Below are 115,343 nucleotides of genomic sequence, written 5' to 3' on the forward strand. Positions count from 1 at the left end.
GTCTGCGGGCGGCGGTGCGGAAGGTGCCGTGGGGCTGGGTGCGGGTGCCCTCGGAGCGGGGGAAGAACTCGTACCAGGAGCCGTACAGGGCCCGCTCCCGCTCGACCAGCAGCGGCAGCGGTTCGGAGGTGGTGACCAGATCCCGCAGCGGATGCCGGGCCAGGACCTCGTCCACCTCCGGCGTCAACGCCGCCGCCCACCGCGCCGACGCCGGGCGTTCCTCGTCCCGCAGGGCGTCCACGGCGGCCAGGAGCACGTCCCGCGGGCCGCCCTCGGGCGCACCGGCGGCCGCGCGCTCGTACAGGCGCGCGCCCTCCTCCAGGACGATGTCCGTGTCCATGCCGGCGGGGATCTTGATCTCGGCGTGGTGGCGCCAGGTGCTGATCGGATCGCCCCAGCCCTCCACGGTGAACGTCCACAGGCCGGGTTCGCCGGCGGTGACCTCCGCGCCCCACCGGTCCGTCCCGGGGGCCAGCTCCCGCATCGGCGTCCACGGCCCGGGCCTGCCCTCGGGATCCTTCAGGACGACGTTGGCGGCGACCGCGTCGTGCCCCTCCCGGAACACGGTCGCCGAGATCTCGAAGCTCTCGCCGGTCACGGCCTTGGCCGGCCGGCGCCCCCGCAGGACGACCGGGCGGACGTCGAGGACGGGTATGCGCCCGACGGCGGTGGCCGTACTCGCGGGGGGTGGTTGCGGGGCCGGTGGACCGGCGTCGGCCGGGCGTACGGGGTGTGCTTCGCCGCCGGGCGCGCGCGCCCCGGTGCGGCGGGTCGGGGGTGGTGACGAATGGTGCTTGGCGGGCATGACCGCTCCTGTCCGCGTCAACGTGGGTGGGCGGATGTCTATGGGGAGGTGGGTCCTGCGTGGTGCTCCTGAGAGGGTTACCCGGAGGAGCCTTCCCACCCTATTCGGGTGGGCAATCCGGCACTTTGTTAACTACTCACGCGTATGTCGACACACAAGACCGGCCTCGTCCGTGACGGACGAGGCCGGCCCCTGTGCACGGCGGCGGCTTCGCCCTACCCGCCCGGCACCCGCAGCAGTTTGTCCGGCGAGCCCGGGCCCCCGCCGGAGATCTTCTTGGTCGCCGCCGATGTGGTCAGAGCCCTCCCGACCTGGGACGGAGTCGCCTTCGGATGATCCGCCAGATACAGCGCGGCCGCGCCCGCGGCGTGCGGGGACGCCATCGAGGTGCCCGAGTACGTGGCCTGGGCGGTGTCGCTCGCGGCGGACGCGGAGGTGATGGCGACGCCCGGGGCGAACAGATCGAGGGCCGGGCCGTGGTTGGAGAAGGCCGGTTTTGTATCCCCGCGGTCGGTCGCGCCGACCGTGATCGCCTGCTTGACGCTCCCGGGTGAGTAGAGGCCGGCGGGCCGGCCGTCGTTGCCCGCGGCGACCGTGTACGTGACGCCGGAGGCGATGGAGGTGCGGACGGCGGCGTCCAGCTGGGCGTTGCGGAACCCGCCCAGGCTGAGGTTGGCGACCGCGGGCTTGTGCGCGTGCCGGGTCACCCAGTCGACCCCGGCGATCACCCGGGCCGTGGTGCCCCCGCCCGCGGCGTCGAGGACGCGCACGGAGACGATCCGGGCCCTCTTGGCGACGCCGTGGGTCCTCCCCGCGACCGTGCCGGCGACATGCGTGCCGTGGCCGTTGGCGTCCGCCGCGATCGCGTCGTTCCCGACGAAGTCCCAGCCGTGGCTCGCCCGGCCGCCGAAGTCCCGGTGGGTCGTCCGGACGCCGGTGTCGATGACGTACACCGTCACCCCGGCGCCCGCCGACTCGGGTGAGGTGTATCCGCGGTCCAGCGGCAGGCCCGGCTGGTCGAGGCGGTCCAGTCCCCAGGACGGCGGGTTGCGCTGGGTGCGCTCCAGGCGTACCCGGGTGTCCTGGACGACCGAGGCGACCCGGGGGTCGGCGGCGAGCCGCCGGGCCCGTCTCGCGTCCGCGCTGACCGCGTAGCCGTTCAGGACCGTGCCGTAGGTGTGGCTGATGCCCACCCCGTACCGCTCGGCCAGGCTCTTTCCGGCCGCCGACGGCGCCAGGGTGCCCTTCTTCAATGTGACCAGATAACTGCCGTCCACGGCGCCGGGTTCTCCGGCGCCGAGTATCCGCCCCTCCGGTACGGCGTGCGCGGGCAGGGTGATGGCCGAAAACACCGCGGCGCAGATCGCCGCCGTCAGGCCCCCCGTCCAGCGCAGACGCCGTTCGCGCGTCCGTGCCATGGTCCGAGTTCCCCTCCTCGACTCGGCGTACGGCTGCCGCGCCGCGCCGCGGGCGGCGGGCGCGGGCCGGGTACGCCACGGGAAGCCTCTCGTGACGGGTGAAACACCACAAGGACGCCTGTGGGGGCGGAATCGGCCATATCCGGAGATGGGCCGATTCCGGCCGATCGGGGGTCCGGCGGCGGAGCCTCGGCGGCGGCGGCGCCGACGCCGGTACTGTCGTAGGAGACGTCGATGAAGCCCTGAGTCAAAGCCCTGCGTCAACCAGCGAACGCGCCGAGGTGGAACCCGTGAAGGCGATCCGTCGATTCACCGTCCGACCCGTTCTCCCCGAACCCCTCCGGCCGCTCAGCGACCTGGCCCGCAACCTGCGCTGGTCGTGGCACGCGGAGACCCGTGAGCTGTTCCAGTCCGTCGACCCCGAGCGGTGGGCCGCCTCCGGTGGCGACCCGGTCCGGCTGCTGGGCAGCGTGCCGCCCACGCGCCTGGCCGAGCTGGCGGAGGACCGCCGCTTCCTGCGCCGCCTCGCCGCGGTCGAGGGCGATCTGCACGACTACATGACCGGCGACCGCTGGTACCAGGCCCAGCCCGACGAACTCCCCGCCGCCATCGCCTACTTCTCACCCGAGTTCGGCGTCACGGCCGCCCTGCCGCAGTACTCCGGCGGCCTCGGCATCCTGGCCGGCGACCACCTGAAGTCCGCCAGCGACCTCGGCGTGCCGCTGATCGGCGTCGGGCTGCTCTACCGGCACGGCTACTTCCGCCAGACCCTCTCCCGGGACGGCTGGCAGCAGGAGCACTACCCCGTCCTCGACCCCAACGAGCTGCCCCTGGTCCTCCTGGAGGAGCCCGACGGCACCCCCGCCCAGGTCGCCCTCGCCCTGCCCGGGGGGAAGCAGTTGCACGCCCGGATCTGGCAGGCGCAGGTCGGCCGGGTCCCGCTGCTGATGCTGGACTCCGACGTCGAGGAGAACGACTTCGGCGAGCGCGGCGTGACCGACCGGCTCTACGGCGGCGGCAGCGAGCACCGGCTGCTCCAGGAGATGCTGCTCGGCATAGGAGGGGTCCGGGCGGTGCGCACGTACTGCCGGCTGACCGGGCACCCCGGGCCGGAGGTGTTCCACACCAACGAGGGGCACGCCGGGTTCCTCGGCCTGGAGCGGATCGCCGAGCTCTGCGCCGACGGTCTGGACTTCGACTCGGCGCTGGAGGCGGTGCGCGCCGGGACCGTCTTCACCACCCACACCCCCGTCCCGGCCGGCATCGACCGCTTCGACCGCGAGCTGGTCGCCCGCCACTTCGGGCCCGACGCCGAGCTGCCGCGCATCGACGTCGAGCGCATCCTCCGGCTGGGTATCGAGACCTACCCCGGCGGGGAGCCCAACCTGTTCAACATGGCCGTGATGGGTCTGCGCCTCGCCCAGCGCGCCAACGGTGTGTCCCTGCTGCACGGCAACGTCAGCCGCGAGATGTTCTCCGGGCTGTGGCCCGGCTTCGACGCCGACGAGGTGCCGATCACCTCCGTGACGAACGGTGTGCACGCGCCGACCTGGGTCGCCCCGGAGGTGTTCCGGCTCGGCGCCCGGCAGATCGGCGTGCAGCGCGCCGAGGACGCGCTGACCGTCGGCGGCTCGGACCGCTGGGACGCGGTGGCCGACATCCCCGACCAGGAGATCTGGGAGCTGCGGCGGGGTCTGCGCGAGCAGCTCGTGACGGAGGTCCGGGAGCGGCTGCGGGCCTCCTGGCGGCAGCGCGGGGCCGCCACGGCCGAGCTGGGCTGGATCGACGGCGTCCTCGACCCGGACGTCCTCACCATCGGCTTCGCCCGGCGCGTCCCGTCGTACAAGCGCCTGACGCTGATGCTGCGCGACCGCGACCGGCTGATGGACCTGCTGCTGCACCCCGAGCGGCCGGTGCAGATCGTCGTGGCGGGCAAGGCGCACCCCGCGGACGACGGCGGGAAGCGGCTGGTGCAGGAGCTGGTGCGGTTCGCGGACGACCCACGGGTGCGGCACCGGATCGTGTTCCTGCCGGACTACGGCATGGCGATGGCGCAGAAGCTGTACCCGGGCTGCGACATCTGGCTGAACAATCCACTCAGGCCGCTGGAGGCCTGCGGCACGTCCGGAATGAAGGCCGCGCTCAACGGTTGTCTCAATCTGTCCGTCCTCGACGGCTGGTGGGACGAGTGGTTCCAGCCCGACTTCGGGTGGTCGATCCCGACGGCGGACGGGGTGGCGACCGATCCGGACCACCGCGACGACATAGAGGCCGCGGCGCTGTACGACCTGCTGGAGCAGCGGGTGACGCCCCGCTTCTACGAGCGCGGCCGGAGCGGGCTGCCCGACCGCTGGCTCGAGATGGTGCGCCAGACCCTGAGCCTGCTCGGGCCGAAGGTGCTGGCCGGGCGGATGGTGCGCGAGTACGTCGAGCGGCTCTACTCGCCGGCGGCGCTCGCCCACCGGTCGATGGATCCGGACACGGCCCGTGGTCTCGCCCAGTGGAAGGGCCGGGTGCGGGCGGAGTGGCCGGGCGTCACGGTCGACCACGTGGAGACGTCGGCGTCCGAGGCGCTGGCCGAGCTCGGTACGACGCTGGGGTTGCGGGTGCGGGTCGGGCTCGGGGGGCTCGGGCCGGACGACGTGGATGTGCAGGTCGTGTCGGGGCGGGTGGACGAGGAGGACCGCATCGGTGATGCCACGATCGTTCCGCTGAAGCCGGTCGGGTCGCCCGAGCGGGACGGGCGGTGGGTGTACGAAGGGGCCTTGTCCCTGGATCGCACCGGGCCTTTTGGGTACACGGTGCGGATCCTCCCCGCGCATCGGCTGTTGGCTTCGAGTGCGGAGTTGGGGCTTGTGGCCGGGCCGTCCGAGGAGCTTGTGGAGGCGGCTGGGTTGTTGATGCGTTGAGTGTTGTCTGCGGGTGCGCGGGGGGCTTGTCGCGCCCACGCGGCGGAGCCGCACATCGATACAGCCCCGCGCCCCTCAGGGTGATTGTTCACCCTGCGTTGCGATGTTCCGCAGGACGTTGCCGCACCTGCGGGCGTATGCGTGTTGCAAGCCTCGGGTCGCCGGGCCTCCGGCCCTTGCGTACCACTTGGTCGCGCGGCTGAAGGCGTTCACCGTGAGCCAGACCGTGCCGTCGCCCGTGCGGTCGACCACGAAGGACTCCTCGCCGGTCTCCGGGTGGCCGGGCAGGGTGCCGTAGGCCCAGCCCGCCCGGCGGGGTTCCTCGACCGTCCAGACCACCCGGCAGGGGGCCTTGATCATGCCGGCCAGGGTGACGGTGACGTCGACGCCGGGGGCGGCCCGGTCCGCGCTCGTGTCGACGCCGACGCCCATCGTCCGGTGCATCTCCCAGGTGAGCACCGCCTCCGAGGCCCGGCGGAAGACCTCCTCGCCCTCGCCGAGGCGGGTGCGCACGTTCATGGGGTGGAAGCCCGGCGGGCAGAAGCCCTGCTCACGGGTGGCGCCGACGTCGGCGTAGGTGAAGTCCTTCGGATCCGGATGAGACACAGTGACCAAGAGTAGGGCGGTACCCGGACCTGTCGTGGATCCGGGTACCGCCCTCGGTCGAGCTTCGGTCAGCCGACGTTGACGGCCGACCAGGCGGCAGCGACCGCCTTGTACTCGGCGCTGCTCGCGCCGTACAGGGCCGAGGCCGCGTTCAGGGTCGCCGTGCGGGCCTGGGCGTACTTGGTCGTCGACGTCATGTACGTCGTCAGCGCCTTGTACCAGATCTGGAGCGCCTTGGTGCGGCCGATGCCGGTGACCGTGGAGCCGTTGGACGTGGGCGAGTTGTAGGTCACGCCGTTGATGGTCTTCGAGCCGCTGCCCTCGGACAGCAGGTAGAAGAAGTGGTTGGCGGGGCCGGAGGAGTAGTGGACGTCCACGCTGCCGAGGCTGGAGGACCAGGAGTCCTTGGACGCGCCGTCCTTGCTGGGCTTGTCCATGTAGCGCAGCGGGGAGCCGTCGCCGTTGATGTCGATCTCCTCGCCGATGAGGTAGTCACCGACGTCCGAGGAGTTGTTGGCGAAGAACTCAGCGCCCGCGCCGAAGATGTCGCTCGTGGCCTCGTTCAGACCACCGGACTCGCCGCTGTAGTTCAGGCCCGCCGTGACCGACGTCAGCCCGTGGCTCATCTCGTGCGCGGCCACGTCGAGCGAGGTCAGCGGGTTGGTGTTGCCCGACCCGTCGCCGTAGGTCATGCAGAAGCAGCTGTCCGACCAGAAGGCGTTGACGTAGCTGTTGCCGTAGTGGACGCGCGAGTAGGCGCCCTTGCCGTCGTTGCGGATGCCGTTGCGGCCGAAGGCGCTCTTGTAGAAGTCCCAGGTGATCTGGGCGCCGTAGTGGGCGTCGGCGGCGGCGGTCTCCGTGTTGGAGGGGTTGCCGTTGCCCCAGACGTCGTCCGAGCCGGAGTACAGGGTGCCGGTGCCGGAGGTGCCGCGGTTGAGGTTGTACGTCTTGTGGCCGCCGCGCGTGCCGTCCGTCAGGTTGTACGTCGACCCGGACTTGGTGGTGCTGAGGGTGACGGTGCCGCTGTAGGTGGTGTTGCCGGTGCCGGTCTCGATGGCCTGGTGCTCGTAGAGCTTCTTGCCGGTGGCGGCGTCGGTGATGACGTGCAGTTCGTTCGGGGTGCCGTCCTCCTGGAGGCCGCCGACGACCGTCTCGTAGGCGAGGGTCGGCTTGCCGTCGGCCGCCCAGATCACCTTGCGGGGCGCGGAGTTCGCCTCGGTCTTCTCCGAGCCGTCCGCCTTGGCCAGGGTCACGGCCTGCTTCTCCGCCTTGGCGGCGGTGACCGTGGGCTTGAGCGAGGCGATCTTGAGAGCGGCCTTCGTCGCTCTGGTGACGCCCTTGGTCTCACCGGACTTCGACTCGTGCACGACGAGGTCGCCGCCGAGGACCGGAAGGCCGGCGTAGGTCCGCTCGTAGCGGGTGTGGACGGTGCCGTCGGCGTCCTTCACGACGTCCTTGACGACCAGCTTCTCCTGGGCGCCGAGGCCTATCTCGTCGGCGGTCTTCGTGGCGTTTGCCTGCTGCTCCTTGATGAGCGTGGTGCGGGCGGGCGCGGAGAGCAGGACGGGTGCGGCGGCGAGAGCCGGCTTGCCGGAGGCGGAGTCGGCGGCGGCGCTGGTGCCGGAGGTCAGCCCGGTGGTGAGGAGCGCGCCGGCGGCGACGGCGGTGGCGATGGCCAGCGTGGTGCGCTTGTGACGCGCGTAGAGAGGGGAGGTCACACGAGCTCCTAAGTGTGGGGGAACTGCTGGAGTGCTGTGCGGCGGGTGGAGGAAGAGTGGCACCCCGGACGCGTACATGTCAGGAGGGCCTGTGATGTTGGCCGGAAATCGACGGCGTGGTGTGTGCGCCTCGGGAAAGGCGCGGGCGCCGTCCCGGGGGAGTCGAACCCGCCGGGACGGCGCCCTGATCCGGTGCCGCCGACCGTGCGCCGCGGCCTACGGGAAGGTCAGCTTCCAGCTGTTGATGTAGCCGGTGTCGACGGCCGCGTTGTCCTGAACCCGCAGCTGCCAGACACCGTTGGCGGCCTCGGAGGACGCGTCCACCGTGTACGTGGTGTCGATGTTGTCCGCGCTGCCGCCGGTGCCGTACCCCTTCAGCGTGTACGCCGTGCCGTCGGGCGCGACCAACTGCACCTGGAGGTCGCCGATGTAGGTGTGGACGATGTTCACGGCCACCTGGAGGTTGGACGGCGCGTTGCCGGTCCGCCCGGAGACGGTGATCGGCGAGGTGACCGCCGCGCCCCGGTCCGGGATCGCCACGTCGGCGGTGTTCTCGAAGGACGTTCCGCCGCCGCCTCCGCCGCCGGAGCGGGTGCCGACGTTGATGCCCGCCCACGCGTCCTGCACCGCCTTGTACTCGGCGCTGTCGGTGCCGTAGAGCTCACCGGTGGCCGCCAGGGTGCCGGTGCGGGCGGCCGCGTAGTTGGTGGTCGAGGTGAACTTGGTGGTCAGTGCGCGGAACCAGATCTTCTCCGCCTTGTCCCGGCCGATGCCGGTGACCGGAAGGCCGTCCGAGGTGGCCGAGTTGTACGTGACACCGTTGATGGTCTTGGTGCCGCTGCCCTCGCTGAGCAGGTAGAAGAAGTGGTTCGCGGGGCCCGACGAGTAGTGCACGTCGATCGAGCCGATACCGGAGTACCAGCTGTCCTTGGAGGCGCCGTCCTTGCTGGGCTTGTCCATGTAGCGCAGCGGGGAGCCGTCGCCGTTGATGTCGATCTCCTCGCCGATGAGGTAGTCACCGACGTCGCCCGAGTTGTTGGCGTAGAACTCGACGGTCGAGCCGAAGATGTCGGAGGTCGCCTCGTTCAGGCCGCCGGACTCGCCGCTGTAGTTCAGGCCCGCGGTGTTGGAGGTGACGCCGTGGGTCATCTCGTGGCCGGCCACGTCGATGGCCGTGAGCGGGTGGGTGTTGCCCGAGCCGTCGCCGTAGGTCATGCAGAAGCAGCTGTCGGACCAGAAGGCGTTGACGTAGTTGTTGCCGTAGTGGACGCGGGAGTAGGCGCCGACGCCGTCACCCCGGATGCCCGAACGCCCGTGCACGTTCTTGTAGTAGTCCCACGTCAGCGCGGCACCGTAGTGCGCGTCCGCGCCGGCGGTCTCCGCGTTGGACGCGCTGCCGTTGCCCCACACGTCGTCGGAGCCGGAGAACAGCGTTCCCGTGCCGGAGGTGCCGCGGTTGAGGTTGTAGGTCTTGTGGCCGCCGCGCGCGGCGTCGGTGAGGTTGTACGTCGACCCCGACTGCGTGGTGCCCAGCGTGACCGTGCCGCTGTACATCGTGTTGCCGGTGCCGGTCTCGATGCCCTGGTACTCGAAGAGCTTCTCGCCGGTGGCGGCGTCGGTGACGACGTGCAGTTCGTTCGGGGTGCCGTCCGCCTGGAGGCCGCCGACGACCGTCTCGTAGGCGAGGGTCGGCTTGCCGCTCGCGGCCCAGATCACCTTGCGCGGCGCCTTGTCGACGTCGGGGCTCTTGGCCTTGCCGGCCTTCGCCGCGGACAGCGCCTGGCGCTCCGCCTTGGCGGTGGACACGGCCGCCGTCGTCGTGGCCGGCTTGATGGCGGCGCGGGTGGCCTTCACGACGGACGCGGTGGCGTCCGCCTTCGTGCTCTTCACGACGAGGTCGCCGCCGAGGACCGGCAGGCCGTTGTAGGTGCGCTCGTAGCGCGTGTGCAGGGTGCCGTCGCTGTCCTTCAGGACGTCGCGGACGACCAGCTTCTCCTTGGCGCCGAGGCCGAGGTCCTTCGCGGTCTCGGCCTTGCCGGCGTCGGCTTCCCGGATCAGCTGGGCCCGCTGGGCGGGGGTGAGCCGGACCGACTCCGAGCCGGGCTTCGCCTTGCTCGCGGCCGCCGGTGCCGTCGTGGGGGCCGCGGTGGCGGTGCCGGTCTGCACGGCGGCGGCGATCAGCGCGGCGACGCCGGCGAGGGCCACGGCCGCGGTGCGGCGAGGGGTGTGGGGAGTGCGTCTGTGGGAGGTGCCTCTTCGCGAGGAACTGCTTCTCAACACTGACTCCTTCTGCGGGACCGGGGGTCGCCCGGCCTGGGGAGGTGGAGGTGTTGCCGTGGGGTTGCCGTGGAGCAGTCGTGGGAAGCGTGGCAGGGGAGCGCGCTTTCTGTCAGGAGCGCGTCAACAGTATGGCCGGAAACGGTTCGTTGACCGGAAGTTCATGTTCGCTATGCGAACGCTTCTCTTGCCCGTTGCCCGTTGCCCGCTGCCCGCGCCGGGACGCCCTGATGGCGCCTCCGCGCTACGCCAGACTGTCCCGCCAGGCCCGGTGCAGATCCGCGAACCTGCCCGTACCCGCGATGAGTTCGGCCGGTTCCCCGTCCTCGACGATCCGGCCGTGTTCCATCACCAGGACGCGGTCCGCGATCTCGACGGTCGACAGCCGGTGCGCGATGACCACGGCGGTACGGCCCCTCAGGACCGTCGCCATCGCCCGCTGCACCGCCCGCTCGCCCGGGATGTCCAGCGAGCTGGTCGCCTCGTCGAGGATCAGCACCGCCGGGTCGGCCAGCAACGCCCGTGCGAACGCGACCAGTTGCCGCTGACCGGCCGAGATACGGCCACCCCGCTTGCGCACGTCGGTGTCGTAGCCGTCGGGCAGGGCGCTGATGAAGTCGTGCGCGCCGATCTCCTTCGCCGCCCGCTCGATCTCCTCCCGGCGGGCGTCCGGACGGCCGATCGCGATGTTCTCGGCGACCGTGCCGGAGAACAGGAACGCCTCCTGCGTCACCATGACCACCCCGCGCCGCAGCTCGGGCACGGCGAGGTCGCGCAGGTCGACCCCGTCCAGCAGCACCCGGCCGTCGGAGGGGTCGTAGAACCGGGCCAGCAGCTTGGCCAGTGTCGACTTGCCGGCGCCGGTGGAGCCGACGACCGCGACCGTCTGCCCGGCCGGGACCGTCAGATCGAAGCGGGGCAGCACCTCGCCGCCGGTGCGGTAGCCGAAGCGGACGCCGTCGAAGACGACCTCGCGCCCCGGGTGTTCGCTCGCGAGCGGCGGGAGCTGCCGCGGAGTCTCCGGTTGGGGCACCGACGGGGTCTGCGCGAGCAGTCCGGCGATCTTCTCCAGCGAGGCGGCCGCCGACTGGTACGAGTTGAGGAACATCCCCAGCCGGTCGATGGGGTCGTACAGCCGCCGCAGGTACAGCACGGCCGCCGCCAGCACACCGAGGGCCAGCGTGCCGTCCGCGACCCGGTAGGCGCCCCACAGCACGATCGCCGCGACCGCGGTGTTGGCGACCAGCCGCGAGCCGGTGACGTAGCGGGCCATCTCCAGCAGCGCGTCGCCGTTGGTCCGCTCGTGCCGGTGGTTGAGCGCGCCGAAGTCCGTGTCGTTGACGGCCTCGCGGCGGAAGGCGCGCACCGGCCGGATGCCGTTCATGGTCTCGACGAACTTGACGATGACGGCCGCGATGGCGGTGGACCGCGCCCGGTACACCCGCCCGGCCCGCCGCTGGTACAGCCGCACCAGGGCGTACAGCGGCACGAAGGACGCCACCGCCACGCCGCCGAGGCCCAGATCCAGCCAGAGCAGCATCGCCGAGATGTAGACGAACGACAGGATGACCGTCACGAGCTCCTGGAGCCCCTCGTCCAGCAGCTCGCGCAGCGACTCCACGTCCGTCGTGGAGCGGGAGATGAGCCGGCCCGAGGTGTAGCGCTCGTGGAAGTCGACGCTCAGCGCCTGCGCGTGACGGAAGATCCGGCCGCGCAGGTCGAGCAGCACGTCCTGGCTGACCCGGGCCGCGGCGGCGACGAACGCGAACTGGAGACCACCGGCGGCCAGCGCGCACGCGAGGTAGCCGGCCCCGACCGCGATCAGCGGCCCGTGGTCCTCGGCCCGGAACGCCGGCACGGCACGGTCGATCGCGTACGCCACGAGCAGCGGGCCCGCCTGTACGACCGCCTGCTGGAGCAGCAGCAGGAGCGCCGTGACCGTGACCCGGGCCTTCATGGGCGCGAGCAGGGAGCGCAGGAGGGCGGCGGTGGCGCCCGGGGGTGTCGGCAGGACGTCCTGGTCGAACGGGTCGCCGGCGGCGGGGGTCCGGGCGCCGGGCCGGTCGTCGCCGGGTTTCTCGTCGGCCGGTGTGGTGGTGGCCGCCGTCATCGTGCGCCCTCCTCTTCGCCTGACAGTTCGCCTGACTGCTCCCCGGACATCAGGTGCGCGTACTCGGCGTTCGAACGCAGCAGTTCCTGGTGGGTGCCGACCGCGGTGATCCGGCCGCCGGACAGCAGGGCGACCCGGTCGGCGAGCAGCACGGTGGACGGGCGGTGCGCCACGATCAGGGCCGTCGTGTCCGCGAGGACCTGGCGCAGGGCGGCCTCCACGGCGGCCTCCGTGTGCACGTCCAGGGCCGACAGGGGGTCGTCCAGGACGAGGAACTCCGGCTGTCCGACGACGGCTCTGGCGAGCGCGAGCCGCTGCCGCTGCCCGCCGGAGAGGCTGAGGCCCTGCTCGCCGACCTGGGTGTCCGTCCCCTGCGGCAGCGCGTACACGAAGTCGGCCTGTGCGACGGACAGGGCGCGCTCCAGCTCCCTCTCGCCGGCTGTGCCGTCCGTCCCCATGAGAACGTTGTCGCCGACCCCGGCCGAGAAGAGCGTGGGCTCCTCGAAGGCGACGGCGACCTTGGCGCGCAGCGCCTGTCTGGAGCAGGCGGTGATGTCGACGCCGTCCAGGGTGATGCGGCCCGAGGTCAGTTCGTAGAGGCGGGGGATGAGCGCGGTGAGCGTGGTCTTGCCGCTGCCCGTCGCTCCCACCAGGGCCATGGATTCGCCGGGGCGGACGTGGAGGCTGACGTCTTCCAGGACGGGCGCCGAGCCGGGCGGGGCGTCGGGGTAGCGGAACCGGACCTTGTCGAAGCGCAGGCCCTTGTCCTCGGAGTCCGGTGCGGCAGCGGCTGCCCCCGGTTCCTCGACGTCCTCGTCCATCACCTCGAAGTACCGCTCCGTCGCCGTCGCCGCCTCCTGGCTCATCGCCAGCAGGAAGCCGATCGACTCCACCGGCCACCGCAACGCCAGCGCCGTCGACAGGAACGCCACCAGCGTGCCCGCCGACAACGCCCCGTCGGCCACCTGGACGACCCCCACCACCAGCGCCGCCCCGATCGCCACCTCCGGCAGCGTCACGATGACGCCCCAGATCGTCGCCAGCAGCCGCGCCTTGCGCAGCTCCGTGCCGCGCAGTGTCCCCGCCCTCTCCCGGAAGGCCCGCGCCTGGCTGCGATGGCGGCCGAAGCCCTTGATCACGCGGATGCCGAGGACGCTCTCCTCGACGACCGTGGTGAGGTCGCCGACCTGGTCCTGGGCGAGCCGGGCCACCTTCGCGTACCGCTTCTCGAAGATCACGCAGGTCACCATGACGGGCACCGCGGGCCCGAGGACGACCAGACCCAGGGTCCAGTCCTGGAGCAGCATGATGACTACGCCGACGAGTATCGTCACCCCGTTGACCAGCAGGAACGTCAGCGGGAAGGCGAGAAACTGACGCAGCAGCATCAGGTCCGTGGTCGCCCGGGACAGCAACTGCCCGGACGCCCACCGGTCGTGGAACGCCACCGGCAGCCGCTGGAGGTGCCGGTACAGAGCCGCCCGCATCGACGCCTCGACGTGGGACAGCGGCCGTGCCACGAGCCACCGCCGCAGGCCGAACAGCAGGGCCTCCGTGAAGCCGAGGAGCAGCAGGTACAGCGCCCCGAGCCACACCCCGCCCGGGTCGCGGTCCGCGACCGGTCCGTCCACCAGCCACTTCAGCACGAGCGGGATCACCAGACCCACGCACGAGGCGATTATCGCCACGAGGGCGGCGCTGAACAGCCGCGCCCGCACGGGCCGCACGTACGGCCACAGACGCAGCAGCGTACGCACGGCGGAACGGTCCTGGGCGGGTACGGGTGTCGTGGCCATCAGCAGCGAGCCTACGGATCGCCACTGACACTGCCCACCGAGTTTCTGCCGGATCCCGCGGCGGGGATCCTCGGTCATTCCGGGTAGGGCAGCAGACCGGAGGCGATCCTCTCCCAGGAGGACCTGAGCTCCGCCAGCAGCTCCGGCCGGTCCGGTGCGAGGTCGGCCTGCTCCCGCTGGTCCTCGGCCAGGTCGTACAGGTGGTCGGTGCCCTTGGCGTCCCGGTAGTACTTCCAGTCGCCGCGCCTGAGCGCCCGGTTGCCCCGCACCCGCCAGAAGAGGTCACGCTCGGGCGGCTCCTCGCCCCGCAGCAGGTACCCGGCGAGGCTCGTGCCGTCCAGCGGGTACGCCGGGTCGGGCCGGGCGCCGGCCAGCTCCAGCAGGGTCGCGGTCCAGTCGGGGGAGAAGTGGGGCTCGTGACTGACCTGGCGGCCGTCGATCCGGTCGGGCCAGCGCAGGATCGCCGGCACCCGGATGCCGCCCTCCTGGAGGGAGAACTTCCCGCCGCTGAGCGGCCACAGGTACGACCAGCGCTCGCCGCCGTTGTCGCTGGCGAACAGCACCACGGTGTCGTCCTCCTGCCCGGAGCGGCGCAGCGCGGCGAGCACCTCGCCGACGGCCGCGTCCAGGCTCTCCACCATCTGCGTGTACTTGGCGACCGAGCCGCCGTCGTAGTGGTTCAGCGCCTTGCTGACCTCGGCCTGGCTCTTCGCCGCCCTGATCTTCGCCGCGATCCCGGCGGCGGTCTCCTCGTCGCCCTCGGCGAGCCAGGGCCAGTGCGGGGTGGTGAAGTTGAGGTTGAGCAGCCAGGGCCGGTCGTGGTCCCGGCGCACGTACTCCACCGCCCGTTCGGTGAGGACGGTCGTGTAGTACCTCAGGTCCTGGTACTCGGCGTCGCCCTCGTAGAGGTCGTACGCGCCGAGCTGGCCGAGCTTGGAGTAGTACTCCAGCACGCCCCCGAAGTTCCCGAAGAACTCCTCCCAGCCCGACTTGGTCGGACTGAAGTCGGGCAGCCAGCCGCAGTGCCACTTGCCGATGAGCGCGGTGCCGTAGCCGGCCTTCCTCAGCAGCGAGGCGAGGGTGGGGTGGTTCGGGTCGAGGCCCTGGGACCGGTCCGCGATCGGCTCGGCGAGGCCGCCCTTCGTACGGCCCGGGTAGCGGCCGGTGTAGAGGCTGAACCGGGTGGGGGAGCAGGTCGAGGAGCCGGAGTAGGCGTTGGTGAAGCGCACGCCCTGGCGGGCCAGCCGGTCCAGGTTCGGTGTCCTGATGTGCGGGGCGCCGTACGAGGACAGGTCGGCCCAGCCGAGGTCGTCGCCCAGGATGACGAGGAAGTTGGGGCGACGGCCGGATCCGGCACCGGGACGGGCCGTGAAGGGACGCTCGACGGGGGCGGCACCGGCGGCACCGGCGGCACCGGCGGCACCGGCGGCACCGGCGGTACCGGCCGCACCGGCGGCACCGGCGGTACCGGCCGCACCGGCGACGGCGCCCATGGCACCGCCTCCGACGAGAGCCCCTAGGGCACGACGGGATATTTCGGGCATGCGGAGGTCCTGGGGATTCAGAGAGGAAGAGGGGGAGGGGCCGCGGCTAGGTACGGACGCTGCCAGCGGTTCGACAGCGGGGTCAAGAAGATCCCCACCGAGTTCACGCACCCGCAACGGACCGCAACAATGCGTCCCGGGCGGGCTGCGACGCCGCCCGCTGGGCGGGCCGCGAGACCGTCCGTCGAACGGGCTGCAACACCGTCCGTCGAACGGATCGTGACAACGTCCGCCAAGCGCGCTGCGACACCGCCCGTCCAACGGACCGCGACAATGCCCGTCCAACGGACCGCGACATCGCCCACCGAACGGCCGCGACACCGCCCGTCGGCGAAACGATGCTTCAGCCGGTCACGCGCAGCAGCAGCACCGCCCGGGCCGGTACCGTGATCTCCGTCCCCGCCGGGTGCACCACGCCCGGCGCCTCCCCCTGCTCCTCCAGGCTCGTGTCCACGACCACCTCGTACCGCTCCGCCCACGGCGGCCCCGGCAGCGCGAAGCTCACCGCCGTCTCGCCCGCGTGCAGGACGGCCAGGAAGCTGTCGTCGAGGATCTGCCGCCCGCGCTCGTCCCGGCCCGGGATGTCCCGGCCGGACAGGTACATGGCGAGCGAGGCGGCGGGCGCGTACCAGTCCCGCTCCGTCATCTCGGTGCCCCGGGAGGTGAACCAGGCCAGGTCGCGCAGCCCGTCCGCGGTCTGCGCCCGGCCCGAGAAGAAGGCCCGGCGCCTGAGCACCGGGTGCCGGTGGCGGAGCCGGATCAGCCGGGAGGTCAGCTCGAACAGCGCCCTCCAGCCGGGGTCCTCCAGCAGGCTCCAGTCCACCCAGCCGATCTCGTTGTCCTGACAGTAGGCGTTGTTGTTCCCGCGCTGGGTGCGGCCCAGTTCGTCGCCCGCGACCAGCATGGGCACGCCCGTGGACAGCAGCAGGGTGGTGAGCAGGTTCCTGAGCTGCCGCCGCCTGAGCGCCCGTACGCCCTCGTCGTCCGTCTCGCCCTCGGCACCGCAGTTCCAGGCCCGATTGTCGTCCGAGCCGTCCCGGTTGCCCTCGCCGTTGGCCTCGTTGTGCTTGCGCTCGTAGCTCACCAGGTCGCGCAGGGTGAACCCGTCGTGCGCGGTGACGAAGTTGACGGACGCGTACGGCCTGCGCCCGCCCCAGGCGTACAGGTCGCTGGAGCCCGACAGGCGGTAGCCCATCTCCCGTACGTCCGGCAGGGCGTGCCGCCAGAAGTCCCGCACGGCGCCCCGGTACCGGTCGTTCCACTCCGTCCACAGGGGCGGGAACGCCCCCACCTGGTACCCGCCCGACCCCACGTCCCACGGCTCGGCGATGAGCTTCACCCGGCGCAGCACCGGGTCCTGGGCGATGACCGCCAGGAACGGGGAGAGCATGTCGACGTCGTGCATGGAACGGGCCAGCGCCGCCGCCAGGTCGAAGCGGAAGCCGTCCACGCCCATCTCGGTCACCCAGTACCGCAGGGAGTCGGTGATCAGCCGCAGGACGTGCGGCTGGACCACGTGCAGGGTGTTGCCGCAGCCGGTGTAGTCGGCGTAGCGGCGCGGGTCGTCCTGGAGGCGGTAGTAGCCGCGGTTGTCGATGCCCTTCAGGGAGAGCGTCGGGCCCAGTTCGCCCGCCTCCGCCGTGTGGTTGTAGACCACGTCGAGGATGACCTCGATCCCGGCCGCGTGCAGGGCGCGCACCATGCGCTTGAACTCGCCGACCTGCTGGCCGGTCGTGCCGGAGGCCGCGTAGCCGGCGTGCGGGGCGAAGTAGCCGACGGAGTTGTAGCCCCAGTAGTTGCGCAGGCCTCTGCGCAGCAGATGGTCCTCGTGGGCGAACTGGTGCACCGGCAGCAGCTCCACCGCCGTCACCCCCAGCCTGACCAGGTGCTCGATCGCGGCCGGGTGCGCGAGACCGGCATAGGTGCCGCGCAGTTCCTCGGGGATCTCCGGGTGCAGCTTCGTGAAGCCCTTGACGTGCAGCTCGTAGATCACGGAGTCCGCCCACGGCGTCTTCGGGCGGCGGTCGTCGGCCCAGTCGTCGTCATCGTGGACGACGACGCCTTTGGGGACGTACGGCGCCGAGTCCCGCTCGTCGCGGACGGTGTCGGCGACGTGCTGCTGCGGCCAGTCGCGGACGTGCCCGTACACCTCGGGAGGCAGCGAGAAGTCCCCGTCCACCGCGCGCGCGTAGGGATCGAGGAGCAGTTTCGCCGGGTTCCAGCGGGCGCCCGTCCACGGGTCCCACCGGCCGTGCACCCGGTAGCCGTACCGCCGGCCGGGCAGCACGCCCGGCACGAAACCGTGCCAGATCTCGTGGGTCAGCTCGCCGAGCCGGACCCGCGACTCCTTGCCCGCCTCGTCGAAGAGGCACAGCTCGACGCCCTCGGCCCCGCCCGCCCACAGGGCGAAGTTGGTCCCCGCCACCCCGTCCGGGCCGACCCGGAACCGGGCGCCCAGCGGCGTCGGCGCGCCCGGCCAGGCAGACACCGTGGGCGGCGGCGCGGCCCGCCGTACGCCGTTCGCGGCGGCCTGGCGCCCGTTCCCGGTGGCCCGACGAGCGGCCACCGCCTCCTGCTCGGCTGCGCTGGACACCTGTCAGCCTCCCGCGGCTCGTGGGACGACGGGGGACAGAGAGGTGCGGCCCTGTGCGCGGCCGGGTCGCGGCTCCCCTGCGCGTCGTCCTCCCCACTGTTCTGCCCAGAGCATGGGTCGCACTCACGTTTCCCCGGGGGCGGGCATGGTCGTTTCCCGGGGACGCGACCGGTCGTTGGGCACCTCGTGAGGCACGTACAAGGGCGCGCGCGGCGCGCGAGGGCCGCGCTGGCCGCCGTAGTGACATGGGCAGGGCTGATGGCCGGGGGCACGGGCTGTACCTCGGACGACATGGGCGCGATCACCGGCGCCTTCGGCGCGCCCCCGGCGCCCGAGGACGTCATCCGGATCTCGCCCGACGACGGCAGCAGGGGTGTGCGCCCCGGCAGGAAGCTGCGGGTGCGCGTGCCCGAGGGACGCCTGGAGTCGGTGAAGGTCGTCAGGTCGCAGGACGCGCAGGAGACCCCGGTGCGCGGGCGCCTGTCCGCCGACCGGCTCACCTGGGAACCGGAGGAGAAGCGGCTGGCGCTGGCGGCCAAGTACTCGGTCGACGTGGTGGCCGTGGGCGGTGACGGACGCCGCTCGGCCCGGCACACCACCTTCACGACGTACGTCCCCGAGGAACGCTTCATCGGCTACGTCACCCCGGAGAACCGCGCCACGGTCGGCACCGGAATGATCGTCTCACTGGAGTTCAACCGCGCGATCGCCCACCGCGCCGCCGTGGAACGCGCGGTACGGGTCACCGCCAGTCCCCCCGTCGAGATCCGCCCGCACTGGTTCGGCGGGACCCGCCTGGACTTCCGCCCCGAGGAGTACTGGAAACCCGGCACCCGGGTCACCGTGGACCTGCGCCTGCGGGACGTCGAAGGGGCCCGGGGGGTCTACGGCCTGCAGCACAAGACGTTCTCCTTCACCGTCGGCCGCAGCCAGGTCTCCGTGGTCGACGCCGCCCGGCACACCATGGAGGTGCGCCGGGACGGCGAGGCGCTCGCCACCGTGCCGATCACGGCCGGCGCACCCGAGACCACCACGTACAACGGCAAGATGGTGGTGACCGAGATGCTCGAGGTCACCCGGATGAACGGCGCCACGGTCGGCTTCAAGAAGCGTGACGGCAAGGGCGAGTACGACATCCCGGACGTCCCGCACGCCATGCGCCTGACCGAATCCGGCACCTTCCTGCACGGCAACTACTGGGCGCACCACTCCGTCTTCGGACACAGCAACGTCAGTCACGGCTGCGTCGGACTGCGCGACGTGAAGGGCGGCGGCGCCGCCACCCCGGCCGGCTGGTTCTTCGACCGCAGTCTCGTCGGGGACGTCGTCGAGGTCGTCAACAGCAATGACAAAGAGGTCGATCCGGACAATGGGCTCGGAGGCTGGAATATGGGCTGGAACGCATGGAAGGCGGGCAGTGCGGTGAAGTAACCCGACACGGGGGCGGGTTGACCCGGTGTTCCGTTGGGACCGAACAGTGACAATCGCGGGCCGCCGGTGCCGTACACCCTGTGGTTACTATTCGCCGGTGCGCGGGGGACGCGCAGGGGCGCGGGGCCTGACCAGGCCCGGGGAGGGGAGATTCGACTTGAACGGGCGACCGATATCGGGGGCGTCGGTTGGCGGGCGGAACGGAGTGCTCGCGCTGATAGCCGGCGGGCTGCTGCTCGCCGTCACGGCGTGCGGTGGCGGGGGGACGGGTTCCGGTGCCGGCGGGGGCGAGGGCAAGGGCTCGGACGCCGCGCGGAGCAAGCAGTCCGAGGCCGTCGTCAGCATCACGCCGAAGGACGGCGCCAAGTCCGTCGACACCAGCGGCGCGCTGAAGGTCACCGCCGCCGAGGGGAAGCTGACCGAGGTCGAGGTCAAGGACGGCAAGGGCAGGAAGATAGCCGGGAAGATATCCGGCGACGGCGCCACCTGGACGCCGTCCACCCATCTGGCCGCGGCCACCGAGTACAAGGTCCACGCGGTCGCCAAGGACTCCGAGGGCCGCACGGCCGCGGAGGACACCGGCTTCACCACGCTGACCCCGGAGAACACCTTCACCGGCACCTTCACCCCCGAGGACGGCTCGAAGGTCGGCGTCGGGATGCCGTTCTCCATCCGCTTCGACCGGGGCATCACCAACCCCGAGGACGTCGAGAAGGCCATCCGCATCAAGACGGAGCCGGCCGTCGACGTCCAGGGCCACTGGTTCGGCAACGACCGCCTCGACTTCCGCCCCGAGAAGTACTGGAAGCCCGGCACCAAGGTGACCGTCGACCTGAACCTCGACGGCGTCGAGGGACGCTCCGGCGTCTACGGCGAGCAGGACAAGACGGTGAAGTTCACCATCGGCCGCAACCAGGTCTCCGTCGTCGACGCCAAGAAGCTCACGATGAAGGTCATGCGCGACGGCAAGACCATCAAGACCATCCCGGTCACCACCGGCCAGCCCGGCATGGAGACCTGGAACGGCCAGATGGTCATCAGCGAGATGCTCACGGTCACCCGGATGAACGGCGAGACGGTCGGCTACGGCGGCGAGTACGACATCAAGGACGTCCCGCACGCCGTGCGCCTGACCACCTCCGGCACCTTCCTGCACGGCAACTACTGGGCGGGCGGCGCCTTCGGCAACTACAACGCCAGCCACGGCTGCATCGGCCTGCGCGACGTGCGCGGCGGCTGGGACAAGAAGGTGCCGGCCGCGTGGTTCTTCAACCACTCGATGGTCGGCGACGTGGTGGTCGTCAAGAACTCCGAGGACCGGATCGTCGACCCGGACAACGGGCTCAACGGCTGGAACATGGCGTGGGAGAAGTGGAAGAAGTGACCCCGGCCTGACGGCGAGGGCCCCGGTGTGACGGACCGCACCGGGGCCCTCGCCGTTAGCCCCCGTTAACCTGCTCCCTATGACCGTCTCTCTCGAAGTCGCTGAAGGTGTCGGCACGCTGCGCCTGGACCGTCCGCCCATGAACGCGCTGGACATCGCCACGCAGGACCGGCTGAAGGAACTCGCCGAGGAGGCCGCGCGCCGGGAGGACGTGCGGGCCGTGGTGGTCTACGGCGGGGAGAAGGTGTTCGCGGCCGGCGCGGACATCAAGGAGATGCAGGCGATGGACCACACCGCGATGGTCCTGCGCGCCCGCGCGCTGCAGGACTCGTTCACGGCGGTGGCCCGGATCCCCAAGCCGGTCGTCGCGGCCGTGACGGGCTACGCGCTCGGCGGCGGCTGCGAGCTCGCGCTCTGCGCGGACTACCGGATCGCCGGCGAGAACGCCAAGCTCGGTCAGCCGGAGATCCTGCTCGGCCTGATCCCCGGCGCGGGCGGCACCCAGCGCCTGGCCCGGCTCGTCGGCCCCTCCAAGGCCAAGGACCTCATCTTCACCGGCCGGATGGTGAAGGCGGACGAGGCGCGGGAGATCGGCCTGGTGGACCGGGTCGTGCCCGCGGAGGAGGTGTACACGCAGGCGCACGCCTGGGCCGCGAAGCTCGCGCAGGGCCCGGCACTCGCGCTGCGCGCCGCCAAGGAGGCGATCGACGCGGGCCTGGAGACGGACATCGAGACGGGCCTGACGATCGAACGGAACTGGTTCGCAGGTCTGTTCGCCACCGAGGACCGCGAGCGCGGGATGCGCAGCTTCGTGGAGGAAGGGCCGGGCAAGGCGAAATTCCTCTGAACCCGCCTCCGGGGTCTTGCAATTGACACCGTGTCTGGTCCGGGTCCCTCGATGGGACGGTTTATGACAGCCTTAAGGCAGCCTTAAGCGTGTCCGGCCGGGACGGCTCGGCCCATGCTCCGGTACGAGCCGTCGCCGCAGGTCGGGCCCCCTGTGGGCGGCTCCGAAGTGCCGTCGGCATATGTCATCGGATCGCCGGGTGACGACCCGTTTCCGGTGGTGTATTCCCCGGGAACGGCCCCCAAAGGCATCCCGGACGGCCATGATGGGGGGCATGGCGGGGCTGGAGGGTATGGGACAGCCGCGGGGACACGCACATGCGGCCGCGGCGCGCTGGTCGCCGACCGTCGAGGACGAACACGCGCTGAAGGCGCTGGAGTTGTACGGCAATCCGGCGGAGGCAGAGGTTCCACTGCCGTCCCGCCCCGAGTCCGCCGCCACCGCCAGACGGCTGACCCAGGTCGTGATCCTCCGTCACTGGGGCCTCACCCCCAAGACCACGGAGGACGCGGTCCTGCTCGTCTCCGAACTCGTCGGCAACGCCGTACGCCACACCGGTGCCCGTGTCTTCGGACTGCGCCTGCACCGGCGCCGCGGCTGGATCCGCGTCGAGGTCCGCGACCCCTCCCGGGGGCTGCCGTGCCTGATGCCGGTCCAGGAGATGGACATCAGCGGCCGCGGCCTGTTCCTCGTCGACAAGCTGGCGGACCGCTGGGGGGTCGATCTGCTGCCCCGCGGCAAGACCACCTGGTTCGAGATGCGGGTCGCCGACCGCTGAGGAACGCCTCCGGACCCGGCGCCCGAACGGCGGTACGGCCGGTGGCAGGTCACTCGGCCGCCGGACAGGGGAATCACCGGTTTCCAGGTGGAGCGCACCTTAAATGGTCGAATGCGCCGCCACCTCGTCACAAGCACCCTCGCCGCGGGTGCCGCCCTCGCCGTACTCGCCGCCTGTGGTGCCGAGGGCGGGCACCGGACCTCCCAGGCACACGGCACCAAGGCCGCCGTGCCCGCACCGCCCGAGAAGAAGCCCGTCCGGGGACTGCCGGGCATGCCGCCGGTCCTCGACCCCGAGGACGTGTACGCGGCCGACCGCCCGAACAAGCTGTCGCCCGTGGTCAAGGACTTCCCCTCCCGGGTCTACGTCCCCAACACCGAGTCCGACACCGTCTCGGTCATCGACCCGAAGACGTACGAGATCGTCGAGACGATCAGCGTGGGCCGGCAGCCCCAGCACGTCGTCCCGTCCTGGGACCTGAAGACGCTGTGGGTCAACAACAACCGCGGTCACACCCTCACCCCGATCGACCCGAAGACCGGAAAGGCGGGGAAGGAGGTGGAGGTCCACGACCCGTACAACCTCTACTTCACGCCCAACGGCAGGTACGCCGTCGTCATGGCCTCCCTCGACCGCGAACTGGTCTTCCGCGACCCGCACACCATGGAGATCAAGAAGACCGTCCCGGTCTCCTGCTACGGCGTCAACCACGCCGACTTCTCCCTCGACGGGCGCTACTTCATCGTCTCCTGCGAGTTCAGCGGCGAACTGCTCAAGGTCGACACCGAGAAGATGGAGGTCGTCGGGCAGCAGCGGCTGCCGTTCGACGGTGCCATGCCGCAGGACGTCAAGGTCTCGCCCGACGGCAAGAAGTTCTACGTCGCCGACATGATGGCCCACGGCATGTGGGTCCTGGACGGCGACCGGTTCACCGAGCCCACGCTGCTGCCCACCGGCAAGGGCTGCCACGGCCTGTACGTCAGCCGCGACTCCCGCGAGATGTACGTGTCCAACCGCGGCGAGGGCACGATCTCCGTCTTCGACTTCACGCGGGGCGAGCTGACCAAGAAGTGGCAGCTGCCCGACGGCGGCAGCCCCGACATGGGCGGCGTCTCCGCCGACGGCAAGGTGCTGTGGCTGTCCGGCCGCTACGACGCCGAGGTGTACGCCATCGACACCCGCACCGGCAGGCAGCTCGCCCGCATCCCGGTCGGCAGCGGACCGCACGGCCTCGCGGTCTACCCACAGCCCGGCCGCTACTCGCTCGGCCACACCGGCATCTTCCGGTGAGTGTCGTACAGCCGCACCTCCGAGGCCACGGGCCGGTGGCCGGCCGCCTTCGCAGTGGGTCCGTCGACCGACGCGTTCCTTGAGTCTCCACCCACTGGAAGGCCCAGACTTCCAGACATGATCGACGACGGCACCGGACTGCTCACCATCGGCGAGCTGGCCCGGATCACCGGACTGACCGTGCGCACCATCCGGTACTGGTCCGACGAGGGCGCGCTGCCGCCGGTGGCCCGGTCCTCGGGCGGATACCGGCTGTACGACGCCGCGTCCGTGGCGCGCCTGGAGCTGATCCGGACGCTGCGCGAGCTCGGACTCGGGCTGGCGGACGTCCGGCGGGTGCTGGCCGGTGAGACGACGGTCGCCCGGGTCGCGGCCGCGCACGTGGTCGCGCTGGACGCGCAGATCCGGTCGCTGAAGGTGACCCGCGCGGTGCTGTCGACGGTCGCCCGACGTGGCTCCGGAGCGGAGGAGATGACGCTCGTGAACAGACTGGCACGGCTGTCGGCGGCCGAGCGGCGGCGCATCGTGGAGGAGTTCGTGGACGAGGTGTTCCACGGACTGGACACGGCGGACCCCGTGATCCGCGAACGCATGCGGAACACCGCCGCCGAGCTGCCCGAAGAGCCCACCCCCGAGCAGGTCGACGCCTGGCTGGAGCTGGCCGAGATGCTCCAGGACCCGGACTTCAGGGCCCAGATGCGCAAGGTCGCCGAGTTCAACGCGGCCGACCGTGGTCATGACACACCCGCCGGGACGTCCCTGTGGTTCTCCCGGCGGCTCGTGCAACTCGGTGCCGAGGCCCGCGAGCGCGGCATCGCCCCCGGCTCGCCGGAGGCGGATCAGGTGCTGCGCGAGCTGCTGGGCGACGCCGACCCCGCCACCGTGCTGGACCGGCTGCGGTCGCACGCCACCGACAGGGTGGCCCGCTACCGCGAGTTGCTGGCGATCGTGAAGGGCGCCGGGCCCGAGGCGGCGTACCGGGAAGAGTTCGCGTGGGTGGTCGCCGCGCTGGAGACCCGCGCGGGCGGTTAATCTGACCTGCGTCAGCAAGACGCGTCGGTACGGCGCAGAACACGAGAGTAGGGGCGGATCGGTGGCGGACATCGAGGAAGCACGCAAGCAGTTCGAGCGGATCGATACGGACGGTGACGGTTACATCACCGCTGCCGAGTTCAAGACCGCCCTGGCCCGGTCGGGCGACTGGAACGTCACCGAGTCGGTCGCCGAGGTCGTCATCAAGGCCCGCGACCTCGACGGCGACAAGAAGCTGAGCTTCGACGAGTTCTGGTCCTACCTGAACAAGTAGTCGCCGCCGCTCCGGCTCCGACGGCTCCTTGAGCGAAGGGGCCCGGCTCGTCCTGGGACGGACCGGGCCCCTCGCCATGCCCGGCGAGACGACCCTGGCGAAGGAGCTGGGCGTGGGCCGCCCGAGCTCCGGACCCTGACCGGCCTGCGCGCCGACGCCCCGACCCCCCTTCCCGCCTGCCCCGAAGGCGGAACAGCCGCCCGCCCCGGAGTCGGAATAGCCCACCCGCCCCGCAGGTTGACCGTGGACACCAGCCCTCCACGAGGCGCTGTTCATCTCTCCAGGGGCGAGGCGACGACATGAAGATCGGCATCATCGGAGCGGGCAACATCGGCGGCAACCTGACCCGGCGGCTCACCGCCCTCGGGCACGACGTGTCCGTCGCCAACTCCCGCGGGCCGCAGACACTTTCGGCCCTGGCCGAGGAGACGGGCGCGACGCCCGTGACGGTCGGGGAGGCGCCGCGGGGCGCCGAGATCGTGGTGATCACCATCCCGCTGAAGGCGGTCCCGGACCTTCCCTCCGGTCTCCTCGACCAGGCGGCGGACGACGTCGCGGTCATCGACACCGGCAACTACTACCCCCGGCAGCGCGACGGCAGGATCGCCGCGATCGAGGACGACGGCCTCACCGAGAGCCGCTGGACCGAACGGCAGATCGGCCACCCGGTCGTCAAGGCGTTCAACGGCACGTACGCCCAGGACATCCTGGACCGCCCGCTCCCGCCCGGCGCCCCCGACCGCATGGCCCTCCCGGTGGCCGGCGACGACGAGGCGGCCAAGCGCAAGGTGCGGGACCTGATCGACGCCCTCGGCTTCGACACCGTCGACGCGGGCGGCTTGGACGACTCCTGGCGCCAGCAGCCCGGCACCCCGGTCTACGGCCTGCGCGGCGGCGTCGGGGCGGTCACCAAGGCCCTGGCGGAGGCGTCCCCGGAGCGCACTGCGGAGTTCAGGGGCTAGCTCAGGCGTCCTCGGCCCACTCCCGCAGCGCCGCCTTGCTCGCGAAGTCGGCCACGTTCTTGTCGAGCGGGTCGTCGGTGTACTGGTGGAAGCGCCATCTCGCCTTGATACGGGGCTTGCCCGCACTGACGTAGTCGGCGATCCACAGTCCGTCGCCCGCATAGGAGGTCTCGTCGACCGTGAGCCAGTAGTGCCGGTTGCAGTAGAGCACCACCTGGTTGTTCGGCCGGAGGTCCTTCAGCTTGCGGATGAACCTGTCCTTCTCCGCGTTGCTCGCGTGCGTCCCGCTGCCGGTCGTCTCCCAGTCGACGGCGAGGATGTCGCCCGCGCGGTCCGGGGCCTTGCCGACGAAGTACTCGGCCTGGGCGGTGAGGTTGCCGGGCCACAGGAAGTGGTAGAAGCCGACGACCAGCCCGGCGTCCCGAGCCCGTTTCGTCTGGGCGGCCAGTTTCGGGTTCACGTAGGACCGCCCCTCGGTCGCCTTGACGAAGACGAAGGAGAGGCCGTCGGTGTCGTAGGAGGAGGACTGGTAGGCGCTCACGTCGATACCGCGCAGCATGGGACTCCCTGTGGTGCGGGTGGGGCTGAAGTTCCCTCGGTCCCGGGGTTGTTGTTATGCCCCGCGACGGCAGCCGTACGCCGGGCGCGAGGGGGCTCGCGACCCGGCGGTGGTGAACGCCGGTCGGTTTGACGGTCGGTTTCAGGAGGGGGAGTCGGCCGGAGCGCGGGCCGCGTCGTCGGCGGTGGCCTCCCGGTCGTCCAGGGAGACGTGCCTGGTCTCCTTGCCGAGCAGGAGCGCGATCAGCGTCAGCACCGCCATCGCCGAGAGGTAGACGCCGACCAGCCACGGCGAGCCGTCCCCGGTCTCCCACAGTGCCACGGCGATGAACGGTGCGACCGCCGCCCCGAGGATCGAGCTGACGTTGTAGGAGATGCCGGAGCCGGTGTAGCGCACGCTGGTCGGGAAGAGCTCGGGCAGGAGGGCGCCCATCGGCCCGAACGTCATGCCCATCAGGGTGAAGCCGAGCACGAGCCACAGCAGCACGCCGAGGGTGCCGAGTTCGATCAGCGGCACCCAGACCAGCCCGAAGACCATGATCGCGACGGTGATCCAGATCAGGGTGACACGCCGCCCGTATCGGTCCGCGAGGGGGCCGGAGACCAGGGTGAACGCGGCGAAGAACAGCACGCCGAAGATCATCATGAGCACGAACGTCGTGTAGTCGTACCCGAGCCCGGGCACGGCGGCGTCCTTCGCGGTGCGCCCGTAACTCAGCGAGAACGTGGTCATCAGGTAGAAGAGCACATAGGTCGCCAGCATGATGAAGGTGCCCAGGACCAGCTGCTTCCCGTGGCTGCGCACCACGGTGGCGAGCGGCAGCCGCCGCACCCCGCCGGACTCGCGGGTCCGGGCGAAGACCGCCGACTCGACGAGCCGGGAGCGCACCCACAGCCCGATCGCGACCATCACGGCGGAGAACAGGAACGGCACCCGCCAGCCCCAGCTGACGAAGGCCTCCGAGGGCTGCGAGGGGTCGGCGCCGGCCGCGGACGGCAGCAGCGCGCCCATGACCAGGAACAGGCCGTTGCCGATGATGAAACCGAGCGGGGCGCCCAGTTGCGGGAAGGTGCCGTACAGGGCGCGCTTGCCGCTGGGGGCGTTCTCGGTCGCGACCAGGGCGGCGCCGCTCCACTCGCCGCCGAGCGCGAAGCCCTGCGCGAGCCGCATCAGCACGAGCAGCGCGGTGGCCACCCAGCCGGCCTGGGCGTAGGTGGGCAGGACGCCGATGAGGAACGTGGCGATGCCCATGGTCAGGAGCGAGACGACGAGCGTCTTCTTGCGGCCGAGCCGGTCACCGAGGTGCCCGAAGACGACGGCGCCGATCGGACGGGCGACCATCGCGGCGCCGAACACCGCGAAGGACGACAGCAGCGCGGTGGTCGGGTCGCTGCTCGGGAAGAACAGCTGGGGGAAGACGAGCACCGCGGCGGTCGCGTAGATGTAGAAGTCGTAGAACTCGATCGTCGTGCCCATGAGGCTGGCGACGAGGACGCGGGACCGTGGGTTGACGGGCGTCGGGGCTGAACCAGGGGCTGGGGCGGGCATCGTCGGTCCTTCACGCGTGAAACATGGTCACTGCAACGATGTCAGCCATCTTGTTTTTCGGTATTGCCATCTCGCATCGCAAGACGACGCCCGGTGACCCGGTGCCCCGGCGCTCAGCACTCGATGATGTTCACCGCCAGCCCGCCCCGGGCCGTCTCCTTGTACTTGACCGACATGTCCGCGCCGGTGTCCTTCATCGTCTTGATGACCTTGTCCAGGGACACCTTGTGGGAGCCGTCGCCGCGCATCGCCATGCGTGCGGCGGTGACGGCCTTCACCGCGGCCATGCCGTTGCGTTCGATGCACGGGATCTGGACCAGGCCGCCGACCGGGTCGCAGGTGAGGCCGAGGTTGTGCTCCATGCCGATCTCCGCGGCGTTCTCGACCTGTTCCGGGGAGCCGCCGAGGACCTCGGCAAGCGCGCCCGCCGCCATCGAGCAGGCGGAGCCCACCTCGCCCTGGCAGCCGACCTCGGCGCCGGAGATGGAGGCGTTCTCCTTGAACAGCATGCCGATCGCGCCCGCGGCGAGCAGGAAGCGGACCACGCCCTCCTCGTCGGCGCCGGGCACGAAGTTGACGTAGTAGTGGAGGACCGCCGGGATGATGCCGGCCGCGCCGTTCGTCGGGGCGGTGACGACCCGGCCGCCGGCCGCGTTCTCCTCGTTCACCGCCATCGCGTAGAGGGTGATCCACTCCATGGCGAGGGCCTTCGGGTCGCCCTCGGAGCGCAGCTTGCGCGCGGTGTTCGCGGCGCGGCGGCGGACCTTCAGGCCGCCGGGCAGGATGCCCTCCTGGGACAGGCCGCGCGCCACGCAGTCCCGCATCACCTGCCAGATCTCCAGCAGGCCCTCGCGGATCTCCTCCTCGGTGCGCCAGGCGCGCTCGTTCTCCAGCATCAGCGCCGAGATGGACAGGCCCGTCTCCTCGGCCATGCGCAGCAGCTCGTCGCCGGTGCGGAAGGGGTACTTCAGCACGGTGTCGTCGAGCTTGATGCGGTCCGCGCCGACCGCGTCCTCGTCGACGACGAAGCCACCGCCGACCGAGTAGTACGTCTTCGTCAGCAGCTCCGCGCCCGAGGCGTCGTACGCCCACAGGGTCATGCCGTTCGCGTGGTACGGCAGGGCCTTGCGGCGGTGCAGGACCATGTCGTCGTCGAAGGAGAACGCGATCTCGTGCTCGCCCAGCAGGTTCAGCCGGCCGTCCGCCTTGATCGTGCCCACCCGCTCGTCGGCCGTCTCCACGTCCACCGTGCGCGGCGAGTCGCCCTCCAGGCCGAGCAGCACCGCCTTCGGCGTGCCGTGGCCGTGGCCCGTGGCACCGAGCGAGCCGTACAGCTCGGCGCGCACCGAGGCCACCGAGTCCAGCAGCTTCTCGTTGCGCAGCCGCCGGGCGAACAGCCCGGCCGCCCGCATGGGGCCGACCGTGTGGGAGCTGGACGGGCCGACGCCGATCGAGAACAGGTCGAAGACCGAGATGGCCACGGGGGTACTCCTGACTACGGGGTGGTGCACAGGGGGTGGGCCGCCGCGCCCGCAGGTGGCGGCACGGCGACCCCGAGCGGTTCTCGTTACTTGTTCAGACCCGGGTACAGCGGGTGCTTGTCGGCCAGGGCCTTCACCCGGGCCTTGAGCGCCTCCGCGTCGTAGGACGGCTTCAGCGCCTCGGCGATGACGTCCGCGACCTCCGCGAAGTCCTCGGCCTCGAAGCCCCGGGTCGCCAGGGCCGGCGTGCCGATCCGCAGACCGGACGTCACCATCGGCGGACGCGGGTCGTTCGGGATCGCGTTGCGGTTGACGGTGATGCCCACCTCGTGGAGGCGGTCCTCGGCCTGCTGACCGTCCAGCTCCGAGTGGCGCAGGTCCACCAGGACCAGGTGGACGTCCGTGCCGCCGGACAGGACGTCCACACCGGCCGCCCGGGCGTCGTCCTTCACCAGACGCTCGGCCAGGATGCGGGCGCCCTCCAGCGTACGGCGCTGGCGCTCCTTGAAGTCCTCCGAGGCCGCGACCTTGAAGGCGACCGCCTTGGCCGCGATCACGTGCTCCAGCGGACCGCCCTGCTGACCGGGGAAGACAGCGGAGTTGATCTTCTTGGCCAGTTCGGCCGTGGAGAGGATCACACCGCCGCGCGGGCCGCCCAGCGTCTTGTGGGTCGTGGTGGTGACCACGTGCGCGTGCGGCACCGGGTTGGGGTGCAGCCCCGCCGCCACGAGACCGGCGAAGTGCGCCATGTCGACCATCAGGTACGCGCCGACCTCGTCCGCGATCCGGCGGAAGGCGGCGAAGTCCAGCTGCCGCGGGTACGCCGACCAGCCCGCGACGATCAGCTTCGGCCTGGACTCCTTGGCGAGCCGCTCCACCTCACCCATGTCGACCCGGCCGTCCTCGCCCACGTGGTAGGCGACGACGTCGTAGAGCTTGCCGGAGAAGTTGATCTTCATGCCGTGGGTCAGGTGCCCGCCGTGCGCGAGGTTCAGGCCCATGATGGTGTCGCCCGGCTTGAGCAGCGCGAACATCGCGGCGGCGTTGGCCTGGGCGCCCGAGTGCGGCTGGACGTTGGCGTGCTCGGCGCCGAACAGCTCCTTGACGCGGTCGATCGCGATCTGCTCGACCACGTCGACGTGCTCGCAGCCGCCGTAGTAGCGGCGGCCCGGGTAGCCCTCGGCGTACTTGTTGGTGAGGACCGAGCCCTGTGCCTCCATGACCGCGGCCGGAGCGAAGTTCTCCGAGGCGATCATCTCGAGCGTGGACTGCTGGCGGTGCAGCTCGGCGTCGACCGCGGCGGCCACGGCCGGGTCGAGCTCGTGCAGGGGTGTGTTCAGGACGGACATACGGCTACGACTCCTCAGCCGGCGGAGAACGCGGTGTACTCGTCGGCGGAGAGCAGGTCGCCCGGCTCGTCCGTGACGCGCACCTTGAACAGCCAGCCGCCCTCGAAGGGGGCCGAGTTCACCAGGGACGGGTCGTTGACGACGTCCTCGTTGACCTCGGTGACCTCGCCGGCGACCGGGGAGTACAGGTCGGAGACCGACTTGGTCGACTCCAGCTCGCCGCAGGTCTCGCCCGCGGACACCGTGTCACCGACCTCGGGGAGCTGGACGAAGACGACGTCGCCGAGGGCGTTCGCGGCGTGCTCCGTGATACCGACCGTCGAGACGCCGTCCTCGGCGGCCGACAGCCACTCGTGCTCCTTGCTGTAGCGCAGCTGCTGGGGGTTGCTCATGGCCTGAATTCTCCTGTACGCGCGGGAGTGCTGATGAAGGGAACCGCTGGTGAGCGGGAGGATGACGGGCCCGGGACCGCGGTGGCGGCCTACGGCCAGTGTCTACTTCTGCCGCTTGTAGAACGGCAGCGCCACGACCTCGTACGGCTCGTGACTGCCCCGGATGTCCACGGCCACACCGGGCGTGCCGGGAGCGGCGTGCCCGGCGTCGACGTAGGCCATCGCGATCGGCTTGCCGAGCGTGGGGGAGGGGGCGCCGGAGGTGACCTCGCCGATCACCTCGCCGCCGGCGACGACCGCGTACCCGGCGCGCGGGACCCGGCGGCCCTCGGCGACCAGGCCGACCAGGACGCGGGGCGGGTTCCGCTCGGCGCGGGAGGCGGCCTCTGCCAGCGCCTCGCGCCCGACGAAGTCGCCCTCCTTCTCGAACTTCACCACCCGGCCGAGCCCGGCGTCGAAGGGGGTGAGGGAGGTGCTGAGCTCGTGCCCGTAGAGCGGCATGCCCGCCTCCAGGCGCAGCGTGTCGCGGCAGGACAGCCCGCACGGGACCAGCCCGGCGCCCTCGCCTGCCTTGGTCAGGGCCTGCCACAGCTCGACCGCGTGCTCCGGCTTCACGAACAGTTCGAAGCCGTCCTCGCCGGTGTACCCGGTACGGGCGATCAGGGCCGGGACACCCGCGACCGTACCGGGCAGCCCGGCGTAGTACTTCAGGCCGTCGAGGTCGGCGTCGGTCAGGGACTTCAGGATCCCCGGCGACTCGGGGCCCTGTACGGCGATCAGGGCGTAGGCGTCCCGGTCGTCGCGCACCTCGGCGTCGAAGCCGGCGGAACGTTCCACCAGCGCGTCCAGGACCACCTGGGCGTTGGAGGCGTTGGCGACCACCATGTACTCGGTCTCGGCCAGCCGGTAGACGATCAGGTCGTCGAGGATGCCGCCGTCGGCCCGGCAGATCATGGTGTAGCGGGCGCGGCCGGGCTTGACGCCGCCGATGTTGCCGACCAGCGCGTGGTCGAGGAGGGCGGCGGCCTGCGGGCCGGTGACGGTGATCTCGCCCATGTGGGAGAGGTCGAAGAGCCCGGCCCTCGTGCGCACGGCGTTGTGCTCGTCACGCTCGGAGCCGTAGCGCAGGGGCATGTCCCAGCCGGCGAAGTCGGTCATCGTCGCGCCGAGCGAGCGATGCAGGGCATCGAGCGCGGTGTGACGGAGTTCTCCTGTACTGCTCACGGTCGGTGTCTCCCAGATGCATGACGGGCGAGGTCGTTCCTCCCCATCTGTCATCGGAACCTGAGAGGTTCGCCATGACCACACGGGGCACGGCTTGCACCTTGGGTGGAGCCGCCCGGTGGGCGACCCGCTTTTCAGATGTGCCTCGCCCGCGCGGTAACGGGGCCTGAGAGATTCAAGGGAGGGACTTGCTCCTTCGGCGCCCCAGCGTCAGCGGTGCTGGGAACTCTCCCGCGCGGATTCAAACGGCCGGTATGCAGTTGGCGGGCACATCATTGCACGCATCCTCGCGGGGTGGCAGGGGGAACACCCTGTAGCAGGGCTGTTGCAGGAAGAGGACTGAAACAAGAGGCATCGGGCATTACCTTCTCTTTACACTCGGCGGGGATGGGACTCCGTACCTGGCCCCAGGGGAGGACGATCACGGTGAACAGGACCACCGCGTACGCCACGACGTCGGGCATCGCGCTGCCCGAGCAGCCGGCCGCTCCGGCCCGGGCGGTCTGCGGCCCGCTGCCCGTGCCGGTCGTCCGCGATCTGCGCGACCGCTCCGGCCGCGGCCCGCAGGCGCTGCTGTTCGGCCCCCGCGACCTGGTCGTGGTCACGGGCCTGCCCGGCAGCGGCAAGTCCACGCTGATGCGGCGTACCGTGCCGGGCCGGCGCGTCGACTCCCAGGACACCCGCGACCGCTGGGAGGACCGCATGCCGCGCTTCCTGCCCTACGCGGTCTACCGGCCGCTCGTCCGCCTCGCCCACTACGCCGGGCTGCGCCGCGCCCTGCGCGCCGGTGAGGGCGTCGTGGTGCACGACTGCGGCACCCAGACCTGGGTCCGCCGCTGGCTGGCCCGCGAGGCCCGACGCCGGGGCGGCACCCTGCATCTCCTGCTCCTCGACGTCACACCGGAGCAGGCCCTGGCCGGTCAGCGCGACCGCGGTCGCGGCGTCTCGCGGTACGCCTTCCTGCGCCACCGCGCCGCGAGCACCCGCCTGCTGCGCTCGGTGGAACGCGGCGACCTCCCCGCGGGCTGCGGCTCGGCCATCCTCGCCGACCGCAACACGGCCAACACCCTGCACCACATCGGCTTCACCCACTGACCCCCACGGCCCGAGGCCCATACAACGCGCCTGCCGCCGTGGCACCGGGAGCCCGCGCAGCGTGGTTCGGCGCTGGTCGCGGCGTCGTGGGCCGCGGGGCGTCCGCGGGTTTGAGGCTTGGCGGCTTGGGTGTCGGGGTGTCGGTGTCCGTGGGTTGTGGTTCGGGGGCGGTCGTCCGGGGTCCGCCCGTGGCGTGGTCTCGGACCGGTCGCGTTCGCTCGTGCACTGTGGTTCGGCGCTGGTCGCGGCGTCGTGGGCCGCAGGGCGCCCGCAGGTTGAGGCTTGGCGGTTCGGGTGTCGGTGTCCGTGGGTTGTGGTTCGGGGGCGGGCGCCCGGGGCCCGTCTGTGGCGTGGCTTCGGACCGGTCGCGTTCGCTCGTGCACTGTGGTTCGGCGCTGGTCGCTGCGTCGTGAGTCGCAGGGCGCCCGCGGAAGCAGGGACGGCGGCTCGGGCGTCGGGCACCCGCGCCGTGCGGTTCGCGGCCGTCCGTGCACACCGGCGTGGCTTCGGACCGGTCGGGCTCGCCCGTGCAGCGGGGTTCGGGGTCGGTCACCCCGGAGTCCGGGCCTGCCCGGGCGGTGTGCTTCACCCGCTGGGCGTCTGCTGACCGCTCGCCGTGCGCGAGCCGCTAGCCTTCTTAGCCACAGCAGTGGTTTCAGGCAGGCGGTAGGCAGATGGACTTCCCGGCGGACTTCTCCGCGGACTTCCCGGCGCAGACGCAGACCCACCCGCACGGTGGATGGCCCGGCAACGAGCTGGAGGAGGTGCTCTCGGCCTCCCTCGGCGCCGGGCCGTCGGCCGCCGGGCGGGTCATCGAGGTGCTCGGCCGGAGTTTCGTCTGGATCCCGCTGCCCAGCGGCGGCGGCCCGAACAGCGGCCCCCTCGACCTGCCCGGCATCGAGATCGACGGCCAGGCGTTCGTGCCGGTGTTCAGCTCGGAGGAGCAGTTCCGCCAGGTCGTCGGCTCCCACATGTCGTACACCATCGCCCCCGCCGTGGAGTTCGCCCGCGGTCTGCCCCCGCACGCGGGGATAGCCGTCAACCCGGGTGGGGTGGTCGGCATCCCGCTCCCTCCGCCCGCCGTCGCCGACCTCTGCCGGGCCGGCCGGACCCCGCTGGACGGGCCCGCGAGCGGCGGCCGGGTCCGCCTCTTCGAACCCGACTGGCAGGACGACCCGGTGGACTTCCTCGCCGCCGCCTCCGCGGAGTTCGAGGCGACCGGCGTCGTCCTCACCGCCCGCCGCTGCCTCGCCGCGATCGAGACCGCCGACCCGGTGATGTTCGTGGGCGTCGAACTCTCCCAGTGGGAAGGCGACCTGCGGGCCCTCCCCCTGGAGGCCCTGACCCGTGCCGTCACCGTCGCCCCGGCCCCCTGGCCCGTCAACCTGGTGCTCCTGGACGTGGCGGAGGACCCCGTGGGTGACTGGATGCGCCACCGGGTCCGGCCCTTCTACCAGCGGTAGGGCGACGCCCCGGAGGGGCGCGGGAACCACACGCCGCTCGCACCCGCAGGGCGGCACCAAGCCCCGGGCTCCCGCGCGGGCTTAAGCTAGGTCACGGTCGAGGCGTTGGTACGAAGGGGCGGTAAAGGGTGAGCGCGAGCGGCACGGCCGCGGCCGGACAGGTCGAGCACATGCTGCGCCAGGTCACGCCCGGGCGCTACGACGCCTACGAGGCGCTCCTGCGCGCGCTGGCCACCCCGCACTCCGGCCAGATCTGGATGCTGCTGTGGCACGGCCAGGCCGGTTCGCCCGACGCCCAGTACGGCAACATGGAGGTCGACGGGCACGGTTACGCGCCCTGCGTCACCTCCGCCCAGGAGCTCTCGGCCAGCGGCTGGAACCGCTCGTACGAGGTGGTCGACGGAGTCGACGTCGCCCGCGCCCTCTACCCCGACCACTACGGCCTCTGGCTCAACCCGCACGCCCCGGGCGGCGGCGTCGGCATCCCCTGGCTCGACCTGCGCCGGATCGCCACGGGCCTGGACCGCCAGCCCGCCGGCCCCCTGCGGCTGTCCGAACCGGCCATCGAGATCCCGCAGTTCTACGCCCTGCTCGCACAGAACGCCCACCGCACCCCGGCCGTCCGCTCGCTGCGCCGCGCCTGGGTGCAGCCCGCGCTCGGGGCGCCGTACCTCGCCATCGGCCTGGATGTGTACGACACCTCGCCGCCGGCCGTGGACTCCGTGCGCGCGATGATGCAGCAGTCCCTCGGCGCCGTACCGGACGGCCTGCCCGTGTCGACCGTCGCGATGTCCGACGAGCACGACCCGGTCGCCATGTGGCTGCGCGCCAAGGCCCGCCCCTTCTACGACCGCGAGGCCCACGCCACCGCCCCGGTCCAGGCCCCGGTCTCGGGCTACGGCTACCCGCCGGCGCAGGGCCGGTACTGACCGGTCCCGGGCGGCTTGGAAGAGCTCTCCCGCACCATCCTCCCAAGGTGACGACCACTCAGCTCTCCGCGCGTAGATAAGGGCGAAATGTGCGGACGTGTCCTAAAATCCCCCAGACGCAGCGCGTCCGACCCCCGTTACCCGCTGTCCGGATAACGGAACCCCGCAGACAGCATCACGTTTACGCATCCTTTCACCGCCAAGTCTGGCAACAGATCGCCAAAGCGTTGAAGACTCCCCGCAAGACACGGGCCGGGTCGGTCTTGTGTACGAGACAAACAAAACCGCTACAGCGGCAGCCAGGGGCTCGGCGATCGCCGGCCCGAGAGGGGTCAATCGCACCGTGACCGCACCCATCGAGACCACCGGGGCGGAAGCCGGAGCACAGCCCGAGGCCGTGCTCTCCGGGGTCAAGAAGAGCCAGATCGAGGGTCGCTCGCTCACCCAGATCGCCTGGATGCGCTTCAAGCGGGACAAGGTGGCGATGGCGGGAGGCGTCGTCGTCATCCTGCTCACGCTGCTGGCGGTGTTCTCCAAGCCCATCCAGTGGATCTTCAACCTCGATCCCAACAAGTTCAACCAGGACCTCATCGACCCCGCGCTGCTCGCCCCCAAGGGCGGCTGGGGCGGTATGAGTTGGGACCACCCCCTCGGTGTGGACCCCCAGTACGGCCGGGACATGCTCGCCCGCATCATCGACGGCTCCTGGGTCTCCTTGCTGGTCGCGGGCGGTGCCACGCTGCTGTCGGTGTGCATCGGCACGGTGCTCGGTGTCGTCGCCGGCTACTACGGCGGCTGGGTCGACAGCATCATCAGCAAGCTGATGGACACCTTCCTCGCCTTCCCGCTGCTCCTGTTCGCCATCTCGATCTCGGCGTCCGTGCAGGACGGATTCTTCGGTCTCGACGGACTGTCCCTGCGCATCTGCGTGCTGATCTTCGTGATCGGCTTCTTCAGCTGGCCGTACATCGGCCGCATCGTCCGCGCGCAGACCATGACCCTGCGCAAGCGGGAGTTCATCGAGGCCGCAACCAGCCTCGGCGCACGCGGCCCGTACGTCCTGTTCCGGGAACTGCTCCCGAACCTCGTCGCGCCGATCCTCGTCTACTCGACGCTGATCATCCCGACGAACATCCTGTTCGAGGCCGCGCTGAGCTTCCTCGGCGTCGGTATCGCTCCGCCCCAGGCCTCCTGGGGCGGCATGCTCAGCAACGCTGTGGATCTCTACACGGCTGATCCGCAGTACATGTTCGTGCCCGGACTGGCGATCTTCATCACCGTCCTGGCCTTCAACCTGCTGGGTGACGGGCTGCGTGACGCCCTCGACCCTCGCAGCAAGTGATCCATCGAATGAGGGGGCTTCCTCAGGTGAAGACGAGAAGGGTGACCGCCGGCGTTGCGTCGGTCCTGGCACTGTCGCTGGGTGCTGCCGCGTGCGGCGGCGGAGGTGACGACAACGACGGGGGAGGCAGCGGCAAGAAGGACGCCGCGCTGAACTCGATCGTCAACGCGTCGAGCAAGAAGGGCGGGACGGTCTCGTACGAGCACTCGGACGTGCCCGACTCGCTCGACCCGGGCAACACGTACTACGGCTGGGTGCAGAACTTCTCCCGCCTCTACGGCAGGACGCTCACCACGTTCAAACCGGCGGCGGGCAAGGACGGCCTCACGGTCGTGCCCGACCTCGCCGAGTCCCTCGGCAAGTCCAGCCCGGACGCCAAGACCTGGACGTACAAGCTGCGTGCGGGTGTGAAGTTCCAGGACGGCAAGCCGGTGACGTCCAAGGACGTGAAGTACGCCATCGAGCGCTCCAACTTCGCGCCCGAGGCCCTGTCCAACGGGCCGACGTACTTCAAGTCGTATCTGGAGGGCGGCGACAAGTACAAGGGTCCCTACAAGGACAAGTCGGCCGACGGCATCAAGTCCATCGAGACGCCGGACGACCGGACCATCGTCTTCAAGCTGAAGCAGCCCTTCGCCGACTTCGACTACCTGGCGACGTTCTCCCAGACCGCGCCGGTGCCGCAGGCGAAGGACGACGGCGCGAAGTACGTGCAGCACATCGTGTCCTCCGGCCCGTACCAGTTCCAGTCCTACGAGGAGGGGCGCGGCGCCACCCTGGTGCGCAACCCGCAGTGGGACCCGAAGACGGACCCGATCCGCAAGGCTCTGCCGGACAAGGTCACGATCAAGTTCAAGGTCAACCAGGTCACCATCGACAACGACCTGCTCTCGGACAAGATCACGGGTGACGCGGCGGGCACCGGTGTGGCTCCGCAGACCCAGCCGAAGGTGCTGGCCGGCAAGAACGCCGGTCAGACGGACAGCTCGTACGCGGGTGCCACGCAGTACATCGCGCTGAACCTGCACGTGGCCCCGTTCGACAACATCCACTGCCGCAAGGCCGTGCAGTGGGGCCTCGACAAGCAGTCCGTGCTCGACGCCATGGGCGGCACGCCGAAGGGTGACGTGGCGACCACGCTGCTGCCGCCGTCGGTCAACGGCTACACCAAGTTCGACACCTACGCGACCGAGGGCAACAAGGGCAACGCGGCGAAGGCCAAGGCGGAGCTGAAGGAGTGCGGCAAGCCGAACGGCTTCAGCACGATCCTGACCGCTCGCTCCGACCGCCCCGCCGAGGTCGCCCAGGCCACCGCCGTCCAGGCGTCGCTGAAGAAGATCGGCATCAACGTCGAGATCAAGCAGTTCCCGGCCGGTAAGTACTTCTCCAACTTCGCCGGTGTCCCGAGCTACGTCCACGACAACAAGCTCGGCATGCTCTCGATGGCGTGGGGCGCCGACTGGCCGACCGGCTACGGCTTCCTCGACCAGATCGTCAACGGTGCCGCCATCAAGCCCTCGGGCGGCAACAACCTGATGGAACTGGACGACCCGAAGATCAACAAGGCCCTGACGGACGCGATCGGCAACACCGACGACGCGGCCCGCACCAAGGCCTGGGGCGAGATCGACAAGATGGTGCTCGACAACGCCTCGGTCGTCCCGGTCGTCTACCGCAAGAACCTGCTGCTCCGGCCGAAGTCCGCGACGAACGTCACGGTCACGCAGGCCTACCTCGGCATGTACGACTACCTGCTGATGGGCTCTTCGAAGTAACCAGCAGGCCGGAACCTCTGAAAGGCAGGTGAAGGCACCGGGTGGCCGCGGCGGAAGGATCCCGCCGCGGCCACCCGGAGCCGGACAGCTGTGGCTGCGTACATCCTCCGACGCGTCATGGGCGCGGTGCTGTTGCTGCTGGTGGTCAGCGCAGTCACCTTCGCCATCTTCTTCCTGGTGCCCCGCCTCGGGGGCCAGACGGCCGACCAGTTGGCCACCCAGTACGTGGGCAAGGACGCGAACCCCGAGTCCGTCGCCGCGATCAAGCAGAACCTGGGACTGGATCAGCCCGTCTACGAGCAGTACTGGCACTTCCTCAAGGGCCTCGTGGTGGGCGCCGACTACAAGTTCGGTCCCGACGCGACGCACTGCAGCGCACCCTGCTTCGGGTACTCCTTCAAGAGCCACATCGAGGTGTGGCCCCAGTTGGAGCAGCGGATCCCGGTCTCCTTCTCGCTGGCCATCGGTGCCGCGGTGATCTGGCTGGTCTCCGGTGTCACGACCGGTGTCATCTCGGCACTGCGCAAGGGCAAGCCGATCGACCGGATCTCCATGTTCATCGCGCTCGCCGGCGTCTCGCTCCCGATCTTCTTCACCGGGCAGATCCTCAACGCGCTCTTCGTCTACGAGATCCCGATCTGGGACAGCATCGACTACGTCCCGTTCACCGAGAACCCCGCCGAATGGGCCTGGCACCTGCTGCTGCCCTGGATCAGTCTCGCCTTCCTCTTCTCCGCGCTCTACGCCCGGCTCACCCGGGCGGGCATGCTGGAGACGATGAGTGAGGACTACATCCGAACGGCCAGGGCCAAGGGTCTGAAGGAGACCACGGTCGTGTCCAAGCACGGCCTGCGCTCCGCGCTCACCCCGATCGTCACGATCTTCGGCATGGACTTCGGCACCCTGGTCGGCACCGCGGTGCTCACCGAGACCGTCTTCTCCCTCCAGGGCATCGGCGCCTACTCGGTCCAGGCCATCAAGGACAACGACCTGCCCATCGTGATGGGCGTGACCCTGGTCGCCGCGTTCTTCATCGTCTTCTGCAATCTGATCGTCGACCTGGTGTACGCCGCCATCGACCCCCGGGTGAGGTACTCGTGAGCAAGCTCGACAAAGCCGCGCTCGGCGAACCGGACTCCGTCGCCCCGTCCACCGCGGACGACGCGTTCCTGTCCGTTCGGGATCTGCGCATCCACTTCGACACGGACGACGGTCTCGTCAAGTCGGTGGACGGCGTCAGCTTCGACGTGCGCAAGGGCAAGACCCTGGGCATCGTGGGCGAGTCCGGCTCCGGCAAGTCGGTCACCTCGCTCGGCGTGATGGGCCTGCACCGCTCGGCGCGCGCCAAGGTCTCCGGCGAGGTGTGGCTGGACGGCCAGGAGCTGATCGCGGCCGACCCCGACGACGTACGGCGGCTGCGCGGCCGGAAGATGGCCATGATCTTCCAGGACCCGCTCTCGGCGATGCACCCCTACTACACGGTCGGGCACCAGATCGTGGAGGCCTACCGGGTCCACCACGACGTCAGCAAGAAGGTCGCCAAGCAGCGGGCGATCGACATGCTGGACCGGGTCGGCATCCCCGAGCCCGCGAAGCGCGTGGACGGCTACCCGCACGAGTTCTCCGGCGGTATGCGCCAGCGCGCCATGATCGCCATGGCGCTGGTGAACAACCCCGAGCTGCTCATCGCCGACGAGCCGACCACCGCCCTGGACGTCACCGTGCAGGCGCAGATCCTCGACCTGATCCGGGACCTGCAGAAGGAGTTCGGCTCCGCGGTCATCATGATCACCCACGACCTGGGCGTGGTCGCCGAGATGGCCGACGACCTGCTGGTCATGTACGGCGGCCGGTGTGTGGAGCGCGGTCCCGCCGACGACGTGTTCTCCGCGCCCCGCCACCCCTACACCTGGGGTCTGCTCGGCTCGATGCCGCGTCTGGACCGGGAGGAGACCGACCGGCTCATCCCGATCAAGGGCGCGCCGCCCTCCCTGATCAACCTCCCGTCCGGCTGCGCCTTCCACCCGCGCTGCCCGTACGCGGACATCCCGAAGGACAACGTCACCCGCACGGTCCGCCCCGAGCTGACCGAGGTCGGCGGTGCGCACTGGGCCGCCTGCCACATGACCCAGGAGCAGCGGGAGCGTATCTGGACCGAAGAGATTGCGCCGAAGCTGTGAGCGACGACAAAGACGACAACAAGCTGGGCACAACAGACACCAGCGGGAGCACCCTCACCAAGGACACCACCGGCGACGGCGACGTCCTGCTGAAGGTGACCGGTCTTCAGAAGCACTTCCCGATCCGCAAGGGCCTGCTCCAGCGGCAGACCGGCGCGGTGCGCGCCGTCGACGGCATTGACTTCGAGGTCCGCAAGGGCGAGACGCTCGGCGTCGTGGGCGAGTCGGGCTGCGGCAAGTCCACCATGGGCCGGCTGATCACTCGGCTGCTCGAACCCACCGGCGGCACGGTGGAGTTCCAGGGCAAGGACATCACGCACCTCGGCACGGGCGACCTGCGTCCGATGCGCCGTGATGTGCAGATGATCTTCCAGGACCCGTACTCCTCGCTGAACCCCCGGCACACGATCGGCACCATCGTCGGCGCGCCCTTCAAGCTCCAGGGCGTCGACCCCGAGGGCGGGGTGAAGAAGGAGGTCCAGCGGCTGCTGTCGGTGGTCGGCCTCAACCCCGAGCACTACAACCGCTATCCGCACGAGTTCTCCGGCGGCCAGCGCCAGCGCATCGGCATCGCCCGTGCGCTCGCGCTCAACCCCAAGCTGGTGGTGGCGGACGAGCCGGTCTCCGCGCTGGACGTGTCGATCCAGGCGCAGGTGGTGAACCTGCTGGACGACCTCCAGGACGAGCTGGGCCTGACGTACGTGATCATCGCGCACGACCTGTCGGTGGTCCGGCACGTCTCGGACCGGATCGCGGTGATGTACCTCGGCAAGATCGTCGAGCTGGCCGAGCGCGACCAGCTGTACAAGTCGCCGATGCACCCGTACTCCAAGGCCCTGCTGTCGGCCGTGCCGATCCCGGACCCCAAGCGCCGGGGTGTGAAGAGCGAGCGCATCCTGCTCAAGGGCGACGTGCCCTCGCCGATCGCCCCGCCGAGCGGCTGCCGCTTCCACACCCGGTGCTGGAAGGCGACTCAGATCTGCAAGACGACCGAGCCGCCGCTGGTGGAGCTGCGGGCCGGGCAGCAGGTCGCCTGCCACCACCCGGAGAACTTCGAGGACCAGCAGCCGCAGGACACGAAGCTGCTCTCCTCGGCCCACGAGGCGGCCGAGGAGAACACCACGTCCGCAGTGGAGAAGTGATCCCGTCCGAGCCCCCGCCCCCGCACACCGGGGGGCGGGGGCTCGGCCATGGGTAAAAATGTTCGGGTGCTCCAGGAACTCTTCACCCCGTCCGTCCAGCACTCGCTCGAGCTGATCGGCATCTTCGTCTTCGCGATCTCCGGCGCGCTGCTGGCGGTCCGCAAGAACTTCGACGTGTTCGGCATGGCCGTGCTCGCCGAGGGCACCGCGCTGGGTGGCGGGCTCTTCCGCGACCTGGTCATCGGGGCCGTCCCGCCCGCCGCCTTCACGGACCTGGGGTACTTCCTCACCCCGCTGCTCGCCACTCTCCTCGTCTTTTTCCTCCACCCCCACGTGGAGCGCATCCAGGTCGCCGTGAACGTCTTCGACGCGGCCGGCCTCGGCCTGTTCTGCGTCGCCGGGACGACCAAGGCGTACGAGTACGGGCTCAACCTGACCGCCTCGGCCTGTCTGGGGATGGTCACCGCGGTGGGCGGGGGCGTGCTGCGGGACGTGCTCGCCAACGAGGTGCCCTCGCTGCTGCGCTGGGACCGCGACCTCTACGCGGTGCCGGCGATCGTCGGCGCCACGATGGTCGTGCTGTGCATCCGCTACGACGCCCTGTCCCCGCTCACCAGCACCCTCGCCGTGATCACCGCTTTCGTACTGCGGCTGCTCGCGATGCGGTACCACTGGCGAGCTCCGCGGGCGTGGCACCGGCGGTCGACGGTGAGCGAGGAGGAGCAGCCCCTCCTGCCGTGAGGGGGCCGCGGCCGGCGACCTCCGTCAGCCGGCGGAACGCCCAGGGCCACGGCCGCCTCCTGGGCGAACAGCGGCATCAGCGTCCGGGCCACGCCGGGACCTCCGGTGGATCTCTCCAGGACCTGCAAAGCTACCGCTTAGTAGTTAGTTCTTGTACTGTTCAGGCATGCCAGAAGCAGCCTCCGCCCCGGCCGTCCGGGCCACGATCGGCGACAGCGAGTTCGACCGCGACACCGCGGTCACCCGCCGTGCGCCCGGCGTCTACGACATCGACCTCTCCGCCGGCTGGACGATCATCAGCGCCGTCAACGGCGGCTACCTGCTGGCGGTCCTGGGCCGCGCGCTCGCGGACGCCCTGCCGCACGCCGACCCCTTCACCGTCTCGGCGCACTACCTGACGGCGTCCCAGCCCGGCCCGGCGGTCGTCCGCACCGACGTGGTCCGCACCGGCCGGACCCTCTCGACCGGCCAGGCCTCGCTCTTCCAGTACGACGACCAGGGCCGCGAGGTCGAGCGCATCCGTGTCCTCGCCTCCTACGGCGACCTGGACGCCCTGCCCGACGACGTCCGTACGACGGCCGTGCCGCCCGCCATTCCGCCGATCGAGCAGTGCTTCGGCCCCGAGGACGGGCCCGCCCCCGTCGACGGCAGCTCGGCCATCGCGGACCGGCTGATGCTCAAGCTCGACCCGTCGACCCTGGGCTGGGCCCTCGGACAGCCCTCCGGCAACGGCGAGATGCGGGCCTGGTTCGGCCTCGCGGACGGCCGGGACGCCGACCCGCTCTCCCTGCTGCTGACGGTGGACGCCCTGCCGCCCACCGCCTTCGAGCTCGGGCTGAAGGGCTGGGTGCCCACCGTCGAGCTGACCGTGCACGTCCGCTGCCGTCCGGCGCCGGGCCCGCTGCGCGTGTCGATCACCACGCGCAACCTCGCCGGCGGCTTCCTGGAGGAGGACGCCGAGGTGTGGGACAGCGCCGGCCGGCTGGTCGCGCAGTCCCGGCAGCTCGCCCGGGTCAGGCTCGGCTGAGCGGCTCGCGCCCCAGCCAGGCGGCCAGCCTGTCGTAGGCGCCGGCTCCCTCGGGGGCCGGCCGGGCCGAGCCGAACGGCGTGCGCTCGTCCCGCTGTTCGTCGGGCAGCATGCGGTGGCCGACGGTGAGCGCGAACTCGGCCAGCTCCGGATCGAGGGCGAGCGGCCGCCCCAGCGCCTCGGACAGGTCCCAGGTGTGGGTCACCGTCTCCATGACGTAGGCCGACAGGGCGGCCCGGCCCGGCATCTCGCCGAACGGCAGACGCACCACCGCGTCGAGTCGGTCGTCGCCCGCCCATGCCTTGACGGCCCGGATCCTGGCCTCGTCGTACGCGACGGCCCAGCCGTCGTCGGACACGTCCTCGGCGAACGGCGGGGCGGCGACCGCGTCGCCTCCCTCGGCCACTACCGCGATGCGGCGGGCCCCGCCGGTGAGATGGCTCAGCAGCGTGCGCACGTCGAACTCGGAGCAGGGCGTGGGGCGGCCGAGCTGCTCGGCGCGTACGGTCCCGATCAGCGCTGCGGCCTGCTCGGCGGCGCGGGCGAACAGCGGGCGGGGGTCGGTGGTCATCACATCTCCTCCTGTGTGGGTGGGCGAGAGGAGCATCGCCGGATAACCTGACAACGTCCGTCAACATTTGCCGCGGCCTCGCGCGCGGCACGATGCTGATGCCGTGAAGTCCGACCGACTGCTGTCGATCCTGCTGCTCCTGCAGACCCGCGGCCGGGTCCCGGCCCGCGAACTCGCCGAGCGGCTCGAGGTGTCCGTCCGCACCGTCTACCGCGACGTCGAATCCCTGTCGGCCGCGGGCGTCCCGGTCTACGCCGAACGCGGACGGCACGGCGGCATCGAACTGCTCGCCGGGTTCCGCACGGACGTCACCGGCCTGACCGCCGACGAGTCCCGCGCGCTGTTCGTCCTGGCCGCGCAGGGCGCGCACACCGCGCTCGGGCTGGACGCGGCGTTCGGCTCGGCCCTGCGCAAGGTGATGGCCGCACTGCCGGCCCCGCACCGCCCGGCAGCCGAGACGGCCTCCCGCCGCATCCTCGTCGACGCCACCCGCTGGCGGGGCGGTCCGCAGCCGGCCGTCGACCTGGAGGTGCTGCGCGACGCGGTCTTCGCCGACCGCAGGCTGCGGCTGCGCTACCGGCACAGCGGAGAGCGCCAGGTGCGGACCTACACCGTCGACCCCTACGGCCTCGTCGCCAAGGCGGGCGTCTGGTACCTGGTCGCCGACCGGCGGGCCGCACCACGGCTCTTCCGGGCGGACCGGGTGCACTCGGCCCGGCTCCTCGACGATCCGGTGCGGCGCCGCCGGGGCGTCGAACTCGCCGACGTCTGGGAGGTCCTGCGCCGGCAGGTCGAGGCGCGTCCCGAGCGGCTCGACGTCACGGTCAGGGTGCGGCGTGACCGGCTCGACATGTTCCTGCGGCTGACGGCCCCCCTGCTGGCGGGGCTTCCCGAGGACGACGGTGAGAGCGAGTGGGTGACCGCGCGGCTGACCTACGGGGCCCTCGGCGAGACCCGCCAGCTGCTCGCCTTCGCCGACCAGGTGGAGGTCCTCTCGCCCTCTCAGGTGCGCGAGGAGCTGGCCCGGACGGCCGCCTCTGTCACGGGGCTGTACCGGCGCCCGGGCCGAGCGCCGGGGTGAAACCGCAGGTCGGGCAGGTGCCTTGAGATGCGCTTTGCCTCGCTGACAGGGCGGTCACAGGGCGGGCCCAAGGAAGGCCTATGCGGCGTTGGTTGAGTGCCCGCCTCAGGACTTCCTCATCTGCCTTGGAGTTGTCTCTCATGAAGCGTGCGCGTCTCGTTCCGGCCGTGACCCTGCTGGTGCTGTCGCCCCTGGCGTTGGTGGCCTGCGGGTCGGGTGACTCCTCGTCGTCCTCGGGCAGTGGCGGCGGGTCCGGGCAACAGCAGCAGGCCTGCCAGGCGCCTTCGGGGATGCCGAGCGGGGCGCCGTCCGGGGCTCCTTCGGGGGCTCCTTCAGGGGCTCCGTCCAAAGCTGCTTCGGGCGGTGCTTCGGGTGGCGCCGCAGGTGGTGCCAAGCCGTCGGGTGCCCCGTCCGGGGCGCCTTCCGGGGCGCCTTCCGGGATGCCCAGCGGGGCGCCGGGCGGCGGGCAGGGCGGTCCCGGGGGCGGGCAAGGCGGCGGCTGCGGTGCGCCGGGCGGTGGCGGGCAGGGGCAGGCGCAGTAGGCGTAGCCGAAAGCCGCGGGGGCGGCGCGCCCGGGGACGGGCGCGCCGCCCCCCGCGTCGTGCGGGCCGGGTCAGTCCAGCCAGTGGTGGCGGCCCAGCCCGATCAGCCGCATCTGGCGGGTCGCCACCCGTGCGACGTTCCGGGCCCGCTCCTCCCGCTCCTCCTCCGGCCCCTCCAGTGCCTCCAGGAAGAGCGACGCGGTGATCAGCATCTGGTCGACGTAGAGGTGCGCGAGCATCAGCAGGTCGTCCTCGGACCAGCCTTCGGACACCGGGTCCTCGGCCAGTTCCTCCTTGACCTCCTGGGCGAACCGGGCCAGTTGGTCGCGTATCGCCTCCCGTACCGGCTGAACTCCGCCATGTCGCTCGCGGGCGATGAATCGGACATGGGCGGGGTACCCGTCGACGTGACGGGCGATCAGCTCGATGGCGCGCGTGATGCGTTCCTGGCTGTCGTCCGTCGTGGACACCGTCGTCCGGATCATGGGGTGCAGGCTGCCCAGCGCCTCCTCTACCAGGGCCACGCCCAGGTCCGCCGTGGAGCGGAAGTGGCGGTAGAAGGCGGTCGGGGCGACACCGACGGCGCGGGTGACCTCGCGCAGCCCGAGGCTGCTCAGGCTCTGCTCCTCCAGCAGCCCCAGGGCCGCGTCCAGGAGTGCCTGCCGGGTCTTCTGCTTCTGGGCCTGCCGGATGCCGAGAGTGTGACTCATACCATGCAGTTAACAACTGTTCTCTGTAATTGGAAAGTCTTGAGAGGCGCTAGACTGGGAAGTCAGTGAACACCTGTAACTACAATCGTTCACCGAGACCCTGGGGGTCGTTAACCGTGCTGTTCATCGTCGCCGCGCTCCTGCTGCTGGGCGTCGTCCTGGGCACCGTCGCCCACGCGCCGCTGACCTTCTCCGTCGCCGCGGGCGTCGTCATCGCCGTCTGGCTCGGCATCTTCGCGCTCCGCGAGCGCCACGGCCGCCGGCGCCACACGCAGGCCCACTGACGGCGGCGCGCAGGCCCACTGACCGTCGCAGCAGGCCCACTGACCGCGCGCCCACGCACGGACCACCGCTCCACCGACCCGATCACCGGGAGTCGATCACCATGCAGCTCACCGCTCCGGCCACACGCCGCACCGGCATCCGAGACACCGACGGCATGGCCGTCGCGTCCTTCATCCTGGGCCTGCTCGGCCTCCTCGTCCTCAACGTCTTCCTCGGCCCCATCGCCATCGTGCTGGCGGGCGTCGCCCTGTGGCGCGGCACCAAGCGCCGCGGCCGTGCCTTCCTGGGCCTCGGTCTGGGCGTCGCCGACCTGCTGGTCCTGGTGGCGTTCATGCAGGCGGACAACTCGGTCTCCTGGAGCTTCTGAGCCACGCCAGGTTCGGCCAGCCTTGATCTGAGGCCGATCGAAGGGGAGCCGTAGAATCGGGCTCACCATGGCTTACCTCGACCACGCCGCGACCACCCCGATGCTCCCGGAGGCGGCAGAGGCGCTCACCGCCCACCTGGGTGCCACCGGCAACGCGTCCTCCCTCCACGCATCCGGCCGGCAGGCCCGCCGCACCGTCGAGGAGGCCCGCGAGACCCTCGCCGAAGCCCTCGGCGCCCGCCCCAGCGAGGTCGTCTTCACCTCGGGCGGCACGGAGGCCGACAACCTCGCCGTCAAGGGCCTCTACTGGTCGCGCCGCGACGCCGACCCGGCCCGCACCCGCGTCCTCGCCAGCCCCGTCGAGCACCACGCCGTCCTCGACGCCGTGCACTGGCTCGGCGAACACGAGGGCGCCACCGTCGAGTACCTCCCGGTCGACGCCCACGGCCGCGTCCACCCGGACACCCTGCGCGAGGCGATCGCCCGCAACCCCGACGATGTGGCCCTCGCCACCGTCATGTGGGCGAACAACGAGATCGGGACGATCCTGCCGATCCGCGAACTCGCCGACACCGCTGCTGAGTTCGGTGTCCCCCTGCACTCCGACGCCGTCCAGGCCTTCGGCCAGATCCCCGTGGACTTCGCCTCCTCCGGCCTCGCCGCGATGACGGTGACCGGCCACAAGATCGGCGGCCCGTACGGCATCGGCGCCCTGGTCCTCGGCCGTGAGCACACCCCCGTCCCCGTCCTGCACGGCGGCGGCCAGGAGCGGCATGTGCGCTCCGGCACCCTCGACGTGCCCGCCATCGCCTCCTTCGCGGTCGCCGGGCGGCTGGCCGCCGAGCAGCGCGAGTGGTTCGCCCGCGAGATCGGCGCCCTGCGCGACGCCCTCGTCTCCGCGGTCCGCTCGGCCGTACCGGACGCGATCCTCGGCGGCGACCCGGACCCGGAGGGCCGCCTCCCGGCCAACGCGCACTTCACGTTCCCCGGCTGCGAGGGCGACTCCCTGCTGCTCCTGCTCGACGCCCAGGGCATCGAGTGCTCCACCGGCTCCGCCTGCACCGCCGGCGTCGCCCAGCCCAGCCATGTCCTCCTCGCCACCGGCACCGACCCCGACCTGGCCCGCGGCACCCTCCGCTTCTCCCTCGGCCACACCTCCACGGAGGCCGACATCGAGGCCCTGGCGAAGGCCATCGGACCGGCGGTGGAACGGGCCAGGGCGGCGGGACTGACCTGACGGGGCCGATTGACCGGTCCACCGACCGATGAACGGGGCCCGGCCGGCCCACCGACCGGATGAACGGGACCCGGCCGGTCCACCGGCCGGATCAGGCCGGAGCCGTACGCGCCTCACGCACCAGCCGCATGTACTTCTTCCAGTCCCAGTGCGGCCCAGGGTCCGTGTGGTCCGTGCCCGGGACCTCCACGTGGCCGATGATGTGCTCGCGGTCGACGGGTATGTCGTACCGCGCGCAGATCCGGGCCGTGAGGCGGGCCGAGGCCTCGTACATCTCGTCCGTGAAGTCCTGCGGACGGTCGACGAAGCCCTCGTGCTCGATGCCGACACTGCGCTCGTTGTAGTCGCGGTTTCCCGCGTGGTACGCCACGTCCAGCTCGCGGATCATCTGCGTGACGTGCCCGTCCTGGCGGACGATGTAGTGCGTGGCCGCCTTGTGCCCCGGATCCTGGAAGGCCTTCACCGCGCTGTCGAAGCTGCCCTGCGTGACATGGACGATCACCGTGTCTATGCCGAAGTCGTCGGGCCGGTCCGCCCGGCGCCAGTTCGCGTCCGACGCCGCCACCCAGCGCGCGCCCGCGTAGTCGACCTCGCCCTCCTTGCGCGGCTTCTCGACGCCCGGGGTCCGCCACCACAGGCGCGCGAGCTCGTCCCGGGCCAGCACGGCCGTGCCCGTCGCCGCCGCCAACCCGCCGATCAGCAACGCGCGGCGCCCGACCTTCCGGTCGCCGTCCGTCGAAGCCTTCCGCTGTCCCATGTGATCGTCAACGCATACTCGCGAGCCCTGGTTCCCGCGTCCCCGTACCCTGGAGGGGCTATGACTGACACCCCGCAGCGCTCCCGTCCCCTCCGTGTCCTGGCCGCCATGTCCGGCGGAGTCGACTCCGCCGTCGCCGCCGCCCGTGCGGCCGAGGCGGGCCACGACGTGACCGGCGTCCACCTCGCCCTCTCCGCCAACCCGCAATCCTTCCGCACGGGCGCGCGGGGCTGCTGCACCATCGAGGACTCGCGCGACGCCCGCCGCGCCGCCGACGTCATCGGCATCCCGTTCTACGTGTGGGACCTCGCCGACCGCTTCCGTGAGGACGTCGTCGAGGACTTCGTCGCCGAGTACGAGGCCGGACGCACGCCCAACCCCTGCCTGCGCTGCAACGAGAAGATCAAGTTCGCCGCGCTGCTGGACAAGGCGCTGGCGCTGGGCTTCGACGCGGTCTGCACGGGCCACTACGCCAAGGTGATCACGCACGAGGACGGCACGCGCGAGCTGCACCGCGCCTCCGACATGGCCAAGGACCAGTCGTACGTCCTCGGCGTGCTGGACGACCGGCAGCTCGCCCACGCGATGTTCCCCCTGGGCGACACCGTCACCACCAAGGACGAGATCCGCGCCGAGGCCGAGCGCCGGGGACTGGCGGTGGCCAAGAAGCCCGACTCGCACGACATCTGCTTCATCGCCGACGGCGACACCCAGGGCTTCCTCGCGGACCGGCTCGGCAAGGCGGAGGGCGACATCGTCGACGAGTCGGGAGCGAAGCTCGGCACCCACGAGGGCGCGTTCGGCTTCACCATCGGCCAGCGCAAGGGCCTGCGCATCGGCACCCCGGCCCCCGACGGCAAGCCGCGCTACGTCCTCGACATCTCCCCGGTGGACAACACGGTGACCGTCGGCCCGGCGTCCGCCCTGGACGTCAGCGCCCTCACCGCCGTCAAGCCCCGCTGGTGCGGCGTCGCCCCGACCGGCCCCGGCACCTACACGGCCCAGCTCCGCGCCCACGGCGGCGAGACCGAGGTCACGGCCGAGCTGATCGACGGCTCCCTGGAGGTCACCTTCAGCGAGCCGGTCCGCGGCGTCGCCCCCGGCCAGGCGATCGTGCTGTACGACGGCACCCGGGTGGTCGGCTCGGCGACGATCGCGTCGACGAAGCGGACCCCGGCGGGCGTAGCCTGACACCCGAAGCCCTCCCCGCGGCGGGGCGCGGCCCTCTCGGTCCCGCGTCTCAGCCCCGCGAGAAGAACTCCAGCAGCACCGGCGCCAGCACGTTCGGCTCCACCATGTGGGTCTGGCCCTGGAGGGCCCGGTACGCCCCCTCGGGGACGGATTCCGCGATCGCCCGGGCCGCCTCGCGGAGCCAGGCCGGGCTCGCGTCGCCCGCGACCGCGAGGACGGGGACGCCGACGGAGGCCAGCCGGGAGCGCGGGACCCGGCCGTCGCGCATCACGGCGTCGTCGTAGGCGAGGCTCGGGGCGATGGCCTCCATGCCGGCCCACATGGGGGACTGGCGGGCGCCCTGGATGACCCCCTCGGCCAGGCCGGTCAGCCGCAGGAACAGCTCCACCGCGTCCCCGCGCCGCCCCTCACCGAGCGCCTCCTTCAGCCGTCCGGTGTACTCCGCGCGCTCCTCGGCCCCTTCCTCGGTCATCGCGAACGGCGTCTCGTACACCGCCACGCGCCGCACCGGCAGTCCGCTCGCCGCCGCCTCCAGCGCCAGCGCCCCGCCCGACGAGATGCCGTACAGGCACGCCTCGCCGCCCACCGCCTCGATCACCGCCGCCAGGTCCTCGACCTCGCGCTCCACGGCGTACGGCGCGGTGTCGCCGCTGGCCCCACGGCCCCGGCGGTCGTACACGACGGCCTGGAAACGCTCCGAGAGCGACACGGCCAGCGGCGCCAGGGTGCCGCCCGTCGACATCGCGCCGCTCACCAGGACGACCGCGGGACCCTGGCCGGTGCTCTCGAAGGCGATGCGGGTGCCGTCGCGAGAAAGGATCTTCTTGTCCATGTCAGTGCAGACTGCCGCACGGCACGGGCTTCATGGGTGAGGCGAGCGGCGCGTCCGCCGATCAGATCACTTCCACCTCGTAGAAGCACAGGTGGTCCTTGATCTCCGCGACGTCCGGCTTGGGCTCCGGATACGCCCAGACGAGGTCCGCGGCGCCCGGCAGCGACCAGTAGGACGCGTCACCCTTGAACGGGCAGTGCGTCCGCGTGCCGGACGGCGTCAGCAGGTCCAGACGCACGTCCTCGGCCGGGAAGTAGTACCGCTCGGGACAGCCCGTCTCGCGCAGGACCAGCGACCGGTCACTCTCCGCCAGCACCTGCCCCTCGTGCACCACGCGCACGTGCCGCCCGCTCTGCTCGATGGTGATGCGATGCCCGGTGGTCACGATCGCCCTCCTTGGGTAGCCGACTCCTCCGGTACAGCGCACGCTGAAGCGGAGTTCTTCCCCTGCCGCAGGAGGCATCGTGCGAGCCACGGAACCGGCCAGGAACCGCAGCGCCCTGACCCACCAGGTCCGATACGCCCTGCGCCACCCGGAGCGCGTGCCCGCGCACGCCCGGCGCGCGGTGCGGGACGCCTGGCTGCGGCTGCGGTACCGCGACCACATCGCCTACTACCGTGCCGTGATGGCCTCCGACGCGGCGCGCAGCACGGAGGCGGCGGTGGGACACAACCCGTCGCGCGAGGCGTGGGCGCGGATCGGGCGCATGCAGTTCGACTACCTGGTGGGGCACGGCCTGAAGCCGCACCACCGGATGCTGGAGATCGGCTGCGGCAACCTGCGCGCCGGGCGGCTGTTCATCGACCACCTCGACACCGGGCACTACTACGGCATCGACATATCGCCGCACATCCTGCTCGCCGCCCAGGACACCCTCGTGGCCGAGAACCTCCAACCCAAACTGCCCTACCTCGCGTTCGCCGACGACCTCACCTTCGCCTTCCTGCCCGACGCGCACTTCGACGTCGTGCACGCCCACAGTGTCTTCTCCCACTCCCCGCCGCACGTCATCGAGGAGTGCTTCGCCCACGTCGGGCGGATCCTCGCACCCGGCGGGTTCTTCGACTTCACCTACGACCGCACCGAGGGCGAGGAGCACCAGGTGCTGCGCGAGGACTTCTACTACCGGACGGCGACGCTGATCGAACTCGCCGCGAAGCACGGCCTGACCGCCCGGTTCATGGACGACTGGGAACGGCTCCCGCACCGGCAGTCGAAAATACGGGTCGCCGCCACCGCCGACCGGACCCGTACGGTGGGCCCATGAACATCTGTGTCTTCCTCTCGGCCGCCGACCTCGACGAGCGCTACACCCGCCCCGCGCGGGAGTTCGCCAAGCTGCTGGGCAAGGGCGGTCACACGCTCGTGTGGGGCGGCTCCGACGTCGGCCTCATGAAGGTCGTCGCCGACGGAGTGCAGGAGGCGGGCGGCCGGCTGGCCGGCGTCTCCGTGCAGTTCCTCGCGGCCAAGGCCCGTCCGGGTGTCGACGAGATGGTGGTGGCCAAGGACCTCGCCGAGCGCAAGAGGCTGCTCCTGGAGAGGGCCGACGCCGTGGTGATCATGGTGGGCGGCACCGGCACGCTCGACGAGGCGACCGAGATCCTGGAGCTGAAGAAGCACGGCCACACGGACAAGCCGGTGGTGCTGCTCAACACCGCCGGGTTCTACGACGGCCTGAAGGAGCAGTTCCGCCGCATGGAGGACGAGGGCTTCCTGCCCCGCCCGCTCACCGACCTGGTGTTCTTCGCGGAGGAGCCGGTGGGGGCCCTGGCGTACCTGGAGGAGAGCCGGGGCATCGAGTGATCCGGCTCTGATGCGAGCATGGCGGGCATGGCTACTCATGTGATCACCGGGGCGGGTTCCGGCATCGGCGCGGCGGTGGCCCGCCATCTGCACGCGCGCGGGGACGAGCTCGTGCTGCACGCGCGCGACGCGGGCCGTGCGAAGGAACTGGCGGCGGAGTTCCCCGGGGCGAAGACCCTGGTCGGCGACCTGGCCGACCCGGACAGGCTCTCCTGGGCGTTCTCCCACCAGTCGCTGCCGGACCGGGTGGACTCGCTGCTGCACATCGCCGGGGTCGTCGACCTCGGCCCGGTCGGCGACCTCACCCCGAAGACCTGGCGCCACCAGCTCAACGTCAACCTCGTCGCCCCCGCCGAGCTGACCCGGCACTTTCTGCCCCAGTTGCGCGCCGCCCGGGGCCACGTGGTCTTCGTCAACTCCGGCGCCGGCCTCAACGCCCACGCCGGCTGGTCGGCGTACGCCGCCTCCAAGCACGGCCTGAAGGCCCTCGCCGACTCCCTGCGCCACGAGGAGCACGCGAACGGCGTCCGCGTCACCTCGGTCTACCCCGGCCGCACGGCGAGCCCCATGCAGGCCAAGGTCCACCAGCAGGAGGGCAAGGAGTACGACGCCTCGAAGTGGATCGACCCGGAGTCGGTGGCCACGACGATCCTGACGGCCCTGGATCTGCCGAGGGACGCGGAGGTCAACGACCTGACGGTACGACCGGGGAACTGACCCCGGCCCCGTCGCTGCGTAGGCTTCTCCGGTGAGTGAAAACAGCCAGTTCAGGTTCGGTGCCGCCACCGGCGTGGGGTCCATGCCGGGCGGCGACGCCCGAGAAGCCGCCAAGACCGTCACCGGCACCTTCGAGGACTTCCCCTTCCTGCCCGAACTGCCCGCCCGGGGCCCCGGAGCGGACATGATCGGGCGGACCGCCGGGATGCTCGTCGAGCTGTACGCGCATGTGGAGCCCAGCGGATGGCGGCTCGGCGACCGGCCGGGGCGGGACACCAAGCGGGCCCGCTCCTGGCTCGGCGAGGACCTCGACGCACTCGAGGAGTTCACGCAGGAGTACGAGGGTCCGCTGAAGGTCCAGGCCGTCGGGCCGTGGACCCTCGCCGCCAACCTGGAGCTGCGGAACGGTGAGGCGGCCCTCTCCGACGCCGGCGCCTGCCGGGACCTCGCCGCCTCCCTCGCCGAAGGGCTGCGTCTGCACCTCGCCGAGGTGCGGCGGCGGATCCCCGGGGCGCACCTCGTCCTCCAGCTCGACGAGCCGTCCCTCACCGCCGTCCTGCGCGGCCAGGTGAAGACCGCCAGCGGCTACCGCACCCACCGCGCCGTCGACCGGCAGATCGTCGAGGCCACGCTCCGCGACCTCGTCGGGGTGCACTCCGACGGTCCGGTCGTCGTCCACTCCTGCGCACCGGACGTGCCCTTCGCCCTGCTGCGCCGGGCGGGCGCGGCGGCCGTCTCCTTCGACTTCTCCCTGCTCACCGAGCGTGACGACGAGACGATCGGGGAGGCGGTGGAGGGCGGCACCCGGCTCTTCGCCGGTGTCGTCCCGGGCACCGAGGGCCCATTGTCAGACCCTGCCGGTAGCGTCATGGGTGTCAGGACGCTGTGGCGCAGGCTGGGACTGTCACCGGGGCTTCTCGCAAAGGCGGTCACGCTCACCCCGGCGTGCGGACTCGCGGGGGCCTCCCCGGGGTACGCGCGCTCGGCCCTCGCGCACTGCGTCCGGGCGGCGAGATCCCTCGCGGACAACCCAGAGTAACGGGAGGACGACACGGTGGCCGGCGACAAGCAAGCGGAGACGACGACGGTGCCCGCCGAGGCACGGGAGAAGCACGCGCGCCTCGCGGAGCAGATCGAGGAGCACCGCTTCCGCTACTACGTGAAGGACGCTCCCGTCGTCAGCGACGCGGAGTTCGACCAACTGCTGCGTTCCCTGGAGGCGCTGGAGGACGAGCACCCGGAGCTGCGCACCCCCGACTCGCCGACCCAGAAGGTCGCGGGCGCGTACGCCACGGAGTTCACGGCGGTCGAGCACCGCGAGCGCATGCTCTCCCTCGACAACACCTTCAACGAGGAGGAGCTCGCCGCCTGGTCGGAGCGGATCGCGAGGGAACTGGGCGAGCAGGACTACCACTTCCTGTGCGAGCTGAAGGTCGACGGCCTCGCCGTGAACCTCACCTACGAGCACGGCCGCCTCACCCGTGCGGCGACCCGCGGCGACGGCCGCACCGGCGAGGACATCACGCCCAACGTCCGCACGATCGCCGAGATCCCGGAGCGCCTCAAGGGCGACCGCGTCCCCGACCTGGTGGAGATCCGCGGCGAGGTCTACTTCCCGATGGAGAAGTTCCAGGAGCTCAACGCCCGGCTGGTCGAGGCCGGCGACAAACCCTTCGCCAACCCGCGCAACGCCGCCGCCGGTTCACTGCGCCAGAAGGACCCGCGCGTCACCGCCACCCGCCCCCTGCACATGGTGGTCCACGGCATCGGCGCCCTGGAGGGCTTCACCGGCCTGACCCGCCTCTCGCAGGCGTACGACCTGCTGAAGACCTGGGGCCTGCCCACCTCCCGGCACAACCGGGTGGTCGACGGCATCGAGGGCGCGGGGGAGTTCATCGCCCACTACGGCGAGAACCGCCACTCCGTGGAGCACGAGATCGACGGAGTCGTCGTCAAGCTCGACGAGATCCCGCTCCAAGGCCGCCTCGGCTCGACCTCGCGCGCCCCGCGCTGGGCGATCGCGTACAAGTACGCGCCGGAGGAGGTCAACACCAAGCTCGTCAACATCCGCGTGGGCGTGGGCCGCACGGGCCGGGTCACGCCGTACGCCCAGGTCGAGCCGGTCACGGTCGCGGGCTCCGAGGTGGAGTTCGCCACGCTGCACAACCAGGACGTGGTCAAGGCCAAGGGCGTCCTCATCGGTGACACGGTCGTCCTGCGCAAGGCCGGTGACGTCATCCCGGAGATCCTCGGCCCGGTCGCCGACCTGCGCGACGGCAGCGAGCGCGAGTTCGTGATGCCGAGCGAGTGTCCCGAGTGCGGCACACCGCTCAGGCCGATGAAGGAGGGCGACGTCGACCTGCGCTGCCCGAACGCCCGCTCCTGCCCGGCCCAGTTGCGCGAGCGCCTGTTCTACCTCGCGGGCCGCAAGGCGCTGGACATCGAGCACTTCGGCTACGTCGCCGCGGCCGCCCTCACCGCGCCGCTGGAGCCGAAGGACCCGCCGCTGGTCGACGAGGGCGACCTGTTCGACCTGACCATCGACCAGCTGCTGCCCATCAAGGCGTACGTCCTCGACGCGGACAGCGGTCTGCCCAAGCGCGACCCGAAGACCGGCGAGGAGAAGGTCGCCACGATCTTCGCGAACCAGGAGGGCAATCCCCGCAAGAACGCGCTCGCCATGCTGGAGAACATCGCGGCGGCGAAGGAGCGCCCGCTCGCCCGGATCATCACCAGCCTGTCGATCCGTCATGTCGGCCCGGTCGCGGCCGAGGCACTGGCCCGCGAGTTCCGCTCGATCGAGCGCATCGACCAGGCCACCGAGGAGGAGCTGGCGGTCACCGAAGGCGTCGGCCCGACCATCGCCGCCTCCCTCAAGCAGTGGTTCGCCGAGGAATGGCACCGCGAAATCATCCGTAAGTGGAAGGCCGCGGGCGTCCGCATGGAGGCGGAGAGCACCGGCGAGGACGAAGGCCCGCGCCCGCTCGAAGGTCTCACCGTGGTCGTCACCGGCACCCTCGAACACTTCACACGGGACGGCGCCAAGGAGGCGCTGCAGAGCCGCGGCGCGAAGGTGACCGGTTCGGTTTCGAAGAAGACCTCGTTCGTCGTCGTGGGTGACAACCCCGGATCGAAATACGACAAGGCGATGCAGCTGAAGGTACCCGTCCTGAACGAGGGCGGTTTCGGGGTCCTGCTGGAGCAGGGACCGGACGCGGCGGCCGAAGTCGCGCTTTCGGCCGAGGAGTAGCGGTTGAAGGCCACCCGTTCGGCGCATACCAGATGCATACGGGTGGCCGGGGCGCATTCGGGCAACCGTCCGCGACCGCTGCCCGTGGAAGCCTTCTGCGGCCTACTGTTGAGATGTGCGCCTGCCGTGCCCAGCTGCGGTCGGGGCATCTTCGTGCTCGCGCGGGGCACGGGGAAGGGTTTTCCAGCGCGGGCCGCCCAAGGGTTGTCGGGCACCGGGCCGCGTGGCGTGGGCACCGCCGGCTGTGAGAGGGACGGGAATGGAACCGACCGAGAGCGCCGTGCCGGGCTCACGGCTGCGCCTGCGCCGCATGGCGGTCGTATGGCGTGCAGTCCGTGGGGCCGGACGGCCGGCGGGGCGTCCGGGCGTGGAGGTGCGCGCCGTCGGACAGTACACCGCGGACCCGCGCGGTGCCGGGGGGCGCGCCGCGGCGGACGGCCGCGGCACCACACAGCCGGTCACCGAACACGCCACCGGGCTGACGGGCACGGGCCCGGACGCGGACTCCGAACGGCACCAGTCCTGGCCAGCGTTGCCCGCGGCAATCGTCGCGGCGGCCGGATTCGTCCTGGGCGCCGGCTTCTACCGCGCCTTCACCGGCGGCCACGCGCTCTTCCCGTCCGGCACGGCCGGCTGGGCGCTGGCCGTGCTGACCGGCATCATCGTCGGTCACCTGGTCATGCTGGGCCGCTCCCGCTGGTGGGGCGGCACCGGCTCGGGCGCCGCTCTCACCCTCGCCGTGCTGCTGATCTACGGCTGGCTGCCGGCCGGCATGGTCAGCCTCACGGTCGTCGTGCTGGTCGGCGTCGCCCGCCGCAACCGCTGGCGCCAGGGCATCCTCCACGGGGCGGTCGACCTCCTCGGCATCGGCGCGGGCGCCCTGGTGCTCGGCGCCTTCGGATCCGTACCGTCCGTCGAGGCCCCCTCCCACCCGGACGGCTGGACGCTCTACACCGCACCCGAAGTGGCCCTGGTCGCCCTCGCCTACCTGGCCGTCAGCCGCGTCCTGCTCTGGTACCTGCACGCCCCGCGCCCCGGCCTGCCCACCGTCGCCCGCACCGCCCTGGTCAGACAGGGCCTGGTCGCGGTCGCGCTGCTGGGCATCGCGCCGCTGGTGTGCGTGGTGGCCGTGGCCAAGCCGATCCTGCTGCCGCTGTTCTCCATTCCGCTCATCGCGCTGGACTCCACGCTCTGGATCGCCCGGGCCCGGGCCGAGGAGCAGTTGCGCGACCCGCTGACGGGACTGCCCAACCGCCAGTGGCTGCTGGAGCGCATCTGGACGGCGCTGGACGACGCCGAGCGCATCGACGCCCGCGCCGCCCTGATGCTGATCGACCTCGACCGTTTCCGGTCGGTCAACGACACCCTCGGTCATCTGGCCGGTGACCGGCTGCTGTTGCAGATCGCCGACCGGCTGCGGGTGGCGCTGCCGCGCGGGGCGGAGGCCGCCCGGCTCGGCGGGGACGAGTTCGCCGTCTTACTCCCCGTCGCCGACTCCACGACGTCCGCGACCCAGGTCGCCCGCACCCTGGTCACCGCGCTCAGCTCCCCGCTCGACCTCGACGGCCTCACCCTCGTCCTGGAGGCCAGCGCCGGGGTCGCCGTCTTCCCCGACCACGCCCTGGACGCCGAGGGGCTGCTGCGCCGGGCGGACGTCGCGATGTACCAGGCGAAGCGCGACCGTACGGGCGTAGAGGTCTACGAGTCCAAGCGCGACTCCAACACCCCGGACCGGCTCGGGCTGCTGGGAGACCTCCGCAGGGCGCTGGACGCCCACGAGGTGGAACTGCACTACCAGCCGAAGGTCCGCTTCGACGGACAGGTCGCCGGCCTGGAAGCCCTGGTCCGCTGGGTGCACCCCGAGCGGGGCAAGGTGCCGCCGGACGAGTTCATAGCGATCGCCGAGTCCTCGGGCCTGATGCCCCACCTCACCGAGTACGTCCTGGAGACCGCGCTCGGCCAGGTCGCACGCTGGCGGGCCCAGGGCCTGTTCGTCCCGGTCGCGGTCAACGTCTCCCCGCGCGACGTCCACACCCCCGGCTTCGCCGGCTCGGTCGCCGCCCGGCTGGCCCGGCACGGTGTGCCCGCGGGAGCGCTCCAACTGGAGATAACGGAACACGTCCTCCTGGAGGACCCGCAGCGCGCCGCCGACACCCTCAACGGCCTGACCGCACACGGCGTGAAGATGTCCCTGGACGACTTCGGCACGGGTTACTCGTCGCTGGTGCACCTGCGGCGGCTCCCGGTCAGCGAGCTGAAGATCGACCGCTCGTTCGTCGCCCGGCTCGCGGTCGACACCGAGGACGCCGAGATCGTGCGCTGCACGGTCGACCTCGCGCACTCCCTCGGCCTGCTCGTCGTCGCCGAGGGTGTCGAGGACGACGAGACCTGGGAACGCCTGCGCGACCTCGGCTGCGACGCCGTCCAGGGCTGGCTGGTCGCCGCCGCGATGCCCCCGGACGAGACCACGGCCTGGCTCCGCGCCCGAGGCTCCCGCGGGTGGCAGCGCCCCCGCGCCGCCCTGCCGGCGGCGGCCACCGAGGAGTAGCCCGCCGGGCCACCGAGGAACAGCCCGCCGGGCCACCGCCCCACCCGTTCACGCGGGCGGAGAAACGGGCGTTCCCCCTTCGGCCCCCCGCGTCGGCTGCCTGCCCGGCCCACGCCGTCGGCCCCCCCACGCTCCGGCTCGCGACCTCAGCTCGCTCCCGCCGCGAAGTGTCCGATCAACAGTTCCAGGCGCCTGTCGTGCGCGCCTTCCGGCAGGCGTCCGCTGCGCATCAACGTGACCAGGCCGTGGAGGCTCGCCCAGTACGTCTCCGTCAGCAGGCCCGGATCGTCACCCTCGGCCGCGGCCGGTTCCACCGCCGCGGACAGCTCGTTGAAGGCGTCCCACAGGGCCGCCGGTGCCTCCGGGGTGGCGAACGGCAGCGGCACGGCGTGCGTGAACATCGCGTCGTAGAGAGCCGGCCGCCGCCGCGCGAAGGCCGTGTACGCCTCGCCCACCGCCGCAAGACCGGCCCGTGTGCCGTCGGACGCCTCTCGCGCGGCGCGCAGCTCCGCCGCCAGCTCGGCGCAACCCTCCACCGCGACCGCCGCCATGATCGCGTCCTTGCCCTTGAAGTGGCTGTAGAGGACGGGCTGGCTGTACTCGATCTCCGCCGCCAGGCGGCGCGTCGTCACCGCGTCCCAGCCCTCCGCCTCGGCCAGCTCCCGGGCGGCCGTGACGATCAGCCGCTCGCGTTCCGCTCGTTCGCGCTCTCGGCGCGTCTGGATCGACATGCCAGAAATTCTAGCAGTGCTAGCCAAACTGTCGACGCTCTGCTAGCTTCGCTCTTGCCGCTAGCGTTGCTAGCAACACGACGAAGGAGTCCGACATGACCGTCACCGCCTACACCCTGGCCGTCCTGCTCAACCTGTTCTGCCTGTTCCTCGGCTACCGGTTCCTGTTCCGGCCGGGCCCCGCCGCCGCCGGTTACGGCGTCCCGGCCGACCCCGCGGGCGACGCCGGGGCCTACCTCTCGATCAAGGGGCTGCGGGACGGCACCCTCGGTGTGGTCGGCCTCGCGGTGCTGGCCTTCGCCGGCGCGCACGCCGAGGCATGGTTGATGCTGAGCGTGGCGATCATCCCGTTCGGCGACTGCCTGATAGTCCTGCGCAACGGCGGTAAGAAGGCCGTGGCGTTCGGGGTCCACTTCGCCACCGCGATCATTGTCCTGATCAGCGCCGGACTGCTCTTCACGGTCTGACGGCACCCGCAGACGAGCCAGGGGGAGTCACCAGATGTCGCTGTTCGTACCGAGGTTCGACGAGACCGTCCTGGTCCGTGACGCCGAGGCCGAGGTGGTCGGGGGCGACCCCGTCGCCGTACGGCTGCTGGCCGACAGCAGTGCCAGCGGTGGCGCGCTGTCCACCGTGCGCGTCACCCTCGCCGAGGGCGCCGACGGTGCCCACCCGCACGTGCACCACCACTCCGCCGAGATGTTCTACCTGCTCGACGGCACCGCCGAGGTGCTCTCCGGTGACGACGTGGTCACCGCCGAGCGGGGCGACCTGATCATCGTCCCGCCGGACCGCCCGCACGCCTTCGCCGCCGCCCCGGGCGCCCCGGCGGACCTGCTCATCGTCATCACACCGGGCGTCGAGCGCTTCGAGTACTTCCGCCACCTGCAGCGCATCCGCCTGGGCGAGCTCACCCCGGAGAGCCTCCTGGAGGTCCAGGACCTGTACGACAACCACTTCCTGCGCAGCAAGGCCTGGGACGAGCGCCGCTGACGGACGGGCCCCGGCGGCAAACCGTTTCACGGGCACGGCCCCCGGCCCCATAGGATTGGGCCAAACCACACTCACTCACCACCCCAGAGGATCGCTGCATGCCTGGCATCACGCGCGAGGAGGTCGCCCACCTCGCCCGGCTGGCGCGTCTGGAGCTGAAGCCCGAAGAGCTCGACCACTTCGCAGGCCAGCTGGACGACATCATCGGCGCGGTCGCCCGCGTCAGCGAGGTCGCCGACCAAGACGTACCGCCGACCTCGCACCCGCTCCCGCTGACGAACGTCATGCGCCCGGACGAGGTCCGTCCCTCGCTCACCCCCGAGCAGGCGCTCTCCGGCGCCCCGGCCCAGGAGCAGCAGCGTTTCAAGGTGCCGCAGATCCTGGGGGAGGACTAACAAGCCATGACCGACATCATCAAGCTCACGGCCGCCGAGACCGCCGCCAGGATCGCCTCCGGCGAGCTCACGGCCGTCCAGGTCACCGAGGCCCACCTCGCCCGCATCGAGGCCGTCGACGAGAAGGTGCACGCCTTCCTGCACGTCGACCGTGAGGGCGCCCTCGCCCAGGCCCGCGCCGTCGACGAGAAGCGGGCCAGGGGCGAGAAGCTCGGCCCGCTGGCCGGTGTTCCCCTCGCCCTCAAGGACATCTTCACCACCGAGGGCGTGCCCACGACCGTCGGCTCGAAGATCCTCGAAGGCTGGGTCCCGCCCTACGACGCGACGGTCACCAAGCGCCTCAAGGCCGCCGACGTCGTCATCCTCGGCAAGACCAACATGGACGAGTTCGCCATGGGGTCCTCCACCGAGAACAGCGCCTACGGCCCGACCGGCAACCCCTGGGACCTGACCAAGATCCCCGGCGGTTCCGGTGGCGGTTCGTCCGCCGCGCTCGCCTCCTTCCAGGCCCCGCTCGCCATCGGCACCGACACCGGCGGCTCCATCCGCCAGCCGGCCGCCGTCACCGGCACGGTCGGTGTGAAGCCCACGTACGGCGCGGTCTCCCGCTACGGCATGGTGGCGTTCTCCTCCTCCCTCGACCAGGGCGGCCCCTGCGCCCGCACGGTCCTGGACGCGGCCCTGCTGCACGAGGTCATCGCCGGGCACGACCCGCTCGACTCGACCTCCATCGACGAGCCCGTCCCGGCGGTCGTCGAGGCCGCCCTGGGCGGCAGCGTCGAGGGCATGCGCGTCGGCGTCGTCAAGCAGTTCCGCGGCGAGGGCTACCAGGCCGGTGTCATCCAGCGGTTCGACGAGTCCGTCGCGCTGCTGAAGGAGCTGGGCGCCGAGATCGTCGAGCTGGACTGTCCGTCGTTCGACCTCGCGCTGTCGGCGTACTACCTGATCGCGCCCTCCGAGTGCTCCTCCAACCTCGCCCGCTTCGACGGCCTGCGCTACGGCCTGCGGGTCGGCGACGACGGCACGCACTCCGCCGAGGAGGTCACCTCCCTCACCCGCGAGGCCGGTTTCGGCCCCGAGGTCAAGCGCCGCATCATGCTCGGCACGTACGCCCTGTCGAGCGGCTACTACGACGCCTACTACGGCAGCGCCCAGAAGGTCCGCACGCTCATCAAGCAGGACTTCGACAAGGCGTTCGAGCAGGTCGACGTCATCGTCTCCCCGACGACCCCGACCACCGCCTTCGCGATCGGCGAGCGCGCCGACGACCCGATGGCGATGTACCTCGCCGACCTGTGCACCATCCCGACCAACCTGGCGGGCAACGCGGCCATGTCGCTGCCGTGCGGTCTCGCCCCGGAGGACAACCTCCCGGTCGGACTGCAGATCATCGCCCCGGTCATGAAGGACGACCGTCTGTACAAGGTCGGTGCCGCCGTCGAGGCCGCCTTCGTGGAAAAGTGGGGTCATCCGCTGATCGAGGAGGCTCCGTCGCTGTGAGTGCACTGACCAAGGCCAAGGGCTTCAAGAAGTCCAAGTCCGGCACGTACCTGTCCATGGCCGGGACCGCGTTCGGCGCGCTCGGCGTCGCCAAGCGGCTGAAGAAGGCCCGCGCCGAGAAGGACACGCTGGTCCTGATCGACGCCACCGTGTCCGCCGTCGCGATCGTCACCGGCCTCGCGATTCTCTACCGCGAGCTGAAGCGGCTGGGCGACGATGACGTCCTGCTGGGCTGAGAGGGAAGTTTCACCGTGACCACCACGACCGACCTGGTGTCGTACGAGGAAGCACTCGCGTCGTACGACCCCGTCATGGGCCTCGAGGTCCATGTCGAACTCGGCACCAAGACCAAGATGTTCTGCGGCTGTTCGACCGCCCTCGGCCAGGACGCCAACACGCAGACCTGCCCGGTCTGCCTCGGCCTGCCCGGCGCGCTCCCGGTCGTCAACGCGACCGGCGTCGAGTCCGCGATCAAGATCGGCCTCGCGCTGAACTGCGAGATCGCCGAGTGGTGCCGCTTCGCCCGGAAGAACTACTTCTATCCGGACATGCCGAAGAACTTCCAGACCTCCCAGTACGACGAGCCGATCGCCTTCAACGGCTACCTCGACGTGCAGCTGGAGGACGGCGAGACCTTCCGCGTGGAGATCGAGCGCGCCCACATGGAGGAGGACACCGGCAAGTCGACGCACGTCGGCGGCGCCACCGGCCGTATCCACGGCGCGTCCCACTCCCTGCTGGACTACAACCGCGCCGGCATCCCGCTCATCGAGATCGTCACCAAGCCGATCGAGGGTGCGGGCGAGCGTGCTCCCGAGGTCGCGAAGGCGTACGTCCGTGAGCTCCGCGAGGTCATCAAGGCGCTCGGCGTCTCCGAGGCCCGGATGGAGATGGGCCAGATGCGCTGCGACGTGAATCTGTCGCTGCGCCCGAACGGCACCGAGAAGTTCGGCACCCGTTCCGAGACGAAGAACGTCAACTCGCTCAGGTCCGTGGAGCGCGCGGCCCGCTTCGAGATCCAGCGGCACGCGGCCGTGCTGTCCTCCGGCGGCACGATCATCCAGGAGACCCGGCACTTCCACGAGGACACGGGGTCGACGACCTCTGGCCGTGTGAAGGAGGAGGCCGAGGACTACCGGTACTTCCCGGAGCCCGACCTCGTCCCGGTGGCCCCGTCGCGCGAGTGGGTCGAACAGCTGCGGGCCGGGCTGCCCGAGCTGCCGCTGGTCCGTCGCAGCCGGCTCCGTGAGGAGTGGGGCGTCTCGGCCACCGACATGCAGGCGATCCTCAACGCCGGTGCGCTGGAGCCCATCGTCGCCACCATCGAGGCCGGGGCGGACGCCGCCTCCGCCCGCAAGTGGTGGATGGGCGAGCTGGCCCGCAGCGCCAACGAGTCGGGCAAGGCGCTCGACGAGCTGGCGATCACGCCGCAGCAGGTCGCCCGGGTCACCGAGCTGGTCGCCAAGGGCGACCTGAACGACAAGCTGGCCCGGCAGGTCATCGAGGGCGTCCTCGCGGGCGAGGGCACCCCGGACGAGGTCGTCGACAAGCGCGGTCTGAAGGTCGTCTCCGACGAGGGCGCGCTGACGGCGGCCGTCGACGAGGCGATCGCCGGCAACCCGGGCGTCGCGGACAAGATCCGCGGCGGCAAGGTGGCGGCGGCCGGCGCCCTGGTCGGCGCGGTCATGAAGGCGACCCGGGGCCAGGCCGACGCGGCACGCGTCAAGGAGCTGATCCTTCAGAAGCTGGGCGTCAGCGAGGGCTGACCTCACCTCTGAAAACCCCACAGGGGGGATGCACCGGACCCGGTGCATCCCCCCTGCGCGTGTGCTCTACGGGCGACGCCCGACGACCCGGACGAAGCCCAGCGTGCGGCCCTGGTCGAGATGCAGCATCTCGGCGCACTGGCCGGCCATCCGGATGTGCCACTCGTCCGTGTGCTCGTCGGCGACGATCTCGCACCAGCGCAGCCAGTCGCGCCAGCCGTCCTCGAGCCAGTCGGCCGTCTCGACCTCCACGGCCCCGCTGCGGGTCCAGTGGCGCCGCCACCAGGCGGCCGTGTGGAAGCACCAGAAACCGGGCTCCCAGTACGGCTTGAGGTGCTCCGGCGGCTCGACGCCGTCGATCTCCTCGCGCAGCGCCGGTACGACGACACCGATCCGCCCGCCGGGCTTGAGCAGCCGCGTCAGCTCGGGCAGGTACAGGTCATTGGTGCCGAAGTACTGGTACGCGTCGATGGAGACGATCGCGTCGAAGCTGTTCTCGCCGAACGGCAGGTCGTGCGCCTCGGCGTACACGGGCAGCACCCGGTCGGCCACGCCCGCCTCGGCGATGCGCCGGGCGTTGTCGTCGGGCTTGACCCACAGGTCGGCCGCGGTGACCTGAGCGTCGTACTCCCTGGCGAGGAAGATCGACGTCATGGCGCGTCCGCAGCCCAGGTCGAGCACGCGCGAGCCGGGGCTCAGGGTGTCGAGTCCCAGGGCCGGGGCCAGCCACTCCAGCAGCCACAGCGCGTGCGGGCCCATCTGGTTCTCGACGGTCCAGCGGGCGTCGTAGTCGTTGCTGCGCGGGTAGCCGGGGTGGCTCACACGGTCAGTGAGGGGGTCGTTCGAGGTCCGGGAAGTGATGTCCGACATCGGTGGACGGGCTCCTTGAGTCCTTGAGGAAGAAAAGGGATGCGTCGGAGCTCGGTCGGACCGTCAAACAATGCACCTGCTTCGGCCGGGCGGCGGGGCGCCGCGGGCGTTTCCTCGGACCGCGGGACGCTAACAGGCGGCCTTGCGGCCCCGCACCTGGTTTTCCGCCAGCTGGTTTTCCTTCACGACGCGCTACCGTCTCGGCCATGAGTGGACGCGTTGATTCCGACCCCGGCCCGGAGATACCGGAGGCAGAGGCCGAGGTCACGGAGGAGGCAGAGGTCACGGAAGAGACCGAGGCCGAGGTCATGGAGGAGGAAGGTGCCGAGGCCACGGATGAGACCGAGGCCGAGGTCGCGGAAACGGAAGAGGACGCGCGGCGAGCCCGCTGGACCGCGGCCGGGACCGGCGCCCTGCTGACCCTCGCGGGACTGGCCGCGGCGCTGCTCCGCCTCACCCGCTCAGTGACCGCGCTCGTCCCGGCCGCGTACGCCGGCGGGGCGGCGGTCTGTGCTCTCGCCGCCGTGCTGGGCTCCCGGGGACGCACCCGGCGGGCGCTGTGGCTGCTGATCGCGGGGGTGATGGTGATGGCGCTGGGGGACCAGTTCGACTGATCACGGCCGCTGTGAATAAGCCCACGAAACCGACAAACGATCTCTTACGCCTGTAAGAGTGGCTGCGCATTGCTCATGCGTTCTTTGCTGGCTGTTCAGTTCGTGGACGACTGCTCCCGGCCGAAGATCCGAAAAATTCACCCTGGGAGCACGTTCCGTGGCAGCCCTCGCACGCTGGTGTGTCCAACGCCGTATGGTCACCGTTCTGCTGTGGCTCCTCGCCCTGGCGGGGGTCGCCTCGGGCGCCGCCGTCGCGGGCTCCGCCTACTCGAACGACTACCAGGTCCCGGGCACCGAGTCGGGCCGCGCCACCCAGCTGCTGCACGAGGGCTTCCCGCGGCTCGGCGGCGACAGTGACACCGTCGTCTGGCACACCACGTCCGGCAGCGTCCGCGCCGCCGACGTCGAGCAGACCATGACCCGCACCCTGGACCGCGTCGGGAACCTGCCCGGCGTGGCCTCCGTGACCAGCCCCTACGACGGCCCGGGCACCGGCCGGATCAGCGCGGACGGCCGTACGGCGTACGCCACGGTCACCTTCGACGAGCAGGCCCAGGACATCGGCAAGTCCGAGGCGCAGGCCGTCGTGGACACCGCCAAGAGCGCCGAGACCGACGGGCTCCAGGTGGAACTGGGCGGCAGCGCCGTCGAGCTCACCGGGACCTCCGGCGGGCACGTCGCCGAGATCGTCGGCGTGGTCGTCGCCGCGGTGGTGCTGTTCCTCGCCTTCGGCTCGCTCGCCGCCTCGCTGCTGCCCATCGCCACCGCCCTGGTCGGCGTCGGTACCGCCTACGCCGGGATCGTGCTGCTCGGGCACGCCATGACCGTCGCCGACTTCGCGCCCATGCTCGGCATGCTGATCGGGCTCGGCGTCGGCATCGACTACGCGCTGTTCATCGTGACGAGACACCGGCGCGGCCTGAAACGCGGGCAGTCCGTCACGGAGGCGGCCACGAACGCCGTCGCGACCACGGGACGAGCGGTCGTGTTCGCGGGTGCCACCGTTTGCATAGCCCTGCTGGGCATGCTGATCCTCCGGCTGGGCTTCCTCAACGGCGTCGCCATAGCGGCCAGCCTGACCGTGATCCTCACCGTCGCGGCGTCCGTGACGCTGCTTCCCGCGCTGCTCTCCGTCATCGGCATGCGCGCGCTCAGCCGCCGCGAGCGGCGCCGTCTGGCCGAGCACGGGCCCGAGCCCGAGCTGCCCACCGGCTTCGCCGCCCGCTGGTCGGCGTTCGTGGAGCGTCACCCCAAGGTGCTCGGTGCGGTCGCCCTGGCGGTCATGGCCGTCCTCGCACTGCCCACGCTCTCCCTGCACCTGGGCACCTCCGACCAGGGCAACGACCCCAGGACGTCCACCACCCGCCAGGCCTACGACCTGGTCGCCGACGGCTTCGGACCCGGCGTGAACGGCCCGCTCACCCTCGTCACGAAGGTCGGCGGAGCCGACGACCGGCTCGCCCTGGACAACCTCGACGGCACACTCCGCGCCACCGAGGGCGTCGCCTCGGTGACCCCCGTGACGTTCGACTCGGGCGGAGACACCGCCTACCTCACCGTCGTACCGGAGTCCTCCCCGCAGTCGAAGCAGACCAGCGACCTCGTCGACCGGCTGCGCGACGAGGTGCTGCCGCGCGCCGAGTCGGGCACCTCGCTCGACGTGCAGGTGGGCGGTCTGACGGCCGGCTACGACGACTTCGCCGACGTCATCGTCTCCAAGCTGCCCCTCTTCGTCGGGGTCGTCATCGGCCTGGGCTGTCTGCTGCTCCTGCTGGCCTTCCGGTCGATCGGCATCCCGCTGAAGGCCGCCGCGATGAACGTCGCGGCCGTGGCCTCCGCCTTCGGGGTGGTCGTCGCGATGTTCCAGTGGGGCTGGGGCAGCGAACTGCTCGGCCTCGGCAGCGCGGGGCCCATCGAGCCCTTCCTGCCCGTGATCATGGTGTCGGTGCTCTTCGGCCTCTCCATGGACTACCAGGTCTTCCTGGTCAGCCGGATGTACGAGGAGTGGCTGGAGACCGGCGACAACCGGCGTGCCGTCCGGGTCGGCCTCGCGGAGACCAGCCGGGTGATCAACTCGGCGGCGGTCATCATGATCTCCGTCTTCCTGGCGTTCGTCCTCAGCGGCGACCGTGTGATCGCCATGTTCGGCATCGCCCTGGCCGCGGCCGTCGCCCTGGACGCCTTCGTGCTGCGCACGCTGCTCGTGCCCGCCCTGATGCACCTGCTCGGCGGCGCCAACTGGTGGCTGCCCCGCTGGCTCGACAAGCGCCTGCCGCGCATCAGCATCGAACCGCCCGAGTGCCGTGCCGCCCATGAGAGGCTGGCCGCCGCGACGGACGCCGAGGTGGCGGACGTCCTGGCGGAGGAGGAGCGGCAGCCGGATGTACGCGATATCCCTGGGTGACGGCGCCGAGCTGAGACCCCTTGAGCCCTGGCACGCCGAGGAGTTCTTCGCGCACCTGGAGCGGGGCAGGGACTTCATCGGGCAGTTCATCGACTTCGGGTCGCGGGAGACGGACGTGGTGTCCGCGCGGGCCATGCTCCAGGGTTACGCCGACATGCGCGCGGCCGACACACGCTCCCTGCACGGCCTGTGGCTGAACGGCAAGCTCGTGGGCGGCGTGCTGTTCCTGAACTTCGACGCCGCGGCCGGCAACTGCGAGGTCGGCTGCTGGCTGGAGCCCGCCGGGACCGGGCGTGGCCTCGTCACACGTGCGATGCACGTCCTCATCGACTGGGCGGTGGAACAGCGCGGCATCCACCGCGTCGAGTGGGTCGCCGCCTCGGGCAACCAGCCGAGTCTGAAGGTGGCCCAGCGCCTGGGCATGACCCGCGACGGTGTGCGGCGCGAGGCGCACCCCTATCGTGGCGTACGGCACGATCTCGAAGTCTGGTCCGTGCTGGCGCCCGAGTGGCGCGAGGCACGCGCGCGTGCCGCTCACAACGATCATTAAGAGACTTCTCAGACAGCGACCCTACGGTGCGAGACATGGCAACGAACGCAGTGGACGAGACCGAGGCCACCGAGGCCACGACCGACGAGAAGGCGGTGGACACCACCAAGTCCGACGAGGCGACCGAGACCGAGGTCCCGGCCGCGGCCGAGGCCGCCGAGACCAAGGACGCGAGCCCCTCCGGCGTCGGACAGGGCGCCGCGGCCGTGGTCTCCGCCGCGCTGGGCGTCGTCTCGCTCACCGGCAGCTGGCTCGGAACCATCGCCGCCGCCCGCCAGAACCTCGTCGGTCAGCTGCAGACCGCACAGGGTGCGAGCGTGGCCAAGCAGATCCAGGCGGTCTACGGCGACGCCTGGCAGGCCACCGCCCTGTGGGGCGGCCTGTTCGCGCTGCTCGCGCTGGTCGTCGGCGTCGTGACGCTCGCCCGGCCCGCGTTCGGCACGCCCGGCAGGATCCAGGCCCCCTGGATCAAGTCGGTCGCCTGGGCGGGTGTCGCGCTGGGCGTGATCGGCCTGTTCCTGGCCGTCCTCAAGTACACCGGCATCCTGCTCGGACTGCCGTCCGCTGGCTGAGCCGGCGCGCAAACCCGAGGGGCCTCAGAGGCGCCGTAAGCACCTTACGGAGCATCTGAGGCCCCTCATTCGTGTCTAAGGCCCCATGCGCCCGCCGAAGATGCGGAACTCTCCCGATGTGGCCGCCCCGCCTGGGAGACGAAGGTGGGGGCATCGCAGAAAGCGAAGCCCTTCCACTCGAATCTCACCGAGGACACGCCATGTACGAGTACGAGATGCAGCAGATGCGCACCGCCGACCTCATCCGCCGGGCCGACCACGAGCGCCAGGTCCGCGAGGCCGCCCGCGCCCGCCGCGCCGCCCGCCGCGAAGCCGCCCAAGGATCCGCCGAGCACGAGAGCCATAGCCGCCGCTTCCGCAGGCACCCCTTCGCCAGGGCGGCGTGAACACCACGACGGCACCACCCGGCGCCCCGGCCGTCCCCGAGGGAGCGGCCGCGGGCGCCGGTGTCGTTGCCGACCGGACGGAAACAGCCGCCGGTCGTGCGAAAACCGGTGCCGTGCTGTCGGACCCGCATGCGATGCTCGGGGCCGTGGAGACCAGGTCCGTAAGTCCCGTGTTCGTCGGCCGGGCCGCCGAGTTGGGCACGCTGGACGAGGTGCTCGCCGGTGCCGCCGGCGGCGACCCCCAGGCGTTGCTCATCGGCGGCGAGGCCGGAGTCGGCAAGACCCGCCTCCTGGAGGAGTTCGCCGGTGCCGCCCGCCGCCGGGGCGCGGTCGTCGCGCTCGGCGGCTGCGTCGAGATCGGCGCCGACGGACTGCCGTTCGCGCCGTTCTCCACGGCCCTGCGCGCCCTGCGCCGCGAACTGCCCGCGCAACTCGCCGCCGCGGCGGCCGGGCAGGAGGAGGAACTGGCCCGGCTGCTCCCGGAGATCGGCACCGCGGCCGCGCGTGAGGCGGCCCGGCACGACGAGGACAGCATGGCCCGCCTCTTCGAGCTCACCGCCCGCCTGCTGGAACGCGTCGCCGCCGAGCACACCGTCGTCCTCGCCCTGGAGGACCTGCACTGGGCCGACGCCTCCACCCGGCACCTGCTCTCCTACCTCTTCCGCACCCTGCGCACCGGCCGCCTCGTCGTCCTCGCCACCTACCGCTCCGACGACATCCACCGCCGTCACCCGCTGCGGCCCCTGCTCGCCGAACTCGACCGTCTGCGCACCGTCCGCCGCATCGAACTCGCCCGCTTCAACCGCGAGGAGGTGTGCCTCCAGGTCGCCGGCATCCTCGCCCAGGAACCCGACGCGGACCAGGTCGACGCGATCTTCGAACGCTCCGACGGCAACGCCTTCTTCGTCGAGGAACTCGCCGTCGCCGCCCACGAGGGCTGCCGCACGGGTCTGACCGACTCCCTGCGCGACCTGCTCCTGGTCCGCGTGGAACGGCTGCCGGAGACCGCCCAGCAGGTCGCCCGGATCGTCGCCGAGGGCGGCTCCACCGTCGAGTACCGGTTGCTGTCCGCCGTCGCCCGGCTCGCCGAGGACGACCTCATCGAGGCGCTGCGGACCGCCGTGAACGCCAGCATCCTGGCCCCCGCGCCCGGCGGCGACGGCTACCGCTTCCGGCACTCCCTGGTCAGAGAAGCCGTCAGCGACGACCTGCTCCCGGGCGAACGCTCCCGCCTCAACCGCCGCTACGCCGAAGCCCTGGAGAGCGACCCGACCCTCGTCCCCGCCGACCAGCGCGCGACGCGCCTGGCCAGTTACTGGTACCACGCCCACGACCCGGCGAAGGCCCTGCCCGCCGTCCTCGACGCCTCCGTCGAGGCCCGCCACCGCCACGCCTACTCCGAGCAACTGCGGCTGCTGGAACGGGCGATGGAACTGTGGGACGCCGCCCCCGACACCGTACGCCGCACCCTGCGCCCCGCCGACTTCGCCGAGGCCTACCCGCTGGAGCTGCCCGAACGGCGCGGCGGGACCCTCGACCTGCTGGCCGAGGCGGCCGTGGCCGGACGGCTCTGCGGGGAGCGCGAGCGCGCCCTGAAGATCACCAAGCGGGCGCTGCGCCTGCTGGACGAGGAGGACGGCCCTCCCTCAAGCTCTCAGCTGCGTTCGAGCAGGGGGGACCCGCACCGCGCCGCCTGGTTCTGGATCCAGCGCTCCCGGCTGGTGCAGAGCCTCGCCCGCGGCGACGGCTGGAAGGAGATCGCCACCGCCCAGGACCTGGTCCGCGGCCTGCCGCCGTCCGAGGTGCACGCCGAGGTGCTCGCCACGGTCGCCCACTGGTCGATGCTCCACCGGCCCGGTCCGGAGGCGCTGACGGCGGCCGAACGGGCCGTGGAGTACGCGCGCATGGTGGGCGCCGACGACATCGCGTCCAACGCCCGGCTCACGCTCGGCGGCCTCATGGTCGAGGCCGGGCAGATCGAGGCCGGGCTCACCCACCTCTTCGAGGTCAAGGACGAGGTGGTCGCCCGGGGTCTCGCGGCGATCGCCGGGCGCAGCCATGTGAACCTGCCGTCCACCCTGGAAGGCATCGGCCGCTCCGAGGAGGCCGTCGGCATCCTGCGCGAGGGCCTGGTGCTCACCGGCCGGATGGGACTGCGGGACGCCGAGGGCTGGGTCTGGGGCAATCTCGCCGAGTCGCTCATCTCCCTGGGCCGCTGGGACGAGGCGGCCGAGGCGGCGGTCAACGCTCAGCGGCGCGGGCAGTCGGCCGGTCCGCAGGGGGCCGCGGCGATCCACCGGGCCTTCCTCGCGCTCGCCCGCGGCCAGGTGCCCGAGGCCGCCCGGCACCTCGCCGAGGGCCGCGCCTCCTACGGCCCGCACGACCCCATGCCGCAGCACGACCTCCCGATCGCCTGCCTCACGATCAGGGTCGCCGTCGCCGAGGGCCGCCTCGCCGACGCCCGCGCCGAACTGGCCCGCGCCCTCACGTCCGGCTTCCCGCCCGGCACCCAGCGCTACGCCTGGCCGCTGCTGCTCGAAGCGGCCACGGCCGAGGCCGACGCCCGGACGCTGCCCGCGGCGCGGGACGGCCGCGAGGAAGTGCTCGCGGGCATCTTCGAGGCGGTCAAGCGCCTCACCACGAACGCCCCCGTCTGGCTCGCCCACGAGCAGTGGGTACGCGCCGAACTCCTGCGCGCCGAGGGCCGGAGCACCCCGGACACCTGGTCGCAGGTGGTCACCGCCTTCGAACCCCTGGAGCGGCCCTACGACCTCGCCCGCGTCCGGTACCGGCTGGCCGAGTCCCTGCTCACGGGCGGCGGCGAGTACGACGAGCGCGACCGGGCAACAGAACTGCTGCGCCTCGCCCACGCCGTCGCCCGCCACCTCGGGGCCCGACCGCTCGCCGACGCCGCCGCAGCCCTCGCCCAGCGGGCCCGCCTCCCGCTCACATCCGGCCCGGAACCGGCCGCCGCCCCCGCGGACCGGGCCGGGGCACTGGGGCTCACCAGCCGGGAGCGGGACGTGCTGCGCCTGGTCACCGCCGGCCACACCAACCGCCGGATAGCCGAGGAACTGTTCATCTCCCCGAAGACCGCGAGCGTCCACGTCTCCAACATCCTGGCGAAGCTCGGCGTCTCCGGCCGGGGCGAGGCGGCGGCGCTCGCGCACCGGCTGGGGCTTTTTCCGGCCGATTCCGTCATGCCCGGTTCGGCGGGCTGAGGTTTACGCTGTAAAGGACGTCGGGGGTGTCACGGTTCAGGGAGGATCCGTGTTCAACGTTTTCGAGGAACTCTTCTCACCCGGCCGCAAACACACCCGCGACGAGCAGAAACGCCTGGAACTGACCCGCGAGGACGTCGGCGACGGCGACCCCGGACGCGGCCCGATCGACCTGGCGTCCGGGAAGGTCGTCGTCCGCCCGCCGCAGGAGCCCGGCCGGACCGAGGACTGAGCGGGCCTACGTCACCCGCAGCTCCAGGATCCGGTCGTCCCCGTCCTTCGGAGCGCCCCGGCCGTCCGTGTTGCTGGTCACCAGCCACAGCCGGTCGCCGCCCGCCGCGACCACCGTGCGCAGCCGGCCGTACTCGCCCTCCAGGAAGGCCTGGGGTTCGGCCGAGGCCGCGGTGCCGTTCAGCGGGATGCGCCACAGCCGCTTGCCGCGCAGCCCCGCCATCCAGATCGACCCCTCGGCGTGGGCGATGCCGCTCGGGGAGGCTTCGGCCGTCCTCCACTGGTCGACCGGGTTGTGGAACCGCTTGTCGTCGGATGTGCCCTCGGCCTCCGGCCAGCCGTAGTTGTCCCCGGGCTTGATCGCGTTGAGCTCGTCCCAGGTGTCCTGGCCGAACTCCGAGGCGAACAGCCGCTGCTCGCCGTCCCAGGCGAGGCCCTGCACATTGCGGTGCCCGTACGAGTACACCGGCGACTCGGGGAACGGGTTGCCCGGCGCCGGCTCGCCCTCCGGGGTCAGCCGCAGGATCTTGCCGCCCACCGAGTCCTTGTCCTGGGACAGGCCCGTGTCACCGCTCTCGCCCGTGCCGACGTACAGCATCTTGTCCGGGCCGAACGCGATCCGCCCGCCGTTGTGGATGAAGCCCTTCGGGATGCCCTTGAACACCGTGTCCGGAGCGCCGAGCTGCTCACCGGCGGGCTTCTTCTCGTCGTACAGCATGCGGACGACGCGGTTGTCGGAGGCCGAGGTGAAGTACGCGTAGACCATGCGGTCCGAGGCGAAGTCGGGGGACAGGGCGATCCCGAGCAGACCGCCCTCTCCGGCGGCCGAGACTCCCGGTACCTCGCCCAGCTCGGTCTTCTTCCCGGTCTTCTCGTCGACCCGGAGGACCGTCCCGTCGTCCCGGGAGGAGACGAGCAGACCGCCGCCCGGCACGGGGGCGAGTCCCCAGGGCGAGTCCAGACCCTCGGCGACGGTGCGCACCACCTTCACCGAGCCCTTGGCGGCAGGCGTCTCCCCGGCGGCCTGCCCCGGAGCGGACGACCGGGGTGCCGAACGGCTGGGGGAGGCGGCGGCGTCGCCGCCGGACGTCCCTCCGCCCTCGGAGGAGCAGCCGGCCGTCAGCAGGAGCGCGGCGGCGGCCAACACGGCCGGCACGGCTCGACGTTGCACGATCATGGTCCCTTCGGCGCGGACGGGTTCTCCTTGTCATACCCCTGCCGCGCCTGCCAAGTTCCCGATCACGGAACCCCGGGCCCGCGAACGCGGCACCCTGCACGGGTTTGCCCCGAACACTCCCCGCCGGTCGCCCGTCCGCCGGATCGGATCAGTCCCACGACCCCTGGGCCGGCGGCAGGTACGCGACCTCTCTCAGATCCTCGGCCGTCAGGCGCAGCCGCGTCGCGGCCGTGTTCTCCGTGACCCAGCGCTCCTGCTTCGTGCCCGGGACCGGGACGACGTGGCGGCCCTGCGCGAGTATCCAGGCGAGGGCGACCTGAGCGGGCGTGACGTGGGGGCCGTGCCGGCGGGCCACCCGGCGCAGGCCGGCGACGATCGGCTGGTTCGCGGCCATCATCTCGCCCGTGAAGCGGGGGTGCCGGGCCCGGAGGTCGTCCACCTCGAACCCCGCGCCGGGCCGCAGCCTGCCGGTCAGGAAGGCGTTGCCGAGCGGCATCGCGGCCAGAAAGCCTATGCCCCGCGTCTCGCACCACGGCAGCAGTGTCTCCAGCGCCTCCCGTGACCACACCGACAGCTCCGCCTGCACCGCGCTCACGGGGAAGACCTGCTGCACCCGCTCCAGCTGCCGGATCGTCGCGTCGTGCACCCGGGCCCCGGAGCGCCGGCCGGCCCGCGCGCCCACCGCGCACAGGCCCAGCGCCCGTACCTTCCCGGCCCGGACGAGCTCCGCCATCGCGCCCCACGTCTCCTCCACGGGGACTTCCGGGTCGGCCCGGTGCAGCTGGTAGAGGTCTATGACGTCCGTCTGGAGCCGGCGCAGCGACGCGTCGCAGGCCCGCCTGACGTACCCGGGGCGGCCGTTGGCGACGATGTGCTGGTCACCCACGAGCAGACCGACCTTCGTCGACACGAACGCGTCGGACCGCCGTTCCTTCAACGCCCGCCCCACCAGCAGTTCGTTGGTGAACGGGCCGTACATGTCGGCCGTGTCCAACAGGGACGCACCGAGGTCCAGCGCCCGGTGCACCGCCCTGAGCGACTCGTCGCCACGCCGCAGCGACGCGCTGTACGCCCAGCTCATCGGCATGCACCCCAGTCCGACGGCCCCCACCGCGAGTGCCGCCGCGCCGATCGTCCTGCGCTCCACCTGGTCGTGACCCTCCCTGTTCCGGCCACCCCAACCTAACCTCTGGTGTGGCGCGCTCCTGACATAGCCTCCAGAGCATGACTGCTGACGTGTGGCTGCCCATCCCGCCGGACGAGATCGAGGGACTCCCCGAGGGCCCCGCCTACCGCTTCTGGAACGGCGAGGAGGAGTACCCCGCGGACCCGGCCGACTGCGCCTTCTACGTCGTCCCCTACATGAAGCCCAGCCCGCTGTGCGTACGGCCCATGCCAGCGATGAGTCATGTGCAGGTCGTGCAGACCCTGTCCGCCGGGATCGACCACGTCGAGCCGGGGATCAGGCACCTCCCTGCGGGCGTGCGGCTGTGCAACGCGCGCGGAGTGCACGAGGCCAGCACCGCGGAGCTCACCCTCACCCTGATCCTGGCCTCGCTGCGCGGCGTCCCCGACTTCGTCCGGGCGCAGGACCGGGGGGAGTGGCTGGCCGGATTCCGGCCCGCGCTCGCCGACAAGAACGTCCTCATCGTCGGGTACGGGTCGATCGGCGCGGCCATCGAGGACCGGCTCGTTCCGTTCGAGGTCGCGCGGGTGGCGCGCGTCGCGCGCTCTGAGCGCACCACGGCGCGCGGGCCGGTGCATCCGCTCACCGAACTCCCCGCGCTGCTCCCGGAGGCGGACGTCGTCATCCTGTCCACCCCGCTCAGCGTGACCACCCGTGGCCTGGCGGGGGCCGACTTCCTGGCCCGGATGAAGGACGGCGCGCTCCTGGTCAACGTCGCCCGCGGCCCCGTCGTCGACACAAAGGCCCTGCTCGCCGAGCTGGAGAGTGGCCGTATCACGGCCGCCCTGGACGTCACCGACCCCGAGCCCCTGCCGCGCGAACACCCGCTGTGGCGTGCGCCGGGGGTACTCGTCAGCCCTCATGTCGGCGGTCCCACCTCCGCGTTCCTGCCGCGCGCCGAGCGGCTCCTGGTGGACCAGTTGAACCGTTATGTGAACCGGGAGCCGCTCCGCAACGTGATCCTGACGACGGGTGCATCAACCGACTGATCCGACCTTGGGTACCGTCCGCAATCCTTCGGGCGCGGTGGGTACTCATATATCTGTTGATCGTCACGCAGAGTAGAGAACCTATGTCCCTGAGTGACGAGACTGGTGTATCGTCCCGACAGGGGCAGCGCCGCGGACCGTTCGGCGCCGGGGGACGGACACTTCGGACTGTGAGGGGGGCGACAGGCGATGCACGGCCTATGGACGAGCGATCCGACGGGACGGGGCTGCCGGCGGCGACCCTGGCGGACGGCCGCGGGCAGAAGCGGCCATCACGCCGATCACGCCGGCCACCACATCCGCCGCAGTGACCATGACACGGACCACGGCCATCACCACCGCGGGTCCGGCAGCCGCGGAAGGCGTGCCCAGGCGCACCCGCGCCTGCGGGGCCCGGGAGCGGCACGGACCGGGAGGGCCCGGTGAGCGCGCCCCCGACCACACCCACGCTCGACGGGACGCTGCGGGCCCAGCCTCCGTCACCGGCCGTGCTGCCGCCCCCTCCGCCGGTCCCCGGCCGCCGGCCGGGCCTGGCCCTGCGACTCGTCCTCGCCCTGGTCTGCGCGGGATACGCCATCGGTGCCGCGTTCGGCTGGGGTTCGTACGAAGTGGCCCTGATCATGGGTGACTTCGGGCTGAGCGCCGCCGCGGGCACGGCCGCCGTGTCGTGCTTCCTCTGCGCCCGGAACCGCCGCACCCGCTTTCGACCGGCCTGGCTGCTGTTCGGCCGCTCCTCGGCGATGGCGTCCCTGGGCAACCTGGTCTGGGGGTGGTACGAGGTCGTTCTGGGGCTGCCCGTGCCCAGTCCCAGCTACGCCGACCTGTTCTTCCTGTGCTTCGCGCCGCCCGCGATCGTCGGGCTGCTCGTGTTCGCCAAGCGGCCCGTGACCAAGGCCGGTTGGGTCTGCCTCGGGCTCGACGCCTGGCTGATCGGCGGCTCGCTGCTCACCCTGGCGTGGAGCCTCGCCCTCGCCCAGGCCGCGAAGTCGGAAGGCCCCGGCGTGGCGCACATCGCGCTGTCGCTGGCGTACCCGCTGCTCGACATCGCGCTGGTCAGCATGGTGCTCGCACTGCACTTCCGGCGGTCCGCCGTGAACCGCTCGGCGGTCAACACCGCCATCGGCGCCCTCGCGCTGACCGTGATGTGCGACGCGCTGTTCACCTCGCCGCTGCTGCACCACGACTACCGCTCCGGGCAGCTGCTCGACGCGGGCTGGTTCGCCGGCTCACTGCTCCTGGCGTACGCCCCGTGGGCCGCGTCCCGCATGCCGGACGCCGACCGGCAGCACGGCCCGGACCGGCAGACGGCGGGACACACCCGCGTGGTGCACGAGCACGTGCCCGGGCAGCGCAGCGGCCCGCACCACCCTCCGTCCCTGCCAGGGGGCGAGCACAGCCGGTACCCGGCAGCCCGGCCCATCGCCGGCTCCCTCGCCGCCCTCACGCCGTACCTCGCGGCAGCCGTGTGCACCCTGGGCATCCTCTACAACGTCCTCAACGGCCGCAGCGTCGACCGCGTGGTCCTGCTGACCGGGGGCACGGTGGTGCTCGCGCTCGTCGTGCGCCAGGGCATCATGCTGCTCGACAACATCACCCTCACCCAGGAGCTGGCCCAGAAGGAGAACCACTTCCGCTCCCTCGTGCAGGGCTCCAGCGACGTCATCATGATCGCCGCACCCAGCGGCGTCCTGCGCTACGTCTCCCCGGCCGCCGCCGGTGTGTACGGCCGCCCGGCGGAGGAGCTGGTGGGTACCGAACTGGCCAATCTCATCCATCCGCAGGACCTCGGCTGCGTCGTGCACGAGGTGCGGCGCTTCCTCGCCGCCGACCCCGTCGAGGAACCCACCACCCGCATCGAGTGCCGCTTCCGGTCGGGGGACGAGGGCTGGCTGAACGTCGAGTCGACCGTCAACCGCCATCACGGCGGCCTCATCTTCAACAGCAGAGACGTGACCGAGCGAGTGCGGCTGCAGGCCCAGTTGCAGCACAACGCCGAGCACGACCCGCTCACGGACCTGCCCAACCGCGCCCTGTTCACCAAACGCGTCCAGCACGCGCTCTCGGGCCGCCGCGCCTCCGACCGGGGCGCGGCCCTGCGGAACACGGCCGTGCTCTTCATCGACCTCGACGGCTTCAAGGCCGTCAACGACACCATCGGGCACCAGGCCGGGGACGAACTGCTCGTGCAGGCCGCCCGCCGACTCCACGAGTCGGTCCGGCAGGGCGACACCGCCTCCCGGCTGGGCGGCGACGAGTTCGCGGCCCTGATCGTCGGGGACAACACCCGTGACCGGGAAGCCCGGCAGCGGCACATCCTGGAGCTCGCCGACCGCCTCAGGACGACGCTGTCCCAGCCGTACCTCATCGACGGCAACGACGTCCGGGTCAACGCCTCCATCGGCGTCGCCTTCGCGGAACAGGGCCTCGGCGCCGGCGAACTGCTGCGCAACGCCGACCTGGCCATGTACCGCGCCAAGGCGGGCGGCAAGGGGCGCGTCGAGCTGTACAAGCCCCAGATGCAGCAGGACGTCGTACGCAAGGCGGAGCTGGCCACGCGCCTGCGGGCCGCGCTGCACGACGGCGAGTTCGCCCTGCTGCACCAGCCGGTGGTGCGTCTGTCGGACGGCCGGATCACGTCGGTCTGCGCGCAGGCGCGCTGGCGCTCCTCCCAGGGAGTGCTCTTCACGCCCGCGGAGTTCCTGCGCGTGGCGGAGGACAGCGACAAGACCGCCGAACTGGGCCGCTGGATGATCGAGGAGGCCGTCGAACAGGCCGCCGAGCGGCATGCGACCGGGCTGTCCGTGCCGGTCGTCGTCCGGATGAGCGCCCGCCGGCTGCTGGACCGGTCGATGCCGCTCGGCACCATCGAGGCGCTGCTCACGCGGCACGGGCTGCCGTCCGGGTCGCTGATCATCGAGCTGTCCGACGCCGACCCGAGGGTCTCCCTGGACGAGCTGGAGCGGCGTCTGGGTGCCCTGCGGCGGGTCGGGGTCCGGATCGCGCTCGACGGGTTCGGCAGCGGCTACGGTGCGCTCACGACCCTCAGGCGGCTCCCCGTCGACGTGCTGAAGCTCGACCGCGGCCTGGTCGAGGGCGTCGTCGAGTCCGCCCGGCTGTACAAGATCACCAGTGGGCTGCTGCGCATCGCCAACGACCTCGGGCTGAAGACCGTGGCCGACGGGGTGGACCTGCCCGACCAGGTCGTCGCCCTGCGCGCGATGGGCTGCACCCACGGGCAGGGCATGGCGTTCTCCGGGCCGCTCGACGAGTACCGGCTGCGCCGCGCGCTCACCTCCGGCCACTATCCGGTGCCGAACGGACCGGCCGAGCCGGCGTTCGCGGGCGGGTCCCCGCGGGTGTACAGCTCGGGCGTGTCGGCCGTCATCGGAGGCGGCACGGTCCTTCGCTCACATAATGAGACTCCCGTCCCACCCACTTGACAGTGAGTGTGTGCCGGGGGGAGGGTCTGTGCCATGCGCACCCGAATTCTCGTACTTGGAAAGCGCGTCGGCTGACGCTGAGCCTCGACCGCTCAGCGACTCCACCCGGCGCGCTCCCCTCGCTTGCCTTTTGGCACGAGGGGTTTTTTGTTGCACAGGCGCCTCTCGTGCAGCAGTAGAAAACCGTACAAATCTCGCAAAAACCCTCAGCATCTGAGAAGAGAATGCCGATGACCGAGCAGGCCACCGGGGCCCACCACCCGCAGCCCCGGCCCCGATCCGGAGGACACTCCGCCCCCGAGCAGGTGACGGGCGCGCAGTCCCTCATCCGCTCTCTCGAGGAGGTCGGCGCCGACACGGTATTCGGCATTCCCGGCGGTGCGATCCTCCCGGCCTACGACCCGCTGATGGACTCCACCAGGGTGCGCCACGTCCTGGTCCGGCACGAGCAGGGCGCCGGTCACGCCGCCACCGGCTACGCGCAGGCCACCGGCAAGGTCGGCGTCTGCATGGCCACCTCGGGCCCCGGCGCCACCAACCTGGTCACCCCGATCGCCGACGCGCACATGGACTCCGTGCCGCTGGTCGCGATCACCGGCCAGGTGGCCTCCAAGGCGATCGGCACCGACGCCTTCCAGGAGGCGGACATCGTCGGCATCACCATGCCGATCACCAAGCACAACTTCCTCGTCACCAAGGCCGAGGACATCCCGCGCATCATCGCCCAGGCGTTCCACATCGCCTCCACCGGCCGCCCCGGCCCGGTCCTGGTCGACATCGCCAAGGACGCCCTCCAGGCGAAGACCACCTTCTCCTGGCCGCCCGCGATGGACCTGCCCGGCTACCGCCCGGTGACCAAGCCGCACGCCAAGCAGATCCGCGAGGCCGCCAAGCTGATCACCCAGGCCCGCCGGCCCGTGCTCTACGTCGGCGGCGGCGTGCTCAAGGCCAAGGCCACCGCCGAGCTCAAGGTCCTCGCCGAGCTGACCGGCGCGCCCGTGACCACCACCCTGATGGCCCTCGGCGCGTTCCCCGACGACCACCCGCAGCACCTGGGCATGCCCGGTATGCACGGCTCCGTGGCCGCCGTCACCGGTCTGCAGAAGGCCGACCTGATCGTCGCCCTCGGCGCCCGCTTCGACGACCGCGTCACCGGCAAGCTGGACAGCTTCGCGCCCTTCGCCAAGATCGTCCACGCCGACATCGACCCGGCCGAGATCGGCAAGAACCGCGCCGCCGACGTGCCGATCGTCGGTGACGCCCGCGAGGTCATCGCCGACCTGATCCAGGCCGTGCAGAAGGAGCACAGCGAGGGTCACCAGGGCGACTACAGCGCCTGGTGGAAGGACCTCAGCCGCTGGCGCGAGACCTACCCGCTCGGCTACGACCAGCCCGACGACGGCTCGCTCTCCCCGCAGCAGGTCATCGAGCGCATCGGGCAGCTCGCGCCCGAGGGCACGATCTTCGCCGCGGGCGTCGGCCAGCACCAGATGTGGGCCGCCCACTTCATCGAGTACGACAAGCCGGGCACCTGGCTGAACTCCGGCGGCGCCGGAACCATGGGCTACGCCGTCCCGGCCGCCATGGGCGCCAAGGCCGGAGCACCCGACAAGGCCGTCTGGGCCATCGACGGCGACGGCTGCTTCCAGATGACCAACCAGGAGCTCACCACCTGCGCCCTGAACAACATCCCGATCAAGGTCGCCGTCATCAACAACGGCGCCCTCGGGATGGTCCGCCAGTGGCAGACCCTCTTCTACAACCAGCGGTACAGCAACACCGTGCTGCACTCCGGCCCGGAGGACATCAACCCGGAGGCCCGCGGCACCCGCGTCCCCGACTTCGTGAAGCTGTCGGAGGCCATGGGCTGCTACGCCATCCGCTGCGAGGACCCGGCCGACCTCGACAAGGTCATCGAAGAGGCGAACTCCATCAACGACCGCCCGGTCGTCGTCGACTTCATCGTCCACGAGGACGCGATGGTCTGGCCGATGGTCGCCGCAGGCACCTCCAACGACGAGATCATGGCCGCCCGGGACGTCCGCCCCGACTTCGGCGACAACGAAGACGACTGAGCGAGAGAGACGTAAAAGACCATGTCCAAGCACACGCTCTCCGTCCTGGTGGAGAACACCCCCGGCATCCTCGCCCGGATCGCCGCCCTGTTCTCCCGCCGCGGCTTCAACATCGACTCGCTCGCGGTCGGCGTCACCGAGCACCCCGACATCTCCCGTATCACCATCGTCGTCGGCGTGGAGGACCTGCCGCTGGAGCAGGTCACCAAGCAGCTCAACAAGCTCGTCAACGTGCTGAAGATCGTCGAGCTGGAGCCGTCGCAGGCGGTGCAGCGCGAACTCGTCCTGGTGAAGGTGCGCGCCGACAACGAGACGCGCTCCCAGATCGTCGAGATCGTCCAGCTGTTCCGCGCCAAGACCGTCGACGTCTCCCCGGAGGCCGTCACCATCGAGGCCACCGGATCCGGCGAGAAGCTGTCCGCGATGCTCAAGATGCTGGAGCCGTACGGCATCAAGGAGCTCGTCCAGTCCGGCACGATCGCGATCGGCCGCGGCGCCCGTTCCATCACGGACCGGTCGCTGCGCGCCCTGGACCGGTCGGCCTAAGACCTGAAACGGGCGGTCGGCGCGCCGTCGGCCGCCCGTATTCCGAGACCCACAGACTTCCCTTCCGCCCCCCGTCATACGGTGGGACGCAACACCTGCACTCCCGAGGAGAGAACCCAAAGTGGCCGAGCTGTTCTACGACGCCGACGCCGACCTGTCCATCATCCAGGGCCGCAAGGTCGCGGTCATCGGGTACGGCAGCCAGGGCCACGCCCACGCGCTGTCGCTCCGTGACTCGGGTGTCGACGTCCGCGTCGGTCTGCACGAGGGCTCCAAGTCCAAGGCCAAGGCCGAGGAGCAGGGTCTGCGCGTGGTGAGCCCGTCGGAGGCCGCCGCCGAGGCCGACGTCATCATGATCCTGGTCCCGGACCCGATCCAGGCCCAGGTCTACGAGGAGCACATCGCCCCGAACCTGAACGACGGCGACGCGCTGTTCTTCGGTCACGGCCTGAACATCCGCTACGGCTTCATCAAGCCCCCGGCCGGCGTGGACGTCTGCATGGTCGCCCCGAAGGGCCCGGGCCACCTGGTGCGCCGCCAGTACGAGGAGGGCCGCGGCGTTCCCTGCATCGCCGCCGTCGAGCAGGACGCCTCCGGCAACGCCTTCGCGCTGGCCCTGTCGTACGCCAAGGGCATCGGCGGCACCCGCGCCGGTGTCATCAAGACGACCTTCACCGAGGAGACCGAGACCGACCTGTTCGGTGAGCAGGCCGTCCTCTGCGGTGGCACGGCCGCCCTGGTGAAGGCCGGCTTCGAGACGCTGACCGAGGCCGGCTACCAGCCGGAGATCGCGTACTTCGAGTGCCTGCACGAGCTGAAGCTGATCGTCGACCTCATGTACGAGGGCGGCCTGGAGAAGATGCGCTGGTCGATCTCCGAGACCGCCGAGTGGGGCGACTACGTCACCGGCCCGCGCATCATCACGGACGCCACCAAGGCCGAGATGAAGAAGGTCCTCGCCGAGATCCAGGACGGCACCTTCGCTCAGCAGTGGATGGACGAGTACCACGGCGGCCTGAAGAAGTACAACGAGTACAAGAAGCAGGACTCCGAGCACCTGCTGGAGACCACCGGCAAGGAGCTGCGCAAGCTCATGAGCTGGGTCGACGAAGAGGCGTAAGCCGATGACCGAAGGGCCGGAGCACCCCGCTCCGGCCCTTTCGGTGAACCCGGGGTAACGTCGGGGACACGGCGTTGTCCATCCCGTCCGGCCACGGACGGGTGATCCTTCCGCAGCGGCACAGGACGACGCCCTCGGCGCCACTAGACTGCTGCACTACATACGCGTCAGGCCCACAGCGTCGTGCGTCTTCCACGCGACTAGCCCCCTCCACCGCCTGCGGCCGTCGGGACGGCCGTCCGCAGCATTGGACTTGTGAGGACTCACGTGAGCTCGAAACCCGTCGTACTCATCGCTGAAGAGCTGTCGCCCGCCACCGTCGACGCGCTTGGCCCGGACTTCGAGATCCGGCACTGCAACGGCGCGGACCGGGCCGAGCTGCTCCCGGCCATCGCCGACGTGGACGCGATCCTGGTCCGCTCGGCCACCAAGGTCGACGCCGAGGCGATCGCCGCCGCCAAGAAGCTCAAGGTCGTCGCGCGAGCCGGCGTCGGCCTGGACAACGTCGACGTCTCCGCCGCCACCAAGGCCGGCGTGATGGTCGTCAACGCCCCCACCTCGAACATCGTGACCGCCGCCGAGCTCGCCTGCGGTCTGCTGGTCGCCACCGCCCGCAACATCCCGCAGGCGAACGCCGCGCTGAAGAACGGCGAGTGGAAGCGCAGCAAGTACACGGGCGTCGAGCTGGCCGAGAAGACCCTCGGTGTCGTGGGCCTGGGCCGGATCGGTGCCCTCGTCGCCCAGCGGATGTCCGCCTTCGGCATGAAGGTCGTCGCCTACGACCCCTACGTGCAGCCCGCCCGGGCCGCGCAGATGGGCGTCAAGGTGGTGTCCCTGGACGAGCTGCTCGAGGTCTCCGACTTCATCACCGTCCACCTCCCCAAGACCCCCGAGACCCTCGGTCTGATCGGCGACGAGGCGCTGCGCAAGGTCAAGCCGAGCGTGCGCATCGTCAACGCCGCGCGCGGCGGGATCGTCGACGAGGAGGCGCTGTACTCCGCCCTCAAGGAGGGCCGGGTCGCCGGTGCCGGCCTCGACGTGTACGCGAAGGAGCCCTGCACGGACTCCCCGCTGTTCGAGTTCGACCAGGTCGTCTGCACCCCGCACCTCGGTGCCTCCACGGACGAGGCCCAGGAGAAGGCCGGTATCGCCGTCGCCCGCTCGGTGCGCCTCGCCCTCGCCGGTGAGCTCGTGCCGGACGCGGTGAACGTGCAGGGCGGTGTCATCGCCGAGGACGTCAAGCCGGGCCTGCCGCTCGCCGAGCGCCTCGGCCGGATCTTCACCGCGCTCGCCGGTGAGGTCGCGGTCCGCCTCGACGTCGAGGTGTACGGCGAGATCACCCAGCACGACGTGAAGGTGCTGGAGCTCTCCGCCCTCAAGGGTGTCTTCGAGGACGTCGTCGACGAGACGGTCTCCTACGTCAACGCCCCGCTGTTCGCGCAGGAGCGCGGCGTCGAGGTGCGGCTGACCACCAGCTCGGAGGCGACCGAGCACCGCAACGTCGTGACCGTGCGCGGCACCCTCGCCGACGGCGAGGAGGTGTCGGTCTCCGGCACGCTGGCCGGCCCGAAGCACCTCCAGAAGATCGTCGCCGTCGGTGAGTACGACGTGGACCTCGCGCTCGCCGACCACATGGTGGTCCTGCGGTACGAGGACCGGCCGGGCGTCGTCGGTACGGTGGGCCGCATCCTGGGCGAGGCGGGCATCAACATCGCCGGCATGCAGGTGTCGCGGGCCGTGGCCGGTGGCGAGGCGCTGGCCGTGCTGACCGTCGACGACACGGTGACTCCCGGTGTGCTGGCCGAGGTGGCGGCGGAGATCGGGGCGACCTCGTCCCGTTCCGTGAACCTGGCCTGAGCTGTCCCGGGGCCCCGCCCCGGACCTCGAACGCCGGGCGGGCTGAGTCGATCAGCCCGCCCGGCGTTTCGCTTGCTGTGGGTCTGCTTACACGGCCGCCTTCTCCGGCTCCGGCGTCGCGGACTCCCGTACCTGGATGCGCCGCAAGGTCACCACCGCCGCTGCCGCCGCCCCGGCCAGCAGGACCGCGCCCGTGACCGCCGCCGCGTGCATGCCGCTGGTGAAGGCCTCGCGCGCCGCCGTCGCCAGGGCGTCTCCCGCGCGCCCCGGAAGACGGTCGGCCACGGCGAGAGCGCCGCCCAGTGTCTCGCGGGCCGGAGCCGGCGCCGAGGCCGCGATCTCGTGGCGGTAGACGGCCGTGCCGATGGAGCCGAGGAACGCCATGCTCAGCGCGCCGCCGAACTCCGTGCCGGTCTCCAGCAGGGACGAGGCCGCGCCCGCCTTCTCCACCGGGGCGGCGCTCAGTGCCAGGTCGGCCACCTGGGACATGACGGCGACGATGCCGCAGGCCAGGACGGCGCACGCGGCCAGCAACAGCCAGAGGGAGTCCGTGCCGGCCAGGGCCAGCATCACGTAGCCGCACGCGCTGACCGCGAAGCCGCCGCCGACCACGTACGCGCGCGGCACGCCCCGCCGCACGAGCTGTGCGCCGACCGGGGCCGCGAGTCCGATGGGCACCGACGGCAGCAGGCTCCACAGCGCCGCCTCCAGCGGGCTCTTGTCGAGGACCGACTGGATGTACTGGGTCGTGAAGTACGCCGAGCCCATCATGCCGAAGGCAGCGACGAGGTTCAGGACGACGGACGGGCTGAAGCCGCGCACCCGGAACAGTCCGGGCGAGATCAGCGGGGAGACGGCCGTGCGCTGACGGTGGACGAACAGCGCGGCGAAGAGCAGGCCGACCGTCACCGACATCACGTACCCCACGTTCCAGCCCTGCGACGCGAGTTCCTTCAGGCCGTAGATCACCGGGAGCACCGCCGCCATCGACAGGGGGACGCTCGGCCAGTCGAAGCGGCCGGGGCGCGGGTTGTGCGACTCGGGCAGCAGGACGGGGCCCAGGACCAGGAGCAGCAGCATCGCGGGCAGGTTGACCAGGAAGACCGAGCCCCACCAGAAGTGCTCGACGAGCACCCCGCTCATCACCGAGCCGAGCGCGATGCCGGCCGTCATCACCCCCGACCACACACCGATCGCCTTGGTGCGCTGCGCCGGGTCGGTGAACATCGTGCGGACCAGTGCCATCGTCGACGGCATCAGGGTGGCGCCGCCGATGCCGAGGACGGCCCGGGCGGCGATCAGGGTCTCGGCGCTGCTCGCGTAGGCCGCGACCAGGGAGGCCGTGCCGAAGGCGGCGGCGCCGGCCAGCAGGAGCCTGCGGCGGCCGATGCGGTCGCCCAGCGAGCCCATGGTCATCAGCAGGCCGGCCAGCACGAAGCCGTAGATGTCGAAGATCCACAGCTGCTGCGTGGCGCTCGGCTCCAGGTCGGCACTGATCGCGGGGATCGCGAAGTAGAGGACGGACACGTCCATCGAGACCAGCAGCAGCGGAAGCATCAGCACGCCGAGGGCCGTCCATTCACGGCGGCCGGCGCGGGCGGGAGGGTGCGCTTCTGTCGTCATGGACAGGACTGTACGGGCGTCTTAAACGCTTGTCTAGTACGCTTGTATAAGACGATCGTCTGGATCTCGGGATAGGGTGAAATGCCATGGGACACCGTGAGGATCTGCTGGAGGGCGCCAAGCGCTGCCTGCTGGCGAAGGGGTTCGTGCGCACGACCGCGCGCGACATCGTCAAGGAGTCGGGGACCAACCTGGCGTCGATCGGCTACCACTACGGCTCGAAGGACGCGCTGCTGGCGGAGGCGTACCTCTCGCTGGTCGGTGACCTCTCCGAGGCCTTCGAGGGAGAGGAGCCCGGGGCGAGCACGGCTGAGCCCGGCTCGCTGGAGCGGTTCCAGGAGGTGTGGTCCAACATCATCGGGACCATGCGGGGGCCCGGCTCGATGTGGCGCCTCAGTATGGAGATCGTGGCCATGGGCGACCAGCTGCCCGTGGTGCGCGACCATCTGGCGCAGCAACAGCGGGACGCCGAGCGTGCCCTGGTCGCGCTCTTCACGGGTGTCCGTGAAGAGGACGTCCCGGAGGAGACCCTGGACACGCTCGGCAGGTTCTACACGACGCTGATGACGGGGCTCATCGCACAGTGGAACTTCGACCCCGAGCGGGCGCCCGACGCCGACGCGCTCACCGGAGGGCTGCGCCAGGTGATCGAGGCCGCTACCCGGACGTGACGCGTCCCTCGCGCATCTCGATCGCCCGGTCCGCGAAGTGCCGTACGACCGCCCGGTCGTGGCAGATGAACAGGTAGCCGAGGCCCAGATCGTCCTGGAGGTCGGCGAGCAGGTTCAGCACGCCCGCGCGCACCGACGGGTCGAGTGACGACACCGGTTCGTCCAGGACCAGCAGGCGCGGTTCGCAGGCCAGGGCGCGGGCGATGCCGGCGCGCTGGCACTGGCCGCCGGAGAGCTCGTGCGGGCGGCGGTCGCCGTACGCGGGGTCGAGACCGACCCGGTCGAGGAGTCCGGCGACCCGGGCCGGTCCGTCGCTGGGGTGCCAGCGGCCCTGGATCTTCATCGGTTCGGCGATGGCGTCACGGATGCGGTGGCGGGGGCTCAGTGAGCCGTACGGGTCCTGGAAGACGGGCTGGATGCGCGGCCGGAGCGGACGCAGCTCGCGTTCGGAGAGGGCGGTCAGCTCCCGCCCCTCGAAGCGGACCTCGCCCCGGCACGGCCGGCGCAGCTGGAGCACCGCCAGGGCCGTGGAGGACTTGCCGCAGCCGGACGGGCCGTTCAGGGCGAGGGTCTCACCGGCGGCCAGGGAGAAGGAGACGCCGTCAACGGCGGTGACCGGGCCGTAGCGGACGGACAGGTCGCGGACGTCGAGCAGGGCTTCACTCATGCGGGTCGGCGCTCCTGGAGGAACAAGTCGGCGGCCGGGTGGGGGAGTTCCTCCCAGCGGTGGCAGGCGACCAGGCGTCCGGCCGCCTGCCGGGGCTCCGGCTCGGCCGTGTGGCAGGGGTCTGCCGCGATGGGGCAGCGCGGGGCGAAGGCGCAGCGCGGCGGGAGCGTGCCCGGGGCGGGCGGGGTGCCGCGCAGGGCCGGGAGACGGCGGCCCGGGGTGGCGTTGTGCGGGAGGGACGCCAGCAGACCGGCCGTGTAGGGGGCCCGGGGGCGGTCCAGCACCTCGTCCGTCGGACCGAGTTCGGAGAGGCGTCCGGCGTACATGACCAGTACCCGGTCCGCGTATCCGCGTACGGCGTCCATGTCGTGCGTGACCAGGACGAGCGCGGCGCCGGTCGCCTCCCGCCGCTCGGCGAGCAGCCGCAGCACCAGGTCGCGGTGCTCCTCGTCGAGGGCGGTGGTGGGTTCGTCGGCGACCACGACGTCCGGTTCATTGACAGTGGCCATGGCGATCACCGCGCGCTGCCGCATGCCGCCGGAGTACTCGTGCGGATACGCCCGCGCCCTGCGTGCCGCGTCCGGGATGCCGACCCGGTCCAGGGCCGCGACCGCCCGGGACCGGGCCTCCGCGCGGGAGACCCGGGCCACCGACCGTACGGCGGCGGCGAGTTGGTCGCCCACCGGATGCACGGGGGACAGCGCCGACAGCGCGTCCTGCGGGACGAGTGAGATACGGCGGCCGCGCGCGGCCGAGAGGTCCGGGCTGATCGTCCCGCTCGTGGCCGCGTCACGCGGCAGCATGCCGAGGAGCGCGCGGGCCGTGAGGGACTTGCCCGCTCCCGACTCGCCGACGACCGCCAGCACTTCACACGGGCGGACGTCGAAGGACAGGCCGCGCACGGCCTCGACCCCGTCGAAGGCGATCCGCAGGTCGCGCACCGACAGCAGTGCCTCGGACGAGAGCAATGCCTCGGACGGCAGCCGTGCCTCAGACTCCAACGGGGGCCTCCTTCTCGATCTCGACCCGAGCCGGGGTGACCGGCCGTACTCTCCGGCCCTGGGTGAGTGCCGCGCCCGACACCGCGAGTCCGGCCAGCAGGGTCAGTGCCACCGCCGGGGCGAGGGCCGCCCAGGGGGCGCGTTCCACATACGCCCGGGACTCCTCCAGCAGCAGGCCCCACTCGGGGGCGGGCGGCTGGGCGCCCAGGCCCAGGAAGCCCAGCGAAGCGAGGGCCAGGGCGATGCCCGGCAGACGCAGCAGGGCGTGGCGGGCGACCGGGGCGGCGACGGACGGCAGGACATGCCGGGTGAGGATCCAGAAGGGGCTCGCCCCGATGGCCCGTTGGGCGGTCAGGAACGCCGACGCCCGTACCTCCTGGACCAGCGCCGCCGCGTGCGCGGACAGGGCCGGCCAGGAGAGCAGCGCGACCGCGAGGGCCGCCCCGCCGGTGCCGGGGCCGACGGCCGCCGCGACCAGGATGCCGACGATCACCGGTGGCAGCGCGTTGGCGATGTCGGCCGCGCCCGAGGCGATACCCGGCAGGAAGCCCAGCGCGAGCGCGATCAGCAGGCCCAGCAGGCTGACGGCCGCCGCCGTGCCGACCGTCGAGGCGGCGCCGTGCCCGAGCCGGGCCAGCACGTCACGGCCGAGACCGTCGGTGCCCAGCGGATGCGCCCAGGAGGGCGGGGCGAGCCGGACCGTCGTGTCCACGGCGTACGGGTCGCGCAGCAGTCCCCAGCCGATGGTCAGCAGCAGGACGGCGGCCAGTGCGGCCGGGAAGGCCGGGTGCGCGCGGACCGGGCGGGCCGGGGGCAGCGTCAGCCCGGCGTCGCGCAGGGCCGGCCCCAGCAGCCGCCGTCGTACGACCGCCGCCAGGGCACCCGCGACCAGGCCGAGCAACAGCAGGGCGAGGACGGAGCCCTGGAGCAGCGGCAGGTCCTGCGACCTGGCCGCGCCGAGGGCCGTACGGCCGATGCCGGGCACCGCGAACACCGTCTCCACGGCCACCGCCCCGCCGGTCAGACCGACCGCGACCATCCCGAACTGCGGGACCAGCGGCGGCAGGACGCGCCGCAGCGCCGCCCCGGCGATCCGGGCCCGGCTCACCCCGGCCCCCCGCCACAGCTCCACCCAGCGCTCCTCGAGCACGGCGGGCAGCGCGTCGGCGACCAGCCGCCCGAGCAGCCCGCCCGCCGGGACGCCGAGGGCCAGCGCGGGCAGCACCAGGTACGCGGCGCTCTGCCAGCCGGACGTCGGCAACCACCCCAGCCACACCCCGAACACCAGCAGCACGACGGTGGCCAGCAGGAACTCCGGTACGGCCGCGAGCATCGCGGCGAACGCCCCGGCCGAGCCGCGCCCACGCACCAGCACCGGCGCCACGAGCGCGGCGGCCAGCAGTACGGCGACGCCCAGTGCCGCGCCCATCAGGGCCAGCGACACCTGGAGCCCGGCGAGCACGGACGGCAGGACGTCATGGCCCGACACCCAGGAGGTGCCCAGGTCCCCGTGCAGCAGGTCCCCGGCCCACCGCCCCAGCAGGGACAGGGGACCGGCGTCCAGACCGAGGTCCGCGCGGATCGATGCCAGCGCCTGAGGAGTCGCCTCCCGCTCGGCCGACCGGGCGCGCAGCACGGTGAGCGCCGGGTCGCGGTGGGAGAGCCAGGGCAGCAGCCCGACGACGGCCAGGACGGCGAGGAGGCCCACGCAGCGGGTCACACCGGCCGCGTGCTTCGCGACGGACCTCACTTGACGTACGTGTCCGCCGTGACGAGTTCGCGCTCGCGCGGGTCGTGCGCGGCGCCCACGACTGCGGCGGCGTCGCCCTGGATCACCCGCTCGTGGAGCATCGGGACGGCCGCGTCCCGGGCCAGGACGGCGGCCTCGGCCTCCACGACCGCCTTGCGGCGGGCGTCGCCGACCGGGGTGTCCGCGGCCTTCTTCAGCGCCTCGTCGATGTCCGGGTCGGTCAGGTGCGAGAGATTGAAGGTGCCGTCGGAGGCGAAGTCGCTGTACAGGTAGGCGGCCGGGTCACCCGAGTCGAGGACGGTGGCCCGGGAGAGGACGAACGCGTCGAAGCGGCCGGCGAGCGCGTCGGACTCGATGTTCGCGTACTCGCGCACGTCCAGCTTCACCCTGAACCCGGCCTTCTGGAGCTGCTGTTGCAGCGCGGCGGCGACCTCCGGCATCTCGGAGCGGTCGGTGTACGTACCGACGGTGATGGTCCTGCCGGCCGGGTCACCCGCCTCGGAGTGCTCGACGGAGGTGCGCAGCCCGGCGGCCCAGGGCAGGGCGGGTCCGAGCAGCCCCTCGGCGACGTCGGCGCGGCCCTCGTACACCCCCTTCACGATCGACTCGGCGTCGACGGCCTCGCGGGCGGCGGCGCGCAGGGCGGGGTCCTTGAAGGAGCCCTTCCGCGTGTTGAGGTAGAGGGTGTTGGTGCGCGGCATCGGGACCTCGGTGACGAGGTCCTGGTCGAGGACGGCGGCCTGCGAGACGGGGATCGCCTCGACGATGTCGGCCTCGCCGCTGCGCAGTGCCGCCGCGCGGGCGGTGCCGTCCGGGACGAACTTCACGTCGATGCCGGGGGACTTGGCCTTCCCGCCCCAGTAGCCGTCGTAGCGGTCGAGGGTGGCGGAGGAGGTGCCGTCGACCTTCGTGAGCTCGAACGGGCCGGTGCCGGCACCGACGGGGTCGACGGTCTTCCCCCGGTAGGCCTTCGCCGCCAGGATCGCCAGTTGAGGGGAGCTCAGCCGCTGCGGGACCAGGGGGTCCTCGGCGGCGGTGGTGACGGTCACCCGGTCGCCGTCGGCCCTCGCGGTCAGGTCGACGCCGTCGAGGATGCGCGGCTTGGGGGAGGCGCCGGCGGCTCTGGTGAGGGACTCGACGACGGTCTCGGGGGTGAGCTTCGTGCCGTCGTGGAAGGTGACGCCGTCGCGCAGGGTGAAGGTCCAGCTTCTGCCGGACCGCCTCCACTCGGTGGCCAGGGCGGGGCGCGCGTCGCCCTCCCGGTCCAGCTCGACCAGGGTCTCGGCGGTCGACCAGCGCGACAGCTTGAACGCGTCGTCGGAGAGCGGGGAGAGGCCGGAGCGGGGTGGCTGGAGCATGGCGACGCGTATGCGTTTCCCTCCGGGCCCGGAGGCGCCCGTGGTCTGCTCCGTGCCGGTGAAGCAGCCGGTGAGCAGGGCGGAGACGGCGGTGAGGGCGGTGGCGGGGAGCAGGCGGCGAGCGGGCAGGCGCACGGAACCCTCCGGGTAAAGGGGTGGTCAAGGGGATGCGCCGACCGTAGCATTGATAATCGTTTTCAACAATGCGTTCTGATCACTGTGGATCACACGGTGGATCACACGGTGGATCACATGGCGGATCGCGTTCCGGATCGCGTTCCGAATCGCGTGGTGGGTCACGTCGGAGAGCGGAGGACCGACTCGATGGCGGACGCCGCGTCGTGGGCGGTCCGGGTGGGGCGGTGCCGCGTGACGGTCCAGGACCGGCCGGCCGACACCCAGACGCTGCGGGCACCGATCGCCGCCGCGCCGGCGATGTCGGCGTGCGGGGAGTCGCCGATCACCCAGGCGCCGTCCAGAGAGCCCCCGACGGCCGCCGCGGCGGCGTGGAAGATCTCCGGCGCGGGCTTCTTGTGGCCGACCGCCTCGGAGACCACCCACCCGTGGGTCAGCTCGTCGAGGCCGGTGTTCCGGATCTTCGTCTCCTGCTGGACGGTACGGCCGTTGGTGACGATGGCCAGCCTCCAGCCCTGCGCGGCCGCCACACCGAGTGCCGTACGGGTCGGCCCGGACAGGGCGACACCCTCGGCCACTCCCCGGTCGAGCAGGACACGGACGGCCTTCTCGTCGACGCCGTACCGGCCCCGTAGGGCCCGGGCGACCTCCTGACGGGGCGTGTACCCGCTCGCGTCCAGAGCCGTCACCCAGTCGATGTCCCGCGCGGGCAGTGCGTACTCGGCCAGAAACGCCGCCACCGCGTCGCGGAACGCGGCGTCCCGGTCCACCAGCGTGTTGTCGAGGTCGATCAGCAGCAGAGGCATGTCCGGGCGGTCCTCAGAGTCGGTGTGCCTTCAGAGCCATGTGCAGCAGGAGGCGGTCCTCGCCGTCGTCCAGGTCGAGGCCGGTGAGCTTCTCGATCCGGGAGAGCCGGTAGTACAGGGTCTGACGGTGGATGCCCAGCTCGGCGGCGGCACGGGCGGCCTGGCCGGCGCAGTCGAGGTAGACCTCGGCGGTACGGGCGAGCTCCTGGTGCACGGGGAAGAGGAGGGCGTGCACGGCGGGGTCGCGGGCCACGTCCGGCGGCAGCGCGGTGAGCAGCCGGAACGGGCCGATCGACGACCACTGGGCGACGGGCCCCAGCCGGGATTCCGCGAGGGCCGCCCGGGCCGCCGCCGATGCCTCCCACCACGCGGCGCCCAGGTCGGCGAGGCCGGAGCGCGGGGTGGCGACACCCGCGGACGGTCCGCGCGAGGGGCCGTACGCAGTGGCTCCCGCCGGCCCGCGCGAGGGGCCGTGCGGGGCGGCGCCGCCCGGTCCGCCGGCCGTGCCCCCGGGGTCGCGGGAGGCCGCTGCGCCTGACGCGCCGGAGGAGGCTCCGCCCGGGCCGCCGGTGGCCGGTCCGCTCGGAACGGCACCCGACCGGCTCCCTGGCGTGCCGCCCGATCCGCTCCCCCCGCGCGCCCGCTCCAGCAGTCGCCCCGCCGCCGTCGTCGCCGGGGTCAGGACATCCGTCGAGCGCAGGCGGATCAGCACCGCCACGCACTGGTCCGCCGCTCCCCACGGCAGCGTGCACAGCGCTGTCGCCCCTGGTACGGCTCGGCCCGACGGCGCGTCGTCGGGGTCGGCCGACGGCCAGGGAGCGACACACACCACCGTGTGCGGGCCGTCGGCGCGGGTGCCGAGGGCGGTGCGGAGTTCCGCCACGGCCATGTCCCGCTGCCAGTCGCGCTCCGCGGTGAGCACCGCCCGCAGTTCGCGGCTGAGGTCGGCACCGTGCTGGGCCTCGTCCGCGAGCAGGGCGCCGATGCGGGCCGTGACCCGCATGGCGGCGGACAGCTGCCGCTCGCTCGGGCCGGGATCGTCGTCCAGCAGCCAGACGTAGCCGTGCACCACACCCCGGTGCCGGACGGGGAGGCAGATCCGGCCCCGCAGGACCCCGGCCTCCGGTGTCGGCGGGATACGGACCGGTTCCGTCGCGCGGGTGATGCCGAACCCCTCGAACCACGCCCGGACGGCGGCGGTCGAGCGGCGGGTGAGGATCGAGCGGGTGCGCACCGGGTCCAGGGCCGAGGGATCGAGGTCGCCCTCACTGTCGTAGGCGCCGAAGGCGATCAGCTCGAAGTCCCGGTTCTCCAGGGTCGCGGGCGCCCCGAGCAGCTCCGAGATCTCGTCGACCAGCTCCTCGTAGTCCCCCCGGTGTTCCGACGTCATGCGGGCATTGTCGCGCACCCCCGAGGTGCCTTCATACATCTGTCTGAGATCTGCGGCACGGATGCGTGACAGCTGTCGATGGCCCACGATCGGAGGGATCCTTAGGTTTCACGGTGGTTCTCCGTGCCGTACCCAGGGCGTCATCCGTCCGGTGTCCGGCCATCCGTTGGTTGTGCTCTGGAGGTGCCCCGTGCTGGGTCCCGTGATTCTCGCCGCGTCTCGCAGCGACCGGATGCGACGCCTGATCTCGGCGGCCCCGGTGACCAAGCAGGTCGTCGACCGCTTCATCCCGGGCGATGACGTCGACGACATCGTCCCGGTCATCCGGAGTCTCGCCGAGCGGGGTCTGGAGCTGACGATGGACGTGGTCGGCGAGGACATCACCAATCCGGCGCAGGCCGCCGCCGCCCGGGACGCCTATCTGGAGCTGATCGACCGGCTGAAACCACTGGAGCTCGGCACCCGCGCCGAGATGTCGGTGAAGCTGTCGATGTTCGGGCAGGCCCTGCCCGGCGGTCACGAACTGGCCCTCTCCAACGTCCGGCCGGTCGTCGAGGCGGCTGCCGAGATCGGCACGACGGTCACCCTGGACGCCGAGGACCACACCACCCTCGACTCGATGTTCGCCATCCACGAGGACCTGCGGAAGGATTTCCCGCAGACCGGCTGCGTCATCCAGGCGTACCTCTTCCGCACCGAGGCCGACGCCCGCCGCCTCGCCGCGAACGGCAGCCGGGTCCGCCTGGTCAAGGGCGCGTACAAGGAGCCCGCCTCGGTCGCGTACCTGGACAAACACGAGATCGACCGGGCATACGTCCGCATCCTCCGGACGTTGATGCGGGGGGAGGGGTACCCGATGATCGGGTCCCACGACCCCCGGCTGATCGCCATCGGCCAGGAGCTCGCCCGCCAGGCCGGGCGCAAGCTCGACGAGTACGAGTTCCAGATGCTCTACGGCATCCGCGGCGAGGAGCAGTCCCGCCTCGTCGCCGAGGGCCACCGCATGCGCGTCTACACCGCGTACGGCACCGACTGGTACGGCTACTTCATGCGCCGACTCGCGGAGAAGCCGGCCAACCTGCGCTTCTTCGCCCGCTCGATGCTCACCAAGGGCTGAGACCGAACCACCGCTCAGTAAGGAGTTACGGAAAACATGGACGCTGTGACCCAGGTCCCCACCCCCGTCAACGAGCCGGTGCACGGCTACGCCCCCGGCTCGCCCGAGCGTGCCCGGCTGGAGGCCAGGCTGAAGGAGCTGGCCGACAACCCGGTCGACCTGCCCTGCACCATCGGCGGCGAGAAGCGGATGGGCGGCGGCGAGGCCTTCCAGGTCGTCCAGCCGCACAACCACAAGGCCGTGCTCGGTACGTACCGCAACGCCACCCAGCAGGACGCGCAGGACGCCATCGACGCGGCCCTGGCCGCCGCGCCCGCCTGGCGCGCCATGTCCTTCGACGACCGCGCGGCGATCATCCTGCGCGCCGCCGAGCTGCTGTCCGGCCCGTGGCGCGAGACGCTCGCCGCCTCCACCATGCTCGGCCAGTCCAAGACCGCCCAGCAGGCCGAGATCGACACGCCCTGTGAGCTGATCGACTTCTGGCGCTTCAACGTCTCCTACGCCCGCAAGCTCCTGGCCGAGCAGCCCCCGGCCAACTCCCCGGGCGTGTGGAACCGTCTGGACCACCGTCCGCTGGAGGGCTTCGTCTACGCGATCACGCCCTTCAACTTCACCGCGATCGCGGGCAACCTGCCGACGGCCCCCGCCCTGATGGGCAACGTCGTCGTCTGGAAGCCGTCCCCGACGCAGACCCACGCCGCCGTGCTGCTGATGCAGCTGCTGGAGGAGGCGGGCCTGCCCAAGGGCGTCATCAACCTCGTCACCGGTGACGGCATCGAGGTCTCCAAGGTCGCCCTGGAGCACCGCGACCTCGCCGGCATCCACTTCACCGGCTCGACCAAGACCTTCCAGTACCTGTGGAAGACGGTCGGCAACAACATCGAGAAGTACCGCACCTACCCGCGCCTCGTCGGCGAGACCGGCGGCAAGGACTTCCTCGTCGCCCACCCGTCGGCCGACCCGGCGATCCTGAAGACGGCGTTCACCCGGGGTGCCTTCGAGTTCCAGGGCCAGAAGTGCAGCGCCACCTCCCGGGCGTACATCCCGGCCTCGATCTGGAACTCGGGCTTCAAGGAGGAGCTCGCGGCCGAGGTCGACGGCATCAAGATGGGTGACGTCACCGACCTGTCGAACTTCATCGGCGCCGTCATCGACGAGCGTGCCTTCGCCAAGAACAAGGCCGCCATCGACCGCGCCAAGGAGGACGCCACCTGCACGATCGTCGCGGGCGGCACCTACGACGACTCCGAGGGGTACTTCGTCCGCCCGACCGTGATCGAGTGCACCGACCCGGAGAACGAGGTGTTCCGCACCGAGTACTTCGGCCCGATCATCGCCGTGCACGTCTACGAGGACGACAAGTACGACGAGATGCTGACCCAGATGGAGTCCGTCTCCGACTACGCCCTGACCGGCTCGGTCATCGCGAACGACCGCGCGGCGGCCGCCTACACGGCGGACAAGCTCCGCTACGCGGCCGGCAACTTCTACATCAACGACAAGTCGACCGGCGCCGTCGTCGGCCAGCAGCCCTTCGGCGGCGGCCGCGCCTCCGGCACCAACGACAAGGCCGGCGCCCCGCAGAACCTGATGCGCTGGACCCTGACCCGCGCCATCAAGGAGACCCTGGTCCCGCCGACCGACTACACGTACCCGCACATGGGCTGAGCCCCCGCGTGACCGACGGGCCGGGTCCCCAGGACCCGGCCCGTCGGTGTCTTCCCGGTCTTCCGGCCGGTGCATAAATCGTTCGAGAGGCGCCCGGCCCCTTCACATACTGGGCGGATGACCATCCGCGTACGTACCGCCCACACCGCCGACCTCGCCCCCGCCGAACTGCACGCCGTGCGGGCCCTCCTGGACGCCGCCTTCGAGGGCGACTTCGGTGACGAGGACTGGGACCACGGCCTCGGCGGCATGCACGCCCTCGTGTACGACGCCTCGGGGCTCGCCGCGCACGGGGCGGTCGTGATGCGCCGGGTGCGGCACCGCGGCCGGTGGCTGCGCGCCGGGTACGTCGAGAACGTCGCCGTCCGCGCCGACGCCCGCCGCACCGGCCTCGGCGGGCGGGTCATGGCGGAACTGGAACGCGTCGTCGACCGCGCCTACGACTTCGGTGCCCTCTCCGCCAGCGACGACGGCGCCCGGCTCTACACCTCCCGGGGCTGGCGGCTCTGGCGCGGCCAGGTGCACGCCCTCAGCCCGCGGGACGGCGTCGTCCGCCTGCCGGAGGAAGAGGACAGCACGTACGTACGGCCCGCCCTCGCCGGTCCGCTCGACCCGGCGCACGAGCTGCTCTTCGACTGGCGCGACGGCGACGTGCTCTAGAGATCGCCGCAGGTCAGCGCGGTGTGACCCAGTCCACCGTCTCAGATAGTAGGAAGTCCGAGTAATTGTGGAGACAGACGCTCCCACCTCCCTTACTTTTGTAGGAGCCGAACGTCTCGCTCGACCAAGCGAATGGCGGTCGTGAGCCGGGCCCCGTGCAGGCAACCCCTGCGGCACCGCTCCCCGCCCCTCCGGCGTCTCGTATCTCTCTCTGCGCTCCACGCTGTCGAAGGAGTCGATTTCCCATGGCCGAGACGACCGTCCGCCGCCGAGTCCGCCACGTCTCCCGTACGAGCGAGTCCGACCGCAAGAACGCCGCCGCCGCCCTCCAGCGCGCCCTCGACCGCAGGGACAACGGCGGGTCCAGCGGCCACTGAGCCGTCACACCCCTGGTCCGGGAGCCGCCCGACGGGGCGCGGTGCGGGGTCTCACGCCCCGCGCCGCACCTCGAAATGGTCGATCCGCTCACCGTCCGACGCCAGCGCCGACACCTTCAGCCTCGGCGCGGCGCCGCTCACGGCCTCCACCGAGAGGAACGAGAAGCCGCGGTAGCGCACGCGTGACCACTGCACCGACTCCGCCTTCGTGCCCTGGGACTTGGTCCACCGGAACGTGGCGACCGACTCGCGGTCGGCGATGTTCCCCTCGTAGCTCTCCTTCACGCCGTCGGGAAAGCCGTACAGGTCCTTGCCGCCGCCGCCCGCCGTGACGTACACGATCCCGTCCCGCCGCGGATCCGTCGTCCCGCCGACCGGCACCGGCCTGCCCACCTCGCCGTTCTTGACGGCGTCGGTCCGCTCGTAGACGTGGTTGTGCCCGTTGATCACCAGGTCCACCTCGTGCCGGGCGAACAGCGGCAGCCACTCGGCGCGCACCCCGCCGTCGGAGGCGTGCGTGGACGTCGAGTAGGCGCAGTGGTGGAAGAAGACGACGACGAAGTCGACTGCGGCGTCGGCCCGCAGTGCGCCGAGCTTCTCGTCCAGCCACTTCGTCTGCCGCCCCTGCGTGTAGCCGAAGTTGGCGGGGATCTCGTACGACACGTCGTTCGCGTCCAGGGCGACCACGCCGACGTTGCCGTACGTGAAGGCGTACACCCCCGGTGCCGTGCGCGCGTCGAAGCCGCTGTCCGGCAGGGAGAAGCGGGCGAGTTGCCCGCCGTAGCCGTCCGGCGAGTACCAGGCCTCCATGTCGTGGTTGCCGGTCGTCACCATCCACGGCACCGACCTGGCCACCGGTTCGGTCTGCTTGAGGAACCGGTCCCACTGCCCGGCGTCGAAGACGTCCGACTCCTTGCCCTTGCCGGTCGGGTCGGCGTAGCAGATGTCACCGGCGTGCAGATGGAAGGCGGGGTTCCGGCGCAGCAGCGTGCGGTCGTTGAGGGCCGCCTCCTCGCCGACGCCCTGATCGCCGAACGCGGTGAACACGAACCGCTCCGGAGGGCTCGCCGGTGCCGTGCGGAAGGTCGTGACGGTCGACCGGTGCTTGGGGGACGCCGGGTCGAAGCCCTCGTGGCCGACGCCGTAGTAGTACGTCGTGCCCGGACGCAGGCCGTCCAGCGCCGCGTGCAGGTAGTACTGCTCGACCGCCGGCCGTACGCCCTTCAGCCCCGGGGTGTGCAGATCGCGCAGCTCGGCCTCGACCTTGCGGCCCAGGTCGTCGGGGCGCAGGCCGACCCGGACGTACGGCTTCTTCACCGCGAGCGGCACCTGCCAGGAGATCCGCATCTGGGTCTTCGGGTCGGCGCCGAAGGCGAGGTGGCGGCCGAAGGGCGTGATGAAGGAGCCAGGGGCCTTCGACGTGCTCGGTGACGGGTCCCTGGTCGCCGTGGCGCCGCCCTGGCCGGAACCGGAACCGGAGCCGCAGCCGGTCAGCAGTCCGCTCGCCACCGCGCCGGCCGTCACCAGCGTGCGCCGCCGCGACAGGCGCGTCCGCAGGTACTCGTGCTGTTCCGCCATGCTCATCCGGTCCGCGAGCCGCCGGGGGATGCCGAAGTCGGGAGTCTCCATGGGAGTCAATTTCCCAGCGAGGCCCAACACCGGTCCGACATACGGGTGAACGATGGTCGACGTGTCCGTATCGCGGACGCCGTGTGTCATCACATGGGACGAGGAGTAGGGTGCCCGCATGTCTCGCAGCATCAATCTCGCAGTGATCCCCGGTGACGGCATCGGCCAGGAGGTCGTGGCCGAAGGCCTGAAGGTCCTCTCCGCCGTCCTTCCGCAGGATGTGAAGCTGGAGACCAAGGAGTACGACTTCGGCGCCCGGCGCTACCACGCCACCGGTGAGACCCTCACCGACGCCGACCTCGACGCCCTGAAGCAGCACGACGCCATCCTGCTCGGCGCGATCGGCGACCCGAGCGTGCCGTCCGGCGTCCTGGAGCGCGGCTTCCTGCTCAAGCTCCGTTTCGCCTTCGACCACCACGTCAACCTGCGGCCGAGCAAGCTGCTCCCCGGTGTGGCCACCCCGCTGGCCGGCGAGCCGCAGATCGACTTCGTCGTGGTCCGCGAGGGCACCGAGGGCCCGTACACCGGCAACGGCGGCACGATCCGCAAGGGCACCGAGCACGAGGTCGCCACCGAGGTCTCCGTGAACACGGCCTACGGTGTCGAGCGCGTGGTCCGCGACGCCTTCGCGCGTGCCCAGGCCCGCCCGCGCAAGAAGCTGGCGCTGATCCACAAGAACAACGTGCTGACCTTCGCGGGTCACCTGTGGACGAACATCTTCAACAAGGTGGCCGAGGAGTTCCCCGAGGTCACCACCGAGTACATGCACGTCGACGCGGCCACCATCTACCTGGTCACCCAGCCCGAGCGCTTCGACGTGATCGTCACCGACAACCTCTTCGGCGACATCGTCACCGACCTCGCCGCGGCCGTCTCCGGCGGCATCGGCGTGGCGGCCTCCGGCAACATCAACCCGTCCGGAGAGTTCCCGTCCATGTTCGAGCCCGTGCACGGCTCGGCCCCGGACATCGCCGGCCAGGGCAAGGCCGACCCGAGCGCCACGGTGCTCTCCGTCGCCCTGCTCCTGCGCCACCTCGGCCACGAGGCCGAGGCCGACCGCATCGACGCGGCGGTCGCCGCCGACCTCGCGGAGCGCACCGGCAAGCCCGCCCGCTCCACCTCGGAGATCGGCGACGCGCTCGCCGTACGCGTAGCCGGCTGACCCGCCGCTGCTTATCCCAAGCCGCCGGGTCGCATCCGCACCCGGCGGCTTCCGCATGTTCCCGCCGGGTGCCACCATCGACCACCGGGCCGGATTCACCCCGTTCCTTCCGCCGCCGCCCCCGGGCGATAATCGAACGTGGAGCCGCGGAATGAGGGAATGCTCGGACGTCCTAGCACTGGTCACCATCAGAGCAGTACCGAGCGCGGCCCGTCACTACAACCGGTGAAGGACATCAACCCATGACGACGCCCACGATCGAGCTCAAGCCCTCCGCCAACCCGCTCTCCGCCGCAGAACGCGAGGCGATCCTGGCCAGCCCCGGGTTCGGCCGCCACTTCACCGACCACATGGTGACGATCAAGTGGACGGAGGGCCGCGGCTGGCACGACGGTCAGCTCGTGCCGTACGCGCCGATCTCCCTCGACCCCGCGACCACGGTCCTGCACTACGCGCAGGAGATCTTCGAGGGCCTGAAGGCCTACCGCCGCCCCGACGGCTCGGTCGCCACGTTCCGCCCGGAGAAGAACGCCGAGCGCTTCCAGCGGTCCGCGCGCCGGCTGGCGATGCCCGAGCTGCCGGTCGAGACGTTCATCGAGGCGTGCGACGCGCTGGTGAAGCAGGACAAGGCGTGGGTCCCCGCGCACGGTGGCGAGGAGTCCCTCTACCTGCGTCCGTTCATGATCGCGACCGAGGTCGGTCTGGGTGTGAAGCCGGCCAACGAGTACCTGTTCCTGGTGATCGCCTCCCCGGCCGGCGCGTACTTCCCCGGCGGGGTGAAGCCGGTGTCCATCTGGGTCTCCGAGGACCGTGTCCGGGCCGTGCCCGGCGGTATGGGCGACGCCAAGACCGGCGGCAACTACGCGGCGTCCCTGCTCGCGCAGGCCGAGGCCGCGGCGAAGGGGTGCGACCAGGTCTGCTACCTCGACGCCGTGGAGCACACGTGGGTCGAGGAACTGGGCGGCATGAACCTGTACTTCGTGTACGGGGACAGGATCGTCACGCCGTCGCTCACCGGGTCGATCCTGGAGGGTGTCACGCGGGACTCCCTGCTCGCCGTCGCCCGTGACCTCGGGTACGAGGCCGAGGAGGGCAGGGTGTCGGTCGAGCAGTGGCAGCGGGACTCGGAGAACGGGTCGCTGACCGAGGTGTTCGCCTGCGGTACGGCTGCCGTGATCACGCCGGTCGGTACGGTGAAGCGGGCCGGGACGGAGTGGAAGCAGAGTGGGGGCGAGCCGGGCGAGGTGACGCTGCGGCTTCGGCAGGCGCTGCTGGACATTCAGCGGGGGACGGCTCCTGACACGCACGGTTGGATGCACCAGCTGGGCTGAGTACCCCTGGCCCCGGGGGCTCCGCCCCCCGGACCCCCGGCCTGAACGTGCGCCCGGGTAGTACTCAATTCGGCGGATTGACCGTGCTGCTGGTAGTGATGTTGGCTCTTCAGGAGCCCTCGGCGCGGGGCCGGGGGAGCAGCGTCCACGGGGATCACGGGGGTCGGGGATCACGGGGACCGCGGGGAACACAGGGGGAGTACATGACCAGCACCAGGAGGGCCACGTCCGGCGCGCTCGGAGTGGCCCTGGCCGTCACGCTCGGCGTCACCGCCGCGCTGCCCGCGACCGCGGCACCGGCGCCCGCGCCACGGACCGAGAAGGCGAGCGTCGCCCCGGACGGCTCCGAGGGAAATGCCTCCTCCAGCGGGCCGAGCCTGAGCGCCGACGGCCGGTATCTGGCCTTCGTCTCCAGTGCCGGCAACCTCGTCGCCGGTGACACCGACGGCGCCGCCGACGCCTTCGTGCGCGACCTGAAGACCGGCACGACCCGGCTTGCGAGCAGCGCGGCGGGCGTGGGCCCCGTCGACGACGTCGCCCTGAGCGGCAACGGCCGGTACCTGGCCTTCAGCGCCACCGGCACCGGCGACGGCCTTGGCCACATCTGGGTCAAGGACCTGAAGACCGACGCCCTCCAGCGCGTCAAGGACACCGTCGACACCGGGTACGACACCGCCCGGCAGCCCGCCATCAGCGGCGACGGCCGCTACGTCGCCTTCGTCGCCGAGCGCTCCGAGTTCACCCAGGGCGACGACGTCCGGGGACGCGTCTACCGCGTGGACCGCACCAGCGGCAAGGCCGTCCGCGTCAGCCAGGTGCCCGCCCCGGGCGACCGCAAGACCGCCGCCACCCACCCGTCCATCAGCGCCGACGGCAGCCGCGTCGGCTACCGGTTCTTCGTCCCGCACCCCGCCTCGGGCGACTGGAGCGACGCCTGGGTCCGTGACGTGCCGAGCGGCGAGCTGATCCAGGCCGACCGGGCGCCGGACGGCAGGACGTCCGACGGGCAGAGCGAGTTCCCGCAGATCAGTGCCGACGGCCGGTACGCGGTCTTCAACTCGCTCGACTCGCAGCTCACCCCGGACGACACCAACAAGGGACACAACGTCTTCGTCCGGGATCTGAAGACGGGAGGGCTCCGGCGCATCGACGCCGCCGACCCGGCCGCCTTCACCGCCTTTCCGCAGCTCAGCGCCGACAATCGGCACCTGGCCTTCATCTCGGCCGACCCGGGCGACACCGACTACACCTATCGCGCCTACCTCCGTGATCTGCGCACCGGTCGCACCGTCCTGGTCAGCGCGGACACCGAGGGCGGTCCGAACGACCAGAGCGTGTCCGCCCCGGTGCCCGACCGGCACGGCCGCAAGGTCGCCTTCGCCAGCTCCTCGCCCGACCTCGTGCCCGGCGACACGTACGACACCTCGCACGTCTACGTCCGCCGTCTCTCGTGACTGACCGCATTCTGAGACAACCGTGAGTGAGGTGCGGGGGCTGTGCCACACTGCCCTCGTGCTCTCGTTCGCCATGATTATTGGCAGCAGGCGCGCCGGTCCGCAGTGACCGCCACGTACGACCAGGTACGGGCGGACACCGTCGTCCTCGACCCGCGCGCAGACCTCTCGCACCCGCGAGAGGTTTTTCGCTTTTCTGGCCCACCCGCAGTCAGGAGCGAGAGCGCGAGGGAGTATGTGGGGGCGGTGGAGCCGGTCATTCCGGTACGACCGAGATCCAATCCTCAGGAGCCTGAGACATGACCAAAACCAGCGAGCTCGACGATTCCTTCCACGTCTTCGACACCACCCTGCGCGACGGCGCCCAGCGGGAGGGCATCAACCTCACCGTCGCCGACAAGCTCGCCATCGCCCGGCACCTGGACGACTTCGGCGTGGGCTTCATCGAGGGTGGCTGGCCGGGCGCGAACCCCCGGGACACCGAGTTCTTCGCCCGCGCCCAGCAGGAGATCGACTTCCGGCACGCCCAGCTGGTCGCGTTCGGCTCCACCCGCCGGGCCGGCGCGACCGCAGCGGAGGACCCGCAGGTCAAGGCGCTCCTGGGGTCAGGCGCGCAGGTGATCACGCTGGTCGCCAAGTCGCACGACCGCCATGTCGAGCTCGCCCTGCGCACCACCCTGGACGAGAACCTGGCGATGGTCCGCGACACGGTGTCGTTCCTCAAGGAGCAGGGCCGCCGGGTCTTCGTCGACTGCGAGCACTTCTTCGACGGCTACCGCGCGAACCCCGAGTACGCGAAGTCCGTGGTCCGCACGGCGTCGGAGGCGGGCGCCGACGTGGTGATCCTCTGCGACACCAACGGCGGCATGCTCCCGGCGCAGATCCAGGCGGTCGTCTCCACCGTCCTCGCCGACACCGGCGCCCGGCTCGGCATCCACACCCAGGACGACACCGGCTGCGCGGTGGCCAACACCCTGGCCGCCGTCGACGCGGGCGCGACACACGTGCAGTGCACCGCCAACGGGTACGGCGAGCGCGTCGGCAACGCGAACCTCTTCCCGGTCGTGGCGGCGCTGGAACTGAAGTACGGCAAGAAGGTCCTGCCCGAGGGCCGGCTGCGCGAGATGACGCGCATCTCGCACGCGATCGCCGAGGTGGTCAACCTGACCCCCTCCACACACCAGCCCTACGTCGGCCTCTCCGCCTTCGCCCACAAGGCCGGACTGCACGCCTCGGCCATCAAGGTCGACCCGGACCTGTACCAGCACATCGACCCCGAGCTGGTCGGCAACACCATGCGGATGCTGGTCTCCGACATGGCCGGCCGGGCCTCCATCGAGCTCAAGGGCAAGGAGCTCGGCATCGACCTGGGCGGCGACCGGGAGCTGGTGGGCCGGGTGGTCGAGCGGGTCAAGGAGCGCGAGCTCAAGGGCTACACGTACGAGGCGGCCGACGCCTCCTTCGAACTCCTCCTGCGCACCGAGGTCCAGGGCAGGCCGCTGCGGTACTTCGAGGTCGAGTCCTGGCGGGCCATCGTCGAGGACCGGCCCGACGGCTCCCACGCCAACGAGGCCACGGTCAAGCTCTGGGCCAAGGGCGAGCGCATCGTCGCCACGGCCGAGGGCAACGGCCCGGTCAACGCCCTCGACCGGGCCCTGCGCGTCGGCCTGGAGAAGATCTACCCGCAGCTCGCCAAGCTGGAGCTGGTGGACTACAAGGTCCGCATCCTGGAGGGCAAGCACGGCACCAACTCGACGACCCGCGTCCTGATCTCCACGTCGGACGGCTCGGGCGAGTGGTCCACGGTGGGCGTCGCCGAGAACGTCATCGCCGCGAGCTGGCAGGCCTTGGAGGACGCGTACACCTACGGGCTGCTGCGGGCCGGGGTGGATCCGGCCGAGTAGCCGGCCACCTGCCCGGGGCGCGTCTCACATCGCCGTGTCCCGGGAACGCGGTGCCGGGACCTCGCCGCCCCGGTCCCGTCCGGGCGCCCGGTCGAGGCGGAAGAGGCCCGCGGTGTGGGGACGCTGGCCGGTGGCGTGGGTGGTGGAGCGGGTCAGCTCCTCCACGCCGTCGGCCAGGTAGCCGACCCATGCCGTGCCCTCGTCCTCGATGATCCGCTGGGCGTCCGTGCGCAGCCGCTCGATCACCCCGAGCAGGGCGGCCTGCTCCTTGTCGCTGGGGGAGTCGGTGGTCCGCAGGAACGCCTGCGCCCACTCGGACTGCGCCCTCTTGAGGATCTGCTGGAGGGCCTGTTGCGTACGGATGTACCGCGTCCAGGACGCCGAGAAACCGAAGATCCGGTCGAACAGGACGCACCCCGCCCCGCCGGCCAGGAACACGAAACCCCACTCGGGCTGCACGGTCGTGGGGGCCGCCGCGTGCACCAGCGGGGTGAGCGTGCCGACGATGCCCAGCAGCGCGGCCAGCGCCCGCAGCGAACGCGACCACAGCGACGGCCCCCGGCGGCGCGCCAGATACCAGCCGATCGCCCCCGTCACCTCCGCCTCGGCGTGCCGGAACAGTTCCCACAACAGGTCGGCCCGTGTACGCGACCGGTCCAGCTCGGCGAGTGCGGACACCGTCATGTCCGCGGCCCTGCGTCTTCCGAACATGCCTCTGTCTCCGCCCCTTCTGCTGCGACCGCCGACCCGGACCGGCCGGCCCGCGCACGGCAGTAAGCCAGAAGGCATCGTAGGGGCAGCCGCCCCCCGGAATCCCCGCCCCGGCCGATCTCCCTTTCCGTACGGATTCGGGTAGCTTCGAAGATATGAAGGCCGCGCTGACGCGTACCCTCGTACGCCTGCTGATCGTGCCGGTCGCCGCCGTACTGGCGGTGCTGATGGCCGGTGCGCCCGGCGCGCACGCGGCCACCGACCTCTCGACGGTCGCCCAGCAACTGCGCCAGAGTCCCGTGTACGTCGACCCGGCCGCCTCCGACCAGCTGGCCGCGTCGGACGCCGAGGCACTCGCCGCCAAGATCAAGGACGCGGACAAGCCCGTCTTCGTGGCGGTCCTCCCGGCCGGTTACCCCACGCAGGACCTCTTCCGGAACCTCCGCACCGAGACCGGCATCACCGGTCTGTACGGCATCCGCCTCGGCGACGCCTTCGACGCCCGTGCCGACAGCGCGGTGATGAGCCGCCAGTCGGTGTCCAACCTGGTCGGCGCCGTCCAGGGCGCGGGGGACGCCAAGGCCCAGCTGAACGACTTCGTCGACGACGCCCTGCGCAGCAACGTGGGCGGTACGGCGCCGAGCAGCTGGAGCGACGGCTCGGGCCACGACGTGCCGGTCGGCGGCCTGATCACGTTCGGCGTGCTGGTCGCGGCCGGTGGCGCGGGCGCCTACGCGGTGGTCCGGCGCAACCGCCGCCGCCACGAGGAGGAACAGCGGGCAGCGCTGGAGAAGCTGCGGGTGGTGGTCGACGAGGACATCACCGCCTTCGGCGAGGAACTCGACCGGCTCGACTTCCGTCCCGGGGAGCCCGGCGCCGACGACGCGATGCGCGCCGACTACGAGCGTGCCCTCGACGCCTACGAACAGGCGAAGTCCCTGATGGACGCCGCGACGCGACCGGAGGACGTCAAGGCCGTCACCGAGGCCGTGGAGGACGGCCGGTTCTCCCTCGTGACGCTCGCCGCCCGCCGAGCGGGCGGCCCGCTGCCGGAGCGCCGCCCGCCCTGCTTCTTCGACCCGCGCCACGGCCCCTCGGTCGCCGACGCCTCCTGGACGCCCCCGGCCGGTACCGAGCGCGAGGTGCCCGTCTGCGCGGCCGACCGGACCCGTCTCGCCGAGGGCCGCGACCCGGTGATCCGCGAGGTCGACACCGACCACGGCCGCCGCCCGTACTGGGAGGCCGGCCCGGCGTACGGCCCCTGGGCCGGCGGCTACTTCGGCGGCGGCCTCCTGCCCGGCCTCCTCGTCGGCACCCTGCTCGGCAGCATGATGGCCGGCCCCGCCTACGCGGCCGACTACGGCTCCGGCTACGGCGACTTCGGCGGCTACGACGGCGGCGACATCTCCGGCGGCGACTTCGACGTCGGCGACTTCGGGGGCGGTTTCGGAGGGGGCTTCGGCGGAGGCGACTTCGGCGGGGGAGGGGACTTCGGGGGCGGGTTCTGACACCCGCCCAGCGCGGCTGAACCCTGCGCCGCCGCCGCGACGAAACGAGCCGGGCCGGGTTCAGCGCTTCGGAGCCAACCTCTCGCCCCGAGCCGGGCCGGGCTCAGCGCTACGGCGCCACCCCCTCGCCCACGAGCCGCGCCCGCCGCCCCCACACCGCCATCGCCGCGACGAACGCCAAGGCGACCAGCCCGGCACTGACCCACACCGGCGACCGGTACCCGAACCCCGCGCCGATCGCCGCGCCACCGGCCCAAGGGCCCAGCGCCGCGCCCACGTTGAACGCCGCCGTGGCGAAACCCCCGGCCAGCGTGGGCGCGCCCGGCGCCGCGTACAGCGCCTGGGAGATCAGCGTCGAGCCGACGCCGAAGGACAGCGCTCCCTGGACGAAGACGAGCCCGAGCGCCAGGACCGGGTGCCCCGCCCCGAGCGCCAGGAGGCACCAGCCCACACAGGCCGCGGCGCCCCCACCGGCCAGGACCGCCACCGGACGCCGGTCGGCGAATCGCCCCGCGGCATTCACGCCCACGAACGACCCGGCCCCGAACAGCGCGAGCACCCCGGGAACCCAGCCGCTGCCCAGGCCCGTCACCTCGGTGACCAGCGGCGCGAGATAGGTGAAGGTGCAGAACGTCGCACCGTTCACGAGGGCGCCCAGCAGCAGGGTGACGACCAACCGGGGGCTGCGCAGCGACCGCAGCTCACGGCGCAGCGCGGGCGGCGCACCCTCGGCCGCCGCGCCGCCCGGCACCGACCTCGCCACCGCCACCAGCGCCGGCAGCGACACCAGTGCCACGGCCCAGAACGCCGCGCGCCAGCCCCACAGCCCGCCCAGCACGGCCCCGGCGGGCACCCCGGCCACACACGCCAGGGTCACCCCGCCCAGCAGCATGGAGGTGGCCCGCCCCTTCGCGTCCGCCGGGACCATGCCCACGGCGGTCACGAGCGCGACGGCGAGGAACCCGGCGTTCGCGAACGCCCCCACGACCCGCGTGGCGAGCAATACCTCGAAGCTGTCGGTGAGGGCACCGACGACATGGACGGCGAGAAACACGACGAGGAACGCCAGCAGCGCGCCGCGCCGCGGCCAGCGCCGCGCGAGCCCCGCCACGAGCGGCGCCCCCACGACCATCCCCACCGCGAAGGCGGAGGTCAGCGCCCCCGCCGCGGGAACGGACACCTCCAGATCCCGCGCGATGTCCGGCACCAGACCGGACAGCATGAACTCGGACGTTCCCTGCGCGAAGACGGCAAGGCCCAGCAGAAGAAGAGCGAACGGCATGAAGAAACCCCGCACCGAAGGTCGACGACGGACATGACTCGTCGGACGGCGATCCGGCAGCGGGGTGAGCGGGCCTCAGCGGCCCGGCGTCAACGTCACGAACAGCCACCGGAGAGCCGGTGGTTCGGGTCTGTCGGACTCGGGGCTGGACACGGAACGCAGGCTACGGGGTCGCGGCCGTCCCGATCCACCGGTTTTCCCTCCCGACCGGACCGGGTGCCCGACCGGGTGCCGGACCGGCCGCCGGGCCGGTGCACGATGACGACCGCCGCCAGACAGAGGGCCAGCCCCAGAGCGGTCCGCACGCCGAACGGTTCACCGAACGCGAGCGCGCCCCACACGGCGGTGACCGGCGCCATCAGGAACATCAGCGTGTTGACCTCGGTCACCCCGGAACGCTCCAGGATGAGCCAGTACAGCCCGTACCCGCCGAACGTGGACAGTCCCACGAGCCAGGCGACCGCCACCCAGAACCCGGAATCGGCGGGCGGCGCGGCGGCCCCGCCGGCCAGGGCCAGCAGGGAGAAGAGGACGGCGCTGGTGGCGCAGTGGACGGTCAGCGACACCGAGGGAGCCACCCGCGAGCGGGACCGGCTCTCCAGGAACGTCGCCGCGACCAGGGCCAGCATGCCGAGCAGCGGCACGGCGTACGCCCACCGGGCGACGTCGCCGCCGGCGGCCGCGTCGGCCAGCGTGACCACGGCGACGCCGCTCAGCCCGAGGCACAGGCCGATCCACTGCCTGCCCGAGACGTACTGACCCAGCAGCGGTCCCGCGAGAGCTCCGGCGACGAGCGGCTGCACCCCGTCGATCAAGGCCGTCGTGCCGCTGGAGACACCGAGCTGGATGGCGTAGTAGACGCTGAGCAGATAGCCGCTCTGCGACAGCACGCCGATCACGGCCTGCCGGGTCACGTCCCGGGCGGTGAGCCCCTGCCAGGCCGGGCGCCTGACGAGGGCGACGGCGAGAAGCACGACGGCCAGCGGCAGGAACCGCCACATGAGGACCGTGATCGCGGACGCGCCGCCCACGCCGAGCTTGGCCCCGATGAACCCGGAACTCCAGCACAGGACGAAGGCTACGGAAAGGAGGATCTTCACGACACCACAACCAGACCAATCGGTAGACAGATCGGTATACCCTTCTCCGCGCACTATACAGATCGGTATACTCGGGTGCCATGGGTACCCCCGCCGAGCCCCCACGCCGGATCACCATGACGCCCGCCGCCCGCCGCGCCCTGGCGGCCGCCGACCGGCTGTTCTACGAGCGCGGCATCCACGCCGTCGGCGTCGACCTCATCGCCGCCGAGGCCGGGGTGACGAAGAAGACCCTCTACGACCGGTTCGGCTCCAAGGAGCAGATCGTCGTGGAGTACCTCGCGGACCGCGACGAGCGCTGGCGGGCCTTCCTCGGCGAGCGCCTCGACGCGGCGGACCCGGACCCGCGGGAGCGCGTCCTGACGGTCTTCGACGCCTCACGCGCATGGGCGGCGGAGAGCAGCCCCAAGGGTTGCGGCATGGTCAACGCGCACGCGGAGATCAGCGACCCCGCCCATCCGGCCCACCCGATCATCACCGGGCAGAAGCGGTGGATGCTCGACCTGTTCACCGGTCTCGCCGCGGAGATCGCGCCAGAGGGGGCGGAGACGCTGGCCAGGACGCTGATGCTCGTGCACGAGGGGGCACTCGTCGCGCACGGTCTGGGCGTCTTCCCGGACGCCCTCGTCCACGCGCGCGAACAGGCGGCCGCCCTGCTCACGTAGAGGACAGGGCACGTAGAGGGCAGAGCACGTACGAGGTGCTGGGGCGGACGGACCGGTACCTCGTGATGCTCGGCGTGCTCCGTGCCCGGACCGCCCCGCGTCGGGCGGCCCGGGTGAGCGCGGCGGTCGAGAAGCTGGAGTCCGGACGGTGACGCAGGCGAAACGGGCCCGGCACCGCACGGTGCCGGGCCCGGAAAGCCGTGGGGCGGGTCAGAGCGTGGACGCCGCCGAGGCGATGGCGGAGGCGAACGTCGAGACCTCCGTGTAGACGCCGGGGGCCTCGGGCCGGGCGCAGCCCTCACCCCAGCTGACGATGCCGACCTGGATCCAGTCGCCGGCGTTGTCCTTGCGGAACATCGGGCCGCCGGAGTCGCCCTGGCAGGTGTCGACACCGCCCGCGTCGAACCCGGCGCAGATCTCCTCGTTCGCGACGAGGCCGCTGTAGAGGCCGCCGTAGGCCTTGCAGGCGGCGTCACCGACGAAGGGCACGGTGGCCTTCAGGAGGTAGCGCTGCTGGGAACCGCCCTCGCGGTTCGCGCCCCACCCGGCGATGGTGAAGTCACCGGTGTTGTACTGCGCCGTGGTGGCGATCTTCAGAGTCGGCAGGTTGATGGGCTGGGCGAGCTTGATGAGCGCCCAGTCCTTGCCGGTGCCGTTGTAGCCGGGCGCGCGGAGCACCTTGGTGGAGCGAACCTGGACCCGGCCGCTGGTGGACTGGAGGTCGACGACCCCGGCGGTGGCGGTGATGCTCGTGTTGTTGCCCGAACTGCCCACGCAGTGCGCGGCCGTGAGCACGATCTGCTGGGTGTAGAGCGCGCCGCCGCAGCCCATGGAGAGCCGGACCATGAACGGGAACTCGCCCTGCGCGGCGCGTGTCCCGCCGACGACGGGCGACGGGGCGGCCTGCGCGGCGGAGACGGGCTGGAGGCTGGCGATCGCGAGCGCGGCGGCGCCGAGGACCGCGCATCTCTTGAGGGCCGTGAGAAGTCTCTTCAACGTGATGCCTTCCGTGGGGGGTTGACTCGGGGAGATGTGCAACCGAAGCATCCGTTTGACAAGCGCATGTCATCAGCGGGGCAAAAAAGAACGGCCCTGTGCTGGCATGGACCGGTCAAAATTCTGCTGCTGGATTATGAGAACGCCGACAGACTTCCCACAAGGGGCCCGATTCGGCCATGCCGCACGGGCATGGCCCGCGCGGCACCGCTGCCGGTCTCAGGCGTTCCTGATCGCCGAGATGTCGAAGTTGAGCTTGATCTTGTCGGAGACCAGGAAGCCGCCGGTCTCCAGCGCCGCGTTCCAGGTGAGGCCCCACTCGGAGCGCAGGATCTCCGCCTTGCCCTCGAAGCCGACGCGCTCGTTGCCGAAGGGGTCCTTCGCGGCGCCGTTGAACTCGACGTCGATGGTGAGGGGGTGGGTGGTGCCGAGGATCGTCAGCTCGCCGGTGACGCGGTAGTCGCCGCCGCCGAGGTCCTCCGCCTTCGTCGAGCGGAAGGTCATGGTCGGAAACTCGTCCGTCTTGAAGAAGTCCGCGCTCTTCAGATGGCCGTCGCGGTCGGCGTTGCCCGTCTCGATGCTGTCCATCACCACGTCGATGGAGGCCGTGGAGCGCGAGGGGTCGGCGCCGTCGAGGTGGAGCGTGCCCGTGAAGTCCTGGAAGGAGCCCTTGACGTTGGTGACCATGGCGTGCCGGGCCACGAAGCCGATCGTCGAGTGCGCGGGGTCGATCGTGTAGTCGCCGGTGAGGGCGGTCAGGTCCGTGGCGGCGGTGGCGGTCTCGGTGTCGTTGCGGCTGAAGATGCCCATGGGGTGTGCGCCTCCTACGATTGATGTTGAACGTTGAACTACATCAACACGGCCCACCGTAGACCTATTCCGTTCAATGCTCAACATCATGATGGGTGTGTCTTCGTGCCGATCGGGGGCGGCCCATACCGCCGCCTGGCGGCACCGGGCGGCACGCAGGGGTGGTCCCGCCGCACTCCTGTGCACAACGGACCGGCCTCGGTTCGCCAAGGGAGCGGGCTCCGCCGGAGCGGGTGGGCCGGGCCCAGCCGGATCGATGTCCGGTGGCGGTGTCCTGAAAGACAGGGTTCCGTTTTTAGGGACCGTATGGAGACAGATGAGCCCACGGCGGACGCACAGCGCAGGGGAGACCGACTCGTGACACTCACCGGTTCCGGTTCGGCCCACGACCCACCGGCGGGCGCCGCCTCGCACCGCTCCACGGTGCCCGGCCTCGCCAGAACGCGCGAGCACGGGCCACAGCGGCGTCTGGACCGGCGCGTGGCCCTCGTCACCGGTGCCTCCTCGGGCATCGGGGCGGCCACGGCACGGCGCTTCGCCATGGACGGCTGGCAGTTGCTCCTCAGCGGGCGCGACCGGAACTGCCTGGAGCAGACGGCGTCCGGCACCTCGGCCGTAGTGCTGCCCGCCGACCTCGCCGCCCCGGGTGGCCCGCGCCTGCTGGCCCAGTCCGCGCTGCGCGCGACCGGCCGGATCGACGTCCTGGTCGCCGGGGCGGGCATCGGCTGGGCGGGCCCCTTCGCGGCCATGCCGCACACCGACATCGACCGCGTACTGGCCCTGGACCTCAACGCCACGCTCCACCTCGTGCGCGAGGTGCTGCCCTCCATGATCGCGGCCGGCCGGGGCCGGGTGGTGCTGTTCGGCTCGCCGGCGGGCTGCGTGGGCATCCGGGAGGAAGCGGTGTACTCCGCCGCCAAGGCCGGTCTGACCGCCTTCGCCGAGGCGCTGCGCCAGGAACTGCGCGGCACGGGCGTGGGTGTCACGCTGGTCGTGTCCGGCCCCGCCGACACGGCCTTCTACACCCGCCGC

At 71.5% G+C, this 115,343-nt stretch carries 98 protein-coding genes and 2 riboswitches (1 of these 100 running past the window's edge); of the genes, 61 read left to right on the forward strand and 37 right to left on the reverse strand.

Translation table 11 applies throughout. From position 1 onward, the window contains the following. Both ABEA82_RS30825 and ABEA82_RS30830 read right to left on the reverse strand, forming a co-directional pair. On the reverse strand, positions 1-805 hold an 805-nt coding region (locus ABEA82_RS30825; protein WP_345665008.1), incomplete at its 3' end, for a maltotransferase domain-containing protein. A gap of 215 nt (positions 806-1,020) precedes the next feature. After that, on the reverse strand, positions 1,021-2,223 hold the full coding sequence (locus ABEA82_RS30830; RefSeq protein WP_345665009.1) for a S8 family peptidase: 1,203 nt from the start codon (positions 2,221-2,223) through the stop codon (positions 1,021-1,023). Positions 2,224-2,513: 290 nt separating this feature from the next. Here ABEA82_RS30830 and ABEA82_RS30835 point away from each other — a divergent pair, with 290 nt between their 5' ends. Further along, positions 2,514-5,132 carry a glycosyltransferase family 1 protein gene (locus ABEA82_RS30835; RefSeq protein WP_345665010.1) on the forward strand — a complete coding sequence of 873 codons (2,619 nt, stop codon included), beginning with the start codon at positions 2,514-2,516 and terminating at the stop codon, positions 5,130-5,132. Between the two features lie 75 nt (positions 5,133-5,207). Here the strand turns inward: ABEA82_RS30835 and ABEA82_RS30840 are convergent, their stop codons facing one another. The 7 genes from ABEA82_RS30840 to glgX all read right to left on the reverse strand — a co-directional run bounded on the left by ABEA82_RS30840 (position 5,208) and on the right by glgX (position 17,776). After that, a complete protein-coding gene (locus ABEA82_RS30840) occupies positions 5,208-5,747 on the reverse strand; it encodes a DUF1990 domain-containing protein (RefSeq protein ID WP_345665011.1) in 540 nt (179 codons plus the stop codon). Positions 5,748-5,806: 59 nt separating this feature from the next. Next, positions 5,807-7,456, reverse strand: coding sequence for a M4 family metallopeptidase (locus ABEA82_RS30845; protein WP_345665012.1), 1,650 nt, complete (start codon positions 7,454-7,456; stop codon positions 5,807-5,809). A gap of 216 nt (positions 7,457-7,672) precedes the next feature. Next, the gene (locus ABEA82_RS30850; protein WP_345665013.1) at positions 7,673-9,733 is read right to left on the reverse strand and encodes a M4 family metallopeptidase; all 2,061 of its coding nucleotides are present in this window, start codon (positions 9,731-9,733) and stop codon (positions 7,673-7,675) included. 244 nt (positions 9,734-9,977) lie between these two features. Next, positions 9,978-11,843, reverse strand: coding sequence for an ABC transporter ATP-binding protein (locus tag ABEA82_RS30855; RefSeq protein WP_345665014.1), 1,866 nt, complete (start codon positions 11,841-11,843; stop codon positions 9,978-9,980). Continuing rightward, positions 11,840-13,639: an ABC transporter ATP-binding protein gene (locus tag ABEA82_RS30860; RefSeq protein WP_345665015.1), complete on the reverse strand. Its 1,800-nt coding sequence runs from the start codon at positions 13,637-13,639 to the stop codon at positions 11,840-11,842. Before ABEA82_RS30860 ends, ABEA82_RS30855 begins: the two co-directional genes overlap by 4 nt. A gap of 74 nt (positions 13,640-13,713) precedes the next feature. After that, positions 13,714-15,183, reverse strand: a complete 1,470-nt coding sequence (locus tag ABEA82_RS30865; protein ID WP_345665016.1) for a sulfatase family protein — start codon at positions 15,181-15,183, stop codon at positions 13,714-13,716. 343 nt (positions 15,184-15,526) lie between these two features. After that, complete coding sequence (gene glgX, locus ABEA82_RS30870) at positions 15,527-17,776, reverse strand: glycogen debranching protein GlgX (protein ID WP_345665017.1); 2,250 nt, start codon at positions 17,774-17,776, stop codon at positions 15,527-15,529. A 186-nt stretch (positions 17,777-17,962) separates the two neighbouring features. On the opposite strand from glgX, the gene ABEA82_RS30875 reads away from it, so the two are divergent. The 8 genes from ABEA82_RS30875 (at position 17,963) to ABEA82_RS30910 (ending at position 25,774) form a co-directional block, all read left to right on the forward strand. Next, positions 17,963-19,207, forward strand: coding sequence for a L,D-transpeptidase (locus ABEA82_RS30875; protein ID WP_345665018.1), 1,245 nt, complete (start codon positions 17,963-17,965; stop codon positions 19,205-19,207). A gap of 157 nt (positions 19,208-19,364) precedes the next feature. Next, entirely contained in the window at positions 19,365-20,591 is a 1,227-nt protein-coding gene (locus ABEA82_RS30880) for a L,D-transpeptidase (protein ID WP_345665019.1), read from the forward strand. 79 nt (positions 20,592-20,670) lie between these two features. Further along, a complete protein-coding gene (locus ABEA82_RS30885; protein ID WP_345665020.1) occupies positions 20,671-21,438 on the forward strand; it encodes an enoyl-CoA hydratase/isomerase family protein in 768 nt (255 codons plus the stop codon). A 274-nt stretch (positions 21,439-21,712) separates the two neighbouring features. Continuing rightward, positions 21,713-22,216 carry an ATP-binding protein gene (locus ABEA82_RS30890; protein ID WP_345665021.1) on the forward strand — a complete coding sequence of 168 codons (504 nt, stop codon included), beginning with the start codon at positions 21,713-21,715 and terminating at the stop codon, positions 22,214-22,216. A 111-nt stretch (positions 22,217-22,327) separates the two neighbouring features. Continuing rightward, positions 22,328-23,506 carry a YncE family protein gene (locus ABEA82_RS30895; protein ID WP_345665022.1) on the forward strand — a complete coding sequence of 393 codons (1,179 nt, stop codon included), beginning with the start codon at positions 22,328-22,330 and terminating at the stop codon, positions 23,504-23,506. A gap of 117 nt (positions 23,507-23,623) precedes the next feature. Further along, complete coding sequence (locus ABEA82_RS30900) at positions 23,624-24,538, forward strand: MerR family transcriptional regulator (protein ID WP_345665023.1); 915 nt, start codon at positions 23,624-23,626, stop codon at positions 24,536-24,538. A gap of 61 nt (positions 24,539-24,599) precedes the next feature. Beyond that, entirely contained in the window at positions 24,600-24,812 is a 213-nt protein-coding gene (locus tag ABEA82_RS30905; protein ID WP_030232047.1) for an EF-hand domain-containing protein, read from the forward strand. A gap of 299 nt (positions 24,813-25,111) precedes the next feature. After that, complete coding sequence (locus ABEA82_RS30910; protein WP_345665024.1) at positions 25,112-25,774, forward strand: NADPH-dependent F420 reductase; 663 nt, start codon at positions 25,112-25,114, stop codon at positions 25,772-25,774. A gap of 1 nt (position 25,775) precedes the next feature. On the opposite strand, the gene ABEA82_RS30915 is transcribed toward ABEA82_RS30910, so the two are convergent. The 6 genes from ABEA82_RS30915 to gcvT form a co-directional block, all read right to left on the reverse strand. Further along, on the reverse strand, positions 25,776-26,333 hold the full coding sequence (locus ABEA82_RS30915; RefSeq protein WP_345665025.1) for a glycoside hydrolase family 25 protein: 558 nt from the start codon (positions 26,331-26,333) through the stop codon (positions 25,776-25,778). Between the two features lie 141 nt (positions 26,334-26,474). Next, positions 26,475-27,881: an MFS transporter gene (locus ABEA82_RS30920; protein WP_345665026.1), complete on the reverse strand. Its 1,407-nt coding sequence runs from the start codon at positions 27,879-27,881 to the stop codon at positions 26,475-26,477. Positions 27,882-27,994: 113 nt separating this feature from the next. Continuing rightward, positions 27,995-29,362, reverse strand: a complete 1,368-nt coding sequence (locus tag ABEA82_RS30925) for an L-serine ammonia-lyase (RefSeq protein ID WP_345665027.1) — start codon at positions 29,360-29,362, stop codon at positions 27,995-27,997. 86 nt (positions 29,363-29,448) lie between these two features. Further along, entirely contained in the window at positions 29,449-30,711 is a 1,263-nt protein-coding gene (glyA, locus tag ABEA82_RS30930) for a serine hydroxymethyltransferase (protein WP_345665028.1), read from the reverse strand. Positions 30,712-30,725: 14 nt separating this feature from the next. Further along, positions 30,726-31,103 carry a glycine cleavage system protein GcvH gene (gcvH, locus tag ABEA82_RS30935; RefSeq protein ID WP_003993100.1) on the reverse strand — a complete coding sequence of 126 codons (378 nt, stop codon included), beginning with the start codon at positions 31,101-31,103 and terminating at the stop codon, positions 30,726-30,728. Between the two features lie 102 nt (positions 31,104-31,205). Further along, entirely contained in the window at positions 31,206-32,327 is a 1,122-nt protein-coding gene (gene gcvT, locus ABEA82_RS30940; RefSeq protein ID WP_345665029.1) for a glycine cleavage system aminomethyltransferase GcvT, read from the reverse strand. A 37-nt stretch (positions 32,328-32,364) separates the two neighbouring features. After that, positions 32,365-32,471: riboswitch (glycine riboswitch) on the reverse strand. Then, positions 32,472-32,571: riboswitch (glycine riboswitch) on the reverse strand. Between the two features lie 182 nt (positions 32,572-32,753). On the opposite strand from gcvT, the gene ABEA82_RS30945 reads away from it, so the two are divergent. The 10 genes from ABEA82_RS30945 (at position 32,754) to ABEA82_RS30990 (ending at position 44,021) form a co-directional block, all read left to right on the forward strand. Then, complete coding sequence (locus ABEA82_RS30945) at positions 32,754-33,422, forward strand: AAA family ATPase (RefSeq protein ID WP_345665030.1); 669 nt, start codon at positions 32,754-32,756, stop codon at positions 33,420-33,422. 674 nt (positions 33,423-34,096) lie between these two features. Then, a complete protein-coding gene (locus ABEA82_RS30950) occupies positions 34,097-34,885 on the forward strand; it encodes an enhanced serine sensitivity protein SseB (RefSeq protein WP_345665031.1) in 789 nt (262 codons plus the stop codon). Positions 34,886-35,013: 128 nt separating this feature from the next. Beyond that, the gene (locus tag ABEA82_RS30955; protein ID WP_345665032.1) at positions 35,014-35,814 is read left to right on the forward strand and encodes an enhanced serine sensitivity protein SseB C-terminal domain-containing protein; all 801 of its coding nucleotides are present in this window, start codon (positions 35,014-35,016) and stop codon (positions 35,812-35,814) included. A gap of 343 nt (positions 35,815-36,157) precedes the next feature. Continuing rightward, positions 36,158-37,156, forward strand: coding sequence for an ABC transporter permease (locus tag ABEA82_RS30960; protein WP_003993105.1), 999 nt, complete (start codon positions 36,158-36,160; stop codon positions 37,154-37,156). Between the two features lie 8 nt (positions 37,157-37,164). Then, entirely contained in the window at positions 37,165-38,931 is a 1,767-nt protein-coding gene (locus ABEA82_RS30965; protein WP_345665033.1) for an ABC transporter substrate-binding protein, read from the forward strand. A gap of 90 nt (positions 38,932-39,021) precedes the next feature. Continuing rightward, positions 39,022-40,032, forward strand: a complete 1,011-nt coding sequence (locus tag ABEA82_RS30970) for an ABC transporter permease (protein WP_345665034.1) — start codon at positions 39,022-39,024, stop codon at positions 40,030-40,032. Further along, positions 40,029-41,111 carry an ABC transporter ATP-binding protein gene (locus ABEA82_RS30975; protein WP_345665035.1) on the forward strand — a complete coding sequence of 361 codons (1,083 nt, stop codon included), beginning with the start codon at positions 40,029-40,031 and terminating at the stop codon, positions 41,109-41,111. Before ABEA82_RS30970 ends, ABEA82_RS30975 begins: the two co-directional genes overlap by 4 nt. After that, complete coding sequence (locus ABEA82_RS30980) at positions 41,108-42,253, forward strand: ABC transporter ATP-binding protein (protein WP_345665036.1); 1,146 nt, start codon at positions 41,108-41,110, stop codon at positions 42,251-42,253. The genes ABEA82_RS30975 and ABEA82_RS30980 overlap by 4 nt, the downstream gene beginning before the upstream one ends. Positions 42,254-42,301: 48 nt before the next feature. Next, the gene (locus ABEA82_RS30985; RefSeq protein WP_425315003.1) at positions 42,302-42,994 is read left to right on the forward strand and encodes a trimeric intracellular cation channel family protein; all 693 of its coding nucleotides are present in this window, start codon (positions 42,302-42,304) and stop codon (positions 42,992-42,994) included. Positions 42,995-43,160: 166 nt separating this feature from the next. Beyond that, positions 43,161-44,021, forward strand: coding sequence for a thioesterase family protein (locus tag ABEA82_RS30990; protein WP_345665037.1), 861 nt, complete (start codon positions 43,161-43,163; stop codon positions 44,019-44,021). Here the strand turns inward: ABEA82_RS30990 and ABEA82_RS30995 are convergent. Further along, positions 44,008-44,592, reverse strand: a complete 585-nt coding sequence (locus ABEA82_RS30995; RefSeq protein WP_345665038.1) for a TIGR03086 family metal-binding protein — start codon at positions 44,590-44,592, stop codon at positions 44,008-44,010. The genes ABEA82_RS30990 and ABEA82_RS30995 overlap by 14 nt on opposite strands. 103 nt (positions 44,593-44,695) lie before the next feature. Between ABEA82_RS30995 and ABEA82_RS31000 the strand changes: the two genes are divergently transcribed. Beyond that, positions 44,696-45,673: a helix-turn-helix transcriptional regulator gene (locus ABEA82_RS31000; protein WP_345665039.1), complete on the forward strand. Its 978-nt coding sequence runs from the start codon at positions 44,696-44,698 to the stop codon at positions 45,671-45,673. Between the two features lie 613 nt (positions 45,674-46,286). Here ABEA82_RS31000 and ABEA82_RS31005 read toward each other — a convergent pair. Continuing rightward, complete coding sequence (locus tag ABEA82_RS31005) at positions 46,287-46,925, reverse strand: TetR family transcriptional regulator (protein WP_345665040.1); 639 nt, start codon at positions 46,923-46,925, stop codon at positions 46,287-46,289. A 116-nt stretch (positions 46,926-47,041) separates the two neighbouring features. Between ABEA82_RS31005 and ABEA82_RS31010 the strand changes: the two genes are divergently transcribed. The 3 genes from ABEA82_RS31010 (at position 47,042) to ABEA82_RS31020 (ending at position 48,814) form a co-directional block, all read left to right on the forward strand. Further along, positions 47,042-47,209 (forward strand): hypothetical protein, encoded by a 168-nt coding sequence (locus tag ABEA82_RS31010; RefSeq protein ID WP_039933717.1) that lies wholly within the window; start codon positions 47,042-47,044, stop codon positions 47,207-47,209. A 101-nt stretch (positions 47,210-47,310) separates the two neighbouring features. After that, a complete protein-coding gene (locus ABEA82_RS31015) occupies positions 47,311-47,577 on the forward strand; it encodes a DUF4190 domain-containing protein (protein WP_345665041.1) in 267 nt (88 codons plus the stop codon). 67 nt (positions 47,578-47,644) lie between these two features. Beyond that, positions 47,645-48,814, forward strand: coding sequence for a cysteine desulfurase family protein (locus tag ABEA82_RS31020; protein WP_345665042.1), 1,170 nt, complete (start codon positions 47,645-47,647; stop codon positions 48,812-48,814). 91 nt (positions 48,815-48,905) lie between these two features. On the opposite strand, the gene ABEA82_RS31025 is transcribed toward ABEA82_RS31020, so the two are convergent. Continuing rightward, positions 48,906-49,571: an N-acetylmuramoyl-L-alanine amidase gene (locus tag ABEA82_RS31025; RefSeq protein WP_345665043.1), complete on the reverse strand. Its 666-nt coding sequence runs from the start codon at positions 49,569-49,571 to the stop codon at positions 48,906-48,908. A gap of 60 nt (positions 49,572-49,631) precedes the next feature. On the opposite strand from ABEA82_RS31025, the gene mnmA reads away from it, so the two are divergent. After that, positions 49,632-50,762, forward strand: coding sequence for a tRNA 2-thiouridine(34) synthase MnmA (gene mnmA / locus ABEA82_RS31030; protein ID WP_345665044.1), 1,131 nt, complete (start codon positions 49,632-49,634; stop codon positions 50,760-50,762). A gap of 49 nt (positions 50,763-50,811) precedes the next feature. Here mnmA and ABEA82_RS31035 read toward each other — a convergent pair whose 3' ends face one another. Next, positions 50,812-51,594 (reverse strand): alpha/beta fold hydrolase, encoded by a 783-nt coding sequence (locus tag ABEA82_RS31035; protein ID WP_345665045.1) that lies wholly within the window; start codon positions 51,592-51,594, stop codon positions 50,812-50,814. Between the two features lie 61 nt (positions 51,595-51,655). Then, positions 51,656-51,979, reverse strand: coding sequence for a DUF427 domain-containing protein (locus ABEA82_RS31040; protein WP_345665046.1), 324 nt, complete (start codon positions 51,977-51,979; stop codon positions 51,656-51,658). 79 nt (positions 51,980-52,058) lie between these two features. Between ABEA82_RS31040 and ABEA82_RS31045 the strand changes: the two genes are divergently transcribed. From ABEA82_RS31045 to ABEA82_RS31070, 6 genes are all read left to right on the forward strand, one after another. Further along, entirely contained in the window at positions 52,059-52,862 is an 804-nt protein-coding gene (locus ABEA82_RS31045; protein WP_345665047.1) for a class I SAM-dependent methyltransferase, read from the forward strand. After that, positions 52,859-53,398 carry an LOG family protein gene (locus ABEA82_RS31050; RefSeq protein WP_345665048.1) on the forward strand — a complete coding sequence of 180 codons (540 nt, stop codon included), beginning with the start codon at positions 52,859-52,861 and terminating at the stop codon, positions 53,396-53,398. Before ABEA82_RS31045 ends, ABEA82_RS31050 begins: the two co-directional genes overlap by 4 nt. Positions 53,399-53,416: 18 nt before the next feature. Beyond that, entirely contained in the window at positions 53,417-54,115 is a 699-nt protein-coding gene (locus ABEA82_RS31055) for an SDR family oxidoreductase (RefSeq protein ID WP_345665049.1), read from the forward strand. Positions 54,116-54,146: 31 nt separating this feature from the next. Then, positions 54,147-55,154, forward strand: a complete 1,008-nt coding sequence (locus ABEA82_RS31060; protein WP_345665050.1) for a methionine synthase — start codon at positions 54,147-54,149, stop codon at positions 55,152-55,154. 15 nt (positions 55,155-55,169) lie between these two features. Beyond that, positions 55,170-57,365 carry an NAD-dependent DNA ligase LigA gene (gene ligA / locus ABEA82_RS31065; RefSeq protein WP_345665051.1) on the forward strand — a complete coding sequence of 732 codons (2,196 nt, stop codon included), beginning with the start codon at positions 55,170-55,172 and terminating at the stop codon, positions 57,363-57,365. A 259-nt stretch (positions 57,366-57,624) separates the two neighbouring features. Continuing rightward, positions 57,625-59,913 (forward strand): putative bifunctional diguanylate cyclase/phosphodiesterase, encoded by a 2,289-nt coding sequence (locus ABEA82_RS31070; RefSeq protein WP_345665052.1) that lies wholly within the window; start codon positions 57,625-57,627, stop codon positions 59,911-59,913. A 146-nt stretch (positions 59,914-60,059) separates the two neighbouring features. On the opposite strand, the gene ABEA82_RS31075 is transcribed toward ABEA82_RS31070, so the two are convergent. After that, positions 60,060-60,644, reverse strand: coding sequence for a TetR/AcrR family transcriptional regulator (locus tag ABEA82_RS31075; RefSeq protein ID WP_345665053.1), 585 nt, complete (start codon positions 60,642-60,644; stop codon positions 60,060-60,062). Positions 60,645-60,739: 95 nt separating this feature from the next. On the opposite strand from ABEA82_RS31075, the gene ABEA82_RS31080 reads away from it, so the two are divergent. From ABEA82_RS31080 to gatB, 6 genes are all read left to right on the forward strand, one after another. Next, positions 60,740-61,111: a DUF4267 domain-containing protein gene (locus ABEA82_RS31080; RefSeq protein WP_345665054.1), complete on the forward strand. Its 372-nt coding sequence runs from the start codon at positions 60,740-60,742 to the stop codon at positions 61,109-61,111. A 34-nt stretch (positions 61,112-61,145) separates the two neighbouring features. Continuing rightward, complete coding sequence (locus ABEA82_RS31085) at positions 61,146-61,637, forward strand: cupin domain-containing protein (RefSeq protein WP_345665055.1); 492 nt, start codon at positions 61,146-61,148, stop codon at positions 61,635-61,637. A 98-nt stretch (positions 61,638-61,735) separates the two neighbouring features. Continuing rightward, a complete protein-coding gene (gene gatC / locus ABEA82_RS31090) occupies positions 61,736-62,032 on the forward strand; it encodes an Asp-tRNA(Asn)/Glu-tRNA(Gln) amidotransferase subunit GatC (protein ID WP_031117542.1) in 297 nt (98 codons plus the stop codon). Positions 62,033-62,038: 6 nt separating this feature from the next. Further along, positions 62,039-63,532: an Asp-tRNA(Asn)/Glu-tRNA(Gln) amidotransferase subunit GatA gene (gene gatA, locus ABEA82_RS31095; protein ID WP_345665056.1), complete on the forward strand. Its 1,494-nt coding sequence runs from the start codon at positions 62,039-62,041 to the stop codon at positions 63,530-63,532. Continuing rightward, positions 63,529-63,768, forward strand: a complete 240-nt coding sequence (locus ABEA82_RS31100) for a hypothetical protein (RefSeq protein WP_345665057.1) — start codon at positions 63,529-63,531, stop codon at positions 63,766-63,768. The genes gatA and ABEA82_RS31100 overlap by 4 nt, the downstream gene beginning before the upstream one ends. Before the next feature lie 15 nt (positions 63,769-63,783). Beyond that, positions 63,784-65,298, forward strand: a complete 1,515-nt coding sequence (gene gatB / locus ABEA82_RS31105; RefSeq protein ID WP_345665058.1) for an Asp-tRNA(Asn)/Glu-tRNA(Gln) amidotransferase subunit GatB — start codon at positions 63,784-63,786, stop codon at positions 65,296-65,298. Positions 65,299-65,364: 66 nt separating this feature from the next. Here the strand turns inward: gatB and ABEA82_RS31110 are convergent, their stop codons facing one another. Beyond that, entirely contained in the window at positions 65,365-66,168 is an 804-nt protein-coding gene (locus ABEA82_RS31110) for an SAM-dependent methyltransferase (protein ID WP_345665059.1), read from the reverse strand. Positions 66,169-66,374: 206 nt separating this feature from the next. Here ABEA82_RS31110 and ABEA82_RS31115 point away from each other — a divergent pair, with 206 nt between their 5' ends. The 7 genes from ABEA82_RS31115 (at position 66,375) to ABEA82_RS31145 (ending at position 74,147) form a co-directional block, all read left to right on the forward strand. Further along, entirely contained in the window at positions 66,375-66,782 is a 408-nt protein-coding gene (locus ABEA82_RS31115; protein ID WP_345665060.1) for a hypothetical protein, read from the forward strand. Positions 66,783-66,939: 157 nt separating this feature from the next. Continuing rightward, positions 66,940-69,186: an MMPL family transporter gene (locus ABEA82_RS31120; RefSeq protein ID WP_345665061.1), complete on the forward strand. Its 2,247-nt coding sequence runs from the start codon at positions 66,940-66,942 to the stop codon at positions 69,184-69,186. Beyond that, positions 69,164-69,736, forward strand: a complete 573-nt coding sequence (locus ABEA82_RS31125; protein WP_345665062.1) for a GNAT family N-acetyltransferase — start codon at positions 69,164-69,166, stop codon at positions 69,734-69,736. The genes ABEA82_RS31120 and ABEA82_RS31125 overlap by 23 nt, the downstream gene beginning before the upstream one ends. 35 nt (positions 69,737-69,771) lie before the next feature. Beyond that, positions 69,772-70,308: a hypothetical protein gene (locus ABEA82_RS31130; protein ID WP_345665063.1), complete on the forward strand. Its 537-nt coding sequence runs from the start codon at positions 69,772-69,774 to the stop codon at positions 70,306-70,308. Positions 70,309-70,508: 200 nt separating this feature from the next. Next, positions 70,509-70,694: a hypothetical protein gene (locus tag ABEA82_RS31135; RefSeq protein ID WP_345665064.1), complete on the forward strand. Its 186-nt coding sequence runs from the start codon at positions 70,509-70,511 to the stop codon at positions 70,692-70,694. A gap of 134 nt (positions 70,695-70,828) precedes the next feature. Then, positions 70,829-73,915, forward strand: coding sequence for a helix-turn-helix transcriptional regulator (locus ABEA82_RS31140; protein WP_345665247.1), 3,087 nt, complete (start codon positions 70,829-70,831; stop codon positions 73,913-73,915). 49 nt (positions 73,916-73,964) lie between these two features. Continuing rightward, positions 73,965-74,147 carry a DUF6191 domain-containing protein gene (locus ABEA82_RS31145; protein ID WP_345665066.1) on the forward strand — a complete coding sequence of 61 codons (183 nt, stop codon included), beginning with the start codon at positions 73,965-73,967 and terminating at the stop codon, positions 74,145-74,147. 6 nt (positions 74,148-74,153) lie between these two features. Here ABEA82_RS31145 and ABEA82_RS31150 read toward each other — a convergent pair whose 3' ends face one another. Both ABEA82_RS31150 and ABEA82_RS31155 read right to left on the reverse strand, forming a co-directional pair. Next, a complete protein-coding gene (locus ABEA82_RS31150; protein ID WP_345665067.1) occupies positions 74,154-75,323 on the reverse strand; it encodes a PQQ-dependent sugar dehydrogenase in 1,170 nt (389 codons plus the stop codon). A 148-nt stretch (positions 75,324-75,471) separates the two neighbouring features. Continuing rightward, positions 75,472-76,470, reverse strand: a complete 999-nt coding sequence (locus ABEA82_RS31155; RefSeq protein ID WP_345665068.1) for an aldo/keto reductase — start codon at positions 76,468-76,470, stop codon at positions 75,472-75,474. A gap of 77 nt (positions 76,471-76,547) precedes the next feature. On the opposite strand from ABEA82_RS31155, the gene ABEA82_RS31160 reads away from it, so the two are divergent. The 6 genes from ABEA82_RS31160 to serA all read left to right on the forward strand — a co-directional run bounded on the left by ABEA82_RS31160 (position 76,548) and on the right by serA (position 86,536). After that, the gene (locus ABEA82_RS31160) at positions 76,548-77,498 is read left to right on the forward strand and encodes a 2-hydroxyacid dehydrogenase (protein WP_345665069.1); all 951 of its coding nucleotides are present in this window, start codon (positions 76,548-76,550) and stop codon (positions 77,496-77,498) included. Between the two features lie 422 nt (positions 77,499-77,920). Further along, positions 77,921-80,938 (forward strand): putative bifunctional diguanylate cyclase/phosphodiesterase, encoded by a 3,018-nt coding sequence (locus tag ABEA82_RS31165; RefSeq protein ID WP_345665070.1) that lies wholly within the window; start codon positions 77,921-77,923, stop codon positions 80,936-80,938. Positions 80,939-81,168: 230 nt separating this feature from the next. Beyond that, positions 81,169-83,013: an acetolactate synthase large subunit gene (locus tag ABEA82_RS31170; protein WP_345665071.1), complete on the forward strand. Its 1,845-nt coding sequence runs from the start codon at positions 81,169-81,171 to the stop codon at positions 83,011-83,013. A gap of 21 nt (positions 83,014-83,034) precedes the next feature. Further along, on the forward strand, positions 83,035-83,559 hold the full coding sequence (gene ilvN, locus ABEA82_RS31175; protein ID WP_010048631.1) for an acetolactate synthase small subunit: 525 nt from the start codon (positions 83,035-83,037) through the stop codon (positions 83,557-83,559). A 121-nt stretch (positions 83,560-83,680) separates the two neighbouring features. Continuing rightward, positions 83,681-84,679: a ketol-acid reductoisomerase gene (gene ilvC, locus ABEA82_RS31180; RefSeq protein WP_345665072.1), complete on the forward strand. Its 999-nt coding sequence runs from the start codon at positions 83,681-83,683 to the stop codon at positions 84,677-84,679. Between the two features lie 267 nt (positions 84,680-84,946). Continuing rightward, positions 84,947-86,536, forward strand: a complete 1,590-nt coding sequence (serA, locus tag ABEA82_RS31185; protein WP_345665073.1) for a phosphoglycerate dehydrogenase — start codon at positions 84,947-84,949, stop codon at positions 86,534-86,536. Positions 86,537-86,623: 87 nt separating this feature from the next. Here serA and ABEA82_RS31190 read toward each other — a convergent pair whose 3' ends face one another. Beyond that, positions 86,624-88,159 carry an MFS transporter gene (locus ABEA82_RS31190; protein WP_345665074.1) on the reverse strand — a complete coding sequence of 512 codons (1,536 nt, stop codon included), beginning with the start codon at positions 88,157-88,159 and terminating at the stop codon, positions 86,624-86,626. A gap of 86 nt (positions 88,160-88,245) precedes the next feature. On the opposite strand from ABEA82_RS31190, the gene ABEA82_RS31195 reads away from it, so the two are divergent. Beyond that, on the forward strand, positions 88,246-88,830 hold the full coding sequence (locus tag ABEA82_RS31195) for a TetR/AcrR family transcriptional regulator (protein ID WP_345665075.1): 585 nt from the start codon (positions 88,246-88,248) through the stop codon (positions 88,828-88,830). Here the strand turns inward: ABEA82_RS31195 and ABEA82_RS31200 are convergent. From ABEA82_RS31200 to ABEA82_RS31225, 6 genes are all read right to left on the reverse strand, one after another. After that, positions 88,817-89,497 carry an ATP-binding cassette domain-containing protein gene (locus ABEA82_RS31200; protein WP_345665076.1) on the reverse strand — a complete coding sequence of 227 codons (681 nt, stop codon included), beginning with the start codon at positions 89,495-89,497 and terminating at the stop codon, positions 88,817-88,819. The two genes, ABEA82_RS31195 and ABEA82_RS31200, sit on opposite strands and share 14 nt — an antisense overlap. Beyond that, complete coding sequence (locus ABEA82_RS31205) at positions 89,494-90,498, reverse strand: ABC transporter ATP-binding protein (RefSeq protein WP_345665077.1); 1,005 nt, start codon at positions 90,496-90,498, stop codon at positions 89,494-89,496. Before ABEA82_RS31205 ends, ABEA82_RS31200 begins: the two co-directional genes overlap by 4 nt. Further along, the gene (locus ABEA82_RS31210; RefSeq protein ID WP_345665078.1) at positions 90,488-92,248 is read right to left on the reverse strand and encodes an ABC transporter permease subunit; all 1,761 of its coding nucleotides are present in this window, start codon (positions 92,246-92,248) and stop codon (positions 90,488-90,490) included. The genes ABEA82_RS31205 and ABEA82_RS31210 overlap by 11 nt, the downstream gene beginning before the upstream one ends. Then, positions 92,245-93,741, reverse strand: coding sequence for an ABC transporter substrate-binding protein (locus tag ABEA82_RS31215; RefSeq protein ID WP_345665079.1), 1,497 nt, complete (start codon positions 93,739-93,741; stop codon positions 92,245-92,247). The genes ABEA82_RS31210 and ABEA82_RS31215 overlap by 4 nt, the downstream gene beginning before the upstream one ends. A gap of 161 nt (positions 93,742-93,902) precedes the next feature. Continuing rightward, positions 93,903-94,547 carry an HAD family hydrolase gene (locus ABEA82_RS31220; protein ID WP_345665080.1) on the reverse strand — a complete coding sequence of 215 codons (645 nt, stop codon included), beginning with the start codon at positions 94,545-94,547 and terminating at the stop codon, positions 93,903-93,905. 13 nt (positions 94,548-94,560) lie between these two features. Then, positions 94,561-95,937, reverse strand: coding sequence for a PucR family transcriptional regulator (locus ABEA82_RS31225; protein WP_345665081.1), 1,377 nt, complete (start codon positions 95,935-95,937; stop codon positions 94,561-94,563). Positions 95,938-96,127: 190 nt separating this feature from the next. On the opposite strand from ABEA82_RS31225, the gene ABEA82_RS31230 reads away from it, so the two are divergent. From ABEA82_RS31230 to ABEA82_RS31245, 4 genes are all read left to right on the forward strand, one after another. Continuing rightward, positions 96,128-97,054: a proline dehydrogenase family protein gene (locus tag ABEA82_RS31230; RefSeq protein ID WP_345665082.1), complete on the forward strand. Its 927-nt coding sequence runs from the start codon at positions 96,128-96,130 to the stop codon at positions 97,052-97,054. Positions 97,055-97,090: 36 nt separating this feature from the next. Then, the gene (gene pruA, locus ABEA82_RS31235; RefSeq protein WP_345665083.1) at positions 97,091-98,722 is read left to right on the forward strand and encodes an L-glutamate gamma-semialdehyde dehydrogenase; all 1,632 of its coding nucleotides are present in this window, start codon (positions 97,091-97,093) and stop codon (positions 98,720-98,722) included. A gap of 117 nt (positions 98,723-98,839) precedes the next feature. Then, positions 98,840-99,382, forward strand: coding sequence for a GNAT family N-acetyltransferase (locus ABEA82_RS31240; protein ID WP_345665084.1), 543 nt, complete (start codon positions 98,840-98,842; stop codon positions 99,380-99,382). 245 nt (positions 99,383-99,627) lie between these two features. After that, a complete protein-coding gene (locus ABEA82_RS31245) occupies positions 99,628-99,759 on the forward strand; it encodes a hypothetical protein (protein WP_345665085.1) in 132 nt (43 codons plus the stop codon). A 51-nt stretch (positions 99,760-99,810) separates the two neighbouring features. On the opposite strand, the gene ABEA82_RS31250 is transcribed toward ABEA82_RS31245, so the two are convergent. Continuing rightward, positions 99,811-101,388: a purple acid phosphatase family protein gene (locus ABEA82_RS31250; RefSeq protein ID WP_345665086.1), complete on the reverse strand. Its 1,578-nt coding sequence runs from the start codon at positions 101,386-101,388 to the stop codon at positions 99,811-99,813. A gap of 118 nt (positions 101,389-101,506) precedes the next feature. Here ABEA82_RS31250 and ABEA82_RS31255 point away from each other — a divergent pair, with 118 nt between their 5' ends. From ABEA82_RS31255 to cimA, 4 genes are all read left to right on the forward strand, one after another. Next, positions 101,507-102,550, forward strand: coding sequence for a 3-isopropylmalate dehydrogenase (locus ABEA82_RS31255; RefSeq protein ID WP_345665087.1), 1,044 nt, complete (start codon positions 101,507-101,509; stop codon positions 102,548-102,550). A gap of 242 nt (positions 102,551-102,792) precedes the next feature. After that, positions 102,793-103,881, forward strand: coding sequence for a branched-chain amino acid aminotransferase (locus tag ABEA82_RS31260; protein WP_345665088.1), 1,089 nt, complete (start codon positions 102,793-102,795; stop codon positions 103,879-103,881). A 203-nt stretch (positions 103,882-104,084) separates the two neighbouring features. After that, the gene (locus ABEA82_RS31265; RefSeq protein WP_345665089.1) at positions 104,085-105,335 is read left to right on the forward strand and encodes a TolB family protein; all 1,251 of its coding nucleotides are present in this window, start codon (positions 104,085-104,087) and stop codon (positions 105,333-105,335) included. A gap of 299 nt (positions 105,336-105,634) precedes the next feature. Next, the gene (gene cimA / locus ABEA82_RS31270) at positions 105,635-107,239 is read left to right on the forward strand and encodes a citramalate synthase (protein ID WP_345665090.1); all 1,605 of its coding nucleotides are present in this window, start codon (positions 105,635-105,637) and stop codon (positions 107,237-107,239) included. Positions 107,240-107,263: 24 nt separating this feature from the next. Here cimA and ABEA82_RS31275 read toward each other — a convergent pair whose 3' ends face one another. Then, the gene (locus tag ABEA82_RS31275) at positions 107,264-107,950 is read right to left on the reverse strand and encodes an SLATT domain-containing protein (protein ID WP_345665091.1); all 687 of its coding nucleotides are present in this window, start codon (positions 107,948-107,950) and stop codon (positions 107,264-107,266) included. Positions 107,951-108,105: 155 nt separating this feature from the next. Here ABEA82_RS31275 and ABEA82_RS31280 point away from each other — a divergent pair, with 155 nt between their 5' ends. Then, on the forward strand, positions 108,106-109,458 hold the full coding sequence (locus tag ABEA82_RS31280) for a hypothetical protein (protein WP_345665092.1): 1,353 nt from the start codon (positions 108,106-108,108) through the stop codon (positions 109,456-109,458). 109 nt (positions 109,459-109,567) lie between these two features. Here the strand turns inward: ABEA82_RS31280 and ABEA82_RS31285 are convergent, their stop codons facing one another. After that, positions 109,568-110,740, reverse strand: a complete 1,173-nt coding sequence (locus tag ABEA82_RS31285; protein WP_345665093.1) for a Cmx/CmrA family chloramphenicol efflux MFS transporter — start codon at positions 110,738-110,740, stop codon at positions 109,568-109,570. Positions 110,741-110,835: 95 nt separating this feature from the next. Then, entirely contained in the window at positions 110,836-111,840 is a 1,005-nt protein-coding gene (locus tag ABEA82_RS31290) for a DMT family transporter (RefSeq protein WP_345665094.1), read from the reverse strand. Between the two features lie 80 nt (positions 111,841-111,920). Here ABEA82_RS31290 and ABEA82_RS31295 point away from each other — a divergent pair, with 80 nt between their 5' ends. Next, positions 111,921-112,505: a TetR/AcrR family transcriptional regulator gene (locus tag ABEA82_RS31295; protein ID WP_345665095.1), complete on the forward strand. Its 585-nt coding sequence runs from the start codon at positions 111,921-111,923 to the stop codon at positions 112,503-112,505. Between the two features lie 210 nt (positions 112,506-112,715). On the opposite strand, the gene ABEA82_RS31300 is transcribed toward ABEA82_RS31295, so the two are convergent. Both ABEA82_RS31300 and ABEA82_RS31305 read right to left on the reverse strand, forming a co-directional pair. Beyond that, positions 112,716-113,501: a S1 family peptidase gene (locus tag ABEA82_RS31300; protein WP_345665096.1), complete on the reverse strand. Its 786-nt coding sequence runs from the start codon at positions 113,499-113,501 to the stop codon at positions 112,716-112,718. A gap of 219 nt (positions 113,502-113,720) precedes the next feature. Continuing rightward, positions 113,721-114,311 (reverse strand): YceI family protein, encoded by a 591-nt coding sequence (locus ABEA82_RS31305; protein WP_345665097.1) that lies wholly within the window; start codon positions 114,309-114,311, stop codon positions 113,721-113,723. Between the two features lie 357 nt (positions 114,312-114,668). On the opposite strand from ABEA82_RS31305, the gene ABEA82_RS31310 reads away from it, so the two are divergent. Continuing rightward, on the forward strand, positions 114,669-115,343 hold the 5' portion of the coding sequence (locus ABEA82_RS31310) for an SDR family NAD(P)-dependent oxidoreductase (RefSeq protein WP_345665098.1). The gene runs 183 nt beyond the window's last position; only the first 675 of its 858 coding nucleotides appear in the window; it begins with the start codon at positions 114,669-114,671; its stop codon lies beyond the right edge, outside the window.

Origin of the sequence: Streptomyces venetus (genome assembly GCF_039540295.1) — a bacterium.
Taxonomy (GTDB): Bacteria; Actinomycetota; Actinomycetes; order Streptomycetales; family Streptomycetaceae; genus Streptomyces; species Streptomyces venetus.

Coding starts and splice junctions, on each gene's coding strand:
- ABEA82_RS31220 (WP_345665080.1), bottom strand. CDS start 94,547: ATGCCTCTGCTGCTGATCGACCTCGACAACACGCTGGTGGACCGGGAC.
- ABEA82_RS30985 (WP_425315003.1), top strand. CDS start 42,302: ATGGGTAAAAATGTTCGGGTGCTCCAGGAACTCTTCACCCCGTCCGTC.
- ABEA82_RS31130 (WP_345665063.1), top strand. CDS start 69,772: ATGGCAACGAACGCAGTGGACGAGACCGAGGCCACCGAGGCCACGACC.
- ABEA82_RS31015 (WP_345665041.1), top strand. CDS start 47,311: ATGCAGCTCACCGCTCCGGCCACACGCCGCACCGGCATCCGAGACACC.
- ABEA82_RS31055 (WP_345665049.1), top strand. CDS start 53,417: ATGGCGGGCATGGCTACTCATGTGATCACCGGGGCGGGTTCCGGCATC.
- ABEA82_RS31240 (WP_345665084.1), top strand. CDS start 98,840: ATGACCATCCGCGTACGTACCGCCCACACCGCCGACCTCGCCCCCGCC.
- ABEA82_RS30995 (WP_345665038.1), bottom strand. CDS start 44,592: ATGACCACCGACCCCCGCCCGCTGTTCGCCCGCGCCGCCGAGCAGGCC.
- ABEA82_RS31080 (WP_345665054.1), top strand. CDS start 60,740: ATGACCGTCACCGCCTACACCCTGGCCGTCCTGCTCAACCTGTTCTGC.
- ABEA82_RS31280 (WP_345665092.1), top strand. CDS start 108,106: ATGAAGGCCGCGCTGACGCGTACCCTCGTACGCCTGCTGATCGTGCCG.
- ABEA82_RS31135 (WP_345665064.1), top strand. CDS start 70,509: ATGTACGAGTACGAGATGCAGCAGATGCGCACCGCCGACCTCATCCGC.
- ABEA82_RS31265 (WP_345665089.1), top strand. CDS start 104,085: ATGACCAGCACCAGGAGGGCCACGTCCGGCGCGCTCGGAGTGGCCCTG.
- ABEA82_RS31295 (WP_345665095.1), top strand. CDS start 111,921: ATGGGTACCCCCGCCGAGCCCCCACGCCGGATCACCATGACGCCCGCC.
- pruA (WP_345665083.1), top strand. CDS start 97,091: ATGGACGCTGTGACCCAGGTCCCCACCCCCGTCAACGAGCCGGTGCAC.
- ABEA82_RS30895 (WP_345665022.1), top strand. CDS start 22,328: ATGCGCCGCCACCTCGTCACAAGCACCCTCGCCGCGGGTGCCGCCCTC.
- ABEA82_RS30830 (WP_345665009.1), bottom strand. CDS start 2,223: ATGGCACGGACGCGCGAACGGCGTCTGCGCTGGACGGGGGGCCTGACG.
- ilvN (WP_010048631.1), top strand. CDS start 83,035: ATGTCCAAGCACACGCTCTCCGTCCTGGTGGAGAACACCCCCGGCATC.
- ABEA82_RS31245 (WP_345665085.1), top strand. CDS start 99,628: ATGGCCGAGACGACCGTCCGCCGCCGAGTCCGCCACGTCTCCCGTACG.
- glyA (WP_345665028.1), bottom strand. CDS start 30,711: ATGTCCGTCCTGAACACACCCCTGCACGAGCTCGACCCGGCCGTGGCC.
- ABEA82_RS31020 (WP_345665042.1), top strand. CDS start 47,645: ATGGCTTACCTCGACCACGCCGCGACCACCCCGATGCTCCCGGAGGCG.
- ABEA82_RS31255 (WP_345665087.1), top strand. CDS start 101,507: ATGTCTCGCAGCATCAATCTCGCAGTGATCCCCGGTGACGGCATCGGC.
- gatA (WP_345665056.1), top strand. CDS start 62,039: ATGACCGACATCATCAAGCTCACGGCCGCCGAGACCGCCGCCAGGATC.
- ABEA82_RS30910 (WP_345665024.1), top strand. CDS start 25,112: ATGAAGATCGGCATCATCGGAGCGGGCAACATCGGCGGCAACCTGACC.
- ABEA82_RS31250 (WP_345665086.1), bottom strand. CDS start 101,388: ATGGAGACTCCCGACTTCGGCATCCCCCGGCGGCTCGCGGACCGGATG.
- ABEA82_RS30860 (WP_345665015.1), bottom strand. CDS start 13,639: ATGGCCACGACACCCGTACCCGCCCAGGACCGTTCCGCCGTGCGTACG.
- ABEA82_RS31225 (WP_345665081.1), bottom strand. CDS start 95,937: ATGACGTCGGAACACCGGGGGGACTACGAGGAGCTGGTCGACGAGATC.
- ABEA82_RS31260 (WP_345665088.1), top strand. CDS start 102,793: ATGACGACGCCCACGATCGAGCTCAAGCCCTCCGCCAACCCGCTCTCC.
- ABEA82_RS30920 (WP_345665026.1), bottom strand. CDS start 27,881: ATGCCCGCCCCAGCCCCTGGTTCAGCCCCGACGCCCGTCAACCCACGG.
- ABEA82_RS31170 (WP_345665071.1), top strand. CDS start 81,169: ATGACCGAGCAGGCCACCGGGGCCCACCACCCGCAGCCCCGGCCCCGA.
- ABEA82_RS31035 (WP_345665045.1), bottom strand. CDS start 51,594: ATGGACAAGAAGATCCTTTCTCGCGACGGCACCCGCATCGCCTTCGAG.
- ABEA82_RS30890 (WP_345665021.1), top strand. CDS start 21,713: ATGGCGGGGCTGGAGGGTATGGGACAGCCGCGGGGACACGCACATGCG.
- gatC (WP_031117542.1), top strand. CDS start 61,736: ATGCCTGGCATCACGCGCGAGGAGGTCGCCCACCTCGCCCGGCTGGCG.
- ABEA82_RS31050 (WP_345665048.1), top strand. CDS start 52,859: ATGAACATCTGTGTCTTCCTCTCGGCCGCCGACCTCGACGAGCGCTAC.
- gcvH (WP_003993100.1), bottom strand. CDS start 31,103: ATGAGCAACCCCCAGCAGCTGCGCTACAGCAAGGAGCACGAGTGGCTG.
- ABEA82_RS31140 (WP_345665247.1), top strand. CDS start 70,829: ATGCTCGGGGCCGTGGAGACCAGGTCCGTAAGTCCCGTGTTCGTCGGC.
- ABEA82_RS30855 (WP_345665014.1), bottom strand. CDS start 11,843: ATGACGGCGGCCACCACCACACCGGCCGACGAGAAACCCGGCGACGAC.
- ABEA82_RS30915 (WP_345665025.1), bottom strand. CDS start 26,333: ATGCTGCGCGGTATCGACGTGAGCGCCTACCAGTCCTCCTCCTACGAC.
- cimA (WP_345665090.1), top strand. CDS start 105,635: ATGACCAAAACCAGCGAGCTCGACGATTCCTTCCACGTCTTCGACACC.
- ABEA82_RS31160 (WP_345665069.1), top strand. CDS start 76,548: ATGACTGCTGACGTGTGGCTGCCCATCCCGCCGGACGAGATCGAGGGA.
- ABEA82_RS31025 (WP_345665043.1), bottom strand. CDS start 49,571: ATGGGACAGCGGAAGGCTTCGACGGACGGCGACCGGAAGGTCGGGCGC.
- ABEA82_RS30990 (WP_345665037.1), top strand. CDS start 43,161: ATGCCAGAAGCAGCCTCCGCCCCGGCCGTCCGGGCCACGATCGGCGAC.
- ABEA82_RS31190 (WP_345665074.1), bottom strand. CDS start 88,159: ATGACGACAGAAGCGCACCCTCCCGCCCGCGCCGGCCGCCGTGAATGG.
- ABEA82_RS31070 (WP_345665052.1), top strand. CDS start 57,625: ATGGAACCGACCGAGAGCGCCGTGCCGGGCTCACGGCTGCGCCTGCGC.
- ABEA82_RS31075 (WP_345665053.1), bottom strand. CDS start 60,644: ATGTCGATCCAGACGCGCCGAGAGCGCGAACGAGCGGAACGCGAGCGG.
- ABEA82_RS31085 (WP_345665055.1), top strand. CDS start 61,146: ATGTCGCTGTTCGTACCGAGGTTCGACGAGACCGTCCTGGTCCGTGAC.
- ABEA82_RS31005 (WP_345665040.1), bottom strand. CDS start 46,925: ATGAGTCACACTCTCGGCATCCGGCAGGCCCAGAAGCAGAAGACCCGG.
- ABEA82_RS31275 (WP_345665091.1), bottom strand. CDS start 107,950: ATGTTCGGAAGACGCAGGGCCGCGGACATGACGGTGTCCGCACTCGCC.
- ABEA82_RS31110 (WP_345665059.1), bottom strand. CDS start 66,168: ATGTCGGACATCACTTCCCGGACCTCGAACGACCCCCTCACTGACCGT.
- mnmA (WP_345665044.1), top strand. CDS start 49,632: ATGACTGACACCCCGCAGCGCTCCCGTCCCCTCCGTGTCCTGGCCGCC.
- ABEA82_RS31285 (WP_345665093.1), bottom strand. CDS start 110,740: ATGCCGTTCGCTCTTCTTCTGCTGGGCCTTGCCGTCTTCGCGCAGGGA.
- ABEA82_RS31150 (WP_345665067.1), bottom strand. CDS start 75,323: ATGATCGTGCAACGTCGAGCCGTGCCGGCCGTGTTGGCCGCCGCCGCG.
- ABEA82_RS30865 (WP_345665016.1), bottom strand. CDS start 15,183: ATGCCCGAAATATCCCGTCGTGCCCTAGGGGCTCTCGTCGGAGGCGGT.
- ABEA82_RS31200 (WP_345665076.1), bottom strand. CDS start 89,497: ATGAGTGAAGCCCTGCTCGACGTCCGCGACCTGTCCGTCCGCTACGGC.
- ABEA82_RS31195 (WP_345665075.1), top strand. CDS start 88,246: ATGGGACACCGTGAGGATCTGCTGGAGGGCGCCAAGCGCTGCCTGCTG.
- ABEA82_RS30965 (WP_345665033.1), top strand. CDS start 37,165: ATGAGGGGGCTTCCTCAGGTGAAGACGAGAAGGGTGACCGCCGGCGTT.
- ABEA82_RS30885 (WP_345665020.1), top strand. CDS start 20,671: ATGACCGTCTCTCTCGAAGTCGCTGAAGGTGTCGGCACGCTGCGCCTG.
- ABEA82_RS30900 (WP_345665023.1), top strand. CDS start 23,624: ATGATCGACGACGGCACCGGACTGCTCACCATCGGCGAGCTGGCCCGG.
- ABEA82_RS31305 (WP_345665097.1), bottom strand. CDS start 114,311: ATGGGCATCTTCAGCCGCAACGACACCGAGACCGCCACCGCCGCCACG.
- ABEA82_RS30950 (WP_345665031.1), top strand. CDS start 34,097: ATGGACTTCCCGGCGGACTTCTCCGCGGACTTCCCGGCGCAGACGCAG.
- ABEA82_RS31115 (WP_345665060.1), top strand. CDS start 66,375: ATGAGTGGACGCGTTGATTCCGACCCCGGCCCGGAGATACCGGAGGCA.
- ABEA82_RS31125 (WP_345665062.1), top strand. CDS start 69,164: ATGTACGCGATATCCCTGGGTGACGGCGCCGAGCTGAGACCCCTTGAG.